General features: G+C 38.9%; 119 protein-coding genes, 7 tRNA genes and 1 rRNA gene (1 of these 127 cut by a window edge). 52 read left to right on the forward strand and 75 right to left on the reverse strand.

The features are described from left to right. The first annotated feature begins 46 nt into the window (after nt 1-46). Both rrf and FCU45_RS02640 read left to right on the forward strand, forming a co-directional pair. A 5S ribosomal RNA gene (gene rrf / locus FCU45_RS02635) occupies nt 47-162 on the forward strand. Between the two features lie 125 nt (nt 163-287). Further along, complete coding sequence (locus tag FCU45_RS02640) at nt 288-953, forward strand: uracil-DNA glycosylase (protein WP_137012019.1); 666 nt, start codon at nt 288-290, stop codon at nt 951-953. On the opposite strand, the gene FCU45_RS02645 is transcribed toward FCU45_RS02640, so the two are convergent. Genes FCU45_RS02645 through FCU45_RS02660 form a run of 4 tightly spaced genes read right to left on the reverse strand, consistent with a single transcriptional unit; the run spans nt 946 to nt 6311 of the window. Further along, on the reverse strand, nt 946-1893 hold the full coding sequence (locus FCU45_RS02645; protein WP_246032220.1) for an endonuclease/exonuclease/phosphatase family protein: 948 nt from the start codon (nt 1891-1893) through the stop codon (nt 946-948). The two genes, FCU45_RS02640 and FCU45_RS02645, sit on opposite strands and share 8 nt — an antisense overlap. Nucleotides 1894-1951: 58 nt before the next feature. Then, nucleotides 1952-3901 carry a M3 family metallopeptidase gene (locus FCU45_RS02650; RefSeq protein ID WP_137012023.1) on the reverse strand — a complete coding sequence of 650 codons (1950 nt, stop codon included), beginning with the start codon at nt 3899-3901 and terminating at the stop codon, nt 1952-1954. 2 nt (nt 3902-3903) lie between these two features. Continuing rightward, a complete protein-coding gene (locus FCU45_RS02655) occupies nt 3904-4995 on the reverse strand; it encodes a trypsin-like peptidase domain-containing protein (protein WP_137012025.1) in 1092 nt (363 codons plus the stop codon). Nucleotides 4996-4997: 2 nt separating this feature from the next. Continuing rightward, nucleotides 4998-6311, reverse strand: coding sequence for a hypothetical protein (locus tag FCU45_RS02660; protein ID WP_137012027.1), 1314 nt, complete (start codon nt 6309-6311; stop codon nt 4998-5000). Between the two features lie 126 nt (nt 6312-6437). Between FCU45_RS02660 and FCU45_RS02665 the strand changes: the two genes are divergently transcribed. Next, complete coding sequence (locus FCU45_RS02665) at nt 6438-7247, forward strand: formate/nitrite transporter family protein (RefSeq protein ID WP_137012029.1); 810 nt, start codon at nt 6438-6440, stop codon at nt 7245-7247. A gap of 156 nt (nt 7248-7403) precedes the next feature. Beyond that, on the forward strand, nt 7404-8789 hold the full coding sequence (locus tag FCU45_RS02670) for a DUF3373 family protein (RefSeq protein WP_137012031.1): 1386 nt from the start codon (nt 7404-7406) through the stop codon (nt 8787-8789). Nucleotides 8790-8813: 24 nt separating this feature from the next. Here the strand turns inward: FCU45_RS02670 and FCU45_RS02675 are convergent, their stop codons facing one another. The 10 genes from FCU45_RS02675 to FCU45_RS02715 form a co-directional block, all read right to left on the reverse strand. Further along, entirely contained in the window at nt 8814-9209 is a 396-nt protein-coding gene (locus tag FCU45_RS02675; protein ID WP_137012033.1) for a TOBE domain-containing protein, read from the reverse strand. Then, nucleotides 9206-9376, reverse strand: a complete 171-nt coding sequence (locus FCU45_RS11565) for a hypothetical protein (RefSeq protein WP_170175816.1) — start codon at nt 9374-9376, stop codon at nt 9206-9208. The genes FCU45_RS02675 and FCU45_RS11565 overlap by 4 nt, the downstream gene beginning before the upstream one ends. Before the next feature lie 74 nt (nt 9377-9450). Then, a complete protein-coding gene (locus tag FCU45_RS02680; protein ID WP_137012035.1) occupies nt 9451-10224 on the reverse strand; it encodes a sulfite exporter TauE/SafE family protein in 774 nt (257 codons plus the stop codon). Beyond that, the gene (locus FCU45_RS02685; RefSeq protein WP_137012037.1) at nt 10224-11078 is read right to left on the reverse strand and encodes an ABC transporter ATP-binding protein; all 855 of its coding nucleotides are present in this window, start codon (nt 11076-11078) and stop codon (nt 10224-10226) included. Before FCU45_RS02685 ends, FCU45_RS02680 begins: the two co-directional genes overlap by 1 nt. A gap of 1 nt (nt 11079) precedes the next feature. After that, entirely contained in the window at nt 11080-11772 is a 693-nt protein-coding gene (gene modB, locus FCU45_RS02690) for a molybdate ABC transporter permease subunit (RefSeq protein WP_137012039.1), read from the reverse strand. Further along, a complete protein-coding gene (locus tag FCU45_RS02695; RefSeq protein ID WP_137012041.1) occupies nt 11765-12166 on the reverse strand; it encodes a TOBE domain-containing protein in 402 nt (133 codons plus the stop codon). Before FCU45_RS02695 ends, modB begins: the two co-directional genes overlap by 8 nt. After that, nucleotides 12163-12909 carry a molybdate ABC transporter substrate-binding protein gene (gene modA / locus FCU45_RS02700; protein WP_137012043.1) on the reverse strand — a complete coding sequence of 249 codons (747 nt, stop codon included), beginning with the start codon at nt 12907-12909 and terminating at the stop codon, nt 12163-12165. The genes FCU45_RS02695 and modA overlap by 4 nt, the downstream gene beginning before the upstream one ends. Before the next feature lie 9 nt (nt 12910-12918). Then, nucleotides 12919-14394 (reverse strand): hypothetical protein, encoded by a 1476-nt coding sequence (locus FCU45_RS02705; RefSeq protein ID WP_137012045.1) that lies wholly within the window; start codon nt 14392-14394, stop codon nt 12919-12921. 159 nt (nt 14395-14553) lie between these two features. Further along, nucleotides 14554-15345, reverse strand: coding sequence for a TOBE domain-containing protein (locus FCU45_RS02710; RefSeq protein ID WP_137012046.1), 792 nt, complete (start codon nt 15343-15345; stop codon nt 14554-14556). 107 nt (nt 15346-15452) lie between these two features. Then, complete coding sequence (locus FCU45_RS02715; RefSeq protein ID WP_137012047.1) at nt 15453-17672, reverse strand: TIGR03545 family protein; 2220 nt, start codon at nt 17670-17672, stop codon at nt 15453-15455. A 195-nt stretch (nt 17673-17867) separates the two neighbouring features. Here FCU45_RS02715 and pyrH point away from each other — a divergent pair, with 195 nt between their 5' ends. From pyrH to FCU45_RS02745, 6 genes are all read left to right on the forward strand, one after another. Then, nucleotides 17868-18581, forward strand: a complete 714-nt coding sequence (gene pyrH, locus FCU45_RS02720; protein WP_137012048.1) for a UMP kinase — start codon at nt 17868-17870, stop codon at nt 18579-18581. Between the two features lie 104 nt (nt 18582-18685). Further along, a complete protein-coding gene (locus FCU45_RS02725; RefSeq protein WP_137012049.1) occupies nt 18686-18904 on the forward strand; it encodes a DNA-directed RNA polymerase subunit omega in 219 nt (72 codons plus the stop codon). A gap of 19 nt (nt 18905-18923) precedes the next feature. Beyond that, the gene (locus FCU45_RS02730) at nt 18924-21062 is read left to right on the forward strand and encodes a RelA/SpoT family protein (RefSeq protein WP_137012050.1); all 2139 of its coding nucleotides are present in this window, start codon (nt 18924-18926) and stop codon (nt 21060-21062) included. A gap of 27 nt (nt 21063-21089) precedes the next feature. Further along, a complete protein-coding gene (tyrS, locus tag FCU45_RS02735) occupies nt 21090-22289 on the forward strand; it encodes a tyrosine--tRNA ligase (protein ID WP_137012051.1) in 1200 nt (399 codons plus the stop codon). Beyond that, nucleotides 22289-23380 (forward strand): nitronate monooxygenase, encoded by a 1092-nt coding sequence (locus tag FCU45_RS02740; protein ID WP_137012053.1) that lies wholly within the window; start codon nt 22289-22291, stop codon nt 23378-23380. The genes tyrS and FCU45_RS02740 overlap by 1 nt, the downstream gene beginning before the upstream one ends. Before the next feature lie 7 nt (nt 23381-23387). Next, nucleotides 23388-24779, forward strand: coding sequence for an N-acetylmuramoyl-L-alanine amidase (locus tag FCU45_RS02745; protein ID WP_137012055.1), 1392 nt, complete (start codon nt 23388-23390; stop codon nt 24777-24779). 8 nt (nt 24780-24787) lie between these two features. Here the strand turns inward: FCU45_RS02745 and FCU45_RS02750 are convergent, their stop codons facing one another. The 3 genes from FCU45_RS02750 to FCU45_RS02760 all read right to left on the reverse strand — a co-directional run bounded on the left by FCU45_RS02750 (nt 24788) and on the right by FCU45_RS02760 (nt 28514). Continuing rightward, nucleotides 24788-25867 carry a DHH family phosphoesterase gene (locus FCU45_RS02750; RefSeq protein WP_137012057.1) on the reverse strand — a complete coding sequence of 360 codons (1080 nt, stop codon included), beginning with the start codon at nt 25865-25867 and terminating at the stop codon, nt 24788-24790. A 66-nt stretch (nt 25868-25933) separates the two neighbouring features. Next, nucleotides 25934-28018: a flagellar biosynthesis protein FlhA gene (gene flhA, locus FCU45_RS02755; protein WP_246032236.1), complete on the reverse strand. Its 2085-nt coding sequence runs from the start codon at nt 28016-28018 to the stop codon at nt 25934-25936. 94 nt (nt 28019-28112) lie between these two features. Continuing rightward, a complete protein-coding gene (locus FCU45_RS02760; RefSeq protein WP_137012061.1) occupies nt 28113-28514 on the reverse strand; it encodes an RrF2 family transcriptional regulator in 402 nt (133 codons plus the stop codon). 137 nt (nt 28515-28651) lie between these two features. Between FCU45_RS02760 and rpsO the strand changes: the two genes are divergently transcribed. Continuing rightward, nucleotides 28652-28927, forward strand: a complete 276-nt coding sequence (rpsO, locus tag FCU45_RS02765; RefSeq protein ID WP_137012063.1) for a 30S ribosomal protein S15 — start codon at nt 28652-28654, stop codon at nt 28925-28927. Between the two features lie 50 nt (nt 28928-28977). On the opposite strand, the gene FCU45_RS02770 is transcribed toward rpsO, so the two are convergent. Then, entirely contained in the window at nt 28978-29256 is a 279-nt protein-coding gene (locus tag FCU45_RS02770; RefSeq protein ID WP_137012065.1) for a helix-turn-helix domain-containing protein, read from the reverse strand. A 94-nt stretch (nt 29257-29350) separates the two neighbouring features. Here FCU45_RS02770 and FCU45_RS02775 point away from each other — a divergent pair, with 94 nt between their 5' ends. After that, nucleotides 29351-29893 (forward strand): outer membrane protein, encoded by a 543-nt coding sequence (locus FCU45_RS02775; RefSeq protein WP_137012067.1) that lies wholly within the window; start codon nt 29351-29353, stop codon nt 29891-29893. Between the two features lie 127 nt (nt 29894-30020). On the opposite strand, the gene FCU45_RS02780 is transcribed toward FCU45_RS02775, so the two are convergent. The 3 genes from FCU45_RS02780 to kdsB are packed head-to-tail and all read right to left on the reverse strand — an operon-like array spanning nt 30021 to nt 31395. Continuing rightward, nucleotides 30021-30359 (reverse strand): HepT-like ribonuclease domain-containing protein, encoded by a 339-nt coding sequence (locus FCU45_RS02780; protein WP_170175817.1) that lies wholly within the window; start codon nt 30357-30359, stop codon nt 30021-30023. Continuing rightward, a complete protein-coding gene (locus FCU45_RS02785) occupies nt 30352-30651 on the reverse strand; it encodes a nucleotidyltransferase family protein (protein ID WP_137012071.1) in 300 nt (99 codons plus the stop codon). Before FCU45_RS02785 ends, FCU45_RS02780 begins: the two co-directional genes overlap by 8 nt. Nucleotides 30652-30678: 27 nt before the next feature. Next, nucleotides 30679-31395, reverse strand: a complete 717-nt coding sequence (gene kdsB / locus FCU45_RS02790) for a 3-deoxy-manno-octulosonate cytidylyltransferase (RefSeq protein WP_137012073.1) — start codon at nt 31393-31395, stop codon at nt 30679-30681. Between the two features lie 64 nt (nt 31396-31459). Here kdsB and FCU45_RS02795 point away from each other — a divergent pair, with 64 nt between their 5' ends. From FCU45_RS02795 to trpC, 4 genes are read left to right on the forward strand one after another with little or no spacing between them, the layout of a single operon-like run. Then, the gene (locus tag FCU45_RS02795; RefSeq protein ID WP_137012075.1) at nt 31460-32155 is read left to right on the forward strand and encodes a tRNA1(Val) (adenine(37)-N6)-methyltransferase; all 696 of its coding nucleotides are present in this window, start codon (nt 31460-31462) and stop codon (nt 32153-32155) included. Continuing rightward, a complete protein-coding gene (locus FCU45_RS02800) occupies nt 32143-32523 on the forward strand; it encodes a YkgJ family cysteine cluster protein (protein ID WP_137012077.1) in 381 nt (126 codons plus the stop codon). The genes FCU45_RS02795 and FCU45_RS02800 overlap by 13 nt, the downstream gene beginning before the upstream one ends. After that, on the forward strand, nt 32516-33802 hold the full coding sequence (locus FCU45_RS02805) for a tetratricopeptide repeat protein (protein ID WP_137012079.1): 1287 nt from the start codon (nt 32516-32518) through the stop codon (nt 33800-33802). The genes FCU45_RS02800 and FCU45_RS02805 overlap by 8 nt, the downstream gene beginning before the upstream one ends. Nucleotide 33803: 1 nt before the next feature. Further along, entirely contained in the window at nt 33804-34604 is an 801-nt protein-coding gene (gene trpC, locus FCU45_RS02810) for an indole-3-glycerol phosphate synthase TrpC (RefSeq protein WP_137012081.1), read from the forward strand. Nucleotides 34605-34680: 76 nt separating this feature from the next. On the opposite strand, the gene FCU45_RS02815 is transcribed toward trpC, so the two are convergent. Continuing rightward, nucleotides 34681-35124, reverse strand: coding sequence for a GatB/YqeY domain-containing protein (locus tag FCU45_RS02815; protein WP_137012083.1), 444 nt, complete (start codon nt 35122-35124; stop codon nt 34681-34683). 87 nt (nt 35125-35211) lie between these two features. Here FCU45_RS02815 and flgH point away from each other — a divergent pair, with 87 nt between their 5' ends. From flgH to FCU45_RS02830, 3 genes are read left to right on the forward strand one after another with little or no spacing between them, the layout of a single operon-like run. After that, nucleotides 35212-35916, forward strand: coding sequence for a flagellar basal body L-ring protein FlgH (flgH, locus tag FCU45_RS02820; RefSeq protein ID WP_188109188.1), 705 nt, complete (start codon nt 35212-35214; stop codon nt 35914-35916). Further along, on the forward strand, nt 35852-37342 hold the full coding sequence (locus FCU45_RS02825) for a hypothetical protein (RefSeq protein WP_246032221.1): 1491 nt from the start codon (nt 35852-35854) through the stop codon (nt 37340-37342). Before flgH ends, FCU45_RS02825 begins: the two co-directional genes overlap by 65 nt. 2 nt (nt 37343-37344) lie before the next feature. Beyond that, entirely contained in the window at nt 37345-38565 is a 1221-nt protein-coding gene (locus FCU45_RS02830; protein ID WP_137012087.1) for an EAL domain-containing protein, read from the forward strand. Here FCU45_RS02830 and FCU45_RS02835 read toward each other — a convergent pair. Both FCU45_RS02835 and FCU45_RS02840 read right to left on the reverse strand, forming a co-directional pair. Next, on the reverse strand, nt 38546-40189 hold the full coding sequence (locus tag FCU45_RS02835; protein WP_137012089.1) for a SulP family inorganic anion transporter: 1644 nt from the start codon (nt 40187-40189) through the stop codon (nt 38546-38548). The genes FCU45_RS02830 and FCU45_RS02835 overlap by 20 nt on opposite strands. Then, nucleotides 40190-42820 carry a valine--tRNA ligase gene (locus FCU45_RS02840; RefSeq protein ID WP_137012091.1) on the reverse strand — a complete coding sequence of 877 codons (2631 nt, stop codon included), beginning with the start codon at nt 42818-42820 and terminating at the stop codon, nt 40190-40192. A gap of 166 nt (nt 42821-42986) precedes the next feature. Here FCU45_RS02840 and FCU45_RS02845 point away from each other — a divergent pair, with 166 nt between their 5' ends. Next, nucleotides 42987-45065, forward strand: a complete 2079-nt coding sequence (locus FCU45_RS02845) for an ATP-dependent helicase (protein WP_137012093.1) — start codon at nt 42987-42989, stop codon at nt 45063-45065. 9 nt (nt 45066-45074) lie between these two features. On the opposite strand, the gene FCU45_RS02850 is transcribed toward FCU45_RS02845, so the two are convergent. Next, nucleotides 45075-46619: a GGDEF domain-containing protein gene (locus FCU45_RS02850; RefSeq protein WP_170175818.1), complete on the reverse strand. Its 1545-nt coding sequence runs from the start codon at nt 46617-46619 to the stop codon at nt 45075-45077. Nucleotides 46620-46774: 155 nt separating this feature from the next. On the opposite strand from FCU45_RS02850, the gene FCU45_RS11850 reads away from it, so the two are divergent. Further along, nucleotides 46775-47296, forward strand: coding sequence for a c-type cytochrome (locus FCU45_RS11850; RefSeq protein ID WP_137012097.1), 522 nt, complete (start codon nt 46775-46777; stop codon nt 47294-47296). 4 nt (nt 47297-47300) lie between these two features. Here FCU45_RS11850 and trpB read toward each other — a convergent pair whose 3' ends face one another. After that, on the reverse strand, nt 47301-48512 hold the full coding sequence (trpB, locus tag FCU45_RS02860; protein WP_137012099.1) for a tryptophan synthase subunit beta: 1212 nt from the start codon (nt 48510-48512) through the stop codon (nt 47301-47303). Between the two features lie 67 nt (nt 48513-48579). Here trpB and FCU45_RS02865 point away from each other — a divergent pair, with 67 nt between their 5' ends. After that, nucleotides 48580-48999, forward strand: a complete 420-nt coding sequence (locus FCU45_RS02865; RefSeq protein ID WP_137012101.1) for a hypothetical protein — start codon at nt 48580-48582, stop codon at nt 48997-48999. On the opposite strand, the gene FCU45_RS02870 is transcribed toward FCU45_RS02865, so the two are convergent. From FCU45_RS02870 to FCU45_RS02950, 17 genes are all read right to left on the reverse strand, one after another. Further along, nucleotides 48965-49774: an EI24 domain-containing protein gene (locus tag FCU45_RS02870; RefSeq protein ID WP_137012103.1), complete on the reverse strand. Its 810-nt coding sequence runs from the start codon at nt 49772-49774 to the stop codon at nt 48965-48967. The genes FCU45_RS02865 and FCU45_RS02870 overlap by 35 nt on opposite strands. Then, the gene (locus tag FCU45_RS02875) at nt 49771-50712 is read right to left on the reverse strand and encodes a DUF3137 domain-containing protein (RefSeq protein ID WP_137012105.1); all 942 of its coding nucleotides are present in this window, start codon (nt 50710-50712) and stop codon (nt 49771-49773) included. Before FCU45_RS02875 ends, FCU45_RS02870 begins: the two co-directional genes overlap by 4 nt. 109 nt (nt 50713-50821) lie before the next feature. Then, nucleotides 50822-51376, reverse strand: a complete 555-nt coding sequence (locus FCU45_RS02880; protein ID WP_137012107.1) for a LemA family protein — start codon at nt 51374-51376, stop codon at nt 50822-50824. A gap of 58 nt (nt 51377-51434) precedes the next feature. Beyond that, nucleotides 51435-52625, reverse strand: coding sequence for a BaiN/RdsA family NAD(P)/FAD-dependent oxidoreductase (locus tag FCU45_RS02885; protein WP_137012109.1), 1191 nt, complete (start codon nt 52623-52625; stop codon nt 51435-51437). Further along, nucleotides 52626-54848, reverse strand: coding sequence for an endonuclease MutS2 (locus FCU45_RS02890; protein WP_137012111.1), 2223 nt, complete (start codon nt 54846-54848; stop codon nt 52626-52628). Further along, the gene (locus tag FCU45_RS02895) at nt 54839-55168 is read right to left on the reverse strand and encodes a hypothetical protein (RefSeq protein ID WP_137012113.1); all 330 of its coding nucleotides are present in this window, start codon (nt 55166-55168) and stop codon (nt 54839-54841) included. The genes FCU45_RS02890 and FCU45_RS02895 overlap by 10 nt, the downstream gene beginning before the upstream one ends. Next, a complete protein-coding gene (gene murC / locus FCU45_RS02900; RefSeq protein WP_137012115.1) occupies nt 55168-56481 on the reverse strand; it encodes a UDP-N-acetylmuramate--L-alanine ligase in 1314 nt (437 codons plus the stop codon). Before murC ends, FCU45_RS02895 begins: the two co-directional genes overlap by 1 nt. A 4-nt stretch (nt 56482-56485) precedes the next feature. Further along, nucleotides 56486-56989, reverse strand: a complete 504-nt coding sequence (locus FCU45_RS02905) for a hypothetical protein (protein ID WP_137012117.1) — start codon at nt 56987-56989, stop codon at nt 56486-56488. After that, nucleotides 56986-58122: a succinyldiaminopimelate transaminase gene (locus FCU45_RS02910; RefSeq protein ID WP_137012119.1), complete on the reverse strand. Its 1137-nt coding sequence runs from the start codon at nt 58120-58122 to the stop codon at nt 56986-56988. Before FCU45_RS02910 ends, FCU45_RS02905 begins: the two co-directional genes overlap by 4 nt. Before the next feature lie 57 nt (nt 58123-58179). Continuing rightward, the gene (locus FCU45_RS02915) at nt 58180-58710 is read right to left on the reverse strand and encodes a thioredoxin domain-containing protein (protein ID WP_137012121.1); all 531 of its coding nucleotides are present in this window, start codon (nt 58708-58710) and stop codon (nt 58180-58182) included. Nucleotides 58711-58719: 9 nt separating this feature from the next. Further along, nucleotides 58720-59391, reverse strand: coding sequence for a HesA/MoeB/ThiF family protein (locus tag FCU45_RS02920; protein WP_137012123.1), 672 nt, complete (start codon nt 59389-59391; stop codon nt 58720-58722). Further along, the gene (locus tag FCU45_RS02925) at nt 59388-60185 is read right to left on the reverse strand and encodes a carbon-nitrogen hydrolase family protein (RefSeq protein WP_137012125.1); all 798 of its coding nucleotides are present in this window, start codon (nt 60183-60185) and stop codon (nt 59388-59390) included. The genes FCU45_RS02920 and FCU45_RS02925 overlap by 4 nt, the downstream gene beginning before the upstream one ends. Continuing rightward, the gene (gene xseB / locus FCU45_RS02930) at nt 60185-60397 is read right to left on the reverse strand and encodes an exodeoxyribonuclease VII small subunit (RefSeq protein WP_137012127.1); all 213 of its coding nucleotides are present in this window, start codon (nt 60395-60397) and stop codon (nt 60185-60187) included. Before xseB ends, FCU45_RS02925 begins: the two co-directional genes overlap by 1 nt. Beyond that, nucleotides 60390-61496 carry a homoserine O-acetyltransferase MetX gene (gene metX, locus FCU45_RS02935; protein ID WP_137012129.1) on the reverse strand — a complete coding sequence of 369 codons (1107 nt, stop codon included), beginning with the start codon at nt 61494-61496 and terminating at the stop codon, nt 60390-60392. Before metX ends, xseB begins: the two co-directional genes overlap by 8 nt. Nucleotide 61497: 1 nt before the next feature. Continuing rightward, a complete protein-coding gene (locus tag FCU45_RS02940) occupies nt 61498-62763 on the reverse strand; it encodes an O-acetylhomoserine aminocarboxypropyltransferase/cysteine synthase family protein (RefSeq protein ID WP_137012131.1) in 1266 nt (421 codons plus the stop codon). Nucleotides 62764-62842: 79 nt separating this feature from the next. Then, nucleotides 62843-63229, reverse strand: a complete 387-nt coding sequence (locus FCU45_RS02945) for a DUF6858 family protein (protein ID WP_137012133.1) — start codon at nt 63227-63229, stop codon at nt 62843-62845. A gap of 3 nt (nt 63230-63232) precedes the next feature. Next, complete coding sequence (locus tag FCU45_RS02950; protein ID WP_137012135.1) at nt 63233-64198, reverse strand: SLAC1 anion channel family protein; 966 nt, start codon at nt 64196-64198, stop codon at nt 63233-63235. A gap of 157 nt (nt 64199-64355) precedes the next feature. On the opposite strand from FCU45_RS02950, the gene FCU45_RS02955 reads away from it, so the two are divergent. Further along, nucleotides 64356-65396, forward strand: coding sequence for a hypothetical protein (locus FCU45_RS02955; protein WP_137012137.1), 1041 nt, complete (start codon nt 64356-64358; stop codon nt 65394-65396). Nucleotides 65397-65410: 14 nt separating this feature from the next. On the opposite strand, the gene FCU45_RS02960 is transcribed toward FCU45_RS02955, so the two are convergent. The 20 genes from FCU45_RS02960 to FCU45_RS03050 form a co-directional block, all read right to left on the reverse strand. Continuing rightward, complete coding sequence (locus FCU45_RS02960) at nt 65411-65896, reverse strand: RDD family protein (RefSeq protein ID WP_137012139.1); 486 nt, start codon at nt 65894-65896, stop codon at nt 65411-65413. Nucleotides 65897-65911: 15 nt separating this feature from the next. Further along, on the reverse strand, nt 65912-67357 hold the full coding sequence (gene guaB, locus FCU45_RS02965) for an IMP dehydrogenase (protein ID WP_137012141.1): 1446 nt from the start codon (nt 67355-67357) through the stop codon (nt 65912-65914). A gap of 96 nt (nt 67358-67453) precedes the next feature. Then, the gene (locus tag FCU45_RS02970; protein WP_137012143.1) at nt 67454-67738 is read right to left on the reverse strand and encodes a heavy-metal-associated domain-containing protein; all 285 of its coding nucleotides are present in this window, start codon (nt 67736-67738) and stop codon (nt 67454-67456) included. A 10-nt stretch (nt 67739-67748) separates the two neighbouring features. Then, nucleotides 67749-69092 (reverse strand): Asp-tRNA(Asn)/Glu-tRNA(Gln) amidotransferase subunit GatA, encoded by a 1344-nt coding sequence (gene gatA / locus FCU45_RS02975; RefSeq protein ID WP_137012145.1) that lies wholly within the window; start codon nt 69090-69092, stop codon nt 67749-67751. 75 nt (nt 69093-69167) lie between these two features. After that, on the reverse strand, nt 69168-69779 hold the full coding sequence (locus FCU45_RS02980; protein ID WP_137012147.1) for a cation efflux transmembrane domain-containing protein: 612 nt from the start codon (nt 69777-69779) through the stop codon (nt 69168-69170). A gap of 60 nt (nt 69780-69839) precedes the next feature. Further along, a complete protein-coding gene (locus tag FCU45_RS02985) occupies nt 69840-70169 on the reverse strand; it encodes a type II toxin-antitoxin system RelE/ParE family toxin (RefSeq protein WP_137012149.1) in 330 nt (109 codons plus the stop codon). After that, nucleotides 70166-70438 (reverse strand): type II toxin-antitoxin system Phd/YefM family antitoxin, encoded by a 273-nt coding sequence (locus tag FCU45_RS02990; protein ID WP_137012151.1) that lies wholly within the window; start codon nt 70436-70438, stop codon nt 70166-70168. Before FCU45_RS02990 ends, FCU45_RS02985 begins: the two co-directional genes overlap by 4 nt. Before the next feature lie 86 nt (nt 70439-70524). Beyond that, entirely contained in the window at nt 70525-70947 is a 423-nt protein-coding gene (locus FCU45_RS02995) for a DUF3995 domain-containing protein (protein WP_137012153.1), read from the reverse strand. Between the two features lie 52 nt (nt 70948-70999). Then, on the reverse strand, nt 71000-71419 hold the full coding sequence (locus FCU45_RS03000) for a GNAT family N-acetyltransferase (protein ID WP_137012155.1): 420 nt from the start codon (nt 71417-71419) through the stop codon (nt 71000-71002). Between the two features lie 47 nt (nt 71420-71466). Beyond that, nucleotides 71467-73002, reverse strand: a complete 1536-nt coding sequence (locus tag FCU45_RS03005; protein ID WP_137012157.1) for a DNA methyltransferase family protein — start codon at nt 73000-73002, stop codon at nt 71467-71469. Between the two features lies 1 nt (nt 73003). Next, a complete protein-coding gene (locus FCU45_RS03010; RefSeq protein ID WP_137012159.1) occupies nt 73004-73660 on the reverse strand; it encodes a type II restriction-modification system restriction endonuclease in 657 nt (218 codons plus the stop codon). A 153-nt stretch (nt 73661-73813) separates the two neighbouring features. Then, a complete protein-coding gene (locus FCU45_RS03015; RefSeq protein ID WP_137012161.1) occupies nt 73814-74050 on the reverse strand; it encodes a DUF2442 domain-containing protein in 237 nt (78 codons plus the stop codon). Between the two features lie 9 nt (nt 74051-74059). Then, nucleotides 74060-74329: a DUF4160 domain-containing protein gene (locus FCU45_RS03020; protein WP_137012163.1), complete on the reverse strand. Its 270-nt coding sequence runs from the start codon at nt 74327-74329 to the stop codon at nt 74060-74062. Nucleotides 74330-74421: 92 nt separating this feature from the next. Further along, complete coding sequence (locus FCU45_RS03025) at nt 74422-74652, reverse strand: hypothetical protein (RefSeq protein WP_137012165.1); 231 nt, start codon at nt 74650-74652, stop codon at nt 74422-74424. Further along, entirely contained in the window at nt 74615-74782 is a 168-nt protein-coding gene (locus FCU45_RS11570) for a hypothetical protein (protein ID WP_170175819.1), read from the reverse strand. The genes FCU45_RS03025 and FCU45_RS11570 overlap by 38 nt, the downstream gene beginning before the upstream one ends. A gap of 147 nt (nt 74783-74929) precedes the next feature. Continuing rightward, nucleotides 74930-75463, reverse strand: coding sequence for a hypothetical protein (locus tag FCU45_RS03030; protein WP_137012167.1), 534 nt, complete (start codon nt 75461-75463; stop codon nt 74930-74932). Between the two features lie 260 nt (nt 75464-75723). Continuing rightward, nucleotides 75724-76353: a hypothetical protein gene (locus tag FCU45_RS03035; protein ID WP_137012169.1), complete on the reverse strand. Its 630-nt coding sequence runs from the start codon at nt 76351-76353 to the stop codon at nt 75724-75726. Between the two features lie 239 nt (nt 76354-76592). Beyond that, nucleotides 76593-76919 (reverse strand): hypothetical protein, encoded by a 327-nt coding sequence (locus FCU45_RS03040; protein WP_137012171.1) that lies wholly within the window; start codon nt 76917-76919, stop codon nt 76593-76595. A gap of 233 nt (nt 76920-77152) precedes the next feature. Beyond that, nucleotides 77153-77761, reverse strand: coding sequence for a hypothetical protein (locus tag FCU45_RS03045; RefSeq protein WP_137012173.1), 609 nt, complete (start codon nt 77759-77761; stop codon nt 77153-77155). A 173-nt stretch (nt 77762-77934) separates the two neighbouring features. Continuing rightward, complete coding sequence (locus FCU45_RS03050; RefSeq protein WP_137012537.1) at nt 77935-78747, reverse strand: zinc-ribbon domain-containing protein; 813 nt, start codon at nt 78745-78747, stop codon at nt 77935-77937. 348 nt (nt 78748-79095) lie between these two features. Between FCU45_RS03050 and FCU45_RS03055 the strand changes: the two genes are divergently transcribed. Next, entirely contained in the window at nt 79096-80064 is a 969-nt protein-coding gene (locus FCU45_RS03055) for an integron integrase (protein ID WP_137012175.1), read from the forward strand. Nucleotides 80065-80165: 101 nt separating this feature from the next. Here the strand turns inward: FCU45_RS03055 and ileS are convergent, their stop codons facing one another. After that, nucleotides 80166-82925 (reverse strand): isoleucine--tRNA ligase, encoded by a 2760-nt coding sequence (ileS, locus tag FCU45_RS03060; RefSeq protein WP_137012177.1) that lies wholly within the window; start codon nt 82923-82925, stop codon nt 80166-80168. A 122-nt stretch (nt 82926-83047) separates the two neighbouring features. On the opposite strand from ileS, the gene FCU45_RS03065 reads away from it, so the two are divergent. From FCU45_RS03065 to FCU45_RS03095, 7 genes are all read left to right on the forward strand, one after another. Next, entirely contained in the window at nt 83048-84136 is a 1089-nt protein-coding gene (locus FCU45_RS03065) for a CinA family protein (RefSeq protein WP_137012179.1), read from the forward strand. Between the two features lie 75 nt (nt 84137-84211). Beyond that, nucleotides 84212-84287 (forward strand) — tRNA-Lys (locus FCU45_RS03070). A gap of 14 nt (nt 84288-84301) precedes the next feature. Beyond that, nucleotides 84302-84378: transfer RNA gene (locus FCU45_RS03075), tRNA-Asp, on the forward strand. A gap of 8 nt (nt 84379-84386) precedes the next feature. Then, nucleotides 84387-84462, forward strand: a tRNA-Val gene (locus FCU45_RS03080). A 122-nt stretch (nt 84463-84584) separates the two neighbouring features. Then, a tRNA-Glu gene (locus FCU45_RS03085) sits at nt 84585-84660 on the forward strand. A 32-nt stretch (nt 84661-84692) separates the two neighbouring features. Beyond that, a tRNA-Val gene (locus FCU45_RS03090) sits at nt 84693-84768 on the forward strand. Between the two features lie 122 nt (nt 84769-84890). Further along, nucleotides 84891-84967 (forward strand) — tRNA-Asp (locus FCU45_RS03095). Nucleotides 84968-84986: 19 nt separating this feature from the next. Here the strand turns inward: FCU45_RS03095 and FCU45_RS03100 are convergent. Then, nucleotides 84987-86099 carry an FtsW/RodA/SpoVE family cell cycle protein gene (locus tag FCU45_RS03100; protein ID WP_137012181.1) on the reverse strand — a complete coding sequence of 371 codons (1113 nt, stop codon included), beginning with the start codon at nt 86097-86099 and terminating at the stop codon, nt 84987-84989. A gap of 51 nt (nt 86100-86150) precedes the next feature. Between FCU45_RS03100 and FCU45_RS03105 the strand changes: the two genes are divergently transcribed. The 9 genes from FCU45_RS03105 to FCU45_RS03145 all read left to right on the forward strand — a co-directional run bounded on the left by FCU45_RS03105 (nt 86151) and on the right by FCU45_RS03145 (nt 95383). After that, nucleotides 86151-87122, forward strand: coding sequence for an RluA family pseudouridine synthase (locus FCU45_RS03105; RefSeq protein ID WP_137012183.1), 972 nt, complete (start codon nt 86151-86153; stop codon nt 87120-87122). After that, complete coding sequence (locus FCU45_RS03110) at nt 87070-88434, forward strand: fibronectin type III domain-containing protein (protein ID WP_246032223.1); 1365 nt, start codon at nt 87070-87072, stop codon at nt 88432-88434. The genes FCU45_RS03105 and FCU45_RS03110 overlap by 53 nt, the downstream gene beginning before the upstream one ends. An 11-nt stretch (nt 88435-88445) precedes the next feature. Then, complete coding sequence (trmB, locus tag FCU45_RS03115; RefSeq protein WP_137012185.1) at nt 88446-89618, forward strand: tRNA (guanosine(46)-N7)-methyltransferase TrmB; 1173 nt, start codon at nt 88446-88448, stop codon at nt 89616-89618. Further along, nucleotides 89611-90282 (forward strand): cell division ATP-binding protein FtsE, encoded by a 672-nt coding sequence (locus tag FCU45_RS03120; protein ID WP_137012187.1) that lies wholly within the window; start codon nt 89611-89613, stop codon nt 90280-90282. The genes trmB and FCU45_RS03120 overlap by 8 nt, the downstream gene beginning before the upstream one ends. Then, on the forward strand, nt 90269-91081 hold the full coding sequence (locus FCU45_RS03125) for a cell division protein FtsX (RefSeq protein WP_137012189.1): 813 nt from the start codon (nt 90269-90271) through the stop codon (nt 91079-91081). The genes FCU45_RS03120 and FCU45_RS03125 overlap by 14 nt, the downstream gene beginning before the upstream one ends. Then, complete coding sequence (locus tag FCU45_RS03130) at nt 91078-92301, forward strand: murein hydrolase activator EnvC family protein (RefSeq protein ID WP_137012191.1); 1224 nt, start codon at nt 91078-91080, stop codon at nt 92299-92301. The genes FCU45_RS03125 and FCU45_RS03130 overlap by 4 nt, the downstream gene beginning before the upstream one ends. Before the next feature lie 107 nt (nt 92302-92408). Continuing rightward, nucleotides 92409-92831, forward strand: coding sequence for a hypothetical protein (locus FCU45_RS03135; RefSeq protein ID WP_137012193.1), 423 nt, complete (start codon nt 92409-92411; stop codon nt 92829-92831). Between the two features lie 40 nt (nt 92832-92871). Next, nucleotides 92872-94344 (forward strand): threonine synthase, encoded by a 1473-nt coding sequence (gene thrC, locus FCU45_RS03140; RefSeq protein WP_137012195.1) that lies wholly within the window; start codon nt 92872-92874, stop codon nt 94342-94344. A gap of 154 nt (nt 94345-94498) precedes the next feature. Continuing rightward, nucleotides 94499-95383, forward strand: a complete 885-nt coding sequence (locus tag FCU45_RS03145; protein ID WP_137012197.1) for a sulfurtransferase — start codon at nt 94499-94501, stop codon at nt 95381-95383. Nucleotides 95384-95401: 18 nt separating this feature from the next. On the opposite strand, the gene FCU45_RS03150 is transcribed toward FCU45_RS03145, so the two are convergent. Beyond that, nucleotides 95402-97426, reverse strand: a complete 2025-nt coding sequence (locus tag FCU45_RS03150; RefSeq protein ID WP_137012199.1) for a bifunctional diguanylate cyclase/phosphodiesterase — start codon at nt 97424-97426, stop codon at nt 95402-95404. Between the two features lie 20 nt (nt 97427-97446). Continuing rightward, complete coding sequence (locus FCU45_RS03155) at nt 97447-98211, reverse strand: pyrroline-5-carboxylate reductase (protein ID WP_137012201.1); 765 nt, start codon at nt 98209-98211, stop codon at nt 97447-97449. 68 nt (nt 98212-98279) lie between these two features. Here FCU45_RS03155 and FCU45_RS03160 point away from each other — a divergent pair, with 68 nt between their 5' ends. The 4 genes from FCU45_RS03160 to FCU45_RS03175 all read left to right on the forward strand — a co-directional run bounded on the left by FCU45_RS03160 (nt 98280) and on the right by FCU45_RS03175 (nt 101503). Further along, nucleotides 98280-99512, forward strand: a complete 1233-nt coding sequence (locus FCU45_RS03160) for a glutamate-5-semialdehyde dehydrogenase (protein ID WP_137012203.1) — start codon at nt 98280-98282, stop codon at nt 99510-99512. An 85-nt stretch (nt 99513-99597) separates the two neighbouring features. Further along, nucleotides 99598-99939 (forward strand): hypothetical protein, encoded by a 342-nt coding sequence (locus FCU45_RS03165; RefSeq protein WP_137012205.1) that lies wholly within the window; start codon nt 99598-99600, stop codon nt 99937-99939. 187 nt (nt 99940-100126) lie between these two features. After that, the gene (locus tag FCU45_RS03170) at nt 100127-101182 is read left to right on the forward strand and encodes a hypothetical protein (protein WP_246032224.1); all 1056 of its coding nucleotides are present in this window, start codon (nt 100127-100129) and stop codon (nt 101180-101182) included. Between the two features lie 21 nt (nt 101183-101203). Then, nucleotides 101204-101503 carry a metal-sulfur cluster assembly factor gene (locus tag FCU45_RS03175; RefSeq protein ID WP_137012209.1) on the forward strand — a complete coding sequence of 100 codons (300 nt, stop codon included), beginning with the start codon at nt 101204-101206 and terminating at the stop codon, nt 101501-101503. Between the two features lie 4 nt (nt 101504-101507). Here the strand turns inward: FCU45_RS03175 and FCU45_RS03180 are convergent, their stop codons facing one another. After that, the gene (locus FCU45_RS03180) at nt 101508-102593 is read right to left on the reverse strand and encodes a response regulator (protein WP_137012211.1); all 1086 of its coding nucleotides are present in this window, start codon (nt 102591-102593) and stop codon (nt 101508-101510) included. A 92-nt stretch (nt 102594-102685) separates the two neighbouring features. Between FCU45_RS03180 and rsmH the strand changes: the two genes are divergently transcribed. The 6 genes from rsmH (at nt 102686) to FCU45_RS03210 (ending at nt 107985) form a co-directional block, all read left to right on the forward strand. Then, entirely contained in the window at nt 102686-103615 is a 930-nt protein-coding gene (rsmH, locus tag FCU45_RS03185; RefSeq protein ID WP_137012213.1) for a 16S rRNA (cytosine(1402)-N(4))-methyltransferase RsmH, read from the forward strand. After that, on the forward strand, nt 103612-103890 hold the full coding sequence (locus FCU45_RS03190; protein ID WP_137012215.1) for a hypothetical protein: 279 nt from the start codon (nt 103612-103614) through the stop codon (nt 103888-103890). The genes rsmH and FCU45_RS03190 overlap by 4 nt, the downstream gene beginning before the upstream one ends. A 9-nt stretch (nt 103891-103899) precedes the next feature. Then, nucleotides 103900-107034 (forward strand): efflux RND transporter permease subunit, encoded by a 3135-nt coding sequence (locus tag FCU45_RS03195; protein WP_137012217.1) that lies wholly within the window; start codon nt 103900-103902, stop codon nt 107032-107034. 44 nt (nt 107035-107078) lie between these two features. After that, nucleotides 107079-107155 (forward strand) — tRNA-Ile (locus FCU45_RS03200). A 193-nt stretch (nt 107156-107348) separates the two neighbouring features. After that, nucleotides 107349-107612, forward strand: a complete 264-nt coding sequence (locus FCU45_RS03205; RefSeq protein WP_246032225.1) for a type II toxin-antitoxin system HigB family toxin — start codon at nt 107349-107351, stop codon at nt 107610-107612. Nucleotide 107613: 1 nt separating this feature from the next. Continuing rightward, nucleotides 107614-107985: a helix-turn-helix domain-containing protein gene (locus tag FCU45_RS03210; RefSeq protein ID WP_137012221.1), complete on the forward strand. Its 372-nt coding sequence runs from the start codon at nt 107614-107616 to the stop codon at nt 107983-107985. Between the two features lie 794 nt (nt 107986-108779). On the opposite strand, the gene FCU45_RS03215 is transcribed toward FCU45_RS03210, so the two are convergent. Both FCU45_RS03215 and FCU45_RS03220 read right to left on the reverse strand, forming a co-directional pair. Beyond that, entirely contained in the window at nt 108780-110027 is a 1248-nt protein-coding gene (locus FCU45_RS03215; protein WP_170175820.1) for an ATP-binding protein, read from the reverse strand. 84 nt (nt 110028-110111) lie between these two features. Beyond that, nucleotides 110112-110402 (reverse strand): sll1863 family stress response protein, encoded by a 291-nt coding sequence (locus FCU45_RS03220; RefSeq protein WP_137012225.1) that lies wholly within the window; start codon nt 110400-110402, stop codon nt 110112-110114. Nucleotides 110403-110516: 114 nt separating this feature from the next. Here FCU45_RS03220 and FCU45_RS03225 point away from each other — a divergent pair, with 114 nt between their 5' ends. After that, the gene (locus FCU45_RS03225) at nt 110517-111293 is read left to right on the forward strand and encodes an inositol monophosphatase family protein (protein ID WP_137012227.1); all 777 of its coding nucleotides are present in this window, start codon (nt 110517-110519) and stop codon (nt 111291-111293) included. Here the strand turns inward: FCU45_RS03225 and FCU45_RS03230 are convergent. Then, complete coding sequence (locus FCU45_RS03230; protein WP_137012229.1) at nt 111280-112029, reverse strand: response regulator transcription factor; 750 nt, start codon at nt 112027-112029, stop codon at nt 111280-111282. The two genes, FCU45_RS03225 and FCU45_RS03230, sit on opposite strands and share 14 nt — an antisense overlap. 97 nt (nt 112030-112126) lie before the next feature. Between FCU45_RS03230 and thiS the strand changes: the two genes are divergently transcribed. Next, nucleotides 112127-112327: a sulfur carrier protein ThiS gene (thiS, locus tag FCU45_RS03235; protein WP_137012231.1), complete on the forward strand. Its 201-nt coding sequence runs from the start codon at nt 112127-112129 to the stop codon at nt 112325-112327. On the opposite strand, the gene acpS is transcribed toward thiS, so the two are convergent. From acpS to radA, 4 genes are all read right to left on the reverse strand, one after another. Continuing rightward, nucleotides 112304-112669, reverse strand: a complete 366-nt coding sequence (gene acpS / locus FCU45_RS03240; RefSeq protein WP_137012233.1) for a holo-ACP synthase — start codon at nt 112667-112669, stop codon at nt 112304-112306. The two genes, thiS and acpS, sit on opposite strands and share 24 nt — an antisense overlap. After that, complete coding sequence (fliL, locus tag FCU45_RS03245) at nt 112670-113221, reverse strand: flagellar basal body-associated protein FliL (RefSeq protein ID WP_137012235.1); 552 nt, start codon at nt 113219-113221, stop codon at nt 112670-112672. A gap of 66 nt (nt 113222-113287) precedes the next feature. Further along, a complete protein-coding gene (locus tag FCU45_RS03250; protein ID WP_137012237.1) occupies nt 113288-113545 on the reverse strand; it encodes a hypothetical protein in 258 nt (85 codons plus the stop codon). 75 nt (nt 113546-113620) lie between these two features. Continuing rightward, nucleotides 113621-113998, reverse strand: the 3' portion of a protein-coding gene (gene radA, locus FCU45_RS03255; RefSeq protein WP_137012239.1) for a DNA repair protein RadA. It continues 969 nt past the right edge of the window; 378 of the gene's 1347 nt are visible here — the last part of the coding sequence; its start codon lies beyond the right edge, outside the window — the gene reads right to left on this strand; it ends in the stop codon at nt 113621-113623.

Consider the following 113998-nt stretch of genomic DNA (forward strand, 5'->3'; position numbering starts at 1 on the left):
ACGGTTATATCTAAGTACATAAAAGTATGTATTTAAATGTGACTGTCTAGGTGGCTATAGAGAGAGGGAAACGCCTGGCCCCATTCCGAACCCAGAAGCTAAGCCTCTCATCGCTGATAATACTGCATCTTTCAGGTGTGGAAACGTAGGTCGCTGCCTAGTTGGTCATTTCTTCTACAATATAAATAATCAAAACAAAAGCATGAAAGCTTATTCAATAAACTAATTTACAATCTTTTTAAAATAAAATTTATATATAATCAGTCAATTACTTTCATAGGATTCTAATGATACTTAACAGTGAGTGGCATACTTTTTTAGAGGACGAGCTCTCAAAAGATTACTTTATAAAACTTCAGCGATTCATAGAGTCGGAGTACAGAACAAAAACAGTATTTCCAAAATATGAAAATATTTTTAGAGCTTTTAACCTGCTTCATCCGGATAATGTTAAAGTTATAATAATAGGGCAGGACCCATATCACGGTCATAATCAGGCAAACGGACTCGCTTTTTCAGTGTGTGATGAGTGTAAGATTCCCCCATCACTGGTCAATATCTTTAAAGAGCTGCAAGATGATCTACATTGTTCTATGCCTGTAAACGGCAATCTGACTAAGTGGGCGGAGCAGGGTGTCTTGCTTATCAATAGTGTTCTTACTGTTGTAGAGGCTAACCCCAACTCGCATAAAAACATGGGGTGGGAGATATTTACCGACTCGGTTATAAATAAACTCTCTTTAAGATATGAGGGCATAGTTTTTGTTTTATGGGGAGCTCCGTCTCAGAAAAAAGAGAGGCTGATTGATTCAAAAAAGCATCTTGTACTAAAAGCGCCTCATCCCTCACCACTCTCTTCATATCGCGGTTTTTTCGGCTCTAAGCCTTTTTCACGATCAAACTCTTATCTTAAGGCTCATAATAAAGATGAGATCGACTGGTGTCTTAATTAACTCTGAATTTTGCTGTTACGCTCAGGTGGTCAGAGTAGCCTTTGCCCTTGTGTTTTGGCACCTTTGCACGAGATACTTCCCATCTGTTTATGCTCTTTTTTTTAAAGAGATACTCTTTGTCAAAATTTGAGATGGTGCCATGAATATATGAGATACCTTTCTGGTCTAAAAGGGGCTGAGAGATAAGTATATTGTCTAAAACCTCTTTTTTGCCTCTGTAGATGTATGTGTATCTGCTCTCTTTGTCTGCATCGTACCAGAGGTTATAGAAGCTATCTTTTGCATACTCTGCCTTTGAAGCTCTATCTCTTTGATTAATGGTTCCTAGTATGTGGTTTATCCCTGTTATGCCATCAGTGTCGTTATGTTTTCTTTTTCTTTTAAACTTTATATACTCTTCGTAGTCTGAGTTAAAATCTCCAAGCAAGATGATATTTTTCTCAAACCCTATCTCAGAGACTCTTTTTTTAAGCGCTTTTGCAGAGATTATTCGTCTGCTCTCGGCTCCCGATTTTGATTTCCAGTGATTTACAAAAACATATAACTCTTTGCCGTTAACTACAAATTTATTCTCAAGGATGTTCCTATACTCTAACGTCTGCGTCACGCTTACCTCTTTGGAGTAGACAAATGGAATTTTGCTAAGAAGCGCTACTTTAATAGTGGTATCTTTTTTATCTGCAATGCTGTAGTATTGGTAATATAGCCCATGCTGTTTTAGCGTAAATCTCAGGTCAAGCAGTGCCTGAAGCGATTCAACCTCTTGAAGAGCTATGATGTCCGCATCAATCTCTTTTATCACCTGTGCGATATTTTTGAGCTTTATCTTGTAGTTTTTTTGGTTCCAAAGCGAAGAGCCGTTTGGAATATACTCACTGTACTCATGTCCGCTTTTTTGCAGGTCAAAGAGATTCTCTACATTATAGGTTGCTATTTTCAAAATTTTCTCTCCAAAAAGTGTTGCGCAGAACAAGAGAGCCAAAAACAGGTGTCTCAAACTATATGATCCCGTTTAGACGAAGCAGACTATCAGGGTTTGGCTCTCTTCCCATCAGCTCTTTAAAGAGTGTGCTCATGCTTTTTGCCCCGCCGCCCTCTAATATTATATGTAAATATTTTTTAGCGATCTCAGAGTCAAATATTCCCTCTTCTACAACGCCGAAAAATGCGTCGGCACTTAGAACTTCCGCCCATTTGTAACTGTAGTATCCTGCCGCATATCCGCCCGCAAAAATATGGGCAAAGCCGTTTTGAAACTTGTTGTACGATGGCGGTTTTATAAGTGCCGTATCTTCTCTGATGGAGTCTAGGAGATTTTGAACATCTTCGCCTTGATAGAGTTTTGTGTGGAGTTTAAAGTCAAAAAGAGAGAATTCAAGCTGTCTTAACATCCCAAGAGCAGAGAGGAAGTTTTTGCTCTCTACGAGCTTGTCTATCATCTCATCGGGAATGATCTCTTCTGTTTTATAGTGGCGTGCAAAGAGTTTTAACACACTTGGCTCGTAGGCAAAGTTCTCCAAAAATTGCGATGGAAACTCTACTGCATCCCACTCTACGCCGTTTACGCCGCTTACTTCATTCTCGCTTACATTGCTTAGCATATGATGCAGAGCGTGCCCCATCTCATGAAAAAGGGTCACGACATCATCATGTCTTAGAAGTGAGGGATTTTTGCTTGAAGATGGCGGAAAATTACATACTATTACGGCTGAGGCGAGTTGTTCTTTGCCCTTTTCATCTTGGCAATGTGTCTGGAAGTTGTTCATCCATGCACCTCCTTGCTTGCCCTTTCTGGCTTCAAGATCAAGGTAGAGCCTCGCTTTTAATCTGCCATCCAGATAGAGATCATAAGAGAGAGCTTTTTTATGCCACAGCTCCTCGTCTACCTTTTTAAAGCTTATTCCAAAAAGTCTGTTTAAAAATTCAAACATCCCGTCTAAAACGCTTTTTTGCTCAAAATAGGGACGATACTCCTCCTCATCGATCTCATACTTCTCTTTTTTTAGTATCTCGCTGTAGTAGGCACTGTCAAAGCTTTTCAGCGGTTTTTTTGCTATCTTTTGAAGCTCCTCTAGCTCTTTTTTTGCCTGTGCTCTAGAGTTTAGTATCAGTTTTTCTAAAAAATCGACAACACTCTTCTCATCTTTTGCCATCTTGCTTGCAAGTGAGTATGAAGCGTAGTTTTTAAAGCCTAAAAGGGAGCTCATCTCATCTTTTAAAGATAAGAGCTCATCTATGATCTTGGCATTTTGCGGCGCTCTTGTAACATAGGCACGGTAAAGCTCCTCTCTTATCTTCTCGTTCTTGCCGTAGGTCATATAGGCGATATATGAAGGCATCTGAAGCGTAAACCTATATTTTGTAACACCCTTTTCTTTAAATTTTGCGCTCTCTTTATCACTCTGTGGCAAGCCCTCTACATCTTTGGCATCGTTTATAATATACTCATACTCATTTGTAGCATCAAGAAGGTTCTGAGAGAAGCTGTTTGATAGTTCACTCTTCTTTATGTTTATCTCTCCGAGCCTTGCTTTGCTCTTCTCATCAAGATGCGCACCGCTTAGTTCAAAGTTTAGTATATTGAGCTCCAAAACTCTTTTTTGTTCCTGATTTAGACTCTTGTGCTCTTTTTTTTCTATCTCTTTGTAAGCTTTGTAGATATCCAGGTTTTGTGAGAGCTTTGTAGAGTACTCTGTTATGATAGGCAGAGAGGCTGCGTATATCTTTTGCGTCTGCTTCGTGTTTTTAACGGAGTTTAGATGCGAGAGCGGAGTGAAAAACTGCTCTAGGCTCTCCTCCATCATCTCAAGCGGTTTTACAAAGTTTGCAAAACTCTTCTCTTGTATCTTTAAGAGTTTCTCTATTTTTTTATTATTGCTCTCTATTTTCTCGTTTAGCTCTTTGATAAAGCTCTTCAAATCTACTTTGAACTCTGGAAATTTACTCATATTTAATCATCCTCTTCATCTCTTTTTTGTTTTGTGGCACCAAATCTCTCTATCAAAATATCATCATACTCGTTTGCTTTTTTAAATAGTCTCTCCATGGCAGTTTTTCCCTCTTTTAGCGTTAATGAGGAGTCGATTATAAGGTATGATAGATATATAAAATTCTCATTTATAGAAAAACGCAGGTAGGAGAGGTTGTTGTTCTCGTTCAATAAAAAATCATAAATTTCAGATATGTTTTTTTGAGGTATTACGCAAAGTTTGGAGTCGCCTATGATGATCCCGTTGTCGTAGTAGTTTATCTCGATACGTGCAGTGCCGTGATCGACCCTCCATGAGGCTTGAGATCTTCTGGCAAGCGTTACGTTTACATCCAAAGACTCCAATATCTCTTCAAGCAGTTTTGTGCTGCCGATGGGGTTGTACCCCTTTCTTCGCAGTTTGGCTATCTCTAGCTTGCTTCCGCACTCAGGGCAGTAGTCGTTTTTTATCTTCTCTTCTTTTATGAGGTTCTTGCAAAATGGACATTTTATAATGTTTTGAGCGTTTATGTTTTTGTACTCTTTTAGCGCTTCATCAACGTAAAAGTAGGGAAGGGCAAAGCCCAGATTGTTGGAGTTTTGTATAATGAATGTATTTACTCCGATAACCTCTCCGTCCGTGTTTAAGAGCGGTCCACCGCTGTTTCCGGGGTTTATAGCGGCATCTATCTGAACATACTCAAGTTCCCCGTATATTCTTGAAGCTTTTGAGACTATTCCTTCGGTAGCGCTGTAGTGAAGTCCGTAAGGGTGACCGATAGCTACTACGGTATCTCCATTTTGTACTCTTTTTGTTGAGAGGATAAGTGGATTTTTCGGCCTTTCAAAATCATAACTTATGAAAGCGAGATCAAAGTATGCATCATCATAAACAACTTGAGCTATGCTTCTTTTTATCTTTTTTGCACTTATTACAACCTCTTTTAGACCTGCAACAACGTGGGAGTTGGTTACGATAATATTATCTACAATAAAGCCTGTGCCGCTTCCGTATGGGGTCATGATCTGTATAATATTTTCGGCGTAGGTCTCTAATATAGCTTGAGTGTTCATGGTTATATCTCTTCAAAGTCAAGATTTTTAAGTTGCAGATAAAAGCTGTTGCTAAACTCGTTTAGGGATGTAAAGTTGAGCTTATCACCAAAGGGTTTCAGCATCTTGTAACGGCTCTGATAAGGAGAGATAATATCTTCTATCTTAGAGATAATAGCCTTTTTTGAAAAGGTGGCATTTTGCTCATCATAAAGAGTCGTGTAGCCTAAAGCGCTGAAAAACTCAGGATTTTGAATCTCTACAAGTGTGTGCAAGAGAGCTTTTGTAACGGGATGAAGCCCGTAGTTATAGAGCAGATAGAGGGCTACATATTTGTACATCGTAGGAATGACCTGATTGTATCTGTTGTTTTTATACCATCTTATCTTTGCAAGAGAGTCGTTTATAAAAATCTCTATCTCTTCATGAGTAGATCTGTCACTTGGGTTGAAGGTGTATTTGGCATCATAAAAGTTGGTCTTGAACTCTTCAAAATCCATCTCGCCTAGCTCATTGATATACTCTCTTATCTCCTCGTTCTTCGACTCGACGGTTAGGTTCTCATCGCTAAAGTACTCAATGATCTTTTTGCTTGATTTCTGAAAAATTCCATACTTTGGCACGATGAGATAATCTATTTTAAAAATAAGATACAGAAGAATAAATGACTGCATGGCAGCATTATCGTTTGAAGGCAGTGTGGCGATTTTGGCGTTTACTTCATCGATCCATCTCTGTATAAAGTCGTACTTTAACTTTAGCTCCTCCTCGTCCATGCTCTTTAAATGCGCTATATCTTCAAGAGCGATCTCCGGAAATTCGCTTCTTGTGTACTCTTTGTCGAAGTCGGCGTTTAGAGCTATTTCTCTAAGTGGAAAAAAGATTTTTTGAGGCGTCATGGTGATGTTGTCAAGAAAAAGTTTTAGTTTTATATGCTCATCATCGCTGAAGTAGTAAGCGTATGTAAGCTGGTAGTTTCTCTCCAAGATTAGTCGTTTAAGAGCAACGTTTGCGGACGCTTTTTTTACTAGTATCGCTTCTGCATAGAGGTTCTCTCTAGTGATCACTCCAGTTACTCTTGCCGTTCCTTGAAATAGTTCAAAGAGGAGCTTATCATCCTCTTTGGTGATTATAATGTTCTCATTTGATTTTGAGTCTGAAAAGTTTTCAAGAGATCTGAAAAAGAACTCATAGGCATTGAGAATCTCTTTTGCCTCAAACGCTTCGTTTGATCTGTTGAATAGATCCTCTTCATCCTTGGAGAGGTTCGCATTTATGCCTCTTCCAAATGAGTGCTTACGCTCGATCTTAGGTTCGAAAAAGTTTAGCCAATCCATTGAGCCTCTTTTAGATGTTTATGACTCTAATTATAGTAAAAGCTTCTTTATAGCAGATTATAGTTTTCTATATTCTTTTAAAGATAGTTGCCTATAATTTGTTTTTATTTTATACAGGAGTATAGCATGTCCTATTTGGTTCCTAGCGAGTTTGCAGTAAAAATGGTCGATGCAGGCGAGTCAAAAGTCTATATGTCAACAAAAGATACGGTTATTAGAGCTTTTATGGCGGGAGCTATCTTGGCTCTTGCAGCCGCTTTTGCCATTACTGTCAGTATGCAGACAGGTTCGCCGCTGCTAGGGGCGATCCTGTTTCCTGTTGGTTTCATTATGCTTTATCTTATGGGGTTTGACCTGCTAACCGGTGTTTTTGTTTTGGTTCCTCTTGCTCTTATCGACAAACGTCCCGGTGTGACTATAAAGCAGGTTCTTAGAAACTGGGGTCTTGTATTTGTGGGCAACTTTGCAGGAGCTCTTGTGGTTGCGTTTATGATGTCGTTTATACTTACCTACGGTTATCAGATAGATCCAGGTGAAGTGGGCAGAAAGATCGGCTCGATCGGAGAAGATAGAACGATTGGCTATCAGGAGCACGGTGTCTGGGGATGGTTGACGGTTTTAATGCGCGGAATGCTCTGTAACTGGATGGTCTCAATGGGCGTTGTCGGTGCGATGATATCGACGACCGTAAGCGGAAAAGCGATAGCCATGTGGATGCCGATTATGCTCTTTTTCTATATGGGCTTTGAACACTCAATAGTCAATATGTTTCTGTTTCCCTTCTCTATGATAATGGGCGGTGATTTTACGATAACTGAGTATCTTTTATGGAATGAGCTTCCCGTGGTTCTTGGCAACCTTGTAGGCGGGCTTGCGTTTACCGGACTTACCCTTTATGCAACGCATATTAAGACCGGCGCAAAGAGAAAACTGTAGTTTCATAACTCATGAAACATTTTTATAAATATATCTACTCTTTTCATATCCAAATCCGCTATAGTATGCTTAAGCTATTAATATCAAAAAAACAAATTATTATTATACTTTTAAGTTATTTTTGCTAATATTCCTCAAATATTATAAGGAAATAGTATGAGAAAGATAAGTTCAATAGCTTTAAGTTTACTTTTAGGGAGTTCACTTTTGGCAAGCGATGCTGCTATGCAAGAGCAGATCGATATGTTAAAAAAAGAGATAGAGAGTCTCAAAAAAGGGCAAGAGAAGAGTGATGCGCTAGTTGCAAACGTACAAAAAAGTTCTGCTATGGATAAGGTAAAGTTTGGCATTGATTTTAGAAATGCTTATGAGATGCTTGATTATCAAGACAATCTCAACAACACAAGCGCGCAAAATAATTCACTCTTAACAAGCAGATTTTTACTAAGCATGTCGGCTTCTCCGATGAAGGGTTTGGCGTTTAAAGGTAAATTGGCGGTTTACTCTACGTGGGGCTCGCATCTTTATGTTGATGATGTGCCTTTAAAAGATTGGTCAGCAAACTCAAAGGCTGATGATACGGTTATGAGAATTAAAGAGGCATATTTTGTCTATAAAAACAAGATGGGTTCGCAGCCATACGTATTTAGCATCGGTAGAAGACCATCAAGTACTGGCTTTTTGGCAAATATGAGAGAAAATGAGGAGATTGAAGGCTCTCCTTTGGCGCACATTACAAACATGGAAGTAAACGGTGCGATGTTAAAACTTGACTGGAGCCGTTTTATAGATGGTGCATATACGAAATTTGTTTATGGACGTGCACATACGGGTGATATTACAAATGTTTATGGAACAGACAGTTCGTCTAATTTTGCGTGGGGACCATATGCTAGCACTGAGAGTGAAGATCAAGATGTCGACTTTTTTGTACTTTTAGGCGATGCATATAATGATAAAAAGCATCAGATAATGTATGAGTGGGCGCATATATTTAACACAAAAGGGAAAAATCTTGCAACAAACGCCAATGCAGTTGATGCCGGAGTTGCGGATCTCTTTGCGCTCTCTTACAAAATCAATGGTCTCTCAGAAGATAAATCCTCTTTTTTAGGTAAAAGTATTGCTTTTGCTTCTATAGCTTCAACAAGATACAACGCAAAAAGCGGCTATACGCTTAATGGTTCATCAAATGGCGGTACGGCAAACGGTCACTCTTTTTGGGCAGGTGTCAATATTCCGGATATGATTACAGAAAAGGGAAAAATCGGTTTTGAGTATAACTACGGCTCAAAACACTGGACTCCTATGACATGGGCGGAAGACACTGCTATTGGCTCAAAAATAGCTGTGAGAGGAGAGGCGTATGAGGCATACTGGAACTTTGATCTCTTTGGCGTCAAATACTTACCGTCTCAAATCAGATACACCTACGCACAACATGACTATACGCCAAATGTGAACTGTTCGGGATGGCTTCCTGTTGAAGAAGCTGATCTAGTTGCTCAAAACTTAAGATTTTTCGTAAGTTACAGATACTAAATTTTTCGTATTTTAAAAGTAATGCTATAAGGTTTGTAGCGTTACTTCACTCGCCTTCACAATCCATTGAAATTCATCTCCAACCTTGCATTTTAGTCCATGAAGTGCGCCTTTGGTGATGAGCGCATTGATGTCATGCCCTAAAAAATCAAGTCTGATATTTGCAAGAACTTTTCCGTTTTCTATATGGGTGATTTTTGAGACAAATGAATTTCTCTCACTCACAATAGAGTCCGTAGTTGCAAGAGTAACCTCTGTCTCTTTAAAGATGAGATGCACATCCATCCCGACCTCCAGCCGATTTTCGTCTGAGTTTTCAAGAAGCAAAGAGTTGAAAATATGCCCCTCGACTTCCATAAAAACAAGCATCAGACTGTCACTCTCTTTAATAGAGACAATATCTCCCTTTAAGATATTCATCTGTTGTCTGTTTTGGATGCAGCACGCATCTGCACTTTTATATCAAGCGGTTTTGCATGGTATGGCGAAGATGTTACTGTGAGATCAACTCCCATTTTTGCAAACTCTGTAATATTTTTAAACTCATCTTTAAGAGCAACACACTCTCTTAGAGTCTCAAAATCCATCTTTACTACCAATTTTCTAACCCAAAAGTTGTCAAGTCAAAATAGCCGCCGTCTTCAAATAACAGATCCATATACTAAGCCTTTTTTTTACTAAAAAGTTTATATGCGGAGATTAAAAGGATAACTCCAAGCAAAGCTTCTAAATAAAGGGCATCTACTATCCCGTACGCTAAAGCTCCTATAAAAGCACCGATTATAGAACCGATTGCCATATAGATGATAATCTCTTTAAACCCAAAAACTTCTTGCAGTCTCTTTGTTTTATTGTATTTATAAATACCCACAAGTAAAGTAGGAAACGATATAAGCAGACTTAATGTTCCTGCTGTTTTTATATCCACCGAATATAAAAGTACAATAGTAGGGATAAGAAGCTCTCCGCCGGCGACTCCTAAAAGAGAACTTATCATCCCTATACCCACGCCAAGTAAAAACCCTAAAACAATCTGAATCGGTAACGGAAGTAAAACTTCACTTTTAAAATCAAAGAACAGATGGCTAAAAAGAACAAAACTCAAAAATACAAGTAAGATAAATATATAGCCGTTTAGCTTTTGTTTATCAATGCTTGAAGCTTTATTTGCCCCGATGTAAGCACCGATGAGAGTTCCTGCTAAAAGATTGGCAACTATATAAAAATTTGAATATATACTCTCATCTATCCCTCTAAAAATCAAGGCGAAAAATACTGTTACCAAAGAGATAATAATATTGAGCATTACCGCATGGAGGGTGTCTATTTTTAAAACACCGACTAAAAATGGAAGGCGAAACTCTGCACCTCCCAAACCGATAAGTCCTCCTAAGGAGCCTATAGAAGCTCCGCCTATAAATGATTTGAGTTTCACTACAAACCTCTGATCATAGGGCTAAATGCTTTAGTGCTTAAACTTACACTTTGACCTATTTTTAAACTATGAGCTTCATCATCACTTATTACCACTTCAACTAACTGTTGACCGACTGAGACGATGGCTATGTTTATCACATCTACTTTTACTATATCGAGTAACTCACCCTCAAAAGAGAATTTTTGACTGCCGCTAGTTTTAAGTAAAATATCTTTTGGCGAGCCGTCGCTTACAATCTCTCCAAAATTTAACATAATCACTCTTTGTGCTAGTCTATATATCTCACTTGGATCATGGCTTACCATAATTGTTGTCGTACCAAACTCTTTATGGAGTGTTAATATCTCTTGTTGAAGTTTTGTTCTCATCTCAGGATCAAGTGCCGATAAAGGCTCATCCATAAGTAAAAGTTTTGGTTTGTTCATCATAGCACGACAAAGACTCACACGCTGTTTTTGCCCACCGCTTAGAGTGTTTGGCAGTCTTGTCTTTAGTTCAGCCAACTCTGTCATCTCTAGTAGACTCTCTGCTAATCGCTTATCTTTGTGTACATATAGTAAATTATCAAGTACGCTCATATTATTAAAGAGTGCATAATCTTGAAATACAAACCCTATTTTCCTTTTTTGCGATGGTAAACAAAACTTCTTATCAAGCCAAATTTCATCACCTATTTGAATAGTTCCGCTAGCTTCTTCAAGACCTGCTAAAATTCTTAAAAGTGTAGTTTTTCCACTTCCGCTTTGCCCTGCAAGTGCGACAAAGTCACCATCTTCAACAGTTAGATTTACGCTCAAATCCATTTGACCGTCTGCACCATGGAGTTTTTTATTTATAGCTATTTTTATCACTTTATACTCCTATCTTTTTATTCTGTTTGCCGTTAAAAACATAAACACTAAGAAGTACCAAAAAGCTAATAACCACCATGATTGCACTGTAAATATGAGCTGAAGTATAATCCATTATTTCAACCATCTCATAAATAGCAACAGATGCTACTTTTGTCTCACCCGGGATGCTTCCTCCAACCATCAAGACAACTCCAAACTCTCCGACCGTGTGGGCAAATGTAACTATAATAGCAGTCATAAGTGCCGGTTTCATGTTTGGAAGAGCAACTTTAATTATAGTTTCAAACTTACTTTTACCGGCTAAATAGCTAGCTTCGAGCATATTTTTATTTATAGATTCAAATCCCCCTTGAAGAGGTTGCACCATAAACGGAAGAGAGTAAAAAATACTAGCTACTACAAGCCCCGTAAAGTTAAAAACAAGTTTTACCCCAAAAACATCTTCAAAAAACACCCCAATAGGAGAGTTTTGTGATAATGCCACAAGGATATAAAAACCTAAGACAGAAGGCGGCAGCACAAGAGGAAGCGCTGTTAAACTCTCCCAAAACGGCTTCATCTTTGAGTTTGTTTGAGATAGATACCAAGCCAGAGGGATACTAATAATAAAAAGTATCAAAGTTGTCAAACCCGCTAGTTTAAAAGAGATCAGAAATGGCTCAAATTCTAACTCATGAAACAGATCAATCATCACAAATCTCACTTATTGAAACTTCACTTGCTTTTATAAAAGCCATGACCCTATCTCCTGCTTTTAAATTCATTCGTTTAGATGAATCCACGGTAATAATTGACTCCAAATCAGTGTCAAAAAACTTAAGTTTTATGTTGGATAAAAGTTGCCCGTTTTCACAAGATACAATGGTTGTTTCTAGTTTATTTGAGTAACTAACCTCTCCGCTGAAATCTTTGGCAATTGCTATATGAGATGGCTTGACGGCAAGCTTCACTTTTGTTCCAACTTCGATGGCATCAGTTAAATCCAAACTCATCATAGATAAAGTTTGATTATGACAATCAAACTTTACTATATGCAAACTATTACAAGCTTCTATTTGTGTTACAGTTGCAATCAAACTGCTCATGGAACCATATATCCAAAATCAATTAGTATTTTTTTCGCTTGAGCACTTAACATAAAATCATAAAATGCTTTCGCATCACTGTTGTCTTTAGCATTTTTAATGATTACAATCCCTTGGTCAATCGGGGTGTAAAGCTTAGAATCCACATCTACCCAATGCACACCCTCTTTGTACTGAGTCATTTTAGGGCTGTAGAGTGAAGATTTTGCAATGAAGCCTATATCTGCAGCTGTTACAGCATAAGAAACTGTTTGGGAGATAGATTCTGCATATACAAATTTACCCTCTACATCAGCTAATACTCCGGCATTTTTTATAGCTTCAAGAGCCGCTTTACCGTACGGGGCAGTTTTTGGATTTGCTATTGCTATTTTCTGGATACTTTGATCTTTAAGAAGATTTATTGATTTTGAAAAATCTTTTTGACTATTGCTCAGCATCGCTAAACTTCCTTGTGCATACACAACCGGTACCGTAATCGCAGTACCTTCTTCATATAAGTTTTGCGGAAACATCATATTTGCCGCCATAAAAAGTTGGTATGGCGCACCGTTTTTAATTTGAGCAGTGAGTTTTCCACTACTCCCTAAAGTTACCTTTACTTGTGTGTCGGGATTTGTTTTATGAAACTCCTCCAAAAGGGTATCCATAGCATAACTCACATTTGCAGCAACGGCTACATTGATAGTTCCTGCAAACAGACTCATACTTAAAACCATTAAACTTAAAATTATTTTTTTCATTTTTTCTCCTTAAAACAGATAATTAAGCTCAAAACGAGCATCTAAACTATCCGCATCTACTTTATCAGTATCCGTATAACCTAATCTTAAACGCCACTGTAACTCCGGCATCATAGGTAAGTTTTGAACAAAGCCCGCGTAATAGAAGTTTTCATCAAACTGTCCTTTATTCTCATCAGCGTCTGTGTGAAGAGCAGAGAGCTGCATAAACACATCTTTATAAACTCCTGTTTTATTTGGATTTATGGTTAATTCAGCACGATAACTTTTTGTATTTGCTACCCAGTTGTATCTTGCCATAGAACGAGTATAGCCTGCTGTTGGAAATCCTCTCCAAGGAGTCACTAAATCCGCTTCATCCATAACTTGAGAATAGCCTAGATTTAATTTAAAATTTTTATATGCTCCTACTAAACGAGCCGCTATCATTTGCGAATCAAGAGAAGAAGCATCTTTGTAGCCGCCAAATGCACCGCTTTTTCCTACTAATTTACCGTTAATAGCTGCTCCGCCAATTTCACCTGCTCCGTTATCAAACTGTTTGATGTAGCGAACACCCGGCGAGAGAGAAAAGCCATCCATGTTTATTTTGTAATTTGCCTCTGCCATTATTTCAGATACAAGCTCAGGTACTACGTAAAATGAAGTGTTGAGTTTTAAATTCTCTATAGAAGTATTCTGAATATCTCCTGTTATTAACGGGGCATCTTCTTTCCCGGCATCTTTTAGTTTTGTATATGTCAAACCCTTATGCATTGCCGAATCATCATTTTGATCCCAAGATGGGCTGTCCGATGAAGAAGAGTTTGCATCACCGTATGCCAAAACTGAGTGCGTGTCTGTATGCGCACGGAGTTTTTCTTTTGCTAGATACGCAAGTTTAATCGGAGTTTTTGAAACAAGAGTTGTGTTAAAAACTATACCGTCAAAAACGTTTGGTATCATTTTTGTATCGTTTGAAGCGGTATAAAAAGTTTCTACTAGCTGACGACCAACTGTTATGTCACTTTTTTCTAAACCGCTATAGCGGATGTAAGCCTGCCCTAAAGCACTCATATTTTGATTTCCCGTATTGCTATAATCAAATCTACTAAGAACATCTTGCCCTGGTTTGGCAAATTTAATGTCAGCTTCTGATAAGTTTGTAAATCCATGACTATAGTAAAGAGCGCCTCTAAAATCAAAGTCATTATAGATGGCACTTTGATACACTAATGAACCGCCCAAACCACTTGTGTAGTGATCTTTTTGATCTGTATTTTCTTCTTCCCATTTGTACATAAATGTATTTGAGCGAAGTCTGCCGTAAAAAATCCCCTCTTTAAACATTTCTAAAAAATTATCAACTTGTTTAGGTTTTTGACTATAGACCAGTTGATAATTTGATTTGAGTGCCTGTTTAGGAACTTCGTCATTTGCACTTGTTACGGTTGTTACAAGTAGTGCCGCCGCTATAATAGTGTTTAATCTAATTTTTGTTTTCAATCTGTTTTCCTTTAATGTAATTTTAATTTGTTATACTTTTATCGCTTCTTCCAAAGCACTTGTCTTGCAGTTACCGCTGCAAGGCTTTTAATTCTCATCTCTCATTTAACCTCCAACTTTTAATTTTCGTAATATTAAAAAATCCATAGCGATGATTTTTTACCATCTGCCTAAGATAATGCTTTTTGGTTTACAAAAGGCGCTCACCTGCATCCCGTTTTTGAGATTCAGTTTTTTAAGCATCTCTATAGGTAGAGTCGAGCATACCGTGTTAGAGCCTTTTAGCTCAATGATAACCTCTGCATTTAAACTATCATGCTCTATTCGGACAATTTTTCCTATAAAAATATTTATATCGTCTTTCGCCGCCAAAGTTTCGTCGCCTATAATCAAAGCATTTGCTTTAAAGAGTGCATATAGCTCCATGCCTACATCAATTTCAAGAGTAGTTAATGAATCGTTTGTTATTACGGCTGTTATACTCTCTTTGTTGCCCAGTTCAAGGAAGACTCTGCTCTCAACAACACCTCTTTGAATACTTAAAACTTTTGTCTTTAGCTGATTTCTTGCACTTATACGAATATCCATGCTCTTTAAAAGATGGATATGCCCATTTTTTTCGCTTACGCGTTTTGATAGATTGTCTAAAAATTGCTGATGCTCTTCTTGAAGGATTTTGTAGGTGTTTATAAGTTCTTTTGCATATTCACTTAGATGTGTTCCACCGCCGCCTTTGCCGCCTTTAGAACTCGTGACAAGTGGAAACTCCGAGAGGTTGTTCATGGCATCTACGGCATCCCATGCAGCTTTGTAGCTCATCTTCATAGATTTTGCTGCTTTTGTTATGGAACCATCTTTTTGGATGTGCATTAAAAGTTCCATGCGGCCTTGTCCAAGGAAGTTATGCTCTGACTTGTTTATCCATAAACGACCGTTAACGTTATTTTGCATGATTATCCCTAATTAAGCTTGAAACCGTAGTATATTAAAATATATAACGCTTGTCAATCAGCGGAGGGAAAATAGATGCAAGAAGTATATCTTGCATCTATGATTGGTTAGAAAGGTAATAGATTTTTGATTGAGTCGGTAGCAGAACCTGTGCCGATAGAGCTTGACTCAGAGAGTAGTTTCTCAAGTGCGCCGCTTTGTGAACCTACCAAAGAGTTGATGTCAGGAATGCCTGAGGCAGAGCTGTTTACTCCTTTTAGCTGCTCTTGCATCTTCTCATTTAGCATCGTCTGCAGCTGGGCTTCATACTTTTTTGCCTCTTTTGAAAAAACGCCGCTGAGTGCCGCTGATATTTTTTTGTCCAGATCCGTTTTGACATCTACTGCAGGAGTCTTAAGTGAGCCTGTTGCATCTGTTTTAACGTAAAAACTATTGACCTCTGATAGTGTGGAGTTTATAATATCTGCATACTTCTCATCAAGCCCATCTATAGAGATAGCGGCATTTTTAAAATCAAGATTGCTCTTTAACTCCAGTTTTGACAAGTCGAAGATATCGGCACTCCCTTTAAGTGCAATATCGCTTTTTTTAAGAGTCAGCGAAGAGAGAGCAAGGCCATCCAAAGGTATCCTTTTTGCGCTGAACACAGCACTTTCGTGAGCAACTTCGCCGAGTCTGTCATCTTTGCCTTCAAGCAGAAATTTCTCTACGACATCTCCGTCACTTGTCACTTTAAAAGTGGTTGCCTTGCCAAGAAGTTTTTGGTCATCTGCTATGTTGTTAATAGCCCCTGTAAAGTCTTGACTCTTAAGCTTTCCGCTCAGATCCACTTTTGCCACATAGATGTCCGGAGATGGAACCTCTTCTTTGAACTTTATCCATCTTCCCTCTCCGCGCGGAGGTTTTGGCGGCTCTACTTTTGCTTCGCTTTTCATATAAGGCTGGGCAAGTGCGTAATATTTTTTTGCCATTGCTATATACTCTTTTATCTTCTCGCCAAAGATGGTGCCAACGACATTGATGGCACCGCTTCCATCAAGTGAATAAGCGCTTTTAAGATTGTTGTAATCACTCTGCGGAGCGCTTTTAATCTCGCCAATAAGCTTGGATATTCGTGCTTTGTCATTTGCAAAATCTTTTTTGATAGATGCGAGCTTTGCCTTATGCGCATCTATCTTTTTCTTAAATGCCGTAATGTCATCTTTTAGTTTTAAGAGCTGCGTGGGATCTTTTGATTTTGAAGCCGATTTTATAGCATCAAGATCTTTTTTATACTCATCCAGTTTATTTGAACTAAGCTCTTCTTTGGAGAGTCTCTCCCATTTTACCTTTATCTCATCTATCTCTTTTTGAGCCTCATTGTAGATTTTTACAGACTTTAGATCTGCGTTTGCAAGAAGCTCTTTTGGAGTCGGCAGTTTAATATTCGGCATTGTAAAAGAGGATGAGTCTGCAGCAGCCGAGCTTGTCTGCTCTTTTGTGGATGAGGGTTTTGGATTTGAGCTGGGTGTGTCAAAGCCGATGCCTGTCACTTGAACAAGCTCCATATGTGTTTTTCTTAGAAGAAGCGCATTGAAATCGAGATCTGCCAAGATGTTTTGGATACTTACGCTGTTTGTCTTGCCGTTATCATCTTGGACCTCAAGATTGCTTATGCGCAAAGAGGCATTGCCAAAACTTGTCTCTACATCTTTAATGAGCACATCTTTACCGGTAGCACTTGAGAGCCCTTTTTCTAGTGTAAATTTTATAACAGGGTCTATCACAAGCATAGCAACTGCAAGAACTAACGCAGTGGCTACGGCAAATACGCCTACACCAATAATGCGAAAAGTACTATCTTTTTTATCGCTTTTTTTAAGAATGCCAAACTTTGCTAAAAGCGGGTATCTATCTATAAAAAGAGTGATTTTGCCGCGTGAAGTATCTATAACTCTGTTTAAGATGATATATAGAGGAAGTGAGAGAACTATAGCAACAACAAAGGAGCCAAGAACTATGGTGTTGTTAAAGTATGTAAGGCGCATAATGCCGCTGTTGTACATCGCACTCCATAGCCCTTGGAGTCCATGGGCACTAAGAAGCGTGTACCCGAATGACTCAAATAGCGGATCAAAGATATACCCGACACCTGCAAAAAATGCACCCGATACCAAAAAAAGACCAAAATGTATATTTATTAGAAGTGCCAAAAAGATGATAAGAACCGTTTGAAGCCCGCTTGTAGGAGTAAGTCCCATGACCATACCTAAAACAATCGCCAGTGTTACCTGCCATGGAGTCTGTCCGGAGTTGAGTGCTTTAAAAAGCTTTATTATAAAATTCATGCTCGTGCCTTGTGCTTTGATAATTTATCTGTTAGTTTAGCATATTTAATTGTGCTAACAATAAAAATAATTTTGCTCAGCTCAAAAAACAAAGCAAAACAAAAGCCAAGTTTAAGTACAATTCGCGCAGTTATAGATAAGGGCATCTCTGTAAAAACATTATAGGATTTTTAGAGATGCCCATAAAGGAAGTGCATGGCTAACAAACGGGTTTTGGTTAAGTTTTCAGGTGAAGCTCTTGCAGGAGAAGCGGGTCATGGAATTGACACGAAGATTCTAAACTATATATCACAGGAGATAAAGTCACTTGTGAGCGCCGGTATCGAGGTTGGAATCGTTATCGGAGGCGGTAATATTATTCGTGGAGTTACCGCTGCGCAAGATGGAATTATTAAAAGAACCTCGGGTGACTATATGGGAATGTTAGCTACCGTCATAAACGGAATAGCTATGCAGGAAGCTTGCGAACATGCGGGCTTGGAAGTTCGTATGCAGACGGCTATTAAGATGGAGCAGATCGCTGAGCCTTACATCAACCGCCGTGCAGTCCGCCACTTGGAAAAAGGGCGTGTTGTTATTTTCGCAGCAGGAACAGGAAATCCGTTTTTTACTACAGACACGGCAGCAACTCTAAGAGCAGTCGAGATCGGCGCTGAGGTTATAATCAAGGCAACAAAAGTTGACGGAGTTTACGACAAGGACCCAAATAAGTTCAGCGATGCAATAAAACTTTCTGAACTATCTTATGAGCAGGCGCTCTCAGATAATATCAAAGTTATGGATGACACATCTATAGCACTGGCAAAGGATAACTCGCTTCCGATCTTGGTGTGCGATATGTTTAAAAAAGGCAATCTTTTGGATATTTTGCAAAACGGAAATATGCAAAACTGTTCAATAGTAAAATAGATTTCTGACACGAAAGTGTCAAGCTTTAGTGACCAAAGCGGTCTAAGCGAAGTAGAAGGGACTTGTTCCTTTTACGGACTAATAATAAACCTTAAGGATATAAAATGAGAGTAGAAGAGTTAACAGCAAAGATATTAGACAACAATCCAAATATGGATCGTTACCAGTTAGCGATAGCAGTTTCAAAAAGAACAGACGAGCTTTTAAACGGAGCGGTAACAAAGCTTAACGTTGCAAAAAATGTTAAAGTTGCAGATTTGGCTTTGATGGAGATAGCTGAGGGTCTTATAACGATCAAGGGCTTTGCGGATAACAAAAAATAGTTAATCGAGTCTGGGTCAAATGGATATCGAAAAAATAAAGCAGATAGATAATGTTGACTCGGCAACAGAGTACCTTTTTGAGCAGATGCCTCACAGCGATGCTCTCCAGAAGGCTCTAGAGTACTCAAAGTCTGCTCATGTGGAGCAGTTTAGAAAAAGCGGTCAACCATATGTTGTCCACCCCATTTTAGTAGCAGCCATTGTCTCATCCATCACAAATGACGAAGCGATGGCAATAGCCGCACTTCTTCATGATATCGTAGAAGATACACATGTCAATATTGATGAGATAAAAGATCTTTTTGGTGATGATGTAGCGCATCTGGTCGAAGGTCTTACAAAGATAGACAGTATCAGGGATGCCGAACTTATTCCCTCTAACTCCAATGAAAAACTTGTTGCATCGGCACTCTCATTTAGAAAGATGCTCTTAGCGAGCATAAAAGATGTAAGAGTCTTAGTCGTAAAACTTTGCGACAGATTTCACAATATGCTGACCCTTGATGCTCTTCCTGCACAAAAACAGAATAGAATCGCAGAAGAGACGCTAGTCGTCTACTCACCGATCGCTCATCGTCTTGGAATCTCTTTTTTAAAAAATCTACTGGAAGATTTGAGCTTCTCATACCTTTTTAAAGAGGAGAAACGTCATATAGACAGCTACCTTGAGATGAACTATCATGCAATAGAGATGAAGCTCGATGAGTTTAAGCAGTCGATAAACAAGGTTTTGGTTCAAAACGGCTTCTGCGAAGATGATTTTGAGATACTCTCCCGTGTTAAACATAAATACTCTATTTATTTAAAAATGCAGAGAAAAGGTGTCGGTATAGATGAGGTCCTTGACCTTTTGGCAGTCAGGATATTAACCGATGATGCCGTTAATTGCTACAAGATACTTGGACTGATCCATCTGCACTTCCAGCCGCTCTCTTCAAGATTTAAGGACTATATAGCAGTACCTAAAGATAATGGATACAGAACTATTCATACGACTGTTTTTTATAATACGGCAATTTTTGAAGTACAGATAAGAACTTATGATATGCACAAAACAGCAGAACTAGGTGTTGCGGCACACTGGAAATATAAGAGTGGCGCAAATGATAGCATAAAACTTGACTGGCTTAACAATCTCGGGTACCAAAACGAGTCTGTAGAGGAGTTTTATGATCTGATAAAGAATGACCTCTACAGCGAAGATATATCTGTTTTTTCTCCTACGGGCGAAGCATTTACGCTTCCGCGCGGTGCAGTTGTCCTTGATTTTGCATACGCTGTGCACACTCATGTCGGCAACCACGCAAAATCGGCTCTGGTCAACAAGACAAAAACATCCCTTATAAACGAGCTTCATAACGGAGATATAGTAAAGATAGAGGTCGCAGAGAGCAGTATAACAAGATGCAGCTGGATCGATGCGGTGAAGACCTCCAAAGCAAAAACAAATATGAAGTATAAGTGCAATGCCAGAATAAGAGACATTAACTCCAGATCAAGCGTGAGCATAGTAGCTACCGCTATGAACCTTAACCACTCCAGAGTAGAAGAGTGGTTCGAGAAAAACGGATGTGAGAAAGTAGCTACGATAGCTACTGATATTGAGCATTTTCGTGAAGTTATCCATAAATATATAACAGATATAAATCAAAACAACAGATTTAAAAGATTTCTATCAAGACACAGGTTTAAGATAAAACGCTACCCATTCGGTGATCTTGAGGTTTATAATACTTCTAGTCTAAGCGATGTGGTTTTTGACTACTGCTGTCATCCAAAGAACGGAGATGAGATAATGGCGTTTTTGGAGAAGGGTAAAGCGCATGTACACCATAAGATGTGTTCAAGCGCTTCAAAAAAACTTGAAAACCATGAGCCGATGGTATTTATAAGATGGCAGAAGCTAAATACGTTTAACTACAATATGATAGTCTCACTCCATAGCGGAGTAGGTACTTTGGCTGAGTTTTTAAACTACCTTGCAAAACTAAAGATAGATATAACACAGATAGAGCTTGGAAAAAACAGAAGCGAGACTACAAAGTATTGTGAAATAGGGTTTGAGAGCAAAGAAGCTGATATTAACTTGCTTCGTGGTAAAATCGAGCAAAAAATAAAAGTGATACATCTAATCCGCACCGATGATGCATACAAATAGAAATAAAAACAGGAAAAACAGAGAATTATGTTACAAGAAGCTTTAAGAGAGATAAAAAGAGGCACAGCCGAGATAATAGACAATGAAAGAATCGAGAAGCTGTTAAAAGCGTACTTTGAAGAGGGAAAAACATACACGGTAAAAGCGGGGTTTGATCCGACTGCACCCGATCTGCACCTGGGACATACGGTACTGCTGCAAAAGCTTGCAATATTTCAAAAATATGGGGCAAGCGTGCAGTTTCTTATCGGTGACTTTACCGCGCAGATCGGTGATCCGACAGGAAAGAGCGCTACAAGAAAGACGCTCAGCGCGCTAGAGATACAGGAGAACGCAAAGAGCTACAAAGAGCAGGTCTTTAAGATCTTAGACCCTTCTAAAACGGAAGTGCTCTTTAACTCAGACTGGATAAATCCGCTTGGGGCTTCTGGAATGCTGACACTTACGACAACTTTTAATGTTGCAAGGATGTTGGAACGTGACGACTTTGACAAAAGATACAAAAGCGGAACGTCCATCTCTATAAGCGAGTTTATATATCCCCTTCTTCAGGGCTATGACAGTGTGCATTTAAAGAGCGATATTGAGATCGGAGGCACTGACCAGAAGTTCAATCTTCTCATGGGTCGTCATCTTCAGCGAGCTTATGAGATAGGAAAAGAGCAGTCGGTTTTGATGATGCCTATCTTAGAAGGTCTTGATGGCGTACAGAAGATGAGTAAATCACTAAACAACTATATAGGTGTTGCAGATGAGCCAAACGATATGTTCGGAAAGATCTTAAGCATCTCTGATGAGTTGATGTGGAGATATTACGAACTGCTTAGCACAAAAACATTGGATGAGATAGAGCTCTTAAAAAAAGGTGTAACCGATGGTTCTCTTCATCCAAAAGCGGTTAAAGAGGATCTGGCTTTAGAGATAACCCAGAGATTTCACTCAAAAGAGGCGGCTATTGCTGCAAAAGCCGAGTTTGAAAAAGTGCATGCAAACAACCAGATCCCTACAGAGATCGACGAATACAGCTCTGATGAAGAGATCTGGATCGCAAAAGCCCTTGTTGATTGTAATCTAGCACCCTCAACATCTCAGGCAAGAAGAGATATTAAGCAAGGTGCTGTTAAAATTGATCAAGAGAAAGTTAATGACGAGCAGCTACAATTAGCAAAAGGGGAGTATATCCTCCAAGTCGGAAAAAGAAAATTTGCAAAGTTAAAGGTAAACTAATGAGCTATAAAGCATTGAAAATCGGTAAATATATCATAGAAAAACCTATAGTTCAAGGCGGAATGGGTGTCGGTATAAGCTGGGATCAGCTTGCCGGAACCGTTTCAAAAGAGGGCGGACTGGGTGTTATCAGCGCCGTTGGAACCGGTTACTATGAGAATAAAAAATATGCTTCAAAACTTGTAGCAGACAGACCGCTTGATGCTCTTGGTTTTTATTCAAAAGAGGGTTTTGACGCTATTATAAAAAATGCCAGAAAAATATGCGGTGATAAACCTCTTGCTGCAAATATTCTATATGCGATAAATGACTATGGAAGAGTTGTCCGTGATGCATGTGAGAGCGGCATAGATATTATTATAACAGGAGCCGGTCTTCCTACAAATATGCCTGAGTTTACTGAAGGGTATCCAGATGTGGCACTTGTGCCTATCGTATCATCTGCAAAAGCGCTCAAGATAATCTGTAAGAGATGGAAACAGAGATACAACAGACTTCCGGATGCTGTTGTGTTAGAGGGTCCAAAAAGTGGAGGGCATCAAGGTTTTACCTATGAGCAGTGTAAAATGCCGGAGAATCAGCTTGAAAACTTAGTAAGACCTGTTGTTGAAGAGGCCGCTTTGTGGGGCGATATTCCAGTGATAGCTGCAGGCGGGATCTGGGATAAGAGCGATATAGATGAGATGATGTCGCTTGGTGCAAGAGGTGTTCAGATGGGGACACGCTTTATTGGAACTCATGAGTGTGACGCGCATGAGAACTTCAAACAAGTACTTTTAGATGCAAAAAAAGAGGATATTCAACTCTTCTCTTCACCTGTAGGTTACCCTGCGCAGGGTGTTAGAACAAACCTGACCGCTCTTGTTGAGAAGAGAGAGGGGCCTGCTATAAAGTGTATATCAAACTGTGTTGCTCCGTGTAATCGCGGTGAAGAGGCAAAAGAGGTTGGTTACTGTATCGCAGACAGACTAAGTGATGCCTACAACGGAAACCTTGAGACAGGACTCTTCTTCTCAGGCACGAACGGATATAGACTCGATAAGATAATCTCGGTAAAAGAGTTGATGGATAAATTACTCAACGGTGAATAGAAGGGTGATGTTTAAGCTTTTTTTACTCTCTTTTCTTTTTCTTATCTCTCTTGAGGCTTCCACAAAAAGCAGTGAGCTTTTAAAAAGAGCACAGAGCTATATGAAGAGCAACTCTACAAGCGATACTTTTCGCGCATATGATGACTATAAAACTCTCTATCTTCGTTCAATGGTCGATAACGACAGCTCTTTAAAGTTTGAGGCTTTAAAGGGGATAGTAAAGAGCGGAGAGAGACTTAGCATTGATGTCTCTAAATACTCTCAAGAGCTTAAGACCCTTTCGCAAAAAAGCAGTTACAACAAACCTGAGCCAAAAGAGATGAAAAAGAGTAAGCATATCGAAGATGTTCATGTTGATCCTCTGCACAGGCTAAAATCAGTAGAGTGGAGAGAAGATACACTGCTTTTGGAGTTTAACAAAGAGCTTACATCTTCTCAGATCGAACACTTTACGCTTCACGATACGATTAAGGGCAGATACAGATATGTCTTTGATATTAAAACTGCCATGCTTACAGACTCCCAAAATATTAAAAGCAATGATATAGATAGAATAAAAATAGCACAGTTTGATCCACAGACGCTAAGACTGGTGATAGATCACAACGCAAAAATAGAAGTCGCACACAGTATTGACTCTAAAACATTAGAGGTAAAGCTAAAGACAAAAACCAGCAAAGTAGTACCTGCTCTTGAGAGTGTCGTACCGATAAAAAGAGACAGAGGAAAAGTGATCGTTATAGACCCCGGTCATGGTGGAAAAGACCCTGGTGCAGTGGGTTATAGAAAATATAGAGAGAAAATCGTTGTCTTTGATGTAGCAAAAGAGCTTGAGAAGATATTAGAATCGCGCGGCTACAAAGTCTATATGACAAGAACAGCGGATAAATTTGTAAAGCTGAGCGATAGAACAAAGTTTGCAAATAAAAAGGGAGCGAATATTTTTGTCAGTATTCATGCAAATGCGATCGATGGCAAACATGCAAACAAAGTGCACGGGGTTGAGTGCTACTTTCTCTCTCCTTCACGTTCTGAGAGAGCAAAAAGTGTTGCGGCACAGGAGAACTCCGCAGATCTAAGCGATATGAATATATATGGAAAAGATAGCTATCTTAACTTTTTGAACCATCACAATACCGTAGCATCAAATAAACTGGCGATTGATCTGCAAAGAGGAATGCTCGGCGCGCTTGCTAAAAGGTACAGCGGTGTAAAAGATGGCGGAGTCCGTGAGGGTCCTTTTTGGGTCTTGGTGGGAGCACAGATGCCATCGGTTTTGGTAGAGGTCGGATTTATTACCCATCCTACGGAGGCTAGACGCCTAGTTGATAAAAACTACTTAAAAACAATGGCTCTTGGCTTGGCTGACGGTATCGAGAGATACTTCGCCAATAATTAGAGGTGCTATTAACTCTCTTTTTTGTACTCTAGTTCTCCGGCTACGGACTCTTTTTCGTTGATTATCTTCTCAATCTGAGCCTTTACCTTGTCGTATCTGTACTGCTCTTTAAAGCCGATTATGCGACCCCCTGCCGCATTAGGATGTCCGCCTCCGCCTGTCCACTCTTTTGAGATAAGTGCGACGTTTACAGTGTTATTGGCTCTTATGCTCAGAGTTCCCCTAAAGCTTACATCTACAATAAAGTCATACTCAGGATATGCAAGTAAAAAACCGTTTCCGATTATAGATGTGTTTCCGACACCGTAACTAAGATATCCTCTGTAGCCTTTGTAGTAAATGGTCTTCTCATCTCTAGCTTTGCCCAGTAGTTCAACTATATACTCGGTTGCAAGATTATCAAGTGTGTTGTCATGATCTTTTTTAAAAAACTCTTTTTTTATTTTATGGATGTTTTCATCAAGGACTATAGGAGCATTCTCTTCGTTAATATACTTTACGGCTTCAAGCAGCAAAGAGAGCTTGTAGTTGTTGTCATCTTGTGCAAACATCACTTTGTTAAGCTCTCTCATCTCTGAGACAAGACGCATACAGACCTTTCCATACTCAAAGTTCTCATTTTCTTCCATCTTCCAGAGATCAACGGCATTTACTATATTTACAAACTTCTCCATCCAAGCGGGCTCGTTTAGTTCAAAATGCTCTTTTGCGTAGTCATAAGTTATCTTTGTAGCGCATCTTGAAGTATCTAAATAGTACCACTCATACTTGTTTGCACTCTCTTCTCCGCTTCCGTGGTGGTCAAGAAGCAGCAGGGTTATCTTTTTGTTTTTTTCGTTTAGTTTTTCAACTTCACTGTTTAGCCACTTTGCCTCATCCGCGTTTAGATTAAGATCTGTAATAAGTATAGAAGCCTCTTTGTTATCTTTTTTAATATTTTGCAGCATCAACTCTAGCGTCTGTTTTACCTCTGCTCCGTAGTTCGCGTTGTAGTTAAAAAGCGTATATGGTGTCTCTTTCATTACCAGCTGGCAGCTGTAACCGTCAAGGTCCGTATGTGATAGGTGGTGCATTATTTTGTTATTCATTATTCTCTTTCTTATTTTTATTTGATGTTATGCATTAAAACGAACGCGTTCGTACTAGGCTATATATTATTTATCCTGTTCTTTTATTGAGATCGATCCCATTACTTCAAATGTAGCACTTGAGTCTATCTCTGCATGTGAGAGTGTTACCACGTCAAGCGAGAACCTCTCAAATATCTCTGCAACGCCGCGGCGAAGTTGAGGATCGACTATAACTACGACAGGAGAGACCCCTTTTTGAAGCAGTTCTGCCGCCTTGGCACTCGTTGCTTGGATAAGAGCATTTATCTCGCCGACGTTTAGCATTAGATTTCTTGTGCCGTCTCGCTCCTGAGACTTCTCAAGCATCAACTGCTCTGAGGGGGTATCAAATGTAAGAAGTCTTATTACTCCGTCTTCGCCTGAGTACATCTTTGTAATGATGCGTGAGAGTTTTGCGCGTACCTGCTCGGTGATGACGTCCACATTTTTGGTAAACTCGGCTACATCTGCAATGGTCTCAAGGATCGTGAGCATATCTTTAAGAGGTACTTTCTCATGCAGAAGAGCTTTGAGAACTCTTTGGATAAGCCCGATAGAAGCGACCTTGGTAACATCATCCACAATAATAGGAAAGTCGTTCTTGATCTTATTGATGAGAGTCTGAACCTCTTGACGGGTCAATAGGTCCTCAGCATTTTTCTTTATCAGCTCACTCATATGAGTCGAGATAACCGTAGCAGGATCAACGACGGTGTATCCGTTGATGATTGCATCCTCTTTTAACTCAGGCGCGATCCAAAGAGCTTCAAGACCAAATGCAGGCTCTTTTGTTCTCTCCCCATTGATCTCTCCCGTTGCCATCCCGCTGTCCATTGCCAAGAATTTATCAGGCATAATAGTGCCCTCGCCGATAGGTATCCCTTTGAGGAGTATTTGGTACTGCTGTGGCTGGAGGTGAAGATTGTCTCTTATGCGCACCTGAGGCATTAAAAAGCCAAAGTCTGATGCTATCTTTCTTCTCATCGAGCGGATTCTCTCTAAGAGATCGCCGCCTTGGGCACTATCTGCAAGACGAATAAGCTGATAACCGAGCGTGAGCTCTAGCATCTCTACTTTTAGTATATCTTCAAGAGCGCTCTCCTCCTCTTTAGCTATCTCTTCGTTAGATTTTGCAGGGCGCATAGCCTTCTGTTTTGCTTCTTGCTCTTTTGTCTTTGAGAGAATGTTATTTACATCAAGAATACTTAGCTCGCCTTTTTCATATTTGTAGATAGACCAGCCAAGAAGAGCAAACAAAATACCGACAAAGCCCATAGATGCAGTTGGAAGCCCTGGTACCAGAGCAAAAAGGATCATAATGAAACCTACAATCATCATGATCTTTGCATTGCCTGTGATCTGATTGATAGCGCCCTCTGCAAAGTTGTCTCCCTCTCCGGAAGAGCGGGTTATCATGATACCTGTCGCTGTTGAGATTATAAGAGCGGGTATCTGTCCGACAAGACCGTCACCGATCGTTAGAAGGGTAAATGTTGTAGCACTGTCGCCGACTGTCATATCGTGTTGAAAGACACCTATTAAAAAGCCGCCGATTATATTGATAAGAGTGATGATTATACCGGCAACCGCGTCACCTTTTACGAATTTAGACGAACCGTCCATTGCTCCGTAAAAGTTTGCATCTTGGAGTATCTCTGCTCTTCTTCTCTTTGCCTCTGCATCGTCGATAAGTCCTGCATTTAGGTCGGCATCGACTGCCATCTGCTTACCCGGCATCGAATCGAGTGTAAAACGTGCAGCAACCTCTGCAACCCTTGTTGAACCCTTTGTAATAACCATAAAGTTTATAAGAACAAGGATCGAGAAGACGACGATACCGATAACATAGTTTCCGCCGACAACAAAATTTCCAAAGCTGTTAATAATACTGCTTACTTCATCAGGACCTTCATGCCCGTGGCTTAGGATCATTCTGGTGGTCGCAATATTAAGAGCGAGCCTAAAGAGCGTAAGTATTAAAATAAGTGTCGGAAAAGTGGTCAGGTCGGTCGGTTTTGGAACATAGAGCGATATAAGCAGAATAAGTACCGCAAGAGCCATAGATATAGTAAGTAAAACGTCCAGTATGGAAGATGGCAGAGGAACAATGATTATAGCAAGTATTGCCATAACGAAAACTACTACACTTAGATCTTTTTGACCAAGTAAAAAGTTTAAGGTAGTGCCGATCTGCTGCCTAGTAGTTAATTTTTTTGCCAATTTTTTACTCTAATACGTCTGCTAAAGTCAAGTCTGCTAAAAAAGAGTCTATCTTACCTTGTAATTTATTTAAAAAAGGCCATATTGAACATAGAGAGCCTTTGTCTAGTGGGCAACTCTCAAGAGACGGTGCGCAATCAAAAACTTTAGGCGCTTTGCCTTCAACTGCAGACATGATCTGCAACATACTTATATCTTTTGGCTCACGAGCAAGAGCAAAACCGCCGTTTACGCCTTTATATGACTTTAAAAGACCCTGCTTAGCCATAGATTGCAGGATTTTAGCTAAAAAACTTTTTGGAATAGAGAGCTGGCTTGATAGTGTTTCGCTGTCCATTGGAGTGGAAGCTTTTGTCAAAACGATTAGGGAGAGTATCGCATACTCACTAGCACGGGTTATTAACATAATGATTACTTTAATTAGATTTTTTAAATTATATCAAAAGAAGTTGAAATAAAAGAATAAATTAGATATCATTTCACTTCAACTTTATACACTGAATTTGTGTGGACTGTTAGATTATATACCTTTTGGAGGCCATTATGGCTTTAGATTCGGCTAAAAAACAAGAAATTGTTGCAAAATACGGTCGTGGTGAGAATGACACTGGTTCAAGTGAAGTTCAAATCGCATTATTAACAACTAGAATCAGTGAACTTACTGAGCACTTAAAAGTGTTCAAAAAAGATCACGCATCAAGACTTGGTCTTTTAAAATTAGTAGGACAGCGTCGCCGTCTTATGAAATACTTTAAAAGAAAAGATAAAGATGCTTATCTTAAACTTGTAGCAGATTTAGGTATTCGCGACAATATCTAAATACCAAAACGAAGCTTTTTTGCTTCGTTTTTTCTTCTTTTGATTTTTTACTATTCTGTTTCCACTCTACAAATATCATAATCAACACCATTAAAAAAATCCTTCATCATTACGTCAAGCACCAAAGAAATTTTATATAAATGCTCTAAATTGAAATGTTTTTTGTTGTGGTAAATTTCTGCAACAGAAATTAATCCTACTGATTTTAGCCCAATAGCAAGAGCTAAATCTAACTGAGTCATCCCTTTTGCTTTTCTTATACGCATTACATTTGCACCAATAGTTCGATAAAGTGTATCTATATCTTCCTGATTTGCTATTTTGTGCATAAACTACCTATAGTTAAAGTTGATGTAAGTGTAATATCAATACAATCTAACATCAACTAACTATGGTTAGTTAGATTCAACATTAGGATAAAAAATGAAAAAAATAGCGTTGGCGGTATTGCTTGCGAGTGGTTTGATTGCTGCGGATAGTGGAAATTATATTGGTATTGACATTGGAAATACTAAGTTTGATATGAAAGCTTCTGCTGCTGGAGTTAGCGCAGAAGAGAGTGATGATGGCGGTTCCGCAACTTTCAAGCTTGGATACTATTATGATAAAAATAGCCGTGCATTTATTAGCTATCAAAATATTAATGTAGATGGCGGAGATGCATATTATGCCGGTATTGGTTACGACTATTTAATCGGCGATAATGATATCAAGCCATTTGTTGGTGGTTTTGTAGGGTATGGTTCAGCGGAAGTTGATGATCTAGCAGATTTAGATATTTCAGGAGTTGTGTACGGTGCGCAAGCTGGTGTAAACTATGCTATAAATGAAAATTTTTCAGTTGAAGCTGGTTATCGTTATATGAAGTCAAATATGGAAGATACAATAACAGTGAGTGGTGTTGATGTTAAACTTGAGATTGACCCAATTTCAAACTGGTTTGTTGGTGTAAACTATAAATTTTAGTTTTTAATTCTCCTGTTGCCATGCCCTCTTAAGCATGGCAAATTCGCTATAAAAAAATCTCAACCGCTCTTTTTAAAAGGGAGAAATTCTCCAAACTCTCTCTTTCCCTAGTTAATCAATTAAAAATTTACATTTTATCTACAAGAATTTGTATTTCACTTCTGAGTGGAATAAGTTTGTTTTGTATAATATCCCAAATTTCATCTGCGTCAATACCAAAATAGTCATGTGCGATTATATTTCGAAAGTCTTTTATCTTTTGCCAAGGTATGTGCTGATGAGTTTTTTTAAATGATTCATCCAGACGAGTAATTGTTTCACCAATGACTACAAGTTGCATCATAGAAGCATCGAAACTTTTTTGATCATTGTAAAAATCATCAGCATTTAAAAACTCTTGTGAATAGTTTTGAATTTTATCAATTGATTCTATTAACGACAAAAGATCAAATTTAATTTTAGACATAGATTGCATCTTTTAAGATAAACTCTTTTGCGTAGGGCTTTAGATACTTTTCTCTTGCTAGATCGACACTGCGATCGAAAGAATGAGATAAAAACTGTTTTAATGACTCTTTTGTGTCATAAACATCTATCAGGTTATCGTCAAGCTCAATAAGCAGATCCACATCACTGCCATCCGTCTGTTCATCTCTTGCAAAAGATCCAAAGAGAGCTATTTTTGTGATGTGAAATGTCTTGCAAATGTATGCTCTGTTTTTTTGCAAAAATGTAATGATTTCATTTTTTGTTTTCATAAAAAGTATTATAGCACGAACTGAAAATTATAAAAATATCTCAACCGCTCTTTTTAAATCCTCCTCGGTATCTATCCCAAAGCCCGTGCTTGTTACTTTAACCATGCTTATCTTTTTTTGATGGTAGATTGCGCGAAGCTGTTCTAGTTTTTCTATATCTTCAATAGGCGCATCATTAAGATCACAAAACTCTTTTAGGCTCTTTTTGCTAAAACCGTATATCCCTATATGACCGAAGTACTGCGCTTCTCCGCTTCTATTATATGGGATTGGGGAGCGTGAGAAGTAGATGGCATTGTCTTGGTCGTCTAACACCACTTTTACCAAGTTGGCATCTTGTGCAGATTCGCTGTTTATAGAGTTGTAGCAGCTTGCCATGATAAACTCTTCGCCCTTTTGCTTCAGCTCCTCTAATCTTTTAATAAGCTTTTCGACAACATCCGCCTCAATAAAAGGCTCATCTGCTTGAACGTTTATAATAAGCTCATCATCATCTACCTTTAGAATATTTGCACACTCATTTATACGGTCGGTTCCGCTTTTGTGAGTTGTTGATGTAAGCATCGCCTCAACACCGTGGGCTCTGCATGTTGAGATGATCAGCTCATCATCAGCCGCAACGACGACTCTGCCCAGATGTGCAACTCTTTGAGCAGTTCGCACTACCATCGGAACTCCGCCGATGTCTGCTAAGACTTTTTGTGGAAATCTGCTTGAAGCAAGCCTTGCCGGAATAATTATCATTTAAAGCCTTTAATAATATAATGGCAAAATTATATCCAAAAATGAACTTTTAGGAATTGCATATATGCTTCTTTATCAGCCGCAAGAGGGCTACTGCTACAACAGCGACTCAATCTTTTTATATGACTTTGTAAATCATTTTAAACCTAGAGGAAAGATTTTAGATGTTGGAGCAGGGTGCGGTGTTGTGGGACTTTTGGTCGCACGAGATAACGAGAAAGTTGAACTTGAAGCCGTTGAGAAGCAGGATGTTTTTGCAGAGTATGCCTCTATTAATGCGAGAGTTAACAAGATAGATTACAGACTCCACAAGAGTGATTTTTTAGAGTTGGATGAAGATGTTAAGTATGACTTTATCATCTCAAATCCCCCCTTTTATCATGAGGGTGTGACAAAGAGTGAAAATGAGATGTTATTTAATGCACGCTATAATGTCAACTTACCGTTAGATAGATTTTTCAAAAAGGTCTCAAGACTCTTAAAACCGAGGTCTCATTTTATTTTCTGTTATGATGCTTCGCAGTTTGGACTTATCTGCGCGGAGCTTACAAAAACAAATATGAGAGCGGTTGATGTACGTTTTGTTCATCCTAAAAGTGATAGGGCGGCATCTCTTGTGATGATACATGCCAGAAACGGCTCAAAGTCACTTATGAAAATTTGGGCGCCCTTTATCAGTTTTGACGGGGAAGAGTTTTCACAAGAGGCTCAAAATATATATAAAAAAGCACGGACACAAAGTATAAAATGTCAAATATAATTAAAAAAGACGGATACGACTACATTTTTGATGCCTCTGCATGCAGCTCATGTCAGGCGAGATGCTGCACTGGAGAGAGCGGATATATCCATGTGAGTGCCTCGGAGATAGAGAGTATTGCCGACCTATTAGGATTAGAAACCCAAGCGTTTAGCGAAAAATATCTTTTTAAACACGGATACAGATACTCCATAAAAGAGAGAAAAATTGGCGAGAGTTACGAGTGCGCTTTTTATGACAGAGAATCAAACGGATGCGCTATTTATGAAGCAAGACCGCAGCAGTGCAGAACTTTTCCTTTTTGGGACTACTTTAAAACAAGAGTCGATGAGTTGAAACTAGAGTGCCCAGGAGTTATTGATGCATAGTCTTACTAGATTTTCTCTTCTTATTGGGGTACTTATTTTTATTCTCGGGTGCTCCTCTAAAGATATAGAGGTAAAAGGGCATCAGAAAGTCTTTGAGTATGAGGATCTTTACATACTAAATGCTCTCTGGTTTGAAGAGAGGCAGGATTACAAGAACTCATCAGATATATTTAATACTCTCTACTTAAAAACAGGCAAAAAAGAGTACCTATACCGCTCCCTAAGAGATGAGTTGGCTGCAAATGAGAACGAACGCGTCATAAGCAGAGCAGACGATGCTTTAGGGGATGAGATAGATGATTTTGAGCTTATAAGGATAAAAATAGTAGCCCTTATGAGAGCAGATAGACTCTTGGAAGCAAAAGAGCTTGGTCTAGAGCTTGTTGCAAAGTCAAACAGTGTTGATGACTATCTGCTTGTAAGTGAGATATATGTAAAACTAAAACAGTTTGACACCGCGGTGAAGTATCTAGAGGGCGCATATATTAAAAACTATAACGAGAAGATACTTGAGAAGATGGCAGTCATCTTGTATGTAAATCTGGAGAGAAAAAAAGATGCGATCGCACAGCTTGAGACTCACTCAAGAATACATGGATGTACAAAGCTAATCTGCTCAAAGCTTATCGGTTTTTACAGCAACGACAACAATGTCGATGGTCTTTTATCGACATACTTAAGACTTTACAAGATAGATTCAAGCAGAGATATAGGTGAAAAAATAGTCCAGATATACGGCTATAAAAAAGATTACAAAAAGATGGTCGAGTTTTTGGAGCAGAGCAGCATCAACAAGGAACTGCTTCTTCAGCTCTACATAAAGATGAAAAATTATAAAAAAGCGGTCGGTATTGCAAAAGAGCTATACGATGAGAGCGGTGATGCCTCTTATCTTGGACAGAGTGCAATATTTGAGTATGAGAGCGCTGAGGATAAGAGCGATACAGCGATGCATAAAAGCGTTATCTCCAAACTAAAAGAGGTAATAGAGACAAAAAGAGAGGGCATGTACCTTAACTATCTCGGTTATCTTTTGATAGATCACGGAATTAATGTAAAAAAAGGGATAGCGTATGTGAAAGAGGCGCTTAAGATAGAGCCAAACTCTATCTACTATCTTGATTCACTTGCTTGGGGATACTATAAACTCGGAGATTGTAAAAGAGCTGCAAAGATCATGAAAAAAGTTGCAAATATGGACGGCAGCAGCAACAGCGAGGTTGTTGAACATATTGAAGCTATAAAAAAATGCAATAAAAAACAAAAGGGTACAAAGTAGAATGATTTTAGACGAGATAATAAAAAAAACAAGAGAAGATGTAATAAAAAGAGAGAAGGAGTTTTCACTTGACTGGCTTGGACGCTCACTTGCCTTTAATGCAAGAGCGCCGAGAGATGTTTTTCCATACTTGAGAGCTACGGATGAGGATCCATACAGAATAATCGCAGAGGTAAAAAAAGCCTCTCCTTCAAAAGGTGTGATCCGTGAAGATTTTGATCCCATAGCGATCGCACAGAGCTATGAGAGAGGAGGGGCAAGCGCTATCTCTGTTCTTACCGAACCTCACTTTTTTCAAGGAAATCTGGACTATTTGGGGCAGATAAGAAGATATGTAGGGATTCCGCTACTTAGAAAAGATTTCATAGTAACAAAATATCAGATACTCGAAGCAATGGTTCACGGTGCAGATTTTATTCTTCTTATTGCCGCGGCTCTTAGCAAAGGCGAGCTTAAAGAGCTTCTTGGATATACAAGACATCTGGGCATGGAGGCACTTGTTGAGGTACATGACAAGAGCGATTTGGTAAAAGCGATCTATGCTGGGAGCGATATTATCGGGATAAATCACAGAAATCTTCAAACTTTTGAGATGAATATGCAACTCTCCTACGAGCTTATTCCGATGATACCAAACGGCAAGATAATCGTTGCAGAGAGCGGTATTTATGAGCATGGACAGCTTGAAGATCTCTCTAAAGCGGGAGTCGATGCCTTTTTGGTAGGTGAGTCTCTGATGAGAGAAGCTGATGAGGAAGCAGCGCTTAGAAAACTGAAATACGGAAAAAATAAAAACGCCTAAAAAGAGGCGAATGCCTCGCACACGCTTAGAAAATTGAAGTTTGGCTAAGCCAAGAGCAAGAGAAGAGTCTCTTCTCTTATGACAATAGTGCCTTTGCGCACTCATTAATTCTTTTGCCGTCAGCCTTGCCTGATAGCTCTTTAGATGCCGCCCCCATCACTTTTCCAATATCCTTGATAGTTTCAGCGCCTACTTTTGCGATTATATCTTTTATCGCTTTGCTTAGCTCATCATCGCTAAGTTGTGCAGGCAGATACTCTTTGTAACAAGCAATCTCATCAAGCTCTTTTTGCATCAGATCGTCGCGCCCTGCATCTCTGTACTGCGTTGCCGCATCATCTCTTCTTTTGACCTGTGATTGAATTATTTTAATAACGTCATCATCGTTAAGCTCTTTTCTCTCATCGACCTCTATCTGCTTAAAAGCACTTGTCAAAAGTCTTAGAGCATCTCTTTTTTTGTTATCTTTTGCTTTCATAGCATCTTTGACATCTTGATTTATCTTATCTCTTAAATTCACGATTTTCCTTTTATGTGGAACTATTATTGCTAGAATTATAACTAATAAAACAGAAGCAAAAGAGAAAAATTGAAAAAAACTATTTTAATGGTGCTGATGCCGATTTATGCTATACTATTTTTTTCCGGTTGTACGGCAAATTTGACGGATCCTGAGATAGACTTTGAGCCTCCTGCTTATGTAGAGCAGATGCCATCACGCGAAGACAAGAAGGATTTTGCTTCGGTTGGCAGTATTTTTGGTCAGGGCGAAAACCCACTTTTTACAGACCACAAAGCTATGCACGTAAATGATGTAGTAACGGTTATAATATCTGAAAATGCTCAGAGTTCAAGTACAGGTTCAAAACAGCTCAGTGAAGATGATACGATGGGCTTGGGTGGCGGTCTCTTTAGTGCAGGCGGCACAAACTCTGCGGTAAATTCGGCAGTAAACAAACTAAACGGCTTAAGCAACGTAGGATTTACAGGCAGTTCAAGCAGTGCCTATGCGGGTCAGGGAAGTGCATCAAGAGATGCATCGTTTACTACGACAATTTCTGCTAGAATTGTAAAAGTGCTTGAAAACGGAAACTATTTTATATCCGGCAAGAGAGAGATTTTGGTAGATGATCAGAAGCAGATCATACAGATAGGCGGCGTAATTCGCCCTTATGATATTGATCAATACAACAGAATAGAGTCTTCACAGATAAGTGATGCCAAGATTCTTTATAAGACAGAGGGAGATGTTGACCGTGCGACAAAACAGGGCTGGGGTACAAAAATTATTCAGGCTGTCTGGCCGTTTTAGTCTACTTATTGCGCTGAGTTTTTCACTCACCTTTGCCCAGCAGAGTTTTAAAGATTTTAAAAAGTCTCAAACAGACTCCTTTAAAGAGTATAAAGATGAGAGGGACAGGGCTTTTAGCAACTACTTAAAACAGGAGTGGAAAGCCTACGCACTTGAGGAGATGAAGCCTCTTTACGAGAAGCAAAAACCCCTAACGATCGAGCCCGCAAAACAGACTCAGATCAAGCCTGTCGGACCAAAGATAAACATACAGATAGAAGAAAAAAAAGAGGTTAAAGAGGATCTGCCACCACCTCAAAAAGAGCCTGCTAAATCTTTGCCTACACAAAAAGTGCAAAAAGATATATCATTTGATTTTTACGGTAAAAATTTGGAGTTTGATATTTCAGACGGTATAAAAAGAGCAACTTTTTACCCTACAAATCAGACAGGAATTGCCAACTTTTTCGATAGTGTTGCTTCAAGTGAGTATGCAGATCTGGTTTTAGATATACAAAGAGTCTCAAAATACATGAACTTAAATGATTGGGGTATCTACCTTTTAGTCTCGAAAATATCTCACAGCATATATGAGAACAGAGACAACTCTAAGCTTCTTAGTTGGTTTTTACTAAACAAATTGGGATACGCCGTAAAAATCGGTTTGGACGACAGACACGTAGTTTTGATGCACTACTCGACAAAAACGATCTACGCTGCGCCTAGCTTTAATTTCGATAGCAAAAAATATTATGTTTTTTTAGGTAACTCCAAAGATAGCATAGGAAGAGTTTTTTCTTACAAGCAGGATTATCCGAATGCCACAAAGCCGCTTGATCTCTCAATGGATGAGCTCCCGATTTTGGGAAGTGATTTTGATAATAAACTTCTGAGCTTTGAGCACTTTAGCAATAGGTATGAGATTGCGTTCTCTTACAATAAAAATCTTATAGAGTTTATGTCAACATATCCACAAGCTGATTATGAGACCTTTTTTAACGCCCCTATTGACAAGAGGACATACAGAGAGCTGGCGATATCCATCAAAAAATATATTGACGGCAAAAAAGCGAGCGAAGCTATGAACTTTGTGCTTACTTTTGTACAGAAATCGTTTAAATATGAGCAGGATAATCAGCAATTCGGAAAAGAGAAGGTGATGTTCGCGCAGGAGACGCTTTTTTACGACAGGTCAGACTGTGAAGACAGGGCGGTTCTCTTTTCATATCTTATGAGAGAGCTTTTCGGAGTTAGCGCACTCGGTGTAAAGTATGAGGATCATATGGCGACAGCACTATATATCCCGCTTGATGGAGAGAAGATAAGAGCAGGTTCAAAAGAGTATGTTATAGCAGATCCGACATATATAAACTCAACTATCGGCACGGGAATGCCAAAATACAGATCCGTGAAGCCTCAAAGCTATATACTTCTAAAGAGCAACTAATAATGCAGGATATAAATAGAGACTCATTAACATCCCTTCCAAGCAGATTTGCTTTAATCGAGCATCTTGAATCTTTGGAACACGCCAATGTTTTTTTAATAGATGTGGATAATTTCAGTAATATAAACAGTGCGTACGGATTTGAGATAGGTGATAGAGCACTTGTCGAGATAGCAAGACTAATTGATATTGCAAAGCCGCTCTCTTCAACTCTTTTCAGGTTAAACTCTGATGAATTTGTACTTGTATGTACGGAGATGATGAGTTCAAAAAAGTTATCAGAACTTGCAAGCTCTTTGATATCCTTTTTCGACCAGACAGAAGTTTTGGCTCTTGATGATGATACAGATATAAAAATATCTATAAGTATAGGCATTGCAATAGGCAGAGAGAGTGGAATTTTAAGTCATGCAAGAACTGCTATAAAAGAGCTAAGAGAGCATAAAAGAGCATCGTATAAAATATATGACCCGCACTCTGTTTTTATAAAAAAACAGCAGGAGAACATCTACTGGATACATAAGATCAAAGAGGCTTTTGAGAATGAGCAGTTAGTTACCTATTATCAGCCTATAATAAATAACAAGACGAAAAGAGTAGAGAAGTATGAGTGTCTGATAAGAATAAGAAATAACGGGACAATCACTCCCCCGATAAGGTTTATGGAAGCTTCAAGGCTTACGGGAACACTCACGCTTCTTACAAAGTGCGTAATAGAGCAGAGCTTTAAAAAGTTTAGCACTACCGAGTATGAGTTCTCCATAAACATTACAAGTACGGATCTGCATCTTAACTATCTGGAGGAGTATCTCTTAAAGTGTGCCAAAAAGTACGGCATCAATCCATCAAAGGTCACTTTAGAGATGCTTGAAGATATAAGTACTATTAATACTCCAGAGATTCTTACTCAGCTAAACTCTCTTAGATATCACGGTTTTAAGATCTCAATAGATGACTTTGGAAGCCAGAGCTCAAACTTTTCAAGACTTCTTGAGTTCTCACCGGACTATCTTAAAATAGACGGCTCTTTTATAAAAAATATTTTAAATGATAAAAACAGTTTGGTAATAGTCGAGGCGGTAGTTCTGCTTTGTAAAAAGAGCAATATTAAGGTTATAGCCGAGTTTGTACATAGCGCAGAGGTTCAAGCCAAAGTAGAAGAGCTTGGAGTCGATTACTCACAAGGTTACTATTTCAGTGAACCTAAAGAGGAGCTGGAGTAATACTCTTGGCTCTTTTTACCGCCTCATCAAATGAGTCAAGTATGTTTCCCTCCTCAAGTAAATTGGTGATCTCATATTTTTTTAAATCTTGCAGTACATCGCTGTTTACACCTGAGAGAAGCACTATGACATCTGACTTTTGCAGTGTTTTTAGCATCTCCTCAAAATTATGAAGCGCAGTTGAGTCTACAAAAGGAACATGGCGCATACGGATGATGAGTATCTTGCTCTTAAGCCCTATCTCTTTTATCACTCCCGAGTACTGTTTTGCAGAGGCAAAAAATAGCGGACCGCTTATCTCGTAGATAGAGACGCCCTCAGGCAAATCAGAGTAATCTTCAAGCAGATCGCTGTCAACATGGCATGGAGTCTTTATGCCGATATCCGCCATTCTCTTCATAAACAGAAGTGAGGAGAGAACAACGCCGATCTGTATCGCCACGGTCAGATCCACAAACACTGTAAGTAAAAATGTACTAAGCAGGACTATAATATCAAAAGGAGAGCCTTTTAAGATCGAGATAAAAGAGCGCCACTCGCTCATATTATAAGCAACCACGATCAAGATCCCCGCCAGACATGCCATCGGAATAAGCTTCGCATAACTTGCAAAAACAAGCATAATAAGCAGAAGGGTCATAGCGTGTACAATTCCCGCAATTGGAGTTCTTCCGCCATTTTTCACGTTTGTAGCAGTTCTCGCGATCGCCCCCGTTGCCGCAATGCCGCCAAATATAGGAGTGAGAATATTCGCCATCCCTTGAGCTATCAGCTCCGTGTTTGAGCGGTGGTTACCGCTTATCATACCATCAGCAACAACGGCAGAGAGAAGTGACTCTACACCTCCAAGCAGAGCTATTGTAAGAGCGGGAGCGATATAGATATAGAGGTTTTCCATCTCGATATTAGGCAGTGAGAAAGTAAAAGTGTTTGGTATCTCTCCGAAGAATGACTCAATGGTAGTTACCGGAATATTTGCTGCTTGAACGATAAAAGTGATGAAAAGTATGGCAACAAAAGAGCCCGGAACTCTGGCAGTTATCTTTTTAAAATAGATAGTTATTAAAATTGTCACAGTTGTAATTGCGAGTGCATAGAGGTTTGTCTCATCTACTTGAGAAAAATAGGCAACCCACTTCTCAAAGAACTCCGATGGCATTTTCTCAATACCCAGCCCCAATGCATCTTTTATCTGCGTTGAGAATATAATGACGGCAATACCGCTTGTAAAGCCTACAATCAGCGGATGCGGAAAGTATTTTAAAAGATTGCCCAGACGTAAAAGCCCAAAGAGTATGAGGATGACTCCCGCCATCATAGTAGAGATGATAAGCCCGTCAATTCCATACTCTTGAACTATAGCATATATGATTACTATAAATGCTCCCGTAGGGCCGCCGATCTGAACTCTGCTGCCGCCAAAAAAAGAGATGATAAAGCCGGCAATAATTGCAGTGATCAGACCTTTTTCAGGAGAGACGCCTGAAGCTACGGCAAATGCGATTGAGAGAGGAAGTGCAACTATACCGACAACAATGCCGGCAAAGATGTCAGAGATAAGCTGATCTTTGCTTATCCCAGATTTTAGAAGTGTAAAAAGCTTAGGTTCAAAAACTTTGTTCATTTAGTTTTTCAGTGAATTTAACTGCTCTAAAACTTTTTGCTGTTTATCTTGTGCATCTGCTAGAAGCTCTCTGTTCTTTGCAAGAACATCTTCAGGTGCATTTGCTACAAAGCGTTCATTATTTAGCATACCGCTGAGTTTATCGATCTCTTTTTGTAGCTTCTCATCCTGTTTTGAAAGACGGCTGATAATAGGTGCAAGGTCAATTGAATCAGTTGGAATAAATGTCTCACATTTTTGCGAGATGTCACTTACGGAGTTTTCTACTTTAGATTCAGTGAACTCTATAACATCTACTTTGGCAAGTTTGAGTATAAAAGGCTTCATCAGCTCTTGCTCTTCTTGTGAGATGCCATCAATCTTGACAAATGCTTTTGCTATCTTCTGATTTGCGAGATCTACCAAGACTTTTGCACGTCTGATGGAGATGATAACATCCATTATCACCTCAAATCTAGCCTCGTCTTTTAGACGTCTCTTCGTCTTATACGGATACTTCATAACCATAACAGACTCAGAGCTATCCAGGCTTGTTGCAGAGAGTTCATGGTAGAGATACTCTGTGATGAACGGCATAAACGGATGCAGAAGCTTCATAGACTCTTTAAAGATAGCGCCAAGTTCAACAATTGAGCTTTTGTCAGCTTTGCTAAGTTCAATTCCCCAGTCGCAGAACTCGTTCCATATAAAGCGGTAAACAGCAGTTGCAGCGTCGTTAAATCTGTACTCATCCATAGATGAGCGAACTTCTTGCGTAGCGACATTAAGGCGTGAGACCATATATCTTCCAAGCGGAGTCTCGATGCAAAAACCTTTTATATCAGGAAAAGTATCTACATTCATCTGCAGAAATTTCGCAGCATTGTAGAGCTTGTTCGTAAAGTTACGGTTCTGTTCGAGCTTATCCGTACTCATTCGTATGTCACGACCTTGTGCCGCACTGATGGCAAGAGTGAAGCGCAGAATATCGGCGCTGTACTTCTCTACCATATCAAGCGGGTCGATAACATTGCCTTTTGATTTGCTCATCTTCTGACCGTTCTCGTCGCGTACAAGTGCGTGAAGGTAGATGTGGTTAAACGGAAGATTGCCCATAAAATTCTCACCCATCATCATCATTCTAGCAACCCAGAAAAAGAGTATGTCAAAGCCCGTAATAAGAAGCGAGTTCGGGTAGAACTCTTTTAGGTCGTCTGATTGGAAGAGTTTGTCCATCTCAACGTCGCCATTCCCCCAGCCAAGCGTTGAGAACGGCCATAGAGCTGAGCTGAACCAAGTGTCAAGAACATCAGGGTCTTGATGAATGTTTTTTGAAGCACACTTTGGACACTCATGCTCTTCGTCTTTTAAACTTGCCCACTCATGGTCGCAGTCGTTGCAGTAAAAAACAGGGATCTGATGTCCCCACCAGAGCTGACGGGAGATACACCAGTCTCTTAGATCACCCATCCACGAGTTGTATGAGTTTATCCAGTGAGGCGGAAAGAATTTTGCTTCGCCGCTGTTTGTTTTTTCTATAGACTTCTTTGCAACTTCGCTTCTTACAAACCACTGTTTTGAGATGTATGGTTCAACGATGTTTTTACATCTGTAGCAGTGTCCTACTTGATGTTTGTGATCTTCTATCTTTACGACAAAGCCTTCAGCTTCTAGTTTTTTAACGATTATATCGCGGGCTTTAAGACGCTCTAAGCCTGCAAACTCTCCGGCGTACTCGTTTAAAATACCCTTCTCATCAAATACGGTAATAAACTCTAAGTCGTGTCTTTTACCAACTTCGTAGTCGTTTTGGTCGTGCGCGGGAGTTACCTTGACCACGCCTGTTCCAAACTCCATATCTACATGCTCATCCGCAATGATCGCGACTTCTCTGTTAGTTAGAGGAAGTCTTATCTTCTTGCCTATGATATCTTTGTACCTTGCATCATCCGGATGTACCATAACCGCTGTATCGCCGAAGTATGTCTCAGGTCTAGTGGTCGCAACTTCAACAAAACCGCTGCCGTCTGCAAAAGGGTACTTAATATGGTAAAACTTGCCCTCATGCTCTTCATGCTCAACCTCTATGTCGCTAAGCGCGCCGTCATGCGTACACCAGTTTACCATGTAGTTTCCGCGAACGATAAGTCCTTGGTTGTAGAGATGAACAAACGCCTCTTTTACTGACTTTTGAAGTCCCTCATCCATTGTAAAGCGCTCACGTTTCCAAGCTGGAGAGACTCCCATTTTGCGCAGTTGCGAGGTCATAACTCCCGCAGACTCCTCTTTCCACGCCCACGCACGCTCTAAAAACGCCTCTCTGCCGATCTCCTCTTTTGTAGTGCCTTGTGCTAGAAGCTGTTTCTCGACCACGTTTTGCGTTGCGATCCCCGCATGGTCGGTTCCAGGCTGCCAAAGAGTTTTGTATCCGTCCATTCTTTTGTAGCGGGTGATAATATCTTGAAGTGTAAACGTAAGGGCATGACCTATGTGAAGACGACCTGTGACATTTGGAGGAGGCATCATGATGGAGAAATTTTTTCCCTCTTCTTGAATGGCTCTGTTGCCATCTACCTCAAAGTAGCCTCTCTCTTCCCAAATTTTGTAAAATTCATCTTCCGTAATGCTCGGTTCATAGCTCTTTGCTGACATGTTTTTGACCTTAAATCGTTTTTCGCGATTATATCCAAAAAGATGTGAGGCTTTGCTTATTTGAGTTTTATTTGTTCTTGTGCAAACACTACACAATAGAAGCTCTATTTTAAAAAGTTGAAGCTTATAATAGTATAATTTCACTCTTAATTTTAGAGGAGTTTTTTTGCCACTTTCGCGTTTAAATCAGCAACAGTACCTCGCTGCAACATCAAAAAACAGCCAAAATCTCATCATAGCTTCTGCAGGAACGGGCAAGACATCTACAATTGTCGGCAGAATCGCTTATCTTTTGGATTCGGGCGTAAAGCCTCAAGAGATTTTACTTCTAACATTTACAAATAAAGCCGCGGCAGAGATGGTTCAGCGCGTTGGGGATTTTTTCGGCAAAGATGTAGCTTCAAAGATAGATGCGGGGACATTTCATGCGGTGAGTTACAGATGGCTTAAAAAAGAGGATAAAAAAGTTGTCCTCAAACAGCAAAGAGAGTTAAAAACGCTCTTTAGAAGTGTCTATGAAAAGCGCTCTTTTGGTCATATTGGAGCGGAGATAATGCCTTATGGCGGAAACTATCTCTATGATGTCTACTCTTTTTACCAAAACACGGAACTTGTAGATAATTTTGAGGAGTGGGTCAGAAACAGATACCCTGAACATGAGCTTTTTGCGATGATATATGCGGATATTGTCGATGAGTTCGAGGGTTTAAAAAAAGAGTACGGCTTTGTAAACTTCAATGACCTGCTTTTAAACTTCAGAGAGATGTGCAAGAGTAAAGATCTGGGTTACAAAGAGGTGCTTGTAGATGAGTATCAGGACACAAACGCGCTTCAGGGCACGCTTATAGATGCGATGAGTCCGCCATCACTCTTTTGTGTCGGGGATTACGACCAGAGCATCTACGCTTTTAACGGAGCGGACATTTCGATAATAGGGACATTTTCAAAAAAATTTCCGAGCGCACAAGTGCATACTTTGACAAAAAATTACCGCTCGACCGTGCCGATCCTCTCACTTGCTACAAAAGTAATAGAGCATAATGAGCGGATTTACCCTAAAAAACTTGAAGTTACACGCGGACACACTTCGCAGCCTCCGACACTTCTGGCTTACGATGAGCTGTTTGAGCAGTATCATGATATTGCCAGAAAAATAAGTGCCACGCAGACACCGCAGGAAGAGATAGCCGTTATTTTTAGAAACAACTCCTCGGCTGACGGCATAGAGGTCGGACTTCGTGAGCTTGGCATCTCGTGTAAGCGAAAAGGGGGAACAAGCTTTTTTGATTCACGTGAGGTTAAAGCGGTTTTAGATTTCTATACTTTGCTTGTAAATGAGTCTGATATGATGGCATTTATCCATCTCTTTGAGTTTGCAAGAGGTATTGGAAGTGCGATGGCAAAAGAGCTCTACATTGCTCTTAAGACACTTGGACACGGGAGTATATTTTACGGGCTTTATGCACCTGATGAATCAAACAAGAACCCCTTTGAGAAGAGAAAACTGAACCATCAGCTCGGCCTTTTTGATGATTTTTTAGAGCTTGGCAGTGTTGGTAAATTTGCAAAGCTTGGATTTGAAGATAAATTTATGCGCAATCCCATTTTAAAACATCCAAAACTTACAAAAGAGAACGCAACTTTTTTGCATGATTTTTACCTGCTGTTTCGAGATCTAAAGGGTGTTAAACAGCCGCGTACCATCGTAAAAAAGATTGCTGAGTCTGCAATTTACAAATATATAGCCGAATTTCTGGCAAGTAGAAGAGCGCAGCTTAAAGACGGCACTATTGATGAGAAGCAAAAGGCGGATGCACTCTCTAAGATAGCCAGAAAAATGGTTTTGCTAGAGGAGCTCTCAAAGCCATACAGCGAACATGAGAGATTTTTAAATGCAATGATACTAGGTTCATCAGATCTGACACAGGGTGAGGGTGTAAACCTGCTTAGCGTGCACGCTTCAAAAGGGCTGGAGTATAAAGAGGTCTATATAGTTGATTTGATGGACGGACGCTTTCCAAACCGTAAACTTATGCAGCGCGGAGGCTCACTGGATGAGGAGAGAAGACTCTTTTATGTAGCAGTAACGCGCGCAAAAGATATACTCTACCTTAGCTACGCAAAATATGACAAGATCAAAAAACTAAACTTCCTGCCATCACAGTTTTTGTACGAAGCCGGATTGGTTCCAAAGGATGAGGCTTTTAGGGCCATGGTCTTAAAAGAGGAGGGCAAAGAGGAGTAGTCTTGGCTTTTAGATGAAGTTTTTGTCATTATATATGACAACCTGATTGCGTCCGTTCTCTTTTGCCATGTATAGTGCCTTATCTGCGCATCTGTATATTTCGTTAACATTGTGCAGTGTATCTGGTTCAATGACAATAACTCCCATTGAGATAGTTAGATAATCGCTCACCTGATTTTTTTCATGCTTTACTTTTTCATTTTCAATGCGCTCTTTTATACTGTTTGCAAAAGAGAGAGCTTCTGAATGACTCATACCGATACACAGTATTCCAAACTCTTCGCCTCCGAGTCTAAAAGCCATATCTCCGGCTCTTTTAAGAGAGGCTCTCAGGTTTTTTGCCACAATCTTTATAACAATGTCCCCTGCTTGATGTCCATAAGTGTCGTTGTACTGTTTAAAAAAATCAATATCTAAAATAATAAAAACAAGCGGCTGTTTTGTTCTGCTCTGTATCTTTAGGTTATCTTCAAAAACTTTGTCAAAGTGTCGTCTGTTATACAGAGAGGACATAGAGTCGGTAATTGTCAATTTTTGTATATTTTTTATATATTTTCTGTTTTTACAATAAAATATCCCGTTTATATATCCGATAAATAAGATAGATAAAACCCCCGCCAATATTACGTAGTTAGAGACTTCTTTTGTCTCATTTAGCCTGTTGTTTAGACTTTTCTCCAAGTAAATTACGTTTGCATCGTAAAGAGCGATTATGAGATTGATGTTTTTAGTGATCAGATCAAAAATGCCATCCGGTTCAAGAGCTACACTACCGGTACCCAAGAGATTTATTTTAGTAAATTCAATAATAGCTTTTTGAGCTTTTCTCATCTTTAGATGATGCTCTTTTATATCAATATTTTGATCTGTTTTGTAGAGCATATCCAGATTGAACTCCAGCTTTTTTAGTACCTCTTCTATCTTGTTTAGCTGTATAGCAAAATACTCTTTTTGGTACTCTGTAAGTTCTCCGTCTTTTGTACTTGCCGCAATTGCTCTTATCTGTCCGTTGTATTCGATAAGCCGTGGAAGAAGATATACAACATTCTCTATCATTACATAAGAGTCCATTTTAGGGTCTAATATAAGATTACATCCGTAAGAGATACGGTTGGAGTAGCTCATAAACTCCTCAATCAATTTGGAAAAATAGTCAAAACTGGCGAACACTAAAGTACTTTTATTTATAGAGTCTGTAAAATTTAATAGTTCCGATTTTAAAAAGTCATTTTTATTATGAGCGCTAATACCTTCTCTTAGGGATACGAGATTTTTTGAGATTTTCTCTTTAGTAAGTTCGAGTTCTTGAAGTAAGTTTGTTGAAGGCTCTTGTATACACGTCAGACCTCTTGCTCTTTGAAGGTTAAAAACCGTATTTTGCACCTCTTTTATAGTTGATAAACCTCTTATTTCATCAATTATAAATTCTAAATCTTTTTGAAGGTGTAAAAAAGCGTAGGAGAATATGACAATAATACCTATTATAGGCATTATAGTAATCAAGATGAAGTATTTAAAATTTTCTTTTGTTTTGTCATGGTCTATATTTTTCATAATGTTGTTCCCATTTAAGATATAACAACTTTTAATCATTCTACTTTTATTTTTCTAAAAAGTATAATTTTAAATAAAGTAGAGAAAAATTGTTAATAAAAATTTTATATTTGAGTTCATAAATTATAGTATAATGAAAAAAAAAGGAGAGTGCAATGAAAATTTTAATATCGTCAGTGTTAGCCCTATTTCTACTTGGTTGTAGCGGTGAGAACAAACAAGAGACAAAAGAGGTGATAGCCGAGAAGAAAGAGAGCGTAGCTCAGAGTGCTGAAGAAGTAAAAGAGGAAGTCGCCACAAAAGTTGAAGAGGTAAAAGAAGCGGTTGTTGAAACAGCCGAGCAAGTAAAAGAGGAAGTTACTACAAAGGTTGAAGAGGCTAAGGAAGTGGTAACAGCTAAGGTAGAAGAGGCAGAGACGGCAATAGCCGAAGCTCAGGTTGACGGAGCAAAACTTTACCAAGTGTGTGCTGGATGTCACGGTGCAGACGGCTCAAAAGCAGCATTAGGAAAATCTCAGATCATTCAGGGCTGGGATGCTAAAAAAACAGCAGATGCACTTAATGGGTACAAAGCAGGAACGTACGGCGGGGCTATGAAAGGTATCATGGTAGGGCAGGTCTCCAAGCTTGGAGATGCTGAGATACAAGCCCTCTCAGAGCATATTTCTAAACTCTAGTCTTTTAAATATCTTTTAGAGGAATAGGATAATTTTCTACAATGTAGTCAATATCCTTATCTCCTCTTCCGCTGAGGTTTACTAAAATAGACTCTTTTGGGTTCTCTTTTGCATATTTCATGGCAAAAGCAACAGCGTGCGCGGACTCAAGAGCAGGGATGATCCCCTCATGTTGAGATAACTTGTAAAACGCATCAACCGCTTCATCATCACTGCAAAGACCTATACTTGTTCTTCCTATACTGTTTAAGTATGCATGTTCAGGTCCTACGGACGGGTAATCTATACCGCTTCCGATTGAGTGTACAGGTGCGGGATTGCCTTCGCTGTCTTTTAACATAATAGAGTTAAATCCATGCATCACCCCTTCGCTTCCATATGTCAAACTTGCACTATGCTCACCTATGTTTGAACCTTTTCCTGCAGGCTCAACAGAGTATAGCTTTACGCTATCTTCTATAAAAGCGCTAAAAATTCCCATAGCATTGCTTCCGCCTCCTACACACGCGGTTACCATGTCCGGAAGTTTGCCCGTCATCTCAAAGAACTGCTCTTTTGCTTCGATTCCCACTACGCTTTGAAAGTCTCTTACCATCTTTGGAAAAGGATGAGGACCGACAACAGAGCCTATTGCAAAGAGCTGATTGTCCGTATCTTTTAAGTATGCATCAAATGCGCTGTCAACCGCTTCTTTAAGGGTTTTAAGCCCGTGAGTTGCAGGAACTACTTTCGCACCGAGTATCTGCATACGCACTACATTTGGATGCTCTTTTGCAATATCCACTTCGCCCATATGTATCTCACACTCAAGTCCGAAGTATGCTGCCGCGGTCGCAAGAGCCACGCCGTGCTGTCCCGCACCGGTCTCAGCTATCAGTTTCTTTTTACCTAAATATTTTGCCAAAAGCGCCTCCGCCATACAGTGGTTGAGCTTATGCGCACCCGTATGGTTAAGATCTTCACGCTTAAGGTAAATCTGTCCTCCGCCGATGAAATCTGAGAGGTTTTTACAGTAGGTGATGGGAGTAGGGCGACCTTGGTAATGTTTTCTGATCTTTTTAAGTTCATCAAGAAACTCAAAAGATTTTGAGAGTTTGTCATACGCTTCGTTTATATCTTGAAAAGGTTTTTCAAGCTGAGGCGGAATAAAAGCTCCCCCAAACTTTCCAAAAAATCCATTTGCGTCTGGCATAGAGTCTAAATATGGTTTCTTCATGATTACTTTTCCCTTTTTTGTCAAATTGTAGCGATTAAGAGATAAAATTAGAGAAAAAGAAAATTTTATGAAAAATACTATTTTAGTTCTGTTACTTTTTCTCTTTGCTGGATGTGACGGAAAGATTTATAAAAATATATATGACAAGAGCAAGATAGGTGTAACTATCCCATCTATAGAGGTCGTCGCAAATGATGAGCGCTCTCTTGTCATCTCACAAAATATTATGGAGAAAAAAGGTTTTATTGTCGGTAAGTCGGATTATATGCTGCGAGTTGAGTATAGGGATTATACTCTCTCATGCACAAATCCGCTCTCTAAAACATCTTCTGATTACACCTACGAAGGATTGCTTGTTTTAGAGCTTTTTTACAACGGCAATAAAGTTTACTCGATCTACAGAGATATTAAAAAAGATGTCAGCGAGAAACACTATTTGACTCTTATTGAGATCATGCTTGAAGATCTTGAGCTAAAGAGGGGCTGAGTGCTCTGATTTTTCTTACCTCTAGAAAGTATGTGTGTCCAAGATAGATAACAAAAAAGATCGCTCCAAAAAAGATGGCAAACGGAACAAGCGAGATAAGATAGAGCAGAAGTGTTTTTAGCCTGATGTTGTTTTTGTTGAAAAATGCGATCTGCTTAGCCTCTTCTTTTGTGCAGATGCTTGAAGAGACATCAAATGTGAGCATCTTATGAAAAAAGTAGTAGAGCGGTATATTGATCGCCACTATATTTAGAAGTGGTACAAAGTAAAAAGGGATAAGCAGAAAAAACAGCAAAATCATTACCGCAGAGTATTTGATGGCTAAAAAGATTGCAGATATCAGGTTTGAGTGTCCTATCATATCAACATCTTTGTAGTGTCTTAGACGAAGCTCTTTTAGTATGAGAGGAGTTAAAAAACCTATGATTATCACTGCTACAAAGACAGAGAGATAGATGGTTAAAAAACCTCCGATTACATAGATAAGAAAAGTAGCCAGCCACGATGTTATCGTGTAGCTCATTAAAAATTTCATAATTGCAGAACCTTCAAGTTCTGCTTCTATGTTTTCAGTATGAGGGATGCCGCCATGCATAGTTGTCTGAGAACTCTCTACATGCATAGTTCCAAGTTGCTCAACTCCCATACCTGCTACAGTAAAGAAAATAATATACATAATAATAATGCTTATTATAAAAGGAAAAAGAGCATATTTGAGCATTTTTGGGGTTGAAAAATCCTTTATACTTTGAAACAGTATCTCTTTTTCGTTCATCTTTTACTCCATAATTTTTGATTTAGTTTTAGCTCTTCAACGACGCTTATAGCCAGATGCAGAGTTTTTACATACTCCATAGCCACTTTGTAGTCTAGCAGCGAGCGAAAAATAGATGGTTCAAATAGGTCTTTGTTGTAGCTGATTGCCATATAAATATGATTTTGTATAAAAGAGATATGAACTTTATGGCTTGATTTTTGTTGAAAAGCCAGAAGTTTTTTCATTAGCGAATTTGAGAGAATATATCTCGCTTCTACTTGGTCGGTAGAGTATACGACAAACTCCTTCTCAAACTCAGGATCATCCATCTTTACCAGTTCATCTCTTGCCATATTGTTTGACTGCAGCCAGTGTCCTATCAGATCGCCAAATGTACTTTGTGCGCTGTCGGGCAGAACAACGGTCTCACCGCTGAAGTTCTTGTTGAAATCGGCAACTATAAAAAGCCCCTGAAAAAGTGTGCTCCAACTCTCTCTTCCTTTGGAGTTTTTGTGTCTTTTTTGGGCATGAATATCTGAAAATTGTATGTTGATACCGTCAATTTGTCCTTTGACATAGTCGTTTCCGCCCAGTTTGTCAGGTTTTTCAAAGAGTTTTGAACGCTCGAAATAGTAATCAGAGACATGGGTTGTAGATGAGTATAGAAGCGAAGAGTCTATGGCATGAATAAGCGGCTTTATAACACTCATCTTAAACTCATGCGTATAGTCGTGAATTAAAAATTTGTAAATTATAGCTCCAATTGCTATATATGCAAAGATGATAAATTCGTAAAAATTGACTAAAGTGTAAGCAATGGCAGCGCAGAGGAGGGTATACACAAGTGCGACAATGACTATCTTATATCTAAGGTTTTTTCTCTTGTTCTCTAATTGTTCAAGAGTAGGAAAGAGATTTTTATAGTAAAAATCTGTAAGCTCGCTTACGCTTTTCATTTATAAGCCTTTGTAGTTCTCGAAAAACTTTGTTTTTCGTAGCTTTAGGGGGTTGTAGGGACGTCTGTCCCTGCCGCTAAAATGGACGCGTTCATTTTAGTGTTTAACATCAATTAAAAAGCTCTTTGACATCTATATTTTTACGCTCACTCTCTACGATCTCAAACACCTGTTTTCTTCTGTAGTTCATAAGTGAAGCCATAAAATTTGTAGGAACCATCTCTATAGCATTGTTGTAGTCTGTCACGGCTTGATTGTAAGCGCGTCTGGCAGCCGAGATCTGCTCTTCTACTTCATGTAGCGTATGTTGCAGATGCATTATATTCTCATTGGCTTTTAGCTCTGGGTAATCCTCGACTGCAATCATAATAGAGCCAAGAGCGGATGTTACCTTTGCATCAAGAGCTATTTTGTGTGCATCGCTGATGTCGGGCTTCATAGCTTCGGCACGAAGTTTTGTCACCTCTTCTAAGAGCGATTTTTCATGCTGCATATACTCTTTTACGGAGGCGACAAGGTTTGGTATGAGGTCATATCGTTTTTTAAGAGTTGTATCAACGCTTGCAAAGATGTTTTCAACTTGATTTTTCTTAGCGACGAGAGAGTTGTACATCAAAACCAAGATCAAGGCTAAAATGATGAGAATTATAAAAGGCATTGACATTGTAGAGATCCTTTAATGGTAAGTGCTAGTAGTTTACCCTAAAATAGTTAAAACTATTTTAAGATTTTATTATATTATTTGCGGCCAAATAACCGCTTGCCCATGCAAAGGCAAAGTTGTATCCTCCGCGTCGCCCCACAACATCCATGACCTCTCCGCAGAAGTAGAGGTTTCTTTGCTTCAATGACTCAAAAGTTTTTGGGTTTACCTCTGCAGTATCAACCCCGCCGCCTGCAACTTCCGCATGCCTAAAACCGTGAGTGTCACTTACTTTAAAACGCCAATTCAGAATCTGATTCGCTATTTTTTTACTCAGCTTTGTGTCGATATTTTTACCGCTTAATGTGGCAGGAAGTTTTAACTCTTCTAAAGCTCCAGAAGCGATCTTAAGTGGAATAATCCCTGCTAAAATATCTGATAATGTAAGATCACTCTGCACGGAGGCAAGCTTGCTGATGTGGGAGGATAGCTTTTGGGCGTTTAATGATGGTAGCAGGTTTATGGATATGCTTACATCTACTCCATCTCTTAGGGCAATGCTTGCAGCTTGCGAGATGTCAAGAATTGCAAATCCTGAAACCCCATAGTCGGTAAAGAGAATATCTCCGCTTGAGCTTGTCTCTTTTTTATTGTTAATAAGCAGTGAGACCTCCCCCTCTATTTTTGCGCCGCTCATCTTTTTTACAACTGATGAATTTAGGTGCAGCTGAACAAGAGAGGGGTATGTTGGGATAATATTGTGCCCGACCTCTTTTGCGAACTCCAAGCCGTCTCTGTTTCCGCCAAGATGAGATGCAGCCTCTGAGCCGGTAGCGATAACTACCGAATCATACTCGTTTAAAAGCTTTTTTATATCTCTGATCTTTGTCTCTGTGTTTATCTTTACGCCCAGATTTTTTGCATAGCTAAGAAGCAGAGCGGCAACGCTTTTTGCTTCATTGCTTAGTGGATAGACTCGTCCGTCATCTTTAGCGTCAAGCAGAAGTCCGATACTCTCGCAAAACTTCTCAAACTCATTAAACCCGAACTCCTTAAGTGCAAACTCCACAAAAGATGGATTTTGCGAGAAGTAGTCATTTGAACTTAAATTCTTGTTTGTAATATTACAGCGCCCGTTTCCCGATACCAATATCTTTTTGGCACACTTTTGGTTCTGCTCGAACAGCTCTACATCTGCGCCGCCTTTTGCACAAAAGATAGCACATATTAAGCCGCTTGCCCCGCCGCCGATGATCGCTGTTTTTTTCATTTAAAGTGTCACGACTTTCGCACCGAATCCACCCAGATGCTGTGGTGCGTCCTCGAATTTTTTTACTCTGGGGTGGGTTTTTAAAAACTCTTTGACGGCATAAGAGAGTTTTCCGGTTCCGATACCGTGATAGACTATAACCTCGTCCCAGCCGTTTATAAGCGCATCGGAGATAAATTTATCGAGCACTTCGGTTGCCTCTTCGGCTCTCATGCCGTGCAAATCACATTTTAGTCCCGCTCTTTTTTGAACATTTACTTTTATGTCAGTGGTCGATTTTTGTTTTATGATCTGTGTATGTTTTAGCTGCGATGTTTTGACTCTCACACGCATACCGTCTACTTCTACTATCGCCTCTTTTTTATCTTTCATGGCGACGATAACGCCTTTTTTACTGTGGTACTTGACGTTATCTCCGACTTTAAACTCTGTGACATGCGCAATCTGCGGCTCTTTTTTCTCAAGAGGGAGCTTTTTATTGGCTTCGTTCATCGCTCTGTGGATAGCCTTCATATCACCCGCGCGAGCCGCTTTTTTTGCCTCATCTATTGCGGTTTTATAACTCTCTTTGAGCATATTTTTTTCACGCTCAAGCTCATCAAAAACTCTAGCTCTCTCATCTTTTAGCTCACGCTCTTTTGTTTCGAGCTCATCTAGCTTTTCGTCAACCTTTTTATGTTTTTGTTTGAGTTCGCGCTCCAGCTGCGAGCCCCTCTCTATAAGAAGATTTAGCTTTTCGCTGTTGTCTCCGTAGAGAGCTTTTGCCTCTTGGACGATCTTGTTTGATATGCCGTATCTCTGCGCCGTCTCAAATGCGTAGCTTTTTCCGATGATGCCGTGCATAAACTCGTAAGTAGGGACTCTGTTCTTCTCATCATAAATTGCTGCCATCAGCTCGACATCTTCACGGTCTGCCATCAGAGCTGCAAGACGTTTATGGTGGGTTGTGACCACTATTTTATGCCCTTTTAGTATCAACTCGTCAAGTATCACTTTAAAGAGCGCTGCCGCCTCGTCGCTGTCTGTTCCAAGCTCTATCTCATCTACACCGACAAGCGCATCTCTGCACTCAAATATCTTTGAGAACTCCTGCATACGCCCGGCAAATGTGGAGATGTCGTTCTTGACGTTTTGAGGGTCGTCTATAATTGCAAGGACCTGCTTAAATCCTCCGATATGGGACTTATGTTCATTGACCTTCATCGGGATAATATACTTTGCCATAAAAGCCGCACTCAGTATAGACTTGAGCAGCATCGTTTTTCCGCCGGCATTTACGCCTGTTATCATCAAAATATTTTTAGAGAAGTTCACGCTGGTCGGCTTTGCATTGTGAAGAGCAGGGTGGATAAAGCCCTCAAGTACTATTTTAGAATCTTTTTTTGATTTTATCAGTTGTAGATCTCTGCTTTTTGCAAAGAGAACCCTTGCCTGATAGTTGTCAAACTTTGTAAACTCTTTGTCTATGAAGTTTATAAAAGGAAGAAGCTCAGAGAGTTTTGAGGAGAACTCTTTTGCGTAGCTGTAAAAGATAGCTTCACGCTCTTCGTTGATGTAGCGGATCTGCTCTTTTGTCTTTAAAATGAGATCGGGTGAGACATAAAAACCTCCACTGCTGCTTCTGCCGACCATTGCGCCTTTTAGGACATGGTTAAATCCGCCGCGAACCAAAAGACACTCTTCGTCGTTTATGAGGTGTACCTGCGTATCAATTAGGTAAGGGGAGAGCTTTTGGCTTGATGTGAGCCTTTTGAGCGATTCGTTAATATTGGCTTTATGCTCTTTTACTCTTGAACCCAGATTAAATAGCGTCTCATCAAGATTTTCATCAAACTTGCCCTCATGTGTAAAGTACTTCTCTACTTCAAGAAACTTTGGCTCGATGATAAACTTCTCCATCCATTCGCCGATTATCCCCTCAAGCTCTCTGTTTTGAAAGTAGCGAAAATATCGCACGACCTTTACTATCTCAAATATCTGCTCAAACTGAAGAACACCCTGCTTTTTGAGATGAAATTTTATATTTGTAAAATCACCAACTTTTGGAGGCGCTTTAAACTCTATGGCATCAAGCGCTTTGATGTAGCGGTAGTGAAGCTCTTGGTCTCCCTCTATGTAAAGGGAGCTCTCTCTGGAGAAAAATTGTCTAAAAAGGGATATGTGATCATTTAGATCAAGCTGATTGATGAGTGTATCAATCTTTGGATTGTTCTCTACTCGCATTTAGATGCACTAATCATCTGACCACGGTTTGGAGTATTCTCTTTGCCTATGAAAGTGTAGGTGCCGATGCTTAGTGTGAAGTTCTCTTTGTTTACCTCTACGCCATCGCAAACAACTGTTTTATTTTGGTTAAATCTCAATACTGCATCTAGCATTTTTTGAGTTTTTGCATCGTTGTATTTGTTAAAAGCTATTGCAAATAGAACTATCAAAAGAACGACAGCCGTCACAGTTGCTTTTTGAGTGCGTGTTAGTTCCGTAAAGTAGTGCAGAGCCAAAAAGAAGAGACCGACTACTACGAGTCCAAATATATATGCCACTATGCTGTTCCTCTTATCTGATATGTCAAGTCTCCGGCGCCAAAACCGATTATAAGACCTTTGTCGAGTGTTTTTAACACCTCTTTGTCTTTGATGATTGTAATGGTGTTGTTAGCTCTTGTAACGTTGTCCGCCATTATAAGGTTGTATCCTTTAAACTTCTCTTTAAAATCGATCTCTCTGCTGCTCTCGCCTGCCGACCAAACAGGAAGGATGATAAGCTCCTGTGCTCCTTCAAAGCACTTTATGAACTCTTCAAGGTTGTCTATTGTACGAGAGTATTTGTGCGGCTGCCAGATAGCCGTGATCTTATCAAACCCTTTAAGAAGTGCATACTCTTTGACCGATTCAAATGTAGCTCTTATCTCAGTCGGATGATGACCGTAGTCATCTATAATCACGCTGCCCTTTTGAGAGCCTACTATATCAAAGCGTTTTTTGATGCCTTTAAATGTAAGTATCTTCTCTCTAATAGTCTCAATGTCCATCGATTCATGAGCCGCTAAAATCGCTAATGACGCATCAAGAGCGATATGCTTTCCAAATCCCCAAACATCAAAACTTCCCAGATCTTTGAGTTTGAATCTAGTATGCGGCTCATCGTCTATCAGCACAAACTCAATGTCCGTTATATCACGGCTTGGGTAGAGCCACTCTGCCTCTATCTCGTCCACAAGTTTGCTCAAAAACGGATCTTCGGCATTTAAAACACGACACGGAGCAGATTTTATAAATGTTTTGTATGAGTCGTAAAATAGCTCATAGTTGTAGTCGTAGTACTCCATATGCTCCGGTTCGGCATTGATGACAATAGCGCAGTGCGGATTTGAGTTTATAAAACTGCCGTCACTCTCATCTGCTTCAAAGAGCATAACGTCGCTTTGCGGGTTGTATCTTACATTTGAGCCAAATGCTTTTGATTCAGCTCCAATAATTGCAGAGCCTTCCATAATAGCCGTCAAAATAGCAGTCGTTGTGCTTTTTCCATGTGCGCCTGCAACAGAGTAGACTTTTGAGGTGTCAAGTATGCGAAGAAGTGCTTCACGGCGTGCAAGAACTTCTATACCTTTGGCATTTGCCTCAACTATCTCGGGATTGTCAGGACGTATGATGGCAGAGTGAATGACAAGGTCTTGATCGGTGATCGCAGATGCATCATGAGGGACTGTAACACTTATACCAAGTTTACGAAGTTTTTGTGTGATTACAGTATCAGCTATATCCGAGCCGCTTACTTCATGACCTTGAAAGAGCATATATTGCGCCAATCCTGATATGCCTATACCGCCGATCCCGATAAAGTGAATTTTCATTGCTTTACTCCGCATCTGTTTTAGAGTTATCTAGCAATTTTTGTGCCTTTGTGTTAAAACAGCTTATATAAAATGTACCCGCATTTTGCGTCGCATCTACGTCTGCGATCTCTGAGAGAAAATCGTCTAAAGATATCTCTTCTTTAGCCGCGATCCAGTGAAACTTAAGTGCAGATGAGAACTTTTTGTCATTGCATAGTCCGCTTAAAACCTCAAAGAGCGCACTTGCATCATGCAGTTTTCCTGCGCTGTAGTGCTCAATTGCGTACTCATAGAGAGCTCTAAGAGTGGCAAAGTCTTGAACCTCGTTCATATCCATAACTCTGTTGGCTTCAAGAGTGTTTGTGAGTCTCTCAAGCGCAATATCCAAGATGTTCATATAAAAACCTTGAAGCGTATTCTCGTCAAACGTGTCATGCGCACGCTGTTCTAGTACATACAGAGATGCAATGTCAGAGTTTTGTTGTGCTTGAAGCACCTCTTGCTTTAGTTTTTCTACTTCATTCACGATAGACACTCCTTTATTCTCTCTAATGCATCTTTTGTCTTTTTCGGCTCTTCGACCAGAGCTATTCTTATGAAATCTTTTCCGGGATTAACTCCGTTCTCATCATCTCTTGCCAGATACTCTCCGGGAAGGACCTTTACGTTGTATTTCTCATAAAGTTTTTTTGTAAACTCCAAAGGAGAGGGAACTTTTAGCCAGATGTAAAAAGTCGCATCCGGAATTTCTACGCCTAAAATTTCACGCGCGATCTCAAAGTTTTGTATGTAGATAGCACGTGCTGCTTCTACGTGCTCTTCATCTCTCCAAGCCGCTGCTGCAGCGCTTTGAAGTGGAAGAGGGGAGGCGCAGCCGATGTAAGTCCTGTAGTTTAAATACTCTTTTAATATCTCTTCATCGCCTGCAATAAAACCTGAGCGAAGCCCCGGAGCTGATGAGCGTTTTGAGATAGAGTTGATCACAAGCACGTTTTTAAATGTACTGTTTCCGACATGCAAAGAGGCTTCAAGAAGTGATGGGATAGGCTTGCCTGTGTAAATTTCGCTGTAGCACTCATCGTTTAGGAGAACAAAGTCATGTTTAAGAGAGAGTTTTACCCACTCCCCTAGCTCTTCTACGCTTAGAGTAGAAGTTGTAGGATTGTTTGGAAAGTTTAAAATAACAAGATGGCATGCAGACAATCTCTCTTCATCGATCTTTGGCTTAAAATTATTCTCTTCTGTAAGGTTGAGATATATCGTCTTTGCTCTTGAAGCAATGGCCGCCCCCTCATAGATCTGATAAAAAGGGTTTGTAAAAGCGATAGTCGGCTCTTTTTTGTCAAAAAGAAAAAATTGAGGAAAGTTAAAAAGAACCTCTCTTGTACCAAATGTCGGGATGATCTGATCGTCACTTAGCTCAATGCCGAATCTTTTTACAATGAATGTTCTTTGCGCCTCTCTTAGACTCTCTTCACCTGCAGTTTTAGGGTATCTTCTAAGAAGAGAAGCGTTGTCGCATAGTGATTTTTGTATAAAACCTGGAGTTTCAAATTGCGGTTCGCCGATGGTTAGAGCCGATGGTTCATACTCACAGTTCGGTGTAATATCTTTGAGTAAATTGTTTAGTTTTTCAAATGGATATGGTTCAAAATTCATAGTTTTTAACGCCTTTAATAGTAGTCGCAATTATATCTAAAATCGCTAAAAGAGAAGTTAATGACTATCAAACTCCTCTAGACACGAGGCTTCGCCCTCTGAGACTCTGCAATATTTAGATCCTTTTTCAAAGGAGATCATATATGGGCGCTTGGTCATATCAAGAGTCGCAGCAACTTCGGCAATTTTACCCAGCGCATCTATGGTGCTTTCTCTTGCCTCATAACCGCTTAGGTCTACCTCATATTCATATACCATTATCTCCGTTAGCGTCTCTTTTGGATCTGAAGATTCGTAGATGTAGTGCATCATTTTTTCAGAATCTAATCGCGGCAGTCTATATAAAAAGATGTAGTATGTGTTTGAGAGTTGCAGCATCCTGTTCTCATCGATTTTTTTCATAAGTGCACGTGAATATTTGCAGAGAGGGTCAATAAAGACATATACGTCGCTATCTTCTCCGGTGCCGAATTTTATAGCGTGTTTTGATATCGACTCAAGATCAGCTTTTGGCTTTTGTGAGACGGAGAGTATCTCTGCAGCGCTAAGGCTTAAAATAAATAAAAACAGTATTGAGAGAAGTTTCATAATATCTCCTTACACTTTTGGAAGAGAGAATTTTTGCGTTATCAGCTCTCCTTCATTGTTAAAAAAGAGGTAGTAGAGCCAATCCTTTTTAACGCTCAGACCTGCTAAGTATCTAAGTGCTAGATTTGCTTGAAGAGAGGCTATATGCATAACTATCGGGGCAGTAATCCCCTCAGGAGTCTTTGAGGTTATTTTAAAAGCATCTCTAAATGATGACTCTTTAAAAAAACAGACTTGCCCGTGAAAAGCCTCAACACTTCCATATATCCAAGGTAGATTCTTGCCTCTGCAGTAGTCGTTTATCTCTGCGCGAGTTGGAAGATTGTCGGTCGCATCGATTATTAGATCGACCTCTATATTTTTTTCGCACCATTCAGTGAAGTTGCATTCATGAGCAATTGCTTTTACAAACGGGCATCTCTGCTCTATAAGCTCACAATTCACAACTGCTTTATTCTTTCCCTCATCACCCATTTTAAAGGCGATCTGGCGGTGAATATTGTGCAGGGAGACTTCATCAAAATCGATCATATGGATCTCGCCTATCCCGCTTGCACCTAAAGCAAAAGCTAAAGAACTTCCAAGTCCGCCTGCACCTACTATCGCTATCTTTTTTTGCTGCAACTCTCTTTGGGTATCTTCTCCCCAAAGCTGAACTTGACGGTGAAAATACTTCATCATAGAGAGCTCCTTTTATGTATTGTCTCTTTAAAACCCCAAAACTTTCTTGCCCTTAGTACTTCAGAGTGCTGCATATCTACGATCATAAGCTCCTCTTTGTTTCCCAAGTGTTCAAGAAGTTCTCCGTTTGGCGAAGCCAGAAGCGAATCGCCGTAAAAATACCATGTAAAGCCGTCTTGAGTGTACTCGCCGATTCTGTTCGCTCTTAAAATATAGCAGTTGTGCGTAAAGGCGCGTGAGAGTATTAGCGCTTTCCACCTCTCGTATGAGTCAAACGTAGAGACACTCGGCAATAGAATACAATCAACATTTTTAGAACTTATCTCTTCGAATATTTTATCAAAATGTAGTTCAAACCCGCTCATAACACCAAACTTAAATCCGTCTATTTTGAATATCAACGGGGATTCAATAGCTTTTTGCTCATTTGCAAAAAACTTCTCTTCATTCCAGTGCGAGTAGTTTATAAGAAGCTGTTGCTGGTAGTAAGATGTAGAGGAGGGTGCAAATTTTGCAATAGTTTTATATATTTTGCCTCTTTTTACGATAATAATAGGAGCGATAATTGTGAGTTTGTATGTTGAAGAGAGCTCTCTTAACACTTTTATCTGATGCTCGGAGTGCTCTTTTATCATAGACGGTGAGAGGTTTTGAAGCTCTTTAAAAAAAGGGTTTAATATGTACTCGCCAAGCAGAAGGACTTTAACTCCCTGCTTAGAGGCAATGCGGATGTAGTTATAGAGCTTGGTCGAGCTCATTCCCTGTGCACTGAGTTGAAGTACAGCGGCGCGCATTACTCTCCTTTTATCTGCGTGATCTTGATCTCTGCCTCTTCGAGGATCTTCTGAGCTTGGGTTAACTCTTTCATCCCTTGTTCATAAGCTTTTACGCTATCGGAGAGTGTGATCTCAGGGTTCATCAAAGTATCTAGAATTTTTTTGGCATTTTGCAGTTTTGATTCAAAATCAATGGTTTCTTCAGTAAAGCCCTCTTTTTCTTTAGCCATTTAGCACATCCTTAATATATTTTTCAAATTTATCGACCTCTACCAAAAAGGAGTCATGCCCATAATCGCTCTGGACATCAAGATAGTTATGGTTTTTGTATCCTATGGCTTTAAGCGTATCGTTTATCTCTTTCATCTCATGGCTTCTAAATAGCAGATCGTTGCTGAAGCTGATAAGATGAAGCTCGGCATTTACTTTCTGCAGAGCTTCGCCCAAAGAGTCAAATCCGCGAGATAGATCATATATGTTTATCGCTTTAGTTATATAGAGATAAGAGAGCGGATCAAACCACTTTGTAAAGTTGTAGCCGTTGTACTCCAAGTACATCTCCACTTGAAACTTTCCAAAAAGCTCGTAAAGACCGTCAGTTCCTCTATACTCTCTGCCAAATTTGCTCTGCATGGATTCGGGTGAGAGAAAACTGATGTGTCCTGCCATTCTTCCCACTGCCATGCCTGATAGCCCACTCTTTGCTATTTCGGAGCTCTCATAATATCCGCCCTTAAAATCAGGATCTTTTAGTATCGCCTCTTGGGATATCTTGTTAAAGGCAATAGCCCACGGCTGAGTAGCGTGCGTTGTTGCCAGAGATATTATCTTTGAAGCAAAATCGGGATAGTGGATCGCAAAATGAAGCGCCTGCATACCACCCATTGAACCGCCAATAATAGCATGAACATTATGGATACCGAGCTTGTCAAAAAGAATTCTTTGTGCTTTTACCATATCTTTGATGGTTATAACAGGAAATTTATAACGATAAGGGTTATGGTGCGGATGCTGCGGGCTCATAGGTCCGGTTGAGCCAAAACAGCTGCCAAGAACATTTGTACATATAACAAAATATTTGTCCGTATCTACTGCTTTGGAGCTGCCGATAAGATTGTCCCACCATCCCGGTTTTTTATCTCCATCGTAAGTTCCTGCACAGTGGTGTGAACCTGTGAGTGCATGACATATGACGACAACATTGCTTTTGTCATCGTTTAGTTCGCCGTAGGTCTCGTAAGTTATATCGTATGGTTCTAAAATACGTCCGCTCTCAAGATAGAGCGGGTTTGTAAAATGTTCTGTGTATGTCTTTAAGTTTAGTGACAAATTACGCCTCTAGAGCCTGTTTCAAATCCGCGATCAAGTCTGCAGCGCTCTCAAGGCCGCAAGATATTCTAATAAGTCCAGCAGGAACTCCGCAGGCAATAAGCTCTTCTTGTGTAAGCTGCTGATGAGTAGTTGAAGCAGGGTGTGTGATTATCGACTTTGAGTCACCGATATTTACGACAAGAGAGTAGAGCTTAGTAGCATCTACGATCTTTACAGCCTCTTCAAGAGAGCCAACTTCAAAGCTTAAAAGACCGCTGCTTGCACCGTTGTCAAAATATTTTTGAGCATTTTGATAGTTTGCATTGCTCTTTAACCCTGGATAGTTTACCTTTTTTACTTTAGGGTGAGACTCCAAAAACTCTGCAAGTTCAAGTGCGTTTTTTGAGTGCTCTCTCATACGAAGAGACAACGTCTCGATCCCTTGAATAAACAGCCAAGAGTTAAACGGAGAGACAACAGCGCCCAGATCACGCAGAAGTGAGAGGCGGGCACGAAGCGTAAATGGCGGAAGAGGCACATCAACATAGACAAGACCGTGATACGAGTGATCAGGCTCGTTAAAGTGTGCATAACGAGGGTTTGCCTTTAGTTTTTCAACAAGCCCTTTTCTCTCAACCAAAATACCTCCGATAGCAAGACCTTGACCGGTTGTGTATTTACTCGCACTATGAACCGTAACATCAACTCCATGCTCAAACGGACGGCATAAAACAGGGGTTGCAACTGTGTTGTCCACTACCGTCAAAATGCCATACTTGTTTGCGATCTTAGTTATTGCTTCGATGTCTGCTACGTCAATGCTCGGGTTTGTCAGAGACTCAAAAAATATCACTTTTGTCTTGTCATCTATGAGTGCTTCCATAGCATCAGTGTCATGAACATTAAAAAATCTAGCCTCAATGCCAAATCTCTTAAGGGTATGCGCGGTCTGAGTCAGAGTTCCGCCGTAAAGCTGTTTAGCACAAACAATGTTATCTCCTGCCTCTGCTGCATTGGCAATAGCAAAGAAGATAGCGCTCATTCCGCTTGATGTTGCAAGAGCAGCCTCGCCGCCTTCAAGAGAAGCAAATCTCTTCTCAAATACATCTGTAGTAGGATTGTTTAAACGAGTATAGATATACCCAAGTTCTTTTAGGGAAAATAGATTTCCTGCATGCTCGGCATCTCTAAATTCATAAGCCGTTGTCTGATAAATAGGAACTGCCATAGCCCCCTCAGCCCCTTTTTCATAACCCTCGTGAAGTGCTCTAGTCTGTAAATCCATTTTATATATCCCCCGTTTTAAAAATAATTGTTGCTATTCTATCTAAAATGGTTTAATGTTAGTTTTAAACGGGCTCTATTTACTTCTTTAATCCCTTTGCCCAGCCCTCCATAAGTGCGTGCAGCTCCTCTTTTGGAGCCTCCATAAAGTCTATCACAATTCTATCGTTAAATTCACAAATTCCTATACTTCTAGGTCTTGCTGCGAGTATTTTTGTGTTTGGGATCGCTTGCCCGAAACAAAAAATAATATTTTTTGCATCAACTAGTCCATCGACCATCTCTCCGCCCAGTTTCTTTGTGTGGGAGTAGTGGTCAAACACAGCGATAAATTCAGCAATGGGATGTTTTAATATTTTTTCTTTAAAATACTCAATAGCTTCATTCGCAGATGAGACTTTTATCTCATTTTTTGATAACTCCAGACTGTAAACCGGATACTTTTCCATAAAAATCGTTTTTTTCATTTTCTACTCCTTAATGCAGATCTCTTTTTTCTTCATGTGCAACAGCGTCTGATACGCAACTATAAGTATGACAATTGTAACAACCCCGACCATAAAGTAAGAGAGAAGCAGCAGAGGCAAGCACTCCCTTTCATGGTACATCAGCATAGAGCTTATCGCCATGGCAGCGAGCGGAAAAACAAATGCCCACCATGAGATGAAAAACTTTAATTTTATAAAATTTTTATACATAAAAGCTACCAAAAGAGTAAAGAATACCGCCATATTAAAGAGCATAAGAGCAAATACGTCGATAACGCCAAACATCTTAAAGTAGGCTATAAAACCGACTGCCGGAGGAGCGATGAGTATAAAGAGCGTAGGTACGAATTTTACCGCCATCTGGTTATGAAAAATTATTCTGTTGAGAATAACGGCAAATAGGATGATCCAAAAGAACATCCCGACACTGAAGAAATACATAAGCAGACCCAAGTTTACAAAACCTACACCTGCAACCGGAACTAAAACATTACCGACAATAGGAATAAACCACGCAGGGTTTGAGTGGTCTAACTGCTGATTTTCATTTATCCAAAAAGCTATAGTGTGCATTGTGAGATAAAAATGAAGCAGAGTTCCAGGATACCAAAAAACGGCACTTATAGCAGGATAGCTCTCTTTGTATATTATGGCAAGCATAAGCATAGAGATAGAGATCGCTGCAAAAAAGTTTATGCGAACGGGATGGGAAAACTCATTTTTTACCGCTACTTTGTATTTAAAAAATTTCTTTAGGTAGATATATGAGACAGCTATAAAAACAGCTGTTGTAACATACATAAGAATCTCACCGATGATATGTGGAAAATTGAGCCAAATGGCAGCTTTTTGATATGTGATAGTAAGTCCGCTTAGACCCATTACAATAGCATACATCATTACGGGAAAGAATTTAAGTCTGTTCTTCTCTTCTATAATCATTTCCATAAAAAACCTCTAATATTATTTAAAATTATAATTTTGATAAATTTTACTATAGTTTTGCATAAATGTCAATAAATTGTCAAGAAAAAGTCATAATAAAACTTCTTCTAAAAAGAGAATCAAAATTAGCCGATTTAGTCTCAACAATTAAGGAGACAAGATGAAGATAGAACAATCAGATGTCTCGCTCTTCTCCTCATATCAAAAAAGTCATAAGATTGAGGAGAGTGAGAGTTTACATATCTGGAACAAAGAGGAAGATGCACCCGAGCGACTAAGAGGCGGTGACAGGCTGGAGCTTTCAAAAAACTTCAAAAAGATGGAGCAAAATGCGAAGCTGGGCATCTCCCAAGAGGAGTATTTTGAGGTCTCAATTGACCCTAAATTGATGGCTATTTTAAGAGTTATTGAGGCTTTAACGGGGAAGAAAATAAACTTATCTCTATACCGTCATGACAACTCTTCCAACAGAAGCGAAGTAGCCGATCTGCATTCAAAAAACAGTGCAAAAGAGGGCGGGGCACCTCAGAGAGTCGGGTGGGGAGTTGATTACAGTTACAGCCGCAGTGAAGTTCGCAGCGAAGAGCTAAAGTTCTCTGCAAGCGGGAGCGTGAGCACTGAAGATGGAAGAGAGATAGACTTTAAAGTGGCGTTTAGTATGAACAGAACTACGGCAACGCATGAGAGCCTCTCGTTCAAAGCGGGAGACGCTTTGATAGACCCGCTTGTGCTTAATTTTGGCGGTAACACTGTTACCATGAGCACTGTAAAGCACATTTTTGATCTTGACCTTGACGGCAAAGATGACGAGTTCTCATTTGTGGGCGAGGGGAGCGGTTTTTTAGCACTTGACAAAAACGGTGACTGTAAGGTCAACGACGGAAGCGAACTCTTTGGACCGACTTTGGGCAACGGATTTGATGAACTCTCTGCGTATGATGAAGATGGCAATATGTGGATAGACGAGAGTGATTCCATCTTTGAAAAACTGCTTATCTGGACAAAAGATGAAGATGGCAATGAAGAGCTACACTCACTAAAAGCCAAAGATGTGGGTGCGCTTTATCTAGGTTCGGCAATGACCACTTTTGATCTCGCAGATGCTCAAAACGAAATGGTGGCAAAGATGCGTGAGAGCTCAATATTTTTAAAAGAGAACGGCGGAGCAGGGTTGCTCCAAGAGGTTGATCTAAGAGTTTAACAGGGTATGCGCTGCTACGAATCGTAGATAACTGCGGTTCCTGCAAGGAGGTCATGCAGACCTCTTTTGTCATCTCTAAAAGCGACCATAAAAAAACCGATCAGTAGAATAAGTGTAGATGCGATATAGCCTAATGAGCGGGTGATCGCCTGCTTGTTGTCAATATCTTCAAAGCTGTTTGCGTCCACGATCTTGACACGGAAAAATTTCTTCCCCGGAGTCGCACCCTGCCATCTTCTCCAAAACATCAGCGTGACAATAAGAACAGAAAACTCAAAAAGAAGCTCCCATCTGAGTGATTTGGGCGGTTGATTTGCTAATGCTTTTTCGGCGTTGCCGCTCATTGCGTAAGCCATATTTTGTTGAAACTGTGAGAAGTCGAACCAGTCGCCTCCGCTTAAAAAATAGATGATTATTCCAACGGGAAGTGCAAGAAAAAGAGTGTCTAAGAATGAGGCAAAAAAGCGAATCCAAAAACCCGCATATTTCACTTCATTCATAAATCTCCCTTTGCTTTATATGTGGTAATTTGGAGCTTCTTGAGTTATGATAACGTCGTGAACGTGGCTCTCTTTTAGACCAGCACTAGTTATCTCTACAAACTCTGCTTTATCCCAAAATGCTTCAATGCTCTCGCTTCCGCAATATCCCATAGATGAGCGAAGTCCGCCCATCATCTGATGAACGATCCCTGCAATGCTTCCGCGGAACGGAACACGCCCTTCGATCCCTTCAGGAACAAGCTTGTCAGCTGCAGTTCCCTCTTGGAAATATCTGTCGTTCGAGCCTTTTTGCATAGCGCCTATACTTCCCATACCGCGGTATGATTTGTATTGACGTCCTTGAAACATAATTGTGTCGCCCGGTGACTCTTCGGTTCCCGCTAAAAGAGAGCCTGCCATGATACAGCTAGCTCCAACAGCAAGTGCTTTTGCTATGTCGCCAGAGTATTTGATACCGCCATCAGCGATAACAGGAATACCGTGTTTTCTAGCTGCATCAGCACACTCTGCAATGGCTGTGATTTGAGGAACACCGACACCTGCAACAATACGCGTAGTACATATTGAACCAGGTCCTATACCGACTTTCACGCCGTCTGCTCCCGCTTGTATAAGTGCCTCAACAGCTTCTGCAGTCGCGATATTTCCTGCGATCACGTCAACTTCCATTGTCTCTTTGATCTTTTTAACAGTGTCTAGTATTCCTTTTGAGTGACCGTGTGCAGAGTCAAGAACCAAAACATCAACTCCCGCATCTACCAGAGCTTTTGCGCGATCATACTGCCCAACACCGATAGCGGCACCGACAATTAGTCTGCCAAAAGAGTCTTTGTTTGAGTTTGGATACTCTATGCGTTTTTTAATATCTTTGATAGTTACAAGACCTTTTAAAAAGCCCTCATCATCTATAATCGGTAGTTTTTCGATCTTGTTTTGGTGCATAATGTCAGCCGCTTCATCAAGAGAGATACCTTTTTTAGCCGTTATAAGAGGCATTTTTGTCATCACTTCATCAGCGCGCTTGCTCATATCTTTTTGAAATCTCATATCGCGGTTTGTAAGGATTCCCAAAAGCTTGTTATGAGCGTCAATAACTGGAACACCCGAGATCTTGAACTCATCCATAAGCGCGCTTGCTTCTGCAAGTGTAGCTTCAGGGTGAACATAGATCGGGTCTATTATCACTCCACTCTCGCTCTTTTTAACTTTTTTAACCTGTTTGCATTGAGTCTCTATATCCATGTTTTTATGGATAATTCCGATCCCGCCGAGTCTTGCCATGGCAATAGCGGCTCTGTATTCGGTCACTGTATCCATTGCAGCTGAGACCATAGGGATTTTTAGTGTTATGTTACGTGTAAGTTTTGTCTCTAATGAGACCTCTTTTGGCAGTATTTCAGAGTATTGAGGTACAAGAAGCACGTCTTCAAACGTTAGGGCGCGTTTACGAATTTTCATGGTCATCCTTTTAAGGGGGTAAAAGTTTTTATGTTGCTATAAAATTCTCTGGATTATAGCTTTTTTGTGGTTAAAAAGAGGTAAAGCGGGTTTTGATTACTCTTGATTTATCTTTCCAATTGCACATGAGAGGAAACTTTTAGCTTTAAGTCCGCCTTTTGTGAACGCTCTTAGATCTTCGTCTTCTAGTGGGTAGCCGAGTGATCTCATCTTTTTGCGAAAACTAAGCTCCGCTTCTTCATCTTTTATGTAGAGTGTTACGACTCTTGGCTCTTGCGTCAGATCTACGTCAGTTTCGCCAAACTCAGCTTTGAGTGCTTTTTTCACGGTGTTTGCACAGCCGTCGCATTTGATGTTCAGCGCTTTGAAACTTTTTTGCATAATATCTCCTTTAAGAGTTATATTTTATCTGCTCTTCTAAGCTTAACGCTCCATCAAAGAGTGTCTGCTCCTCATAAGCATTTGCAATGAGCTGAAGACCTATCGGCATACCCTCAGAGCTTTTTGCAACAGGAACAGAGATGGCAGGAAGCCCTGCAAGGTTTACGCTGATGGTGTAGAGGTCGCTTAAATACATCTCCATCGGAGTTGAGAGCTCTCCAAACTTGTTTGCTGTTGTCGGTGCAACTGGCGAGAGTATCAGGTCGACATTCTCAAATATTTTAGAGTATTGCTCTTTTATGAGGTGTCTTGTTTTTTGCGCTTTTACGTAGTAAGCTTCATAGTATCCGCTTGATAGAACGAAGTTTCCAAGCAAGATACGGCGTTTTACTTCATCTCCAAAACCTTGGCTTCTAGTCTGGATAAATGTGTCGTTTAGGTCTTTTCCGACAACTCTGTTTCCATAGCGGATGCCGTCATAACGAGCTAGGTTCGTAGTAGCTTCTGCTGTTGCCGTAATGTAGTAAGCGGAGATGTCAAATTTCGCGTCCATTAACTCAGCTTCTACTATCTCATGCCCTGCATTTTTAAGAGCGGTTATTGCTAACTCATAAGCTTTTTTTACATCATCGCTTGCGTTTTGGATATGCTTTGGCAAAACTGCAATTTTGAGTTTTCTTGAAGCGTTTAGTTTGTCGCTTACTTTGTCGTTTTTATTCGCACTTGTTGAGTCTTTTTCGTCATGTCCGCTGATGATGTCATACAAAATCGCCGCATCTTCAACATTTTGAGTCATAGGTCCTATCTGGTCTAGTGATGAAGCGTAAGCTCCCAAACCGTAACGGCTAACTCTGCCGTAAGTCGGTTTCATCCCGACGATTCCGCAAAAAGAGGCAGGCTGGCGGATACTTCCTCCCGTGTCACTTCCAAGAGCAGCAATGGCAAGACCTGCTGCAACAGCCGCCGCACTTCCGCCTGAGCTTCCACCCGGAACGCAATCTTTGTTGTGAGGGTTCAGGGTTTTGCCGTAAAAGCTTGACTCGGTTGTACTGCCCATAGCGAACTCATCCATATTTGTTCTCCCAAACGGACTAAGCCCAGCAACAAGCATCTTCTCTATGACCGTTGCATTGTATGGAGCTATATAGCCTTGAAGGATCTTTGAGCCTGATGTCACAGACCAATCTTTTACCTGAATGTTGTCCTTTATAGCTATCGGCACCCCTTCGCCGACATTGTGAATATCGATGTATGCGTTAATATCTGCATTTTTTTCTATATTTGTTTTTAGCTCTTCTTTAAATTTTGCAAGTTCGTCTTTGTTTAGTTTTAATGCTTCTTTTAACGTGATCACTGATTTTTCCTATCTTTATAAATTATTGGGTGTATTATAGCAAAATGCGTCTGTTTTTTCTTTAGCGGGGTTTTGTCAGGCGCATTTAGCTGATTCACGCGTTTGTTTTGCATCTTTGAGTATATTGATTCCTCCGCGGATGACTATAAGTGAAATGATTGTTCCAACTATTAGATCGGGAAAGCGACTGCCCATCACGGCGACAAGCACACCCGAGAGTATTACTCCCAGATTTGCTATAACATCATTTGTTGAAAATATCCAAGAGGCTCTCATATGTACGCCTCCGTCTCTGTGCTTGGAGATCAATACGAGGCAGATAATATTAGCCACTAAAGCGACAGCCCCGATGGAGATGATCAATGCGCTTTGAGGCTCGCTGCCAAACAGTAACAGCCTAACGACTTCAAATAAAACGCCAAGACCCAGTATGACTTGAAGGTAACCGCTGATTTGAGCCGCTTTTGCCTGATGCAATACTCCTTTGCCGACAGCATAGAACGAAAGACCGTATACCGCCGCATCTGCGAGCATATCGAGTGAATCGGCAATCAATCCTGTAGATTGCGCCAGCAACCCTGCGATCAACTCAGTGACAAACATAAACGCATTTATATATAGAAGTGCTAGGAGCGTTTTTCTCTCTAGTTTATCTGCTTGTTCAGTTCCGCAATTACAACCTGACATCTATTCTCCTATCTTTAGTTTGTGTTTAACGTTTGAATTGAGAAATGATTTTCCTAGCATCTAGCTTTTTAAAAGCTTTTGTAATAACAATTCTTCAACATTTTGTCTTGAATCCAAAATTGCCATGATATAGACAGTGTCATTTCCAACTTTATATATAATTCTCCATGGTGTTGCCACTACTTCCCTATAAAAAGTGATTCCCTCTTTTTGAAGTTCAGGAACAACTCTGCCTTTTAGAGGAAAAAAGTTGCTTGAATGGGCTTTTTTTCTTATTTTTTGATATATATCATTTGCAATACTAGGACTATCTTGTTTTATATATGCAACAATATTTAAAAGGTCATCTTTTGCGTTTGAAGTCCATTTTAGCTTATATGTCTCACTCATTTTTTAAGTAGTTCTTCTACAGAGTTAAATACATCTTCTTCATTATGTGTATTTCCATTTTTAATCTCTTCTTCTGCAAAAGAAAGTAGCTTTAAAAGTGAAATGGCATTTTTCATATCCTCATAGCTTTTTGGATCTTGAATAACTGCCTTTGCTTCACCATTTTGTGTGATAATCATAGGTCTATGGGTTTCATTAATATGTTTTAGTACATCAGCTGCTCTACTTTTTAAGTAAGTAACTGGTTTTATATCGTTTATAATTTGCATGACAAACTCCTTCGGTCTTTAAATGGTACCATATTAAGACTGAATTTTCAAGTGTAATACTAACAGGAGTTCAGCCAACTGATTTGCTATGCCTTGTATATCAATACAGCAAACATAATACCTAATATCAAACACAGTGGTGAAAAATATTTTGTATCGTAAATTGCAAACTCTGTGTCTTTTATTTTTTTGAAAAACCCAACAGCATTGAACTCACCTATTGCTCTTAAGGTAAAAATAGTAGATAAAAATATTCCACTATATAAATAAAAGTTTCGATTTTCATTGATTGTAAAATCATAAAACTGCAAAGCATATGCAATATATGCAAACAGTACCAAAATAATGCCGACAAAAAATGTTAATGTTTTACTTGGATTTAATAATAGTTTTCCATCTTTAGTCGGTAAAGCTTTGTCTAATCCAATTTTTCCACCAAAAGCCCAATAAAAATGAAACAGTCCCATAATGATTAATGTAAAAATTGTAATGATTGCTATAAAATCCATCGTGTTCCTTTGTGGGTATAACTATTGCACTTCTCGTAATTGTTAGATATCTTCAAATTTTTTTTTGAAAGTGTAGAGCAATGACTTCATACCCTTCCTTTTTCCAGAATTTATGCGCTTGTTCATTACCGATGTAGCAATTTAACTCACTTGCAATACAGTTATTTTGTTTGGCATAGTCATAGATCCATGACATTAGTTTTGTGCCGATTTTTTGATTTTGATATTTGGGCAAGATGATTATATTGTCAGGTTCTATATGTTTGCCTACATAGTATTTTGTCAATATCCAAATACCACATATCCCAATGAGTTTATCCTCATCAAAAATGCCGATGCATCGATAGCCTTGTGTAAGCATTTCATCAAGCCGTTGTTTTAAAATATCATCGGAGATAGTGTTATTCAATATTTTAAGGAAGGGAATAATTGAATAGATTTTACTGTCTTCAATAAATTTAAATTGCACCATTTATTGTTCTCCTCTATTAATGTCTAACGGTTGACTTCACCGACAGTTCACTGTTCGGTGCTAGGTGTTGTTAGATATTTAGGTTGTTGTTCAAATACAAAAGAAGCTTGACCTCGTGTTTCCATCCCTGAAAACTTTAAGTATTTATTGGCAATTTCAGATTCAGCAAACTTTTTTGATAATGAAGCCATGTTTATACGCTTTAGAATATCAACTGTAACAGGTCGTTTCGCATCAATAAATATTAAAGAGTGTAGAAATTTTTTCATCTCATCAGAATTTAAAAGCTTAGTCCAATACTTTGCTTCTTCTTCCGAATTACAGGGAATAAAATAACAAGTATCGTCTAACATTATTGGCTTATCTTGATAGGGAGGGATTGTACAAAATGTAATATTTTTATATAAGCCAGAAATACCTACCTTCCAATTAGAAAAACTGTATTTTCCAATTCCAAAAATAGAAAACAATGGTTTGTTTTTATAGATTGAACTTTTACGATTATTTAACTTAGAAATATGCTGATTTAAATATTCCCATGTTTTTGGTGCAATAGTTTCAATAATACTTGTGTCTTCACCAACTTTTCTTTGAGTCACAATAACAAATCTTCTAGGTACTAGGCGACTATTTCCAATATCTGAAGATTTTAATAATGGATAGATATAAGTATCTTCAATATCAACAACTTCGCCAAAACCATTGACTAGTTCATCGTTTTTTAAAGTTAATTCCATAACTTTTGATGCGTCATGTTTTATACCAGAACGCCATGTGTAGCTAGAAAAACCATCTAAATATTCATATTGTTTATAATCTGTTAAGTTTGATATTAATTGTTCTTTATACATACCAAACTTGTAAAGTAATTTTTTATCACTTACTAATGATGAATAAACAGATGCATATTTGTTTTCATCTTTTGTTGAAAAGTTCACAACAAATAAGCAAGCATCTACTGAGACATTAAAATCTTTTTTTGCATTAATAAGGTAAAGATTAGCTTCGCCAATATTTATATTTTTTTTCCAAAAGTAAGTAAGGATTTTTCTAGCTGTAGCAGTTTTACATAGAAATGCTAAGTACCCTGTGCATAATTTTGTGGATTCTATTAACTCTATTATTATCCATTCTGCAATATCAAAATTAGATTTTCCAGTTTTTGCATCAAAACCTTTCAGCTTTTGAAAGTTAGATTTTTTTGGTAAGTTGTTTCCATCTAAGTTACCCATTGTTGAATTACTTACCCACGGTGGATTACCTATAATAGCTATCTCTTTATTAGCTAAATTTTTAAAAAAAGAGTTCCAATCGAATGAAAAGAAATTTTGTGATTTTATTTTAATATTATCAGTATATGCAAATTTATTTTTTGTAAGTTCATAATATTCACTATTTATTTCAAAGCCAAAATATTTACACTTATCATTCCATTCATTGTAAGCTTCTTCTATAAAATTACCTAAACCACATGTTGGTTCAATAACAATGTTAGGTGTGGGCAATTCATTAGAAAGAAGCTGTATGACTTGTTCTGTTAATATATTTGGAGTTTGAAAATCACCAAATTCTATTTGTTTCATATTATAGGACCTTTTGAATTCCTGTAATTTCACCTGCTTTTTGAATTACTCTACTGTATTGTAATCGCCATTGAAGAGCATTTGAAATTGTCAAGTAACCAATTTCAGGTGGATTTCCAATAACTTCTTCAGCTAAAGTTTGTGCTTGTATTTCATCTAAAGGTAGCATTCTTTCTCCAAAAAATGCTAAAACATCGTCAATATTGCCATCATTTTCAAGTATTTTTTTTAATCCTGTTGTGGTTTGAAAATCACCCGTTCTATAATCTTCAACATATACAGTATGGAGAATTTTTAAGCGACCTGTTTTCTCTTCTTGATTATCAGTTTTATCATATACAAAAATCAACAGGGCATAACCTAAGCCATAAATTTTTTGTCGTGCTGATTTGAAAGGAGATGAAGATTGAGGTTGCTTAATGCTTGTTACTTTCATATCAATATATAGCTCTGGGAAATCCATTCCTTTAGCTGATGACCCTTCTACATAATCATACTTTTCATGAAGAAAGGCTTGAAACTTGTGTTCAAGATATGTTCCTACTGCTTTGCCATCTGTTACACCATATAGCTCTGGGTCATTATGAATTGACTCTACTTCTGCAAATTCTTTTGCTTCTTTTTGTAACTGCTCGATAGTTAATTTTACTTTAGACATTTTATTCCTTATTTTTTATTATATACATTTTTTCGTTAAGAGCATATATTGTTTCAATTAATATTTCTAATTGAAGTGAATTTTTTTGTATATCTAACGTTTAAATAGAGCTAATAAGTGACCATTAGGTAACTTATTAGCTCCTATGTTTTGTTATGCTAAGTGGCTGTCTAAGTACAAAGTGTCAGGAGATAAGTCTTGCCCATTTGCCCATTGAATAGAGTCAAAATGAGGTTTGACTGTTTTAAAGTAAGTTTTATCTTGAAGTTGTTTAAAAAAGCCTTTATCAATATACGGCTTCATATCAAAAATTTTCTTTTCTCCATTTTCAAAAGAAAGTAAAATTTTATAATCATCTTGTGCTTTCACATCTACTATATTTGGTGTCATTTGTAACTCCTATTTTAAAGGCTCAATTTTAAAAATTTCTTCACCGTTGATAGCTAATTCCCAATCAGCCATTAACTCATCTTGGTGAATTTCAATCCATGCTTCTAGAAGCTTTCTTTTACTTGTTTTCATATCTCCCTCAAGTAATTCACCTTCTGGAATAGTAAATATCGCTTGTTCACCTTGATATTTTACATGGATATGTGGAAGCTTGTGTTTTCTGTTGTCAAAATAGTACATTGAGATGATAATCCCATAAAACATCGAAATAATTGCCATTGTTAAACCTCTAACTTATTTAGTGAATTATAACATTTTTAAATTGCTAAGTGTAGAATTTCTGAAAAGTATCTAAGCTTTAAGCTTAGATACTATAGTTTTTTAACCAAAACTTTATCGTTCATACTATCAACTTGAATATAATAGTTTCCAAGTTCTTCAATTATTTTAGCCTTAGGCATAAACGCATAATGATAGTTATATTTATATTCAGCTTGTTGCCATTTTGAACCACTCTGCATTTCAAAGATTGTTTTCTCATCTTTAAAACCGTTAAACTCACCTTTAATTTGTCGCAGGACAAATTCCGCCAGAACCAGCATTTATAACTCCACCATCACTATAATAACAAATAGTGTTGATACCATTTTGACTTTGACCAGTTAATACACCAGCATAAAGTGATATTGCTAACGCAGTAACTGCTACAATTCCAAATAATACTTTTTTCATGACTTCCTCCCATTTTGAACTCACTATAATAAATATAGCTGTGTTCAACTTTCAGTAAAGCTTGAAAACTGAGCATAACGTTTGAGTTGAGAAATAAATTAACCGCAGGGTAATTTATTTCTCTCCAATGATTTGTTATATCATCTTCTAATGTGTTAAAAAACAATATAAATATCCTATGCTTACTACTGCTAAAACTATGGGTGTAATATAATTAAATATAATTTCAATTATATTATAAAAAGTAAGGTGATTTTTATCAAATCTCTCTTCTAAAGCTTTTATTTTTCTTTGTATATCTTGTGCTTCATCATTTAATGAACCTCTTGGTTCGTCATCTGAATATTGTTCTTCTCTATCATACATTTCTCCAATTTCTTCATAGGTTAAACCTATAGTATCTCCAGTTAATGTTTTCACTTTTTTACTTATAAAGTAATCTTTGAAATATCTAACAACATTTAAACTAGCAATCGTTGAAAAATAAATAAGTAAAAATACTGTTATTGAAAATAAAAACCAACCTAATATTTTTTCATTTTGTTCAAAATTTAAACCTATTACAGACAATTCTGTTGGTAAAACTTCTGCCAGTCCTATAAATAATGAAACTCCAGAAAAAACAAAAAGTTTAGTTTTTATTTTATTTGTATCTTCTGACAATATATTTTGATGATTCACGATAAATATGCCTTTTAATTTAAGATATAACGGGGGCGCGGGTCACCGACTCCCGAATAAAAAATTTTAATTTTTTGTTTGGGTGCTCGGTGCAACCGCTTGTTATCTGGCGCTATGCGACAGATGACTAGCGGGTGTTCAGCCCGCGCCCCCGTTATCCGGTCGCGTAGCGAGCGGATAACGACTGTCTTGAGAAATAAGTTTGCCCGCAGGGTAACTTATTTCTCTCCAAGTACTTGTTAGAAGTGTAGTTAAAAGCATTATAAATTCAACTTTCTATTAAATAATGTAATTGATACAATTGTAAAATATCCTGCAAAAATTACAAAGAGTATGCCTCCAATAATTTTGAAAAAGGTTGGGACTCTTGAATTAATATGGTCTTCTTTCGACTTATATTGCTCATATGTATATTGTTCATTTTGAAAAAGGTTTGAACCAGTTATTAGTATTGAATCAAAAATTGGGAGTGAAGTTAGACAATATACATATAATTTATCTTTTTTATTTATACTTTGCACATCAAATGAAATAATACTACTGTCATAATTTTGATTTTCTTGAAATATATTAATAGGTTGTGTTTCACATTTTACAATTTCGGCTTCACCAAAATTTATTTTTACATTTAAATTTTTAGCATCATTTAGTGAATTGTTTGATATTTTCATAAAAAAAGATGATTCTATTTTTGTATTTATCTCAGGCATAAAAACATTTGAAATAGTTAAGTTTGCTGTGTCTTTTGATTTATTGGCTTTTTTTTCTATTTCTGCAATTTTTTGTTGTTCTGACTTTGTATCGTTATGAATATATAATGCTATTGCACCTGCAATAATTGCAGCGATGATTGTTCCAATAAGTCCATATTTTGCTGATTTTTCTTCCACTTTGTGCTTAACTCCTTTTATCTTCTAACGGGGGCGCGGGTCACCGACTCCCGAATAAAAAATTTTAATTTTTTGTTTGGGTGCTCGGTGCAACCGCTTGTTATCTGGCGCTATGCGACAGATGACTAGCGGGTGTTCAGCCCGCGCCCCCGTTATCCGGTCGCGTAGCGAGCGGATAACGTTTAAAATGAGCAATCAAAAAGCCGCTCGCGGGTTTTTGATTGGTCTCCTTTGGTTTGTTAGACATCGTCCATATCAAACCAAGAAGCAAGTTCGTCAATGATATGTGAAATTTCTCGTTGTTCATCTACTGAAAAACTACGTGCTTTTACCATCCACGTACCTTCACCTGAATCATCAATTACGTCATTAGTATCCATAAACTCTTTGAGTTTACGAATCCAGTTCCTAGCAGTTTCATCTAGCTGACTTTCATCAAATTGATTAAATGCAAGAGAACATTCATGAAATGCATCTACAATTGATTGTGCTTCACCTCCATAATGGGGAAGCATCAAAGCAGCACGTGCAGCAGATAGTTTTTCAGCTTGGTATGAATATCTCATTATTTCTCCTAGTATAGTCTAACGGGGGCGCGGGTCACCGACTCCCGAATAAAAAATTTTAATTTTTTGTTTGGGTGCTCGGTGCAACCGCTTGTTATCTGGCGCTATGCGACAGATGACTAGCGGGTGTTCAGCCCGCGCCCCCGTTATCCGGTCGCGTAGCGAGCGGATAACGTTTGAAATGAGCCAATAAATTTCCCGCAGGGTAATTTATTGGCTCCACTGATTTGTTATCATTTGGCTTTAAATAAAATGACTACCGAAGACCACGCATCAGTATCATCACCAATAATTTTATTTTTACGAAAATATAATTCACAAGTCATTTTTGGATATTTTTCTTTTGTTTCTTCAAAAATTTTATAGACATTTTCTTCTACTTTTTGATTCGCATTACCTTTTTCATAATGTCTATCCATGTAAAATGCAATAAGACAAAATTGCAAAGTGAATTTTTCTAATACATCTTGTATTCTTTCAATATCTTCTAAAATATTATTAAGTCCAAAAACAGCATTTTTTACTTCGATAATAGCTCTTGGTTTTTCGTTGCCATACCAAAGAACAATGTCACTTCGTCCATTTGCTCTAGCTTTTTCCGAAGCTTGAGCTTTTCCTTTCAGTTGTGCAAGGTCTAATATGTACTTTACATTATCTTCTAATGTAATATATTTCGCTCCATTAATTTTGGCTATGTTTTCTGCAATTTTTACCGTAATGAAATATTCAGGTGCATTCCATAGCCATTCCCCTCCACTCCATTCTTGATAAAATTCAAATGATTCATCAATACCGTCTAAAGTGGATTCGATGATTGTCTCTATGGAAATTGCTCGTGACACTTTGTCCCCTTATGAATGATAACGGTTGACTTGAGAAATAAATGCCTTTTTAGTAGTTCTTCAAGTCTTGTAAATTTCTTTTTTAAGTATATTTCATAAGTTTAAAAAAATCGCCGAGGGCATTTATTTCTCTCCAAAGTTTTGTTAGATATTTCACTACTTAAAAGTTAAAATCAAACCAATGTAGTTCCACATTCTGCACAGAATTTTGCATTTGTTTCATTCGAGGTTTCGCACTTTGGACATTTATTATGTGAAGCTTCATATAATTTAGCTTGTCTTAATGATGCAATATATATTGTTGATGGAATTGTTACTCTAAATGCTGGACCTGCAATATCAAAAAGTGTCCAAGCAGTTGTTAAGGCTAGACCTACCGGTCCGGCAAAAGCACCTAGCCATTTTGTTGAAGTTTGATAAACAACAAAAGGAACAGTTTTGCCTAAAATTTTTGTTCCGATAATATAAATTAATTTTGTTAATAATTTATATGCAGTAAAACCTGCTTGTTTTATAGCTACTCTAGCGATAATCAAAACTGCTTGTTTTGAAAAGTCTGTTGCTTTAGGGTTAATACCTTTTGCAAATTCTTCTAACTCTTCTGGAGTCATTTTCTCAATGGCTTCTTCTGTCATTTTTGTAACTAATGATAGTTCCATTGTGTTTAATGAAGCACCATCTGGCATATTAACTTTCATTTGTTTACATACATCTTCTAGTATTTCACTATATCCAACACCATACCCTCTCCACATATTGGCGAATGTATTGCCTCCAAATTTTTCATAGTCATCTATAATTTCATGTACATATTTTTGATGATTTGGATAATGTTCTTTATATTCATCTTTACTATCTAATTTTGATGTAGAACTATCTGTTAATATTTTAACCAATGGTGCTAACTCTTCATTTGTGCAATGTTCTAAGAATTTTATACTTGAATAAAGTCCATCTTCAAAAACTATTTCTTTTTTTTCACTCATTTCTAATCTCCAGTTATTTAATTTGTGCTGAATAAATAGTTACATTTTAAATTTTAAGTAAAATCTGTCATCTAACTATTTATTGTATGAATACTTTAACATATATATACTGAATAGAAACATTATCTAATACAAAAAATATTCGAATAATAATTTTTTATTTAAAAGTTTTCAAAAAAATATGACAAATTGTCATAAAATTAAAAATTTAGACTGAAAGTGACTATACTTTTTAAAACTTAAGAAAAACTTTTAGCAAGAAATTGTGCGTTATTTGAGCATCTTGTTAGATAATTGTTAAAAAATCCATTATTCGCACATTGTGTAAGATAATTATTGGAGACTTATATGGTTGTTAAAAAGAAATTGCTTGATATTGTTAGAGATAAAATCAGATTTAAGCACTATAGTTATTCTACGGAAAAAACTTATATCGGTTGGATAAAACAGTATATTTTTTTTCATGATAAAAAACATCCATTAGAGATGGGCAAAATTGAGATAGAAAAGTTTTTAACATACCTTGCTGTAGAGAGAAATGTCTCTCCAACAACTCAGAACCAAGCTTTCAGTGCGCTACTATTTTTATACAAAGAAGTCCTTGGTATGGATATGAGCAATGAAAACATTCAAGCATTAAGAGCACAGGAGAGAAAGCATATTCCGGTTGTACTTACAAAAGAAGAGGTGCAAAATATTTTAGAAAATGTGACCGGTGTTTATCAGTTGCTTGTGTCACTTATGTATGGTTGCGGACTAAGAATGAATGAAGCACTTAATTTAAGAATCAAAGATATAGATTTTGGATTTGATAAAGTATATATTTGGGACAGTAAGTCTCTTAAAGATAGAACCGTTCCTTTACCTTTAAAATTAAAACAGAGATTATTAGCACAAGTTGATTATGTTGAGACTATTCATAAAAAAGACTTAAAAGATGGTTATGGCTCCGTATTTTTACCATTTGCGCTAGAAAAGAAAAATCCTCAAGCCAAGCATGAAACAAAATGGCAGTTCCTGTTTCCTATGAATAATGTTTCTAAAGATCCAAGAAGTGAAACTGTAAGAAGACATCATATACATCCCGCCACTTTAGGTAGAAATATTAAAATTGCTTCTCAAAAAGCAGGTATACATAAACGAGTGACCTCTCACATATTTAGACATAGTTATGCCACTCATTTGTTACAAGCTGGAATAGATTTACGTTCAATTCAAGAACTTTTAGGGCACAAAAGTGTTGAAACAACTATGATATATACTCATGTAGTTTCTGAAATGAATAAGAGTAAAGTTATAAGCCCTCTGGATTTATAGACTTCTTCCCCAGTTTGATGAGGGCTATTCCGATGCCAACCATGACAAATATCACAGCTATGGTAGCTGCAATAAATGTAAAAGTTACAGGTTCTGCAAAGTTAGGCATTTAAAACCTTTAAACATCTCGGGCAAGTGCTCTCTTCGTTCTGGGACTGATATTTCCAACATCTTGGGCATTTTGCTTTTGTAGCTTTTGCTATGATGAACGTATCGCCCTCTACTATGAATGTTCCAAGCTCCACAGATGTTTCGCCCTCTATAACGCCAGAGACCACGAACCAGTCTTCAGCCTCTGTTTTGTCCATTTTAAGAACACTTTGCGACTCTGTGTAGAGTACAAGTTCAAGAGTGTTTTTTATGACTTTCTCTTTTTTAAGAGCATCTACTTTTTCGTAAAAACTCTCTCTTGCAGCAAACATATAATCAACATTGAACTCAGATTTTACGTCTTCTATGCTCTCATATACAAAATCAAAGATGTCTTCTTTGTCGCCTTTGATGATCGCAGGAGCGTTCTCTACGATCTCATCTGCCGTGTAAGTAAGTATTGGTGCGATCAGCCCAAGAAGCGACTTGACGATAATAGCCATCGCGCTCTGGCTTGCGTTTCTCTTAGCGTCATCTTTGCCATCGCAGTAGAGAGAATCTTTTGTGATGTCGATGTAAATTCCGCTTAATTCATTTACGATAAAGTTGTTAAGAAGGCTCATACCGTGAACGAAGTTATAGCCGCTAAATGATTTGTGAACCGCGTCAAATACCTCTTTTGCTTCGCCGAGTATCCACTTGTCAAGCTCGCCCATCTCTTCATAAGGAGTTATCGCTTTTAGGTCGTTTATGTTTGCAAGCATAATTCTAAAAGTGTTTCTCAGTTTACGGTAGTTCTCCGCCGTCTGTTTTAGAATGCCTTGAGATATTTTTAGGTCTCCCTGATAGTCGCTTGAAGCAACCCAAAGACGTAAAATCTCACTTCCGTACTCTTTTAAGACCTTCTCAGGTGCGACAACGTTGCCTTTTGACTTGGACATCTTCTCACCTTTTTCATCAACAGTGAAACCGTGAGTAAGGACTCCTTTGTATGGCGCTTTATGCTCGACAGCTGCACTTAAGAACATAGATGACTGGAACCAGCCGCGGTGCTGATCGCTTCCCTCGACATAGAGGTCGGCAGGGTATTCGCCTGCATCGTAGTTGCGTGATTTCAGAACGCTATACCAAGTAGAGCCGCTGTCAAACCAGACATCTAAAATGTCAGTTACCTTTTCAAGTTCGTCCGCACAGTATCCTGCACCCGGGTAGAGCAGCTGCTCTGTCGGCATAGAGTACCACGCATCGCTTCCGTGCATCTCAAATATCATTGCCGTAAAGTTCAAGACCTTCTCATCAAGAAGAACTTCGCCTGTCGCTTTTACTCTAAAAAACGCTATCGGAACACCCCAGTCTCTTTGGCGTGAGATACACCAGTCCGGACGGTTCTCGACCATTGACTTGAGTCTGTTCTTACCGCTTTGAGGGTAAAAAAGAGTCTTTTCAACTTCATCAAGAGCGATCTCTCTGAGCGTTTTGCTCTCACCCTTTGGGGTGCCGTCTACGCTGATAAACCACTGTTTTGTAGCTCTGAAGATAAGAGGCGTGTGGCTTCTCCAGCAGTGCGGGTATGAGTGCTTAAACTTTGAGACGTGTATAACGCTGCTACCCATAAGATCAATCAGGTCTTCGTTTGCTTTGAAGATATGACGCCCAACAAACTCCTCTGCATTCGGGATAAGGCTGTCTCTGACAATAGTATTGTCATAGCATCCAGTCTCATCTACGGGCATAACGACTTCAAGGTCATAAACAAGACCTATGCGGTAGTCATCTTCACCGTGCCCAGGAGCCGTGTGAACACACCCTGTACCGTTTTCAACAAGAACGTGCTCCCCTAAAACTACGCGAGAAGTTCTGCCGTTTAGAGGATTGAGTGCAAGAAGATTTTCAAACTCTTTTGCATGAAAAGTCTTAGCTACTTCGCCGCTTAAGATGCCTTGCTCTTTTAGAGACTCCAGAAGTTTTTTAGCAACGATGTAACCAGTTGTTGTTAGAACATACTCCTCCTCAGGATTGAGCGATATTCCAGTATTTGCAGGTATCGTCCATGGAGTTGTTGTCCAGATGACAAGAGCCGCTTTTGAGTCTATAGAGAGTTTTGCTTTTGCCTCAGGCTCAAGTTCAAATGCGATAAAGATCGAGTAATCCTCTTTGTCCTCATACTCTACTTCGGCTTCTGCAAGAGCGGTTCTCTCAGCCCACGACCAAAAAACAGGCTTGCTTCGCTCTATTAAAAGACCTTTTTTTGCAACATTGCAAAGTGTGCGGTAGATGTTTGCTTCAAATTTATAATCCATCGTGACATAAGGGTTTTCCCAGTCCGCGATGATGCCCAGTTTTTTAAACTCTTCTCTTTGGATATCGACAAACTCAGATGCGTGAGCACGGCAAAGTTCTCTTACTTTTGCAGCACCAAGAAGCTCTTTTTTCTGTTTGCCGCCTACTTTTTTCTCTACCTGCTGCTCGATCGGAAGACCGTGACAATCCCAGCCCGGAGTAAAACGCACTGATCTGCCGTTAAAATAGTTATGTTTTATGATTATATCTTTTAAGATCTTATTGAGTGCATGACCGATGTGCGTATTGCCGTTTGCGTATGGAGGACCGTCGTGAAGAGTAAAGCTTTTAGCATCCTTGCGGTTGGCTTTCATCTTCTCGTATACTCTCTTCTCATCCCAAGAAGCGTATCTTTTTGGTTCGTTGTTGATAAGATTGCCTCTCATCTCAAATTTAGTAGTCGGTAAAAGTAGCGTATCTTTGTAATCCATGTATGTCCCAAATCGTGTAAAAATTTTTGCATTATATCCTTGAAGCCTTTAAAAGCTACTTTAAATGGCAAAAACAGTGTTATAATGGAGGGAATTATTTTTGCAAAAAGGCTATTTACGCGATGAAACTCCATCTTTTGTTAATCGGAAATAAATTTATATACAACACTCCTCTAAGAGAGTATATAATCAGAAAAATTGAGCAAAAAACAGATTTTATAGACTCGATAACTTTTTTTAAAGAGAGCGATAATTCACTTTTTTTATATTTGGAAAAAGAGCTTCATCAGGCAAACAGATATATTATAGTTACATCAAAACAGCACTTCTCAACGGTTGGAAAACTGCTCTGCACTGTAACAAGCGATAACCAGATACTAAAAGATGAGATGCTTATACCCTCAAACAGTTCGGTTTTTGAAGAGGGAAGCTACCTTTTGGAGTACAAAAACTCTGCTACAAATGTTATGCATGTAGACGAGATGCAAAAACTCCCCGAAATACTATTTGATTTTGAAGAGTCAAGTGCGACCATACATCTTTTTGAAGAGGATAGGGATAGCGCGGTAGTAATGCTCGCTCCTATTGCACAGATGTATGATCTAAAAATTGATATAGTAAACCTTATAGATGGATGGTTGAGAATTGAGATAAGAAGTAAGAAGTATGGAAATATATCCAAATTTATAGGCTCGGCAAAGCAGCTTCTGCCAAACAGAATAATCGCCGCAACAAATATAATCACTTACATTATAGAGAAACTCTCATCCAGCAACAAAAAGATAACTTTTGCCGAAAGTTGTACGGGCGGGCTTCTGAGCTACTACTTTACAAAGAACAACGGTGCGTCAAAAATAGTCGAAGGCTCTTTGGTTACATACGCAAACAGGATCAAAGAGAGCTGGCTAGGCGTAAATATAAAAACGCTTGAAGAGTACGGTGCTGTTAGCAGTGAAGTCGTAGAGGAGATGAGCGAGGGTGCGCTGAGTGTCAGTGAAGCAGACTACTCCATATCTATAAGCGGGGTTGCGGGTGATAGCGGCGGAACAAAATATAAACCCGTAGGAACCGTATATGTCGGCATAAGAACTAAAACAAAACATCAAGAGAGCCGTTTGAATTTAAACGGAGATAGAAACTATATTCAGCATCAAAGTGTGCTTTATGCAATCAAGATGTTGCTATTGATAGACAAAGAGATGTTTTTTTAAAATTTACCTCTTTTTATCTTGACAATTAAAACCTATTTGCCTATAATTTCGACCTCTTAACAAATAGAGGAAAATGTCTTGTTAGCTCAGCTGGTAGAGCACGTCACTTTTAATGATGTGGCCGATGGTTCGAATCCATCACAGGACACCATATATACTAAAAAAGCGGTGGTAGTTCAGTTGGTTAGAATACCTGCCTGTCACGCAGGGGGTCGCGGGTTCGAGTCCCGTCCACCGCGCCACTTTTTTAGGGCGCTTAGCTCAGTTGGTAGAGCGCTACCCTTACAAGGTAGATGTCACTGGTTCGAGTCCAGTAGTGCCCACCATTTTTTGTTTTATATGCACAAAGCTTTTGACTCACGTACTTTAGTACGCTTCGCCAAAACCTTAGCACATCTAAAATCAAAAAATCCAAGTTATTTTACAAAACCTTTTGTTTAATGAAAGTGACCCTTTCGTCTAGTGGCCAAGGACACTATCACTTCATGGTAGGGACAGAGGTTCAAATCCTTTAGGGGTCGCCACAAAACATGGTGTTATATATAAGTTAAAAAATGGGCGCTTAGCTCAGTTGGTAGAGCGCTACCCTTACAAGGTAGATGTCACTGGTTCGAGTCCAGTAGTGCCCACCATTTTTTTGATTATACTGCGTTAAATTTCAATTCGCATAGTTCACTATGCTTCATTAAAATTTGCCTTGTCTAATACAAAAAACAAGTTTTTAAAAACTCTTTTAGAAACAACTCTTCAATGCGCGGTGGTAGTTCAGTTGGTTAGAATACCTGCCTGTCACGCAGGGGGTCGCGGGTTCGAGTCCCGTCCACCGCGCCACTACCTTTTTAAAAATCACTTATAAAAAGCTTTTTGTCCCACGTCCGTCATACATATCTTTGTATCTGAACGTTATCAGGTTCTGCATTATCGCAAATAGAATAATAAAGTTAAGAAAACTGCTTCCACCGTAACTAAACATGGGCAGAGGAACACCAACGACAGGTGCATAACCTATGGTCATCGAGATGTTTACCCCCATATAGATAAAGATCATAAACGAGATTCCTATCGTGACAACCTTTATGTAGTAGTCGTTGTAAAAAATGCTAAGACTAAAGAGATGCAAAATAAGCATAACATATATAAGAATAATCCCCAAAGCTCCTAAAAACCCGCTTCTCTCAACAAGAAAAGCAAAGATGAAATCACTCGTAGATATCGGCAGAAAGCGCATCTGTGTCTGTGTTGCCTCATCTTTTGACTTGCCTGTAAATCCCCCAGAACCTATTGCAATCATAGACTGCTGAACATGATATGACGGCTTTTCGCTGACAAAATCTTTGATCCTTGTTTTTTGATAATCATGAAGCAGAAATTTGTAAGCGATAGGAGAAAGAAGAAGAATTGCACCGAGAATGACTGCCCATATTTTCCAGTGAACACCAACAAAAAAAAGTATGCCGTACCCTATAAGAAGAAGAACAAGAGCTGTTCCCAGATCCGGCTCTTTTGCGATCAGGACAAATGGAAGCAGTATGAAAAAACTGAGTTTTAAAAAATCTTTTATTCTGTATCCGTCTATTTGCGGAGGATTTTTGTGAATCAGGTATGCAAGCATTAATATAAGGGCAGGTTTTACAAACTCCGATGGCTGAATGGTGGCATTAATAAAGGGTATCTCTATCCATCTCTGCGCTCCAAGTCTTGCGTGACCGAAAAATTCAACCGCTAAAAGGAGCGTTATGTTTATCCAGTATACAAGCGGGATAACCCAGCTCATCCTTCGAATAGGGAGCAAAAATACTCCTAAAAATACCAAAGCAGAGACTCCGACGTATGCTATCTGTTTTTGTGCAAGAGCCGGAACGACTTCATCAATAAGCCAGTGAGAGGTGATTACAAGCGGAATTATGAGGATAATAGAAAAAAAATCAAATTGTGCTAAAATACGTTTATCAATTCTCCACAAATTTGAAACTCCATAAAATTTTAGAAATTGTATCATAAAGGTTAATAATATATGAATAATACACAGAGTTATGTTTGCGAGAATCCTGAGCGTCTTGATACGTTTTTGACCTCTTACATAGGGCAGAGCCGCTCACAAATAGCCAATTTAATTAAAAAAGAGTGCGTAGAGGTAGACGGTAAAGTAGTCTCTCGAAGCGGTGTTAAGTTAAAAGAGAACCAAGTTGTCAAGGTCACCTTCCCTGAGCCTGAAGTAAAAGAGGCACTGGATATTGACTTTAATGTAGAGATACTTTACGAAGATGATGACGTTCTGGTCATAAACAAGCCAAGCGGTCTTACCGTTCATCCTGCACCGAGCGTAAAAGAGGCGACTCTGGTCGATTGGCTGAAACACAAAGGGATCAGACTCTCTACTATAAGCGGGGAAGAGCGCCACGGTATTGTTCACAGACTCGATAAAGGGACAAGCGGAACGATGGTTATAGCGAAGAACAACGCTTCGCATGAGTTTTTGTCCGAGCAGCTTCAAGACAAAAGCATGGGAAGATACTATCTTGCAGTCATTAATCCTCCTCTAAAAGATGATATTACGGAGATAGAGCTTCCGATCGCCAGAAGTGTTCATAACAGGCTAAAGATGGCATGTCTGGAGCATGGAAAATATGCAAAGACTCAGTTTAAGAACCTGGCACTTAGCAGTGATGAGAAAAATCAGCTTGTCGCATGTAAGCTCTCTACGGGAAGAACGCATCAGATACGTGTTCATTTAGAGAGTATGAACCGCCATATTATAGGCGATCATATCTATGCACAAAGCCCAAAACAAGAGAAATCGGAACGCATTTTGCTACATGCGTATATAATATACTTTATTCATCCTACGAGTAAAGAGATGGTCACATTTTCCGTACTGCCTGATGCACAGATGATGGACTACATAAACAAAAAATTCAATACGGAGCAAATAAATGAAGTTATGGACACTAGTTACATTATGCACGGCTTCTCTACTAATTCTTAGCGGTTGTGCCTTAAAGCCTACACCCAAGAAAGATGCGGTCATAGATGAATCGCTGCCAACGGTAAAGCTTACAAAAAATGGAACTATTGTTGATATTAATGCCATAGCACTTGAGTGGGAACGCATAGAAGACCCGCGTGTGCAAGGTATTTATATCTATAAAATAAATCTTGACGATGTAAAAGAGAACCAAAACGAGTACTATGATACGGTTGATAACCGTTTTTCTACCCACTATCTGGATAATAATATAAAAGCAAGCTCAAAGTACGGCTACTACTTTAAAACATACAGCGAAAAAGCAGAGTCGCCAAAGAGCAATGTAACAACAATAGCATCTCTTCCTCCTTTAGAGTCGGTGAGCTGGATACACAGTATTGAGAGTATGCCAAGAAGTGCGAAGATCATCTGGAGACCGCATGTCAATCAAAAGGTAAAGTCCTATATTATTCAGAGAAAAACTCTTGAAGAGGATAGTTGGAGAGATATAGCGACCGTAGAGGGAAGACTGAATGCAGAGTACATAGACAAAAACCTAAAAGATAACTTTACATACAAGTACCGCATCCGCGCACTTACTTTTGATAATCTTCTATCAAACCCTAGCCAAGAGGTAAAGGTAGTTACAAAAGAGCTTCCAAAAGAGATAACGCGTATTACCGCTTCAACGGATCTTCCAAGAAGAATAGAGATCAAGTGGGAGAAGAGTGAGACTCCCGACTTTCTGGTTTACAGAGTCTATAGATCTTCTGCAATTAACGGAAGCTATAAGATGATAATAGATACTAAAAACAACTCATACGTAGATATTGTAGAAGAGGATGGAAAAGAGTATTTCTACAGAGTGAGTGTCTTTGACAAAGATAAGCTTGAAAGCGTTCATAGCAATCACTCGGCTCTTGGAAAGACGCTAAATAAGCCAAGCACGCCATCTATGGTAGAGGCAAAACTTATTGAGGGCAAAGTGGTTCTCTCATGGAACAATTCTGATGAAAGAGTTAAGAGCTACAGCGTACAAAAAAGATACAAAAAAAGCCTTATAGAGAGCTCTATTGAAGATTTTGAAAACATCAAAGGGTCGCAGTTTATAGACTCTGAGATAGAGGCAGGCAAAACTTACTACTACAGAGTCTTCTCAGTCGATACAAACGGTATAAAATCAGAACCGAGCATCGAGATCGAGCTTAGAATCGAAGAGAAAACGATCATAAACTCAATAAACTCTAAAGAGAAGATCCCTGCGCAGAAAAGTTACGAGAATACAGCAGAAGAAAAACAAGACATAATAGTACCAGTACAAGATTTTAATTAAAACGAGAATGAATGCCGCATCTACATATAAAAGAGTTTAAGGAGATAGAGTTTCCATCAGTTAGTGATGGAGTCTCTTTTAATTTTATAGCAGACAATGCTAACCACAAAGAGGAGAAACTTATCTCCGTAACCGTAGAAGATGATGAGTTCTTTCTGCTCTTAAAAGAGGAGGAGGGGAGAAATCTTTTAAAGGTAGACAAGCTCACAAAACCCGCTTCTATATATAATGTTCACAAGGCGCTTTTAACATACGCCAAAGAGGCAGGTTTGGAAGTACTCTCTTCCAATGTGCCTCAAAATCAAAAAAATGTACATCTTCAAGAGGTAACTGCGCTCAAAGATATAAACTACTTTGCCCACAATTTTCCAAAAGACAAAGAGATAAGAATAGAAGTCGGTTTCGGCTCGGGACGACACCTTCTTCACCAAGCTATAAGCAACCCCGAAGTACTTTTTATAGGCATCGAGATACATCATCCCTCAATTGAGCAGGTTCTAAAGCAGATAGCTATCAAAAAACTGGACAATATCCTTCTTCTTAGTTACGACGCAAGACTTTTTATGGAGCTTGTCCCATCAAATATTGTGGGCAAGATATATGTCCATTTCCCTGTTCCGTGGGATAAAAAACCTCACAGAAGAGTGATCTCCACAACTTTTATAGAGGAGGCAAGACGTATACTTAAAGTCGGTGGAACGCTTGAGCTTCGCACAGACAGCGAGAACTATTATGCCTACTCATACGAGACCTTTATCGCATTTAACAGAACTACTCTTCATATAAATAAGAACAGAGATATCGCAGTAACTAGCAAGTACGAGGACAGATGGAGAAAGATGGAGAAGAACATCTATGATCTGACCATGATAAATGATGAAGAGTCGCCGGAGTTGGAGCTGGATGGAGATTTTGATCTGCTTGATGTAAACCTCTCAAGCGAAGAGATTTTAGAGCTTCATAAAAAAGTGCAAAAGTTTGAAGGCGGATTTATACATTTTGAGAGAACATACAGCTTAAAAGATGGGGCTATGGTGCGCATCTCAATGGGAAGTTTTGACAAGCCTGAACATCTCTATATCGTTAGTAGAGGCAAAGAAGCCAGCTACTATCCTGCGCTTCCTCTAAGATCAAAAAGCAATCTGATCGCTCATCAATTCCTAAACAAGGTGCTTCATGGATAAAGTTATAGTAGCCAAAGATCTGTCACTGGCATACTCTAGCAGTGATACAATTATCAACAAGGTCAATTTTTCAATTGACTCTGGAAATTTTGTATTTATAACAGGGGCGAGCGGAAGCGGCAAATCTACTCTTCTAAAGTCGCTTTACGGAGCGCTAAAGCCCAAAAACGGCTCTCTTATAGTAGGAGGAGTCGAGATCAGAGGCGTATCTCGCTCAAGACTCAATTTTTTAAGACGCCACATAGGGATAGTGTTTCAAGACTATAAACTCGTAAAAGAGTGGACAATTGACAAGAACATTATGCTTCCTCTTCTTATCAACGGCTACGTAAAGAGCGTTGCAAACAATCAGGTGGATAAGCTTCTAAAACATGTAAGACTGAACCATCAATCGGGCAAATTTCCGCTGGAGTTAAGCGGTGGAGAGCAGCAGAGAGTTGCAATGGCAAGAGCGCTTGCGCACAACCCCGTTTTGATCTTGGCAGATGAGCCGACAGGCAACCTTGATGAGTACTCTTCGCAGCTTATCTGGAACCTCTTAGAGGGCGCGAACACTCAGTTAAACACTACCGTTATTGTCGTGACGCACAATATTCCAAAAACACTTAATGTCGACTACAAACATTTTCATATAGAGTATGGGAGTATTCATGAAGTCTGTTAAAAATCACTTCTCACTTGTAATAGCGCTGCTTAGCATACTTTTTTCGATGCAGGCATATCTTATAGCCGAACGCTCCATAGAGGCTTATAAAGTAAATCTTGCAGAGAACTACTCCGTTATAGCAGTAAGTAAAAAGGAGCTTCAAAACAGTGAGATACTGGCAATAAACAGCATAATAGCAGATGCCAAAGAGCTCTCGCCTGATTCTGTCATAGATAGACTAAGCAGCGATATGAAGAGTGCAAATGTGGAGCTTTTAAAACTGACTCTGCCTAAATTTTATAAACTGAGCTTAACCCGTTATCCGACTCCTGCCGAGGTAAAAGAGCTAAGAAGCGACCTGCTTAAAAACAGTTCGATAAAAAAGGTAGAAGATTTTTCGCACACGCACGATACGACATACAAACTTCTTACACTCTTTAAGAACGTTGTCGCTCTTTTTGCCATCGTAGTCCTTGTGGTTACGGTATTATTGATTATTAAAGAGCTTAGAATATGGCAGTATAAACATAATGAGAGAATGAGCATTATGGGACTCTTCGGCGCGGCTTTATGGCTTCGTTCGGCAGTTTTGTTCAGACTTGCCATCGTTGATGCGCTAATTGCAAGTTTTCTTGCTTTTGGGGTCTTTATGTATCTCTCATCCTCACCGCTGGTCTTAGAGCAGCTTAATAACATCGGAATAAGCATAGTGATATTTGATCAGGTGGATGATTTTATGCTAATTTTGGGAGTCGCTATGTCCATATCGATCCTGCTTGCCTCTCTAATAGTTTTGGGGCATAAAGAAGAGGCATGATCCGTTTACTTTTACTCTTTTCATTGGCATATCTCTACCTAGAAGCAAAGACTAGCGTCGATGCTAAAATAGCAAAGACAAGTTCTGAAATAAGCTCTTTTACAAAAACGCAGCAAGAGATAAACAAAAAGATGAACGAAACCGCTCAGGCGATAATAAAGCAGAGAAGAGAGATCACTCGGCAGCAGGAGCGTCTAAAGCAGTTAAAAGAGGAGCTTTTAGAGAAAGAGGGAAGCTACGGTGAGAATACAAAAGAGCTTGAAGAGCTAAAGAGTTCTCAGCAGGCTCTCAAAAAAGAGACACAGGAGCTTGAAGAGGAGCTTGTCTTTACCATCGCGCAAAGCGTCTCCCTCTCTATTATACTTGAAGAGGAGTATAGTGCGAGTGCTGAGTCTATGATGGAGTATGAGGTCTTGGAGCTTATGCTTAAAGCGGCAAAAGAGAAGATAAAAGAGCTTAACGAAAAATTTTACAACAACTCAAAAAACATTGAGATTCTAGACTCCAAAGTCAGCTCGCTCGAAGCTGCCATAAAAAATATTGATGACAAAAGAAAAGAGCTGCTGCAAACCCAAAGAGAGAATGAATCTTCGCTTAAAAAGCTTGAGGTCGCAAAGGCATCTTATAAAAAGAAGCTACAAGAGGTGTTCAATAAGCAGGATATGCTGAAGAAAACTCTCTCGCAGTTAAATATTATAAAGATAGATGAGATAAAAAAGGCGCAGGAAGAGGCTGCAAGAAAAGAGGCTTTTGATGCGAAAGATATTGTTGGCGATAAAGATCTTCCAAAGGTTAAAAATCACGGAAGCAGCTACCAAGCGGCAAAGACAAAAAAATATACCGGCAAAAAAACAATTCCGCCGTTTGAGCCTTACAAAATTACAAAAGAGTATGGAACATACACCGACCCGATCTACGGCATAAAAGTCTTTAACGAGTCTATATCGCTGCAGCCAAGCGAGAAAAATGCAAAAGTAAAGACGGTCTTTAACGGTAAAATTATATTTGCGGACAAGACTCCGATCCTTGATAACATTGTGATCATCGAGCATGATGACGGTCTGCATACGATATATGCAAACCTCTCTCAGATAGCTCCCGATATTCAAAAAGGCAAAAAGATCAAAAAGGGCTATACGATCGGGCGCGTAAATGATGAGCTGATATTTGAGGTTACGCAAAAATCGTTTCATATAAATCCAATTAGGCTTTTTCAGTAAGGATTTAAACAGATTTAAAAATAATTCCTGTTATTATGTTTAGTTATAAAATATTGATTTGCTTCCGTGAATTTTAATTTTAATCTTATGTGCAAAAAGAGCCGACAATGGATACGAAAAGAGACCCTGATAACCATAGAAACAACCAGATGTACTATAACCAGATAGTAAGAGAAAAGAGTCACAGACAGGTTCGACCTCAAAATCATGAACTCCAACCAAAGCCCTCCTTTACTTCGCAAAAAGTTGAGCTAAGCGATCATCTCTTTGTTATAGAGGGATATGAGGGGATATTTTATACTCTCTATTTTTTCGCTGTTCCTTATATAACAGGAGCGATATTTCTTTTCTTTTTTATAGCGGGCGGAAATTACGATAATTTTATGCTCTTGGATATGAACGCTTTTTTGATCGTTTGGCTTATAGGCTATGAGATAGCAGCAACATTAATCTTGATCGCTATATTTATCTCCTTTTTTAGGTATGACAGAGCTCCTAAGAAAAAGAACAGGCATCCCAATCGATATTAATTTAGGTATAATTGCAAAAAAATTTTAGGTATGTGAAATTATGAATTTTATTCAAACTCGCGGATGCGATGAAAACAGTCCCAAAAGTGTTACATTCTCAGAGGCGATCTTAAGCCCGATAGCTTCATTCGGCGGTCTTTATGTCCCAGAAGAACTGCCTGAGCTCGGAGAGAGTTTTTTAACTAAACACCTTAGCTCTTCATACAAAGAGCTGGCATTTGACATGCTGGAGCATTTTGATATAGATATAGAGAGAGGCGTTATCAAAGATGCGCTTGATCTCTACGACAAATTTGACGATCCAAAAAATCCCGTTCCTGTAGTAAAGGTAAAAGAGAATCTCTATATCAGCGAGCTCTACCATGGACCGACCCGCGCATTTAAAGATATGGCGCTTCAGCCATTTGGTATAGTTCTCTCATCAATCGCTCAAAAAAGAGGCGAGAACTATCTTATTCTCGCAGCTACAAGCGGTGATACAGGTCCTGCTGCACTAGAGACTTTTAAAAATAGAGCAAATGTTCAAGTGGCATGTCTCTACCCTGAGGGTGGAACAAGTGACGTTCAGAGACTTCAGATGGTGACTGAAGATGCAAAAAACTTAAAGGTAATAGGTATTAACGGTGTTTTTGATGATGCACAAAATGCGCTCAAAAGACTGCTTGCTTCAGTAGAGTTCAAAAAGGCGCTAAAAGAGAAAAACATACTTCTCTCTGCCGCTAACTCGGTAAATTTCGGGCGTATTATTTTTCAGATCATCTATCATATTCACAGCTATTTAGAGCTTGTTCGTCAAAGTGCTATAACTATGGGAGAGAAAGTTTACCTAAACGTTCCAAGCGGAAATTTTGGAAATGCTCTGGGCGCGTACTATGCGTGGAAGATGGGACTGCCTGTAGAGAAGATCATTATCTCCTCAAACGAGAACAATGTTTTGACAAAGCTTATAAAAACAGGAAAGTATGATCTAAGAGACTCTCATGTAGTAAATACTACATCTCCTGCTATGGATATACTAAAGTCATCTAATGTTGAGAGAATTTTGTATGATATGTTCGGATACAAAAGAACAAAAGAGTTGATGCAGAGCCTTGAAGAGAGTAGCTTTTACGAGTTGACGTCTGAGGAGCTTGCATATCTTCAAAAGAGTTTCGATGCGGATTTCTGCAACGGGGATGAAGGTAAAAAGTATATCAAAGAGACCTTCTACAAAAACTCTTACCTGATGGACCCGCATACCGCGACTTGTATGAAATCTTACGAGACATGCTCAAGAGATGGCATAAAAACGATAGCGTACTCAACGGCTGAGTGGACAAAATTCTCTCCTGTCATCGCAAATGCTCTTACTGGAGAGATAGACGGCGAAGACCTCAAAGCTCTTGTCTCCATATCTAAAGAGGCAAACCTGAAAATACCGGATATGATAAAAGAGCTCTTTACAAAAGAGATTGTTCAAAACACGGTCATAGAAAAAGAGGATATAGAAAAAGAGATATTAAAGTTTCTCTAAAGAACCATCCTCATAAATCTGCATCTTTTAGATTGGTGCAGGTTTAAAATTTCAATCTGATTATTTAGCAAAATAAAATAACTACAAAATTGATACCACTTATCATTAAGCTTCAATCATCTACAATACGCACAGATTTTAAAAAGGATTTTTTATGAAAAAATTAGTTGTATTGTTACTCTTTTCTATGGGTGCATTTGCCATAGAGCCTGTTGTAAACGCCGAGTGGTTGAATAAAAATTTGACAGATAAAAATTTGAGAGTTGTTCATGTCTCAGAGCCTGACGATTATCTGCTTGAGCATATTCCTAGCGCACAAAATAGTTCAATAGGAAAGTGGAGAGAGTCAAAAGAGAGTTATCTGCTTGTACGATCAAGTCAAGAGATTCAAGATGAGATACAGAGACTTGGAATTGATGAGAAGAGCAGAGTAGTGCTTTATGCTAATATATCTTCACCGATGGATCTATTAAAGAGCACATATATCTACTGGGCACTTAATTATCACGGCATAAAAGATGTAGCTATCTTAAACGGCGGGATGAACAGCTGGATGGAGAGCGGTTATGAACTAAGCGATAAGGTTGCGGGTGTCAAAAAGTCAGACTACAAAGTAAAAATAGACAGCAAGCTTGTTGCAGACAAAGCGTACGTTATGCAAAATCTCAATAAGCTGCCGATGATCGATGCAAGACCGGCTGACAAATATCTTGGAATAACTCCGACAGACACAGTTGAGAGAGATGGGCATATTAGCGGAGCAATGAGCTACTCTTGGAACTACTCAATAGACAACAGCTATATGTTAAAAGATATCAAAAAACTTGAAGCACTTTTTAGAGACGGATATAAGCTTGATAAAGAGAGCGAGGTTTTAGTCTACTGTACGGGAGGATTGGAGACGTCGTTTAACTATTTTGTCCTTAGCGGAGTTCTAGGTTATAAACATGTAAGACTTTACGATGCATCTATGAAAGAGTGGGGCAACTACGGCGATACTCCTATGACAAAATACAGATACGAGATGTTTAAGAGATAGAGTTCTCTGTTTAGAGTTTTACTCCAAAGGCTTCGGTTCACCGAAGTAGTACCCTTGGCAGAAATCAATATCAAGTGAATCTATTGTTTTATAGATAGATTCACTGCTGACAAACTCTGCTACGACTGAGAGTTTTTTGATCTTAGCGAACATAACTATAGTCTTTACGATGTCATACTTGTCTTGATTGGTGTCTATATCTTTTATGAGAGAGCCGTCGATCTTAACCGTGTCGGCATTTAGCTTTAAAAGATACTCAAAGTTGCTGTAGCCGGTTCCAAAATCATCAATTGAGAGTGAACAGCCGTACGATTTTACTTTTTTTACAAACTCTTCTACCTCTTCAAAATTTTCTATCCCTTCAGATTCGACAAGTTCAAAAGATATGTTTTGCGGATTTTTACACTTTTTGAGGCTCTCAAATATAAACTCTTTTGTTGCTTCTGACTCAATATCTTCGAGTGTTATATTTATACCGCAGCTGATCCCTCTCTCATTTACGGCACGAAACGCTTTTTCTATTACTATTTTTGTTATTTGAATATACTGGTTCGATTTTTTAGCTTTGTCTAAAAAGAAGAATGGTGAAATGATTTTTTCATCTTCGTCAATCATTCTCACAAGTGCCTCATATTTAAAGATCTCTTTTGTTTTAGTATCTATAATAGGCTGGAAAAATATAGTAAACCTATCTTTGCTTAGAGCTTTTTTGATCTTATAGGTCCACTCTATATTTGATTTGTACTCATCCTCAAATGATGTTTGCGGGGTATATATGTTATATGACAACCCTTTGTGTTTTGCATATCTGCTAGCCAAGCTTACGGTTGAGAGCAGATGATGAGGTTTTTCAAACGATAATGCCAGAGTCGTGTCGATATTAAACGTTTTATTGTCTATTATCAACTCTTGGCTGCTAAGAGTATTGTTTAGTTTTAGCATTTTCTCCATAAAGTTCTCTTTTGGCAAGCTAATATTTAAAATAATAAATTCATCTCCCTGCAGATGGAAGATCTTGTACTCCTCATCAAGACACTCCTGTATCTTTTTTGCAAATTTCTTGATAACTTTGTCGCCGATGTTTTCACCGTAAAAATCGTTTATCTCATGAAATCTGTTTATATCGATCAGAGCTATATTTATCTTCTCTTTTTTGCATGATATAAGCGTTTTATTGAGGCTAAGCCTGTTGTTTGTTCCCGTTAAAATATCAGTGTGGGCTAGCTCTTGAATCTTTTTTTGCTTTTTTACTATCTGAGTTACGTCGTATCTTATTGAGAGATACTCTTTAATGTTTGAGTCGGAGTCTAGTATAGGAGCGATAACCGTGTCGACAATATAGTAGTCTGAATTTTTCTTTCTGTTTTTTATTCTTCCTCTCCAGACCTTTTTACTGCTTATAGTATCCCACAGATTTTTAAAAACTTCACTCGGGGTCTCTTCGTGGCGAACTATATTGTGGGGTTTTCCAAGAACTTCCTCTTTTGAATATCCGGAGAGTTTACAGAAGTTGTCGTTTGCGTATGTAATAATTCCGCTTTTATCGGAACGAGTAAGTATGGAACTGGCATCTATGGCGTCTTGATAACTCTTTAAAACAGAGATGTTCTCTCGTAGAAGCTTTGTCTTTTTATTAAGCTCTATTTTTAGTCTCTTCTCGTACTCCGCCCTTTCACTGATGTCTCTGACTACGGCGATATTGTATATGGAGTCTTCTGTTTTGACTATTTTTACGTTTGCTTCTACGGGTATCTCTCGTTTATCTTTTGTCACAATAACTGCATAGTCGAACATAGAGCCCTTCTCTTTAAGCTCTTTTATATGCTCTTTAAACTCTTTTGACTCTTCAGTCGGTCTTCTAAAGTTTTCAATCCCCACCTCGTTCATCTCATCAAGCGTATAGCCGCTTGTTTCAACAGCCGCTTTATTGGCATACATGATCTTTGTGCTCTCACCCTTGACGTCAAATATGAAAAGCATATCGTTTGAGTTCTCTAGTAGATCCGAAAAAAGAGTCTTGCAGTTTTTCTGAAACTTTTGCATAAATTATGCTGCCTTTTTTGTTATTTTGATAGTTCGATAGCTTTTTTGTATGCCTGCTCGATAGCGTTCATACAAGAAGCTCTTACGTTTCCGTCCTCAAGAGCGCCGTAACCCGCTGCAGTCGTTCCGCCGGGGCTCATTACGCCATCTTTCAAGAGTGCCGGATGGATCTCTTGTATAAGCTCGCCAAAACCTGCAAAAAGACCGCGCATAGTAGCCATTGCATCGGCTCTTTTCATTCCCTGTTTTACGGCTCCATCAGCCAGTGCTTCTGCAATAAGCGTGAGGTATGCAGGACCGCTTCCCGCAAGTCCCGTAGCAATGTCAAGCTCCTTTTCGCTTCCAAGCCAAAGAGTACTGCCGATGGCTCCAAGAAGCTCTTTTGCCTCATCTTTGTATGAGTCGTCTCCTGTAAGTGTTGTCATAGATCTGCCCACGCTTGCGGCAAGGTTTGGCATACTTCTGACAACGGCGTAAGGGTTGAGGTTGTGTTTGATTTTTTGTACCGTTGTTCCTGCAAGAACCGAGTAGATCACTTTTGCTCTGCCTTTTACTCTAGCTGCGATCTCCTCTACATTTGCAGGTTTAACGCATAGCATTACCGTCTTACCCTCTATATCCGAGTCCTCTAGTAGAATCTTCTCTATTTCAACGCCTACTTCATCTTCAAATTTGTTTAACTTCTCTAGGTCTCTTCCTATAACTTCCAGTTTGTATCTCTCTTTTAGTCCCTTTGCAATGCTTAGAGCCATATTTCCGTTACCGATGAAAGTAATAGTCTTCATAAAAGTGCCTTTATTTTTTTATGGTAGTATAGCATTAACATATAAAATTTAAAAATAAGGATTAGATAATGGAACAATTTTTAGCAGAGGCAAAACAAGCGAGCAGGGTGCTAAGTACTCTAAGCGGCTCAGATAAGAACAGAATTTTAAGAGAGATGGCTTCGGCACTAAGAGCAAATACTATGGATCTTATCGAAGCAAACGCAAAAGATATGTCTGATGGCAAAAAGAACGATCTCTCATCCGCTTTGATGGACAGACTCTATCTGGATGAGAAGCGCATTGACGCGATGGCAGTGGCAATAGAGGAGATAGCGGCACTAAAAGAGCCTGTAGGGCGCGTTCTTGATGGTTGGGTGACAGAAGACGGATTAAAGATAGAGAAGGTCTCTATTCCTATCGGTGTTATAGGTATCATCTACGAATCTCGCCCAAACGTAACAAGCGATACTGCGGCTCTGTGCTTTAAAAGCTCAAACGTCTGTGTATTAAAAGGGGGCAAAGAGGCAGAGCACTCAAACAATGCGATCGCAAAGATACTTCAGAGCGTTTTAGAGAAGAACAAGCTTCCAAAATCTCTTGTCTCCCTTATTCCAGACTCTTCAAGAGAGGGAGTTGCAAAACTTATTAAGATGGACAAATATGTTGATCTGATCATCCCTCGCGGCGGTGCAGGGCTTATAAAGTACGTAAGCGAAAATGCGACGGTCAGCGTTGTAAAGCACGATAAAGGTCAGTGTCACACATATATTGACAAAGATGCGATCATTAATGATGCAATAAAAATTGCAATAAACGCAAAAGTCCAAAGACCTGGAGTCTGTAATGCTATGGAGACTCTTCTAGTCGATAGCGCTATAGCAAAAGAGACTCTGCCGCTCTTAAAAGTAGAGTTTGACAAAGCTCATACCGAGTTAAAAGGGTGTAAGCGTACTCAGGCGATTATAGATGTTGCAAATGCGACTGATGAGGATTACGACACCGAGTATCTTGCAAATATACTAAACATCAAAGTGGTAGATGGAGTCGAGGGTGCAATTGAGCATATTGTAAGATTTAGCTCAGGTCACTCTGAGGCGATCATCACTCAAAACGTAACAGCCGCAGAGACCTTTTTAAATGCAATAGATGCGGCAGCCGTCTATCTCAATGCTTCAACAAGATTTACGGATGGCGGAGCATTTGGTTTCGGTGCTGAGGTAGGTATCAGTACAAATAAACTTCATGCTAGAGGTCCGATGGGAATAGAGGGACTGACAACATACAAGTTTAAAATATATGGAAGCGGACAAACAAGATAAATATATCTCCATTGTTGATACAAGTCAACGCTCTTTATTTATATATTAAATATAATTTAACTATATGAATTTTAAAGGAGTTTTGATGTCACTTATTCCAGATGAGGCTTCAAAAATAGAAGTTACCGGTGCAACGGTAGATTTTTATAAACTAGAAAAAGACGCAGAGAGCACTTACTACTTTGATACGTCTAAATGTGGTCCGCCGGATCCTATGGTAAATGCCGTATGCGGATTGAAGCTTATAAAAGGAACTAGTGACAAGTTGGTTATGATAAACCATAAAACACCTGGAGGACTCTTCGCAAAACTGGGAGATGATATCTCTTATGAAACCCAGCAGACACCTGAGGGCTTGGTAAAAGTACTCTTTTCAAGCAACAGCTCATCCGACTCGGCAACAGATCTTGAAAATATAAGTCACTAACAGCTATATGTTCTCAGTATCACAAGACTTTGCCCCTCCATTTAAACTTATCTCCCCATTTTTTATATTGGGGAGTCTGTTTTATCTGCTATCGGTAATATTTCTCTTTTTTTTCTCTGCAGATAATCTATTAATGTTGGACACAAAAGTCTTAAGCTTTGTTCATCTCTTTTTACTCGGCTTTGTAATGATGACAATTTTTGGTGCAATGGCGCAGTTGGTGCCAGTTGTGCTTGAAGTAGGACATTTCGGGGTTGAACTCTTTTATGCAATATGGCCGCTGCTTGCCATCGGGACAATAATGATGGCATTTGGATTTACAAGTTATCCGACATTTCTGCCTTTTGGCGGAACAATTGTTTTAGTAGCTATGATGATATTTGTTATGGAGATATTTCTGACTATAAAAAAGGTCAAGAAGTTTAATCTGGTCATCAGCAGTATACTCATAGCAAATATATTTCTACTTTTTGGAATTATATTTGGTCTTGTTATGGCTCTTGGATATGCGGGAATGGTGGATGTTGATATAAATGCACTCCTGAAGGGGCATGTGTTTTTAGTGGTTATAGGCTATATAGTAGTTATCATAATGGGGCTCTCAGTAGTTCTGCTTCCTATGTTTGGACTCTCACACGGCTTTAGTAAAAAACCTCTTGAAATAGCCATATTTCTTGTAAGTATCTCTGTCATCATGGTTGTACTCTCCTCTTTAAGCGCTTCTGCTTTGCTTGCTTATGGAGGCTATATATTGGCATCTGCAGGATTGCTGATATATTTTTACTTTATATATACGATACACAAGACCAGAGCAAGAAAGGAGATAGATATTTATGCAAAATCGCTTCTGTTTGCATATTTCTCTCTGATCGCTTCACTATCTCTGGCTTTAATTTATTTTGCAGTAGGTTATGAACCGCTCTTGCTGGCATCTGCGTGGATGATGTTCTTTGGTTTTTTTGCCTTTGTCATCACAGGTCATATATATAAGATCATCCCGTTTCTTGTCTGGTTTGAGAGATTCTCTCCGCTTGTGGGAAAACAGAAAGTTCCGATGCTTGCAGATATGCTTCCTGCTAGGAGCTCTTCGGCTCAGCTTCTTTTTTGCGCTTTGGGTGTTGTTGTAGTAGCAACGGCAATTTTGCTTCAAGATGGACTCGTTTTAAAGGCGGGAGCCTCATTTTTATTGATGGGTGCTTTAGCACTGCTTAGAAGCGTGTTTTATATGATAAATTATAAATAAAATAAAATTTAAGGATAAAAAATGTACACAAAAGAGGAACTGTTTTTAGCTATTTCAACGGTAATAGATCCGGAGGTCGGTTTTAACCTTGTAGAGATGGGGCTTATTTATGACGCTTCGTGCGACGAAGATGGAAATGCATATGTAAAGATGACACTCTCAACAAAAGCCTGTCCTATGCATCAGCTTATTCAGCAGTGGGTAAAAGAGGCCGTGCAGAAGATGGCAGGGATTAAGAGCGTAGAGATAGATCTGGTCTGGGAGCCTGAGTGGAATATCACTATGGCTGACGAGCATGTAAAAAAGGCTCTTAGCCGCTAAAATATTAAGCGGTCATATACTCTTTGATAGCCTCGCAAACTCTCTCAAGCGATCTTTTGTATTTCTTTAGATCGCTGACATAGCTTAGGTCTGAAGGGTTAGCTATGCTCTTTTTTAGCTCAAGCGCTGCATCGTGCAGATTGTCTGCACCGATATTTGCTGCTACACCTGATATATCTAGGAGCAGTTTATCGGCATCTATGCCGTTTGTTCCGTTTATATGCTCTTGAAGCGTCTCTTCAGAGACTGAGTATTTTGATAGAAAATCATTCAATATCTCAAGATAGAACTCTCTGTCTCCTCCGCATATCTCCAAGCCTTTGTTGATGTCAAACTCAACACTCTCTTGAGGTGCCGCAGGAGCTGTTGTTTGCGACTCCTCCCCCGTAGTATAGATATACAAAATGTCATAGAGAGCATCCATTTTCAGAGGTTTTTCAAGATGCGCCTCCATCCCTACATTTAACATATTCCTAACGTCATCCGCCGCCGTATCACCGCTTAACGCTACAATCGGAATATGTTCGTAGTTTGGATTTTTCCTGATAAGTCTGGTCGCCTGAAAACCATCAACTACAGGCATATGGGCATCCATAAATATCACTGCAAAATTTGTGTCGCTCTCTAGAATATTTAGCGCCTCTTGACCGTCGTTTGCAATAGTTATTTCTATGCCTGAAGTAGATAAAAGCCCAGCGATAACTTTTTGGTTTATAATATTGTCTTCGGCTATAAGCACTCTTGTACCTTTAAAATCCGCAAAGTCATCTTTAGTTATTTTGCTATGTGGAATAAGTTCGCGCTTTTTTCTGTTTGTCGGTGTAGCAGGAACGCTTTTAGCCTGAGTACTCGGTGTCTCTTGGGCTTCTTGTGGCTCTTCTTTTAGCTCTGGTTCTTCTTGTCTCTCTATGACCTCCACCAAAGCTTCAGGCTCTTTTTTCTCGCTTTTTGGAGCTTCTAGCTTCTCCTCTTTTGCTAAGGGAGCCTTTTTTCCTTTTGAACTTTTTAACAGTACAACGATCGTAATGAGAGTTACTGCGACAATTAATCCTATTAATTCTATATAATATTGACTTATTATTGTTTGCATGCCAGAGCTCTTTTTTTCTTTATCATACTGTAATAAAAATTAAACTTTACAAAGTTGATGTATAATTGTACGAAAATTATATTAGGCTTTAAATGCAAATTATTCCACACGTTGCGGTTTTATACTCTCAGGTTCTCGATACATTCAGTGATATTGAAGATGGGATTATCATAGACTGTACGATGGGATACGGCGGACACTCCTCAATAATACTTGAAGCCAATCCGAACATCAAGCTTATTGCAATAGACCAAGATCAGACGGCGATAGATTTTTCTACCCAAAGATTAGAGCCATATAAAGATAGAGTCGAGATAAAAAAAGGGCGTTTTTCATCTGTTATCAAAGAGATTTTAAAAGAGTATGACATTAAAGATATCAGAGGTATTTTGGCGGATATCGGGGTCTCGTCGCTTCAGCTTGACCAAAAAGAGAGAGGCTTCTCTTTTGCAAGCGAGAACCTTGATATGAGAATGGACAGGGATGCTCTGCTAAGTGCGGCAGAGGTTGTAAATGAGTACTCTGCAGCTGATCTTGAGAGAATTTTGCTTGAGTACGGCGAGCTTAGAAACTATAAAAAGATAGCCTCTTTTATAGTGAGTAACCGTCCGTTTTCATCAGCTCAAGAGTTAAGCGAAGCCGTGACTCACCTTATGCCAAAAGGCAAAAAGATTCATCCTGCAACGCTTCTAATGCAGGCTATCCGCATAGAGGTGAACAATGAGCTTGGCGAGTTGAGCTCACTTTTAGATACCATTGAAGAGGCAAGATTTCCAAATGCAAAAATAGCGATAATCTCTTTTCATTCGCTTGAGGACAGAATAGTAAAAAACAGGTTTGTGCGCTGGAGCAAGAGCTGTATCTGTCCTCAAGAGGCTATGAGATGCACGTGCGGCAATAACCACTCATACGGAAGAGTTCTGACAAAAAAACCGCTTACTGCCGAAGATGAGGAGCTAAAAGCAAATCCTAGAAGCAGAAGCGCAAAACTGAGAGTGTTTGAGACGGATATAGAAGAATGAGTGATAAAACAGAACTTTTAAGTGAACTAGACTTAGTCCTAAATCCAAAAAAAGATGTGGACGTAAACCATCTTCTGTATGTTCTGCTCGGTATAGTATTTGTCTCGATTGTTCTCTTTCCTAAAATATATATTCAACAACAGATCTACTTTAAAAGCAGGGATATATCAAAACTAAAAAGCGAGTATGATACGCTAAAAGAGGAGAACAGGCTTATAAAAGGCTCTGTTGAATCTATTAGATTTAAAAACCAAGTACTTGATACAATATTTTAAAGAGGTTTGATGATTCGTCGTTTTTTAGAGTTTGCCATAGATAAACCGCTGCTCAACCATATTTTACTTACATTTATATTTGTTCTCTCAATATTTGCATACGTTAATATCCCAAAAGAGATATTTCCTCCTATGAATATGGACAAGGTCACCATCTCAGGCGGCTACGTTGGAACTTCCGCAGATGTCCTTGATAAGATGGTGGTAAAAACCATAGAGGATGACCTTCAAAACATCAGCGAACTTGACATTATGAAAACGACCATTAAAAACGGCTCTTTTTCGATCATAGCCGACATAAAACCGGGTTCTGACAACGCTAATGTCTTAAATGACGTAAAAGATATAGTAAGTAGTGTAAAAAAAGATCTGCCTGCAGATATGGCAGAGCCGATCGCAAAGATACAGCTGCACAACTTTCCTCTCGCACTTGTAGCCCTCGCAGGCGACAGACCAAAAGAGGAGCTTCTCTTAAGAGCGGAGGAGCTAAAGAGCAAACTTAGCAAACTTAAAGAGCTTAGCGAGATCACCATTCGCGGTGATGCCGAAGAAGAGCTTGTTATAAAGATAAACGAGCAGAAGGTTCAGGCGTTTGGACTGCAGCCGGCTATGGCTGTGGAGGCACTAAGAAATATAAGCTCAGTCTTTCCCATAGGAACTATTAAAGATAGAGGTTCGCATCTCTACATCTCTACCTATAACGGAGAGAAAAACAAGATAGATATTGAGAGCACCGTCATTAACGTAGGCGGTTCTAGAGTCAGAGTCGGCGACATTGCAGATGTCTCTTTTAAGCTTAGTGATGAGACGGAACTTTCTCACTACAACGGTGTTAGAAACATATCTATAAACGTTGCAAAAGCAAAAGAGGGAAATGCGATAGAGCTTGTAAAACAGGTAAGAGCTCTTTTAAAAGAGAGTGAAAAACTTCATCCTGAGCTTCGTTACGAGATATATGCAGATACTTCTGTGTGGATAAAAAACCGTCTAAATACCGTATTTGCAAATATAACCTTTGGACTTATGCTTGTCTTTTTGGCGATGCTTATATTTATTAACCGCGGTATAGCCCTTGTCGTAGCTATCGGGATTCCTTTGAGCTTTATGATAGGCTTGATCGCCACCGAGATAATGGGAGATTCTCTAAATATGCTCTCGCTTCTAGGAGCGCTCATAGCTCTTGGTATGCTTGTTGATGAGGCGATAGTCGTTGCCGAGAACATCTACAGGCACTTGGAGAATGGGATGGAGAGAAGAGAAGCGGCTATTGTAGGAGCGCAGGAGATGTTTCCTGCAGTTCTGACCGCTACTCTGACGACCGTTTTTGCATTTTTGCCTATGCTTCTTCTAAGCGGCGAGATGGGGATGTTTATAAAGATCATCCCTATCATGATAACCGTTCTTCTCCTCTCATCGCTTTTTGAGGCGTTTTACTTCCTGCCGCTTCATGCGCATGACTTTTTAAAAGTATCGCACAGCGATAGCTCTACAAGAAAGATATGGAAAAAACTAACCTCTTGGCACAGCGCCGTTTTACACTTTGTTTTCAAGAAGAGATGGGTCTCGCTTATAGTTATGGTCGTTACTATCTTATCTTTAACTGCCGTTATGATAAAAAACTCCAAATTTCAACTCTTTCCTGATTTTGACACGACGCAGGTATATGTCTACGGAAAGGTAAATGTCAATAATGAGCTTGAAGACACAGAGGCAATTGTTACCGAGCTTGAGAGGGAACTTTTAAAGCATATAAAAGGGGATGATATCTCCTCAATCACTTCCGTTATCGGATTTAAGCTGGATGCTAAAAATATGGTCGAGACGGGAGAGCATCTCTTTCATATATTTATTGACCTGAGCGAGCGTGCAGCAGACAATGCTTTTGATGAGTACATTAGCCCATATCTTTCAATAGAGTATGATGCAGAGATACTCAAAAGAGAGAGAGACGCAAGAGAGATCGCAAAAGATGTCGAGAGAGTTGTAGAGCCGTTTAGAACTCTTCAAGAGAGCGGAAATATCATCTTTGAAGAGCTTGTCGTAAAGGTTCCGGGAGCGGGTGTTGTTGCTTCTGACATTGAGATAAGCCTAAGTGCGGCTGATGAGAAAAAAACTATGCAGGGTATCAAAGAGCTTGAAGATGCTCTAAGAGCCGTTGAGGGTGTAAGCAATATATCAAACGATGCAACGCTCGGCGAAAAAGAGCTAAAACTGCGCGTAAATGAGTATGGACAGCAGCTTGGCTTTAACGAGGAGCTGATATCAAAAGAGCTTAGAGCGTACTATCTCAAAGGCGAATACGGCAAGATGTTTAACGATAGCGGTCTTGTCCGCATCAAAATAGAGAGCGGTGTAAATGAGCAGATAAACTCTATAGAGCGCGTAGAGGTGCAGGTTCCTTCTAGCGACACTTTTGTTTTGCTAAAAGATGTTTGCGACTTTATCATAACCCAAGGCTTCGTAGCTCTTCAAAAAGAGAACGGTGAGAGGATAAGAACCGTAGTCGCTTCCATAGATAAGAAGATCATCACCTCTGCTGAGGTTATGAAAAAACTTGACCCCGCATTTGCAAAGTTAGAGAGTGACGGCTATAAACTTGAGATAAAGGGTGAAGAGAAAGAGAACGCCAAAAACAAAAGAGAGCTGATGCAGTCCGCACTAATAGCTATCTTTTTGATCTTTATAACGCTTGTCTGGCTCTTTGACTCTATAAAAAAATCTCTTATCGTCATAAGTACTATACCGCTTGTTCTGCTTGGCGTATTCTTTGGACATATGGTAATGGGCATAAACCTTACAATGCCGGGAATGATAGGAGTTGTGGGACTTGCGGGCGTTGTGGTTAATGACGGTCTTATAGTGGTTAACTTTATAAAAAGCGCAAGAAATGTAGAGGAGCTGATGAAGCAGGCACAAACAAGGTTAAGACCTATTTTGCTGACTTCGCTTACTACCGTGCTCGGATTGTCTACGCTGATATTCTTCGCTTCAGGGCAGGCTATGATACTTCAGCCTATGGCAATTTCACTCGGATTTGGAATAGCTTGGGCAACCGTATTAAACCTAGTCTACGTGCCGCTTCTCTACGCAGTAGTATTTAGGGTTAAAGATGTCCAAATATCAGAAAATTCTAAGGTGGTCTAAAGTATAATTCCGACCTACTAAGCGATAGCTTCGATAGAAACAGTGGGTTCTTAGCTCAGTTGGTTAGAGCCCTCCGCTCATAACGGAGTGGTCGAGTGTTCGAGTCACTCAGAACCCACCACTGTCAAATTCCCTTAACAACGAACTTTCAAAGACTTTTTAAAGAAAAATAAAACAATCAAAAAACACCTTGCCCCACTTTTTGCCCCACTTTTGATAATTGTCTATGTATTTTAATTATTGTATTAAAGTTCCTTTAAAGGGAATTTTAATACAATAACAACATGAATATTATCAGTAAAAGAACTTTAGTAATGTTTTATGAGAAACATTCTAATGCTAAGACTGCATTAGAGGTTTGGTATTCGGACGCAAAAAAGTCCACATGGAGCACACCTGATGATATTAAAAAAATATATGCAAGCGCATCTTTTTTAAAAGATAACCGTGTAGTTTTTAACATCAAGGGCAATGATTATAGGCTGGTAGTCCATATTGACTACCCTCGTAAAATCATTAGGGTTAAGTTCATAGGAACTCATAGCCAGTATGATAAAATAAATGCAGAGGAGATATAAAATGTTATTAAAACCAATTAGAGACGAACAAGAGTATGACATGGCTCTACAAGAAGTCGATAGACTTATGGAACTAAATCCGCCGATTGGAAGTAAAGAGAGTGATGAACTAGAAGTTTTAGTATTGTTGATTGAAAAATACGAAGAAGAAAATTGGGCTATATCTGAACCAGACCCAATAGAGGCTATAAAAATTAGAATGCAGCAAATGAACTTAAAGCAAAAAGATTTAGTGCCGTATATCGGAAATAGAAGCAAGGTCTCTGAACTTTTAAATAGAAAAATTTCACTTTCACTTTCAATGATTACAAAACTTTCAAGCGGATTGCATCTGCCGCTTGAAACATTAATTCAACCGCCAAAGAGAGCTTAGTTTTTATTTTTTAGATTAAGCATTTTTCTTTCAATTTCTAACACTCCCAGATTTTGAAATTTTTTCGCTTGTAAATTTTAGCATTTAGAAATATAAACTTCGATTTTAATGTCCTGAGATGTAGTGATATTATGTCCAGCCGTTATGAACATTTTATTAGCATCTTAGATTTGTAGTATATTGTCTGTAACAAATGATTTATCTATGGATGAAACAAACCTTTCTCAAGATTTAATATCTATTTAAGACGATGAAGCATAAAACCATCCTATAAAGAATAGCTTAAACCAATAGTTATTTTTTATAGACATAGATAATGTGTTTCATTATTTGAGTATTTAAAAAGTATAAATGCTCAGATGATCAAATACAAAGATATAACCACTATTTTAAAGGTTATGTTTTTTGGTCAGTGTTCCTTAAAAACTAAAGATAACTAAGTAAGCTTTTGTTGATAAACCTAAATAGTTTAAACCAGTTACATATCTCACAAAGTGTAGGTTTTGGAGCTTTCCCTAAGTTTCAAACTAAATTGTTGAACTATGATATGATTTTAATGACTGTCGGTTACTGACACAAAACTCTGAACGGTATCCAAATTGGGTGTCGGCTTTGCAAATTTAATTGTACTTTTAAAAACTTTAAAATACTTTTTACACTTCGCAGAATAGGGCTATTTATTGTTAAATAGGTTAGCTTACCGCATAGTGCTTTTGTCTCATAACGGAGTGGTCGAGTGTTCGAGTCACTCAGAACCCACCAGTGTAAAACTCCATTAACAACGAACTTTAAGACTAATTTAACAAAACAGACATAGGCAGCGCTAAAAATTTGTACCCATCTTTTTGCATCGGTATAATATGCTCACCCATATAAAAAATAAATCCGCCTTTAAAATTATCACCACTATTCTGGGCAAGCTTTACAAGTCCTCTTAGTTCTGAACTCTTTATACTTGTAGATGCTTTTACCTCAATGGCGATGATGTTTGTATTGCTTTGCTCCAAAACAAAATCTACTTCATAATCTGCATCTCTGTAGTGATATATTTTCGTCGTCTTTTTGGCATAGGTCGTATGCTTTAACAGCTCAGTATATACAAAGTTCTCTACAAGATTTCCTAAATGTTCTCGCTCTTTTAGTATAAGCGCTTCTTTATCTATACCAAGCAGGTGAGAAGCTAAACCCGTGTCGATAAAGTGAATTTTAGGAGTTTTTACTTCTCTTTTGCCTCTATTTGTAAAGTATGGATTTACTCTTTTTACTATGTAGAGAGCTTCAAGAATCTCTATATCCGACTTTACCGTCATATCTTTAATAGCTAGATGTGATGCAAGCGAGTTGTACTTCAGCAAATTTGCGTTGTTGTGAGCTAAAAGCGAAAGCAGCTTAAATATTTCAGATTTGTTTTCTTGGCTCACTCGCTTTATAAGGCTTAAATCTTTTTCAATACGAGCTGTAATGTAGCTCTCAAACCATGTATGAGATACTCTTTGAGGCTTATTATACACACTGGCAAAACCGCCTTTTGTTATGATCTCAACCTGTTCTTCGACACTAATGGCTTTAAAGTTGATATCTGCTACTGCATTACCAAAGAGAATATCTATAAAGTTCTCTCTCTTTTTTTGTAGCTCATATTGAGAAAAAGGGAAAAGGTCGACGCTTACCATTCTCCCCGCCAGAGATTCCTTTATGGCACTCATTTTAAAAAGATCTGCACTTCCAGTTAAGAGAAACATACCGTTTTTATTCTCTTCGTCTACAACCATCTTTAGAGCTTTTACAAGCTCTATTGCCATCTGCACTTCATCTATTACGGAGGGTGTTTTTGCTAGTTGTTTGGCAAATGTTAGCGGATCGTCTTGTGCAGCTTTTAAAATTGTTTCATCGTCCATAGTATAGTATTTGAACCCAAGCTCTTTTGCTATCTTTTTACTGAGAGTTGTTTTGCCTGATTGCCGAGGTCCTGCGATGGTTACAATTTTAAAAGATTCTAATAACTCTAAAATATAGGGCTCTATATTTCTCTTTATAAACATAGTCTCCTCCAATATCATGAGTTATTATAACGTATATTATGAATTATCAGAAAATAAACTATTAATTATCTTGGTTTCTTTCTACTACTTCTTTTTATAATGCGACATAAAGTAGTTAAAAGAGTGTTTTAGTGCTTTGCTTGTTAACTCTGCAAACTCTTTTGCCTCTTTGAAGTTCTCTTCTGCCTTGCTTGAAAGAGCGTCAAATTTTTCGTGCGCATCTTTATAGAGAGATTCTAACTCTTTAGCGCCTATGTCAAACTTTTTTTTACCTTCTTGAGTTAGATGTGAACTTGCTTCTCTAAGCTCATCTATCTCTTTTTGGAACTTAACTAACTGTTTTTTTGCCTCTTCGATCATTTCATCTTTTTTCATGACTTTTCATCTTTTTATTGAGTTACCTTAATTATATAGCAACTCTCTTAAAAAAAATATTTTATTACTACTATTTATATTAAGTTTTTTTATACAAGATGTTACAATTGCATCATGATTAGAGAAAAACTTATAAACATCGTTATGGAGTGTCGCGAGCTTTTTTTACAAGGTTATCACGCAGATAAAAATGTGCAGTACAAAGGCACTGTTGATCTTGTGACCGAGTATGACGTAGCTATAGAGAAGCGTTTGAGCAAAAGTTTGCAAGAGGCATTTCCTGACTTTGAGATAATCGGAGAAGAGAGCACAAAAGAGATCACGTATCCTAAAAAAGCGATATACATTGACCCGATTGACGGCACTACGAACTTCATTCACTCCTTGCCTTTTTGTGCTATTTCCGTCGGTGTCTGGGAAGAGGGCAGAGCTGTTGCGGGAGTTGTTTATAACCCTGTTTTAGATGAGTGTTTCAGCGCGGAGCGCGGCGGCGGTGCATACTTGAACGATAAGCGGATCTTTGTCTCAAAACAGCATGATTTTCAGCAGTCGCTGATTGTCACGGGATTTCCTTATACTAAAGTTACAAAGGGAGAAGATTACGAGTGGGTGCTTCGTACGATGGCAAATATGCTCCCCATAACAAGAGATATACGCAGAACCGGCTCTGCGGCAATAGACTTGTGCTATGTTGCATGCGGAAAGTTCGAGGCGTACTATGAATGCAATCTGAAACCGTGGGATGTGGCGGCAGGTGTGTTGATAGTAGAAGAGGCGCACGGAAAAGTGTCAAACGAAAAAGGTGAAGAGTATGCTCTTGGCGAGCATATTATCTTAAGCTCTAACGCCCTTGTTCATAACGAACTGCTGAAAAATATTAATATTGGGTAGGCACCATTCTGTAACCAACCGCGTATATGCTCTCAATAGAGTTTTCAGGAAGTTTCTTCCTAAGCTTTGATACAAGCTTTCTTATGTTTACAATATCCAGGTTTTCATTAAGATCACTGTAGTGACTTGTTATATCTTCGTTTGAGTGTATCATACCTATCTTATCGCTAAGAAGCTGCAAAAATATGATCTCGTACTTTGTCAATGTTACCATTTCCCCGTTTACAAGAAGTATGTTTGTATCTTTGTTGAAAGTACATGAGCCATTTAGCTTTACGATTGATGGGTGTTTGTTCACAACCTCTTTTGTGTTTGCTGCGTTTAACTTTTTAGACGCGTTTAAAAGGACCTTCAACAGATCTTGGTAGTCTATAGGTTTTTTGATGAACTGCTCTATGCCGAGATTGATTAAAGGGAGCAGATATTTAGTATCGTCATAAGCAGATACTATTATCACTATCTGATCTGGATTGATGTTGTAGATACTCTCTACAAGTTCAACACCGTTAACACGCGGCATCTGAATGTCTGAGAGAATGATGTCATAGTACTTAGACTCTTTTAGATAGAACTCTTTGTACTTTCTGATGGCTTCTTCACCATTTGTTGCGCTGTGCGCCTGACTGAAAAATGTCTTTAAAATCTCTCTCGTATTGTCTCTCAAATCATCATGATCCTCAGCGAAGAGGATAGACAAACCCTTTGTATGTGTTAATAACTCTTTAGAATTTAGCATGTTAACCACTTTTTGCGTTTTTTTGATAAAATAATTATATCTTTTATTTTACAGAATGTTCAAGAAAATAAGATATTATTTTAAGAAAAGAGAATAAATGAAACTTATAATTAACGGTGACACAAAAGAGTTCGGCCAAAACGTAACTTTAAAGAGAGTTATTGAAGAGCTGAATCTAGACGGTAAGGTTATGGCTGCAGCCGTAAATATGGAGATAGTGAAGCAAAATGAGTGGGATAGCCGCGTTTTAAAAGATATGGATAAGCTGGAGTTGCTAGACTTTGTCGGTGGGGGCTGATTCTATAGCTACTACTGCAATGGCATACTCCCCGTCGTGAGTTATGGAGAGACTAACATCATTTATATTAAAGTTCTTTAAAAGTTTTTCCGAGAGCTTCAGGCTTGGAGCTCCGTTTTTAGTTTTGTATATAATCATATCGTGAAAACCGCACTCTGAACCTATTCCGACACCAAGAGCTTTTGAACAAGCCTCTTTAGCAGCCCAAAAGCCCGATGCGGTCTTGTAGTTCTTTACAAGTCCGATCTCTTCTTCGCAGAGAAACCTCTTTAGAGCCTTATTGTTAAAACGCTCCATCAACTCTCTCATGCGAGATGTTTTTATGAGGTCTATGCCTATCATCTACTGTATGACGAACTCTGTAAAATATACGCTTTTTACGCTTCCGTCTGTTATCATCGAGTTTAGTGTGTCTACGATTTGCTCGGAGACCTTCTGCTTCCCTTTTTTAGAAGATATCTCTTCTAGTGTCTTGGATGTTAAGATTCTGATAATTCTGTCTCTAATAACTGGAGACTTGTTATCAAGCTCAATGCTCAGCTGTTTTCCATCAAGCTCTAGTGAAATAGTAGCTTTTAAGTAGCGGCGGCCTGCATCGCTCTTTAGGTTTACGGTAAAAGTATCAAGCGGATACAAGATGCCGATCTCGCTTAGTTTTCTAGAAACCCCTTCATCAGAGTCTCTAACTGCTCTGTATGAAGTGTTTTGCTGCTGAACTTGAGGAGCGGCTTGTTGTACATTTTGTGATTTATCGTCATCACTTAACAAAAGAACGGTTACTATTGCACCGCCGATAATAATAAGCACCAAAACAGCAATGATTATTATCATTAACAGTTTATTGGACTTCTTCTTTTCCTCTCTGCTATCTTCTCTGCTCTCTTCATCAGCCATAGTTCTTCCTTGATTTTTTATTTTGCTAGTATATCAAAAATAATATTATTTTATAAGCAACTGCTATTAATCACAAATTGTTATATTCAGAGCTTTTATGATCTCTTCAAATATAGGTCCTGCCTGACGATCTATGTCATCATGGTATTCAATTACAACAACTTCTTTTTTGTTTGATATGGTACATGTATATGTCTCAGGCTTTGTTTTGTATTTGGAAGTTATCTCATCAATCGTTGAACAGACCAGCTTTCCTTCATCTTTTCCCTCGTATGCGATTGATAACTTTGCAAATTTCTCTTCACTTCTTACTTTAGCGTCCATATTTTAGTAGTTTCCTTATTTAATTTTTTAGATTATACAATGAATAGGTTAAAACAGATTTTAATATATAAACAATCAGTACCACTCAAGCAGTTTTGTAACTTCATCGACAACAAATGTTTTAATATTTGACTTCTCAAGTGGTTTTTTGGAGACCAGCGCTTTTGAGATATTTTGCATACTTGCTTCTCTTAGTCTAACATCCATTCCGTAGACATCTCTGACATCTCCTACAAGAGAGACCTCACCAATGAAAACGGTCTGTTTTGAGATGGCGCGGTTTCTAAAACTGCTGATGATCGCCGCCAAAATTGCCAAATCAGCCGAAGTCTCGCTTATCTTTATGCCGCCCGTGATATTTATAAATACGTCATAACCAGAGAGAGGGATTTCGAGTTTTCTCTCTAAGAGTGCTAGTAGCATATTGAGTCTATTTGTATCAAAACCTGTTGC

Origin of the sequence: Sulfurimonas crateris (assembly GCF_005217605.1) — a bacterium.
GTDB classification, from domain to species: Bacteria; Campylobacterota; Campylobacteria; order Campylobacterales; family Sulfurimonadaceae; genus Sulfurimonas; species Sulfurimonas crateris.

Excerpts from the sequence above, each read along its gene's own strand:
- FCU45_RS03145 (WP_137012197.1), top strand. The coding sequence starts at position 94,499 with ATGAAAAAATTAGTTGTATTGTTACTCTTTTCTATGGGTGCATTTGCC.
- trpC (WP_137012081.1), top strand. The coding sequence starts at position 33,804 with ATGATTTTAGACGAGATAATAAAAAAAACAAGAGAAGATGTAATAAAA.
- tyrS (WP_137012051.1), top strand. The coding sequence starts at position 21,090 with ATGTTACAAGAAGCTTTAAGAGAGATAAAAAGAGGCACAGCCGAGATA.
- FCU45_RS02885 (WP_137012109.1), bottom strand. The coding sequence starts at position 52,625 with ATGAAAAAAACAGCGATCATCGGCGGCGGGGCAAGCGGCTTAATATGT.
- FCU45_RS03120 (WP_137012187.1), top strand. The coding sequence starts at position 89,611 with ATGGATAAAGTTATAGTAGCCAAAGATCTGTCACTGGCATACTCTAGC.
- FCU45_RS02660 (WP_137012027.1), bottom strand. The coding sequence starts at position 6,311 with ATGGATTGGCTAAACTTTTTCGAACCTAAGATCGAGCGTAAGCACTCA.
- thiS (WP_137012231.1), top strand. The coding sequence starts at position 112,127 with ATGAAACTTATAATTAACGGTGACACAAAAGAGTTCGGCCAAAACGTA.
- FCU45_RS03160 (WP_137012203.1), top strand. The coding sequence starts at position 98,280 with ATGGAACAATTTTTAGCAGAGGCAAAACAAGCGAGCAGGGTGCTAAGT.
- FCU45_RS03050 (WP_137012537.1), bottom strand. The coding sequence starts at position 78,747 with ATGAGTGAAAAAAAAGAAATAGTTTTTGAAGATGGACTTTATTCAAGT.
- FCU45_RS02960 (WP_137012139.1), bottom strand. The coding sequence starts at position 65,896 with ATGAATGAAGTGAAATATGCGGGTTTTTGGATTCGCTTTTTTGCCTCA.
- FCU45_RS03250 (WP_137012237.1), bottom strand. The coding sequence starts at position 113,545 with ATGGACGCTAAAGTAAGAAGTGAAGAGAAATTTGCAAAGTTATCAATC.
- FCU45_RS03065 (WP_137012179.1), top strand. The coding sequence starts at position 83,048 with ATGAAACTCCATCTTTTGTTAATCGGAAATAAATTTATATACAACACT.
- acpS (WP_137012233.1), bottom strand. The coding sequence starts at position 112,669 with ATGATAGGCATAGACCTCATAAAAACATCTCGCATGAGAGAGTTGATG.
- FCU45_RS02785 (WP_137012071.1), bottom strand. The coding sequence starts at position 30,651 with ATGAAAACAAAAAATGAAATCATTACATTTTTGCAAAAAAACAGAGCA.
- FCU45_RS02640 (WP_137012019.1), top strand. The coding sequence starts at position 288 with ATGATACTTAACAGTGAGTGGCATACTTTTTTAGAGGACGAGCTCTCA.
- FCU45_RS03210 (WP_137012221.1), top strand. The coding sequence starts at position 107,614 with ATGTTATTAAAACCAATTAGAGACGAACAAGAGTATGACATGGCTCTA.
- FCU45_RS02695 (WP_137012041.1), bottom strand. The coding sequence starts at position 12,166 with ATGAGCAGTTTGATTGCAACTGTAACACAAATAGAAGCTTGTAATAGT.
- FCU45_RS11565 (WP_170175816.1), bottom strand. The coding sequence starts at position 9,376 with ATGGATTTTGAGACTCTAAGAGAGTGTGTTGCTCTTAAAGATGAGTTT.
- FCU45_RS03220 (WP_137012225.1), bottom strand. The coding sequence starts at position 110,402 with ATGAAAAAAGATGAAATGATCGAAGAGGCAAAAAAACAGTTAGTTAAG.
- FCU45_RS02770 (WP_137012065.1), bottom strand. The coding sequence starts at position 29,256 with ATGCACAAAATAGCAAATCAGGAAGATATAGATACACTTTATCGAACT.
- FCU45_RS03055 (WP_137012175.1), top strand. The coding sequence starts at position 79,096 with ATGGTTGTTAAAAAGAAATTGCTTGATATTGTTAGAGATAAAATCAGA.
- FCU45_RS03195 (WP_137012217.1), top strand. The coding sequence starts at position 103,900 with ATGATTCGTCGTTTTTTAGAGTTTGCCATAGATAAACCGCTGCTCAAC.
- FCU45_RS02880 (WP_137012107.1), bottom strand. The coding sequence starts at position 51,376 with ATGTCAATGCCTTTTATAATTCTCATCATTTTAGCCTTGATCTTGGTT.
- FCU45_RS03025 (WP_137012165.1), bottom strand. The coding sequence starts at position 74,652 with ATGCTGGTTCTGGCGGAATTTGTCCTGCGACAAATTAAAGGTGAGTTT.
- FCU45_RS03040 (WP_137012171.1), bottom strand. The coding sequence starts at position 76,919 with ATGAGATATTCATACCAAGCTGAAAAACTATCTGCTGCACGTGCTGCT.
- FCU45_RS03020 (WP_137012163.1), bottom strand. The coding sequence starts at position 74,329 with ATGGCAATTATTTCGATGTTTTATGGGATTATCATCTCAATGTACTAT.
- FCU45_RS02795 (WP_137012075.1), top strand. The coding sequence starts at position 31,460 with ATGCTTCTTTATCAGCCGCAAGAGGGCTACTGCTACAACAGCGACTCA.
- FCU45_RS02725 (WP_137012049.1), top strand. The coding sequence starts at position 18,686 with ATGAGAGTAGAAGAGTTAACAGCAAAGATATTAGACAACAATCCAAAT.
- pyrH (WP_137012048.1), top strand. The coding sequence starts at position 17,868 with ATGGCTAACAAACGGGTTTTGGTTAAGTTTTCAGGTGAAGCTCTTGCA.
- FCU45_RS02865 (WP_137012101.1), top strand. The coding sequence starts at position 48,580 with ATGAAAAATACTATTTTAGTTCTGTTACTTTTTCTCTTTGCTGGATGT.
- thrC (WP_137012195.1), top strand. The coding sequence starts at position 92,872 with ATGAATTTTATTCAAACTCGCGGATGCGATGAAAACAGTCCCAAAAGT.
- FCU45_RS03015 (WP_137012161.1), bottom strand. The coding sequence starts at position 74,050 with ATGACACCAAATATAGTAGATGTGAAAGCACAAGATGATTATAAAATT.
- FCU45_RS11850 (WP_137012097.1), top strand. The coding sequence starts at position 46,775 with ATGAAAATTTTAATATCGTCAGTGTTAGCCCTATTTCTACTTGGTTGT.
- rsmH (WP_137012213.1), top strand. The coding sequence starts at position 102,686 with ATGCAAATTATTCCACACGTTGCGGTTTTATACTCTCAGGTTCTCGAT.
- FCU45_RS02890 (WP_137012111.1), bottom strand. The coding sequence starts at position 54,848 with ATGCGAGTAGAGAACAATCCAAAGATTGATACACTCATCAATCAGCTT.
- FCU45_RS11570 (WP_170175819.1), bottom strand. The coding sequence starts at position 74,782 with ATGAAAAAAGTATTATTTGGAATTGTAGCAGTTACTGCGTTAGCAATA.
- FCU45_RS02950 (WP_137012135.1), bottom strand. The coding sequence starts at position 64,198 with ATGGAAATGATTATAGAAGAGAAGAACAGACTTAAATTCTTTCCCGTA.
- fliL (WP_137012235.1), bottom strand. The coding sequence starts at position 113,221 with ATGGCTGATGAAGAGAGCAGAGAAGATAGCAGAGAGGAAAAGAAGAAG.
- FCU45_RS02995 (WP_137012153.1), bottom strand. The coding sequence starts at position 70,947 with ATGGATTTTATAGCAATCATTACAATTTTTACATTAATCATTATGGGA.
- FCU45_RS02910 (WP_137012119.1), bottom strand. The coding sequence starts at position 58,122 with ATGAATTTTGAACCATATCCATTTGAAAAACTAAACAATTTACTCAAA.
- FCU45_RS03150 (WP_137012199.1), bottom strand. The coding sequence starts at position 97,426 with ATGCAAAAGTTTCAGAAAAACTGCAAGACTCTTTTTTCGGATCTACTA.
- FCU45_RS02805 (WP_137012079.1), top strand. The coding sequence starts at position 32,516 with ATGCATAGTCTTACTAGATTTTCTCTTCTTATTGGGGTACTTATTTTT.
- FCU45_RS02830 (WP_137012087.1), top strand. The coding sequence starts at position 37,345 with ATGCAGGATATAAATAGAGACTCATTAACATCCCTTCCAAGCAGATTT.
- FCU45_RS02825 (WP_246032221.1), top strand. The coding sequence starts at position 35,852 with ATGTTGACCGTGCGACAAAACAGGGCTGGGGTACAAAAATTATTCAGG.
- rpsO (WP_137012063.1), top strand. The coding sequence starts at position 28,652 with ATGGCTTTAGATTCGGCTAAAAAACAAGAAATTGTTGCAAAATACGGT.
- FCU45_RS02925 (WP_137012125.1), bottom strand. The coding sequence starts at position 60,185 with ATGCGCGCCGCTGTACTTCAACTCAGTGCACAGGGAATGAGCTCGACC.
- FCU45_RS02665 (WP_137012029.1), top strand. The coding sequence starts at position 6,438 with ATGTCCTATTTGGTTCCTAGCGAGTTTGCAGTAAAAATGGTCGATGCA.
- FCU45_RS02920 (WP_137012123.1), bottom strand. The coding sequence starts at position 59,391 with ATGATGAAGTATTTTCACCGTCAAGTTCAGCTTTGGGGAGAAGATACC.
- modA (WP_137012043.1), bottom strand. The coding sequence starts at position 12,909 with ATGAAAAAAATAATTTTAAGTTTAATGGTTTTAAGTATGAGTCTGTTT.
- FCU45_RS02670 (WP_137012031.1), top strand. The coding sequence starts at position 7,404 with ATGAGAAAGATAAGTTCAATAGCTTTAAGTTTACTTTTAGGGAGTTCA.
- FCU45_RS02655 (WP_137012025.1), bottom strand. The coding sequence starts at position 4,995 with ATGAACACTCAAGCTATATTAGAGACCTACGCCGAAAATATTATACAG.
- kdsB (WP_137012073.1), bottom strand. The coding sequence starts at position 31,395 with ATGATAATTATTCCGGCAAGGCTTGCTTCAAGCAGATTTCCACAAAAA.
- ileS (WP_137012177.1), bottom strand. The coding sequence starts at position 82,925 with ATGGATTACAAAGATACGCTACTTTTACCGACTACTAAATTTGAGATG.
- FCU45_RS02835 (WP_137012089.1), bottom strand. The coding sequence starts at position 40,189 with ATGAACAAAGTTTTTGAACCTAAGCTTTTTACACTTCTAAAATCTGGG.
- FCU45_RS02800 (WP_137012077.1), top strand. The coding sequence starts at position 32,143 with ATGTCAAATATAATTAAAAAAGACGGATACGACTACATTTTTGATGCC.
- FCU45_RS03205 (WP_246032225.1), top strand. The coding sequence starts at position 107,349 with ATGTTTTATGAGAAACATTCTAATGCTAAGACTGCATTAGAGGTTTGG.
- FCU45_RS02985 (WP_137012149.1), bottom strand. The coding sequence starts at position 70,169 with ATGAGTGAGACATATAAGCTAAAATGGACTTCAAACGCAAAAGATGAC.
- flgH (WP_188109188.1), top strand. The coding sequence starts at position 35,212 with ATGGTGCTGATGCCGATTTATGCTATACTATTTTTTTCCGGTTGTACG.
- FCU45_RS02715 (WP_137012047.1), bottom strand. The coding sequence starts at position 17,672 with ATGAATTTTATAATAAAGCTTTTTAAAGCACTCAACTCCGGACAGACT.
- FCU45_RS02915 (WP_137012121.1), bottom strand. The coding sequence starts at position 58,710 with ATGAAACTTCTCTCAATACTGTTTTTATTTATTTTAAGCCTTAGCGCT.
- FCU45_RS03125 (WP_137012189.1), top strand. The coding sequence starts at position 90,269 with ATGAAGTCTGTTAAAAATCACTTCTCACTTGTAATAGCGCTGCTTAGC.
- FCU45_RS02675 (WP_137012033.1), bottom strand. The coding sequence starts at position 9,209 with ATGAATATCTTAAAGGGAGATATTGTCTCTATTAAAGAGAGTGACAGT.
- FCU45_RS02980 (WP_137012147.1), bottom strand. The coding sequence starts at position 69,779 with ATGTCAGGTTGTAATTGCGGAACTGAACAAGCAGATAAACTAGAGAGA.
- FCU45_RS03105 (WP_137012183.1), top strand. The coding sequence starts at position 86,151 with ATGAATAATACACAGAGTTATGTTTGCGAGAATCCTGAGCGTCTTGAT.
- FCU45_RS02990 (WP_137012151.1), bottom strand. The coding sequence starts at position 70,438 with ATGCAAATTATAAACGATATAAAACCAGTTACTTACTTAAAAAGTAGA.
- FCU45_RS02945 (WP_137012133.1), bottom strand. The coding sequence starts at position 63,229 with ATGAAAAAAACGATTTTTATGGAAAAGTATCCGGTTTACAGTCTGGAG.
- FCU45_RS03010 (WP_137012159.1), bottom strand. The coding sequence starts at position 73,660 with ATGTCTAAAGTAAAATTAACTATCGAGCAGTTACAAAAAGAAGCAAAA.
- murC (WP_137012115.1), bottom strand. The coding sequence starts at position 56,481 with ATGAAAATTCACTTTATCGGGATCGGCGGTATAGGCATATCAGGATTG.
- FCU45_RS02840 (WP_137012091.1), bottom strand. The coding sequence starts at position 42,820 with ATGTCAGCAAAGAGCTATGAACCGAGCATTACGGAAGATGAATTTTAC.
- FCU45_RS02760 (WP_137012061.1), bottom strand. The coding sequence starts at position 28,514 with ATGTTAATAACCCGTGCTAGTGAGTATGCGATACTCTCCCTAATCGTT.
- FCU45_RS02875 (WP_137012105.1), bottom strand. The coding sequence starts at position 50,712 with ATGAAAAGCGTAAGCGAGCTTACAGATTTTTACTATAAAAATCTCTTT.
- FCU45_RS03165 (WP_137012205.1), top strand. The coding sequence starts at position 99,598 with ATGTCACTTATTCCAGATGAGGCTTCAAAAATAGAAGTTACCGGTGCA.
- FCU45_RS03155 (WP_137012201.1), bottom strand. The coding sequence starts at position 98,211 with ATGAAGACTATTACTTTCATCGGTAACGGAAATATGGCTCTAAGCATT.
- FCU45_RS02780 (WP_170175817.1), bottom strand. The coding sequence starts at position 30,359 with ATGTCTAAAATTAAATTTGATCTTTTGTCGTTAATAGAATCAATTGAT.
- FCU45_RS02650 (WP_137012023.1), bottom strand. The coding sequence starts at position 3,901 with ATGAGTAAATTTCCAGAGTTCAAAGTAGATTTGAAGAGCTTTATCAAA.
- FCU45_RS03175 (WP_137012209.1), top strand. The coding sequence starts at position 101,204 with ATGTACACAAAAGAGGAACTGTTTTTAGCTATTTCAACGGTAATAGAT.
- FCU45_RS02710 (WP_137012046.1), bottom strand. The coding sequence starts at position 15,345 with ATGCAAAATAACGTTAACGGTCGTTTATGGATAAACAAGTCAGAGCAT.
- FCU45_RS02740 (WP_137012053.1), top strand. The coding sequence starts at position 22,289 with ATGAGCTATAAAGCATTGAAAATCGGTAAATATATCATAGAAAAACCT.
- modB (WP_137012039.1), bottom strand. The coding sequence starts at position 11,772 with ATGATTGATCTGTTTCATGAGTTAGAATTTGAGCCATTTCTGATCTCT.
- FCU45_RS03180 (WP_137012211.1), bottom strand. The coding sequence starts at position 102,593 with ATGCAAACAATAATAAGTCAATATTATATAGAATTAATAGGATTAATT.
- guaB (WP_137012141.1), bottom strand. The coding sequence starts at position 67,357 with ATGAAAATTCGTAAACGCGCCCTAACGTTTGAAGACGTGCTTCTTGTA.
- FCU45_RS02730 (WP_137012050.1), top strand. The coding sequence starts at position 18,924 with ATGGATATCGAAAAAATAAAGCAGATAGATAATGTTGACTCGGCAACA.
- FCU45_RS02850 (WP_170175818.1), bottom strand. The coding sequence starts at position 46,619 with ATGAAAAATATAGACCATGACAAAACAAAAGAAAATTTTAAATACTTC.
- trmB (WP_137012185.1), top strand. The coding sequence starts at position 88,446 with ATGCCGCATCTACATATAAAAGAGTTTAAGGAGATAGAGTTTCCATCA.
- FCU45_RS03170 (WP_246032224.1), top strand. The coding sequence starts at position 100,127 with ATGATGACAATTTTTGGTGCAATGGCGCAGTTGGTGCCAGTTGTGCTT.
- FCU45_RS02750 (WP_137012057.1), bottom strand. The coding sequence starts at position 25,867 with ATGAATAACAAAATAATGCACCACCTATCACATACGGACCTTGACGGT.
- FCU45_RS02745 (WP_137012055.1), top strand. The coding sequence starts at position 23,388 with ATGTTTAAGCTTTTTTTACTCTCTTTTCTTTTTCTTATCTCTCTTGAG.
- FCU45_RS03130 (WP_137012191.1), top strand. The coding sequence starts at position 91,078 with ATGATCCGTTTACTTTTACTCTTTTCATTGGCATATCTCTACCTAGAA.
- FCU45_RS02870 (WP_137012103.1), bottom strand. The coding sequence starts at position 49,774 with ATGAACGAAAAAGAGATACTGTTTCAAAGTATAAAGGATTTTTCAACC.
- FCU45_RS03230 (WP_137012229.1), bottom strand. The coding sequence starts at position 112,029 with ATGCTAAATTCTAAAGAGTTATTAACACATACAAAGGGTTTGTCTATC.
- xseB (WP_137012127.1), bottom strand. The coding sequence starts at position 60,397 with ATGGCTAAAGAAAAAGAGGGCTTTACTGAAGAAACCATTGATTTTGAA.
- FCU45_RS03190 (WP_137012215.1), top strand. The coding sequence starts at position 103,612 with ATGAGTGATAAAACAGAACTTTTAAGTGAACTAGACTTAGTCCTAAAT.
- FCU45_RS03225 (WP_137012227.1), top strand. The coding sequence starts at position 110,517 with ATGATTAGAGAAAAACTTATAAACATCGTTATGGAGTGTCGCGAGCTT.
- FCU45_RS03000 (WP_137012155.1), bottom strand. The coding sequence starts at position 71,419 with ATGGTGCAATTTAAATTTATTGAAGACAGTAAAATCTATTCAATTATT.
- trpB (WP_137012099.1), bottom strand. The coding sequence starts at position 48,512 with ATGAAGAAACCATATTTAGACTCTATGCCAGACGCAAATGGATTTTTT.
- FCU45_RS03215 (WP_170175820.1), bottom strand. The coding sequence starts at position 110,027 with ATGTTTATAAAGAGAAATATAGAGCCCTATATTTTAGAGTTATTAGAA.
- FCU45_RS03110 (WP_246032223.1), top strand. The coding sequence starts at position 87,070 with ATGAAGTTATGGACACTAGTTACATTATGCACGGCTTCTCTACTAATT.
- FCU45_RS03135 (WP_137012193.1), top strand. The coding sequence starts at position 92,409 with ATGGATACGAAAAGAGACCCTGATAACCATAGAAACAACCAGATGTAC.
- FCU45_RS02775 (WP_137012067.1), top strand. The coding sequence starts at position 29,351 with ATGAAAAAAATAGCGTTGGCGGTATTGCTTGCGAGTGGTTTGATTGCT.
- FCU45_RS02970 (WP_137012143.1), bottom strand. The coding sequence starts at position 67,738 with ATGCAAAAAAGTTTCAAAGCGCTGAACATCAAATGCGACGGCTGTGCA.
- FCU45_RS02955 (WP_137012137.1), top strand. The coding sequence starts at position 64,356 with ATGAAGATAGAACAATCAGATGTCTCGCTCTTCTCCTCATATCAAAAA.
- flhA (WP_246032236.1), bottom strand. The coding sequence starts at position 28,018 with ATGGCAATACTTGCTATAATCATTGTTCCTCTGCCATCTTCCATACTG.
- FCU45_RS03005 (WP_137012157.1), bottom strand. The coding sequence starts at position 73,002 with ATGAAACAAATAGAATTTGGTGATTTTCAAACTCCAAATATATTAACA.
- FCU45_RS02940 (WP_137012131.1), bottom strand. The coding sequence starts at position 62,763 with ATGGATTTACAGACTAGAGCACTTCACGAGGGTTATGAAAAAGGGGCT.